The 114,007-nt window shown below is 69.2% G+C and carries 104 protein-coding genes, 1 tRNA gene and 2 pseudogenes (1 of these 107 cut by a window edge); 53 read left to right on the top strand and 54 right to left on the bottom strand.

The features are described 5' to 3' along the window. The 5 genes in view from sufD to ABIC28_RS20210 are tightly spaced (at most 35 nt apart) and all read left to right on the top strand, a layout consistent with a single transcriptional unit that may run on beyond the window. On the top strand, nt 1–1,107 hold the 3' portion of the coding sequence (gene sufD / locus ABIC28_RS20230) for a Fe-S cluster assembly protein SufD (RefSeq protein ID WP_077041546.1). It extends 93 nt beyond the left edge of the window; only the last 1,107 of its 1,200 coding nucleotides appear in the window; the start codon falls outside the window, past its left edge; the stop codon is at nt 1,105–1,107. A 35-nt stretch (nt 1,108–1,142) separates the two neighbouring features. Then, entirely contained in the window at nt 1,143–1,934 is a 792-nt protein-coding gene (gene sufC, locus ABIC28_RS20225) for a Fe-S cluster assembly ATPase SufC (protein WP_097209849.1), read from the top strand. A 4-nt stretch (nt 1,935–1,938) separates the two neighbouring features. Then, complete coding sequence (locus ABIC28_RS20220; RefSeq protein ID WP_097209848.1) at nt 1,939–3,234, top strand: cysteine desulfurase; 1,296 nt, start codon at nt 1,939–1,941, stop codon at nt 3,232–3,234. A gap of 2 nt (nt 3,235–3,236) precedes the next feature. After that, nucleotides 3,237–3,746 carry a Fe-S cluster assembly sulfur transfer protein SufU gene (sufU, locus tag ABIC28_RS20215; RefSeq protein WP_097209847.1) on the top strand — a complete coding sequence of 170 codons (510 nt, stop codon included), beginning with the start codon at nt 3,237–3,239 and terminating at the stop codon, nt 3,744–3,746. Further along, nucleotides 3,743–4,162, top strand: a complete 420-nt coding sequence (locus tag ABIC28_RS20210; RefSeq protein ID WP_097209846.1) for a metal-sulfur cluster assembly factor — start codon at nt 3,743–3,745, stop codon at nt 4,160–4,162. Before sufU ends, ABIC28_RS20210 begins: the two co-directional genes overlap by 4 nt. A 71-nt stretch (nt 4,163–4,233) precedes the next feature. Here ABIC28_RS20210 and ABIC28_RS20205 read toward each other — a convergent pair whose 3' ends face one another. The 6 genes from ABIC28_RS20205 to ABIC28_RS20180 form a co-directional block, all read right to left on the bottom strand. Next, nucleotides 4,234–4,587 (bottom strand): hypothetical protein, encoded by a 354-nt coding sequence (locus ABIC28_RS20205; protein WP_245220920.1) that lies wholly within the window; start codon nt 4,585–4,587, stop codon nt 4,234–4,236. A 268-nt stretch (nt 4,588–4,855) separates the two neighbouring features. Beyond that, nucleotides 4,856–5,239, bottom strand: coding sequence for a fumarate reductase subunit FrdD (gene frdD, locus ABIC28_RS20200; RefSeq protein WP_097209845.1), 384 nt, complete (start codon nt 5,237–5,239; stop codon nt 4,856–4,858). After that, nucleotides 5,236–5,646, bottom strand: coding sequence for a fumarate reductase subunit C (locus tag ABIC28_RS20195; protein ID WP_097209844.1), 411 nt, complete (start codon nt 5,644–5,646; stop codon nt 5,236–5,238). The genes frdD and ABIC28_RS20195 overlap by 4 nt, the downstream gene beginning before the upstream one ends. Further along, nucleotides 5,643–6,392: a succinate dehydrogenase iron-sulfur subunit gene (gene sdhB, locus ABIC28_RS20190; RefSeq protein ID WP_097209843.1), complete on the bottom strand. Its 750-nt coding sequence runs from the start codon at nt 6,390–6,392 to the stop codon at nt 5,643–5,645. The genes ABIC28_RS20195 and sdhB overlap by 4 nt, the downstream gene beginning before the upstream one ends. A gap of 3 nt (nt 6,393–6,395) precedes the next feature. Continuing rightward, nucleotides 6,396–8,153, bottom strand: coding sequence for a fumarate reductase (quinol) flavoprotein subunit (gene frdA, locus ABIC28_RS20185; protein ID WP_097209842.1), 1,758 nt, complete (start codon nt 8,151–8,153; stop codon nt 6,396–6,398). 3 nt (nt 8,154–8,156) lie between these two features. Then, nucleotides 8,157–8,390: a hypothetical protein gene (locus tag ABIC28_RS20180; RefSeq protein ID WP_097209841.1), complete on the bottom strand. Its 234-nt coding sequence runs from the start codon at nt 8,388–8,390 to the stop codon at nt 8,157–8,159. 186 nt (nt 8,391–8,576) lie between these two features. On the opposite strand from ABIC28_RS20180, the gene ABIC28_RS20175 reads away from it, so the two are divergent. Both ABIC28_RS20175 and ABIC28_RS20170 read left to right on the top strand, forming a co-directional pair. Next, complete coding sequence (locus tag ABIC28_RS20175; RefSeq protein ID WP_097209974.1) at nt 8,577–9,674, top strand: NAD(P)-dependent alcohol dehydrogenase; 1,098 nt, start codon at nt 8,577–8,579, stop codon at nt 9,672–9,674. Between the two features lie 46 nt (nt 9,675–9,720). Further along, nucleotides 9,721–10,188: a DUF4334 domain-containing protein gene (locus ABIC28_RS20170; RefSeq protein ID WP_097209840.1), complete on the top strand. Its 468-nt coding sequence runs from the start codon at nt 9,721–9,723 to the stop codon at nt 10,186–10,188. Between the two features lie 11 nt (nt 10,189–10,199). On the opposite strand, the gene ABIC28_RS20165 is transcribed toward ABIC28_RS20170, so the two are convergent. The 3 genes from ABIC28_RS20165 to ku form a co-directional block, all read right to left on the bottom strand. Next, nucleotides 10,200–10,622 carry a MarR family winged helix-turn-helix transcriptional regulator gene (locus ABIC28_RS20165; RefSeq protein WP_097209839.1) on the bottom strand — a complete coding sequence of 141 codons (423 nt, stop codon included), beginning with the start codon at nt 10,620–10,622 and terminating at the stop codon, nt 10,200–10,202. After that, nucleotides 10,603–11,037: an SRPBCC family protein gene (locus ABIC28_RS20160; RefSeq protein ID WP_097209838.1), complete on the bottom strand. Its 435-nt coding sequence runs from the start codon at nt 11,035–11,037 to the stop codon at nt 10,603–10,605. The genes ABIC28_RS20165 and ABIC28_RS20160 overlap by 20 nt, the downstream gene beginning before the upstream one ends. A gap of 89 nt (nt 11,038–11,126) precedes the next feature. Next, nucleotides 11,127–12,008: a non-homologous end joining protein Ku gene (gene ku / locus ABIC28_RS20155; protein ID WP_097209837.1), complete on the bottom strand. Its 882-nt coding sequence runs from the start codon at nt 12,006–12,008 to the stop codon at nt 11,127–11,129. A gap of 64 nt (nt 12,009–12,072) precedes the next feature. Here ku and ligD point away from each other — a divergent pair, with 64 nt between their 5' ends. From ligD to ABIC28_RS20135, 4 genes are all read left to right on the top strand, one after another. Next, nucleotides 12,073–13,977, top strand: coding sequence for a non-homologous end-joining DNA ligase (gene ligD / locus ABIC28_RS20150; RefSeq protein ID WP_354580512.1), 1,905 nt, complete (start codon nt 12,073–12,075; stop codon nt 13,975–13,977). Between the two features lie 10 nt (nt 13,978–13,987). Beyond that, a complete protein-coding gene (locus ABIC28_RS20145; RefSeq protein WP_306455708.1) occupies nt 13,988–14,380 on the top strand; it encodes an alkaline phosphatase family protein in 393 nt (130 codons plus the stop codon). A 3-nt stretch (nt 14,381–14,383) separates the two neighbouring features. Further along, entirely contained in the window at nt 14,384–14,698 is a 315-nt protein-coding gene (locus ABIC28_RS20140) for a hypothetical protein (RefSeq protein ID WP_245220923.1), read from the top strand. 124 nt (nt 14,699–14,822) lie between these two features. Beyond that, entirely contained in the window at nt 14,823–15,632 is an 810-nt protein-coding gene (locus tag ABIC28_RS20135) for a metal-dependent hydrolase (RefSeq protein WP_354580510.1), read from the top strand. Here the strand turns inward: ABIC28_RS20135 and ABIC28_RS20130 are convergent. Genes ABIC28_RS20130 through ABIC28_RS20120 form a run of 3 tightly spaced genes read right to left on the bottom strand, consistent with a single transcriptional unit; the run spans nt 15,616 to nt 17,900 of the window. Continuing rightward, complete coding sequence (locus ABIC28_RS20130) at nt 15,616–16,758, bottom strand: lycopene cyclase family protein (protein ID WP_097209834.1); 1,143 nt, start codon at nt 16,756–16,758, stop codon at nt 15,616–15,618. The two genes, ABIC28_RS20135 and ABIC28_RS20130, sit on opposite strands and share 17 nt — an antisense overlap. A gap of 4 nt (nt 16,759–16,762) precedes the next feature. Continuing rightward, on the bottom strand, nt 16,763–17,110 hold the full coding sequence (locus tag ABIC28_RS20125) for a VOC family protein (RefSeq protein ID WP_209926328.1): 348 nt from the start codon (nt 17,108–17,110) through the stop codon (nt 16,763–16,765). 19 nt (nt 17,111–17,129) lie between these two features. Continuing rightward, entirely contained in the window at nt 17,130–17,900 is a 771-nt protein-coding gene (locus tag ABIC28_RS20120; RefSeq protein WP_097209832.1) for an SDR family oxidoreductase, read from the bottom strand. 141 nt (nt 17,901–18,041) lie between these two features. Here ABIC28_RS20120 and ABIC28_RS20115 point away from each other — a divergent pair, with 141 nt between their 5' ends. Beyond that, complete coding sequence (locus ABIC28_RS20115) at nt 18,042–19,673, top strand: ABC-F family ATP-binding cassette domain-containing protein (protein ID WP_209926329.1); 1,632 nt, start codon at nt 18,042–18,044, stop codon at nt 19,671–19,673. Between the two features lie 115 nt (nt 19,674–19,788). Next, nucleotides 19,789–20,013 carry a helix-turn-helix domain-containing protein gene (locus ABIC28_RS20110; protein WP_077041561.1) on the top strand — a complete coding sequence of 75 codons (225 nt, stop codon included), beginning with the start codon at nt 19,789–19,791 and terminating at the stop codon, nt 20,011–20,013. Between the two features lie 18 nt (nt 20,014–20,031). Here ABIC28_RS20110 and ABIC28_RS20105 read toward each other — a convergent pair whose 3' ends face one another. Continuing rightward, nucleotides 20,032–20,598: a TetR/AcrR family transcriptional regulator gene (locus tag ABIC28_RS20105; RefSeq protein WP_077041562.1), complete on the bottom strand. Its 567-nt coding sequence runs from the start codon at nt 20,596–20,598 to the stop codon at nt 20,032–20,034. 172 nt (nt 20,599–20,770) lie between these two features. Continuing rightward, complete coding sequence (locus tag ABIC28_RS20100; protein ID WP_502945051.1) at nt 20,771–23,593, bottom strand: aconitate hydratase; 2,823 nt, start codon at nt 23,591–23,593, stop codon at nt 20,771–20,773. A 342-nt stretch (nt 23,594–23,935) separates the two neighbouring features. On the opposite strand from ABIC28_RS20100, the gene ABIC28_RS20095 reads away from it, so the two are divergent. The 9 genes from ABIC28_RS20095 to ABIC28_RS20055 all read left to right on the top strand — a co-directional run bounded on the left by ABIC28_RS20095 (nt 23,936) and on the right by ABIC28_RS20055 (nt 33,333). Next, nucleotides 23,936–24,442 carry an Rv1476 family membrane protein gene (locus ABIC28_RS20095; protein WP_354580504.1) on the top strand — a complete coding sequence of 169 codons (507 nt, stop codon included), beginning with the start codon at nt 23,936–23,938 and terminating at the stop codon, nt 24,440–24,442. Nucleotides 24,443–24,861: 419 nt separating this feature from the next. Then, a complete protein-coding gene (locus ABIC28_RS20090; protein WP_097209829.1) occupies nt 24,862–26,361 on the top strand; it encodes an NlpC/P60 family protein in 1,500 nt (499 codons plus the stop codon). Between the two features lie 64 nt (nt 26,362–26,425). Continuing rightward, nucleotides 26,426–27,547 (top strand): chaperone MoxR1, encoded by a 1,122-nt coding sequence (locus tag ABIC28_RS20085; RefSeq protein ID WP_136909387.1) that lies wholly within the window; start codon nt 26,426–26,428, stop codon nt 27,545–27,547. After that, nucleotides 27,544–28,512: a DUF58 domain-containing protein gene (locus tag ABIC28_RS20080; RefSeq protein WP_097209827.1), complete on the top strand. Its 969-nt coding sequence runs from the start codon at nt 27,544–27,546 to the stop codon at nt 28,510–28,512. The genes ABIC28_RS20085 and ABIC28_RS20080 overlap by 4 nt, the downstream gene beginning before the upstream one ends. Then, nucleotides 28,509–29,489, top strand: coding sequence for a VWA domain-containing protein (locus tag ABIC28_RS20075; RefSeq protein ID WP_097209826.1), 981 nt, complete (start codon nt 28,509–28,511; stop codon nt 29,487–29,489). Before ABIC28_RS20080 ends, ABIC28_RS20075 begins: the two co-directional genes overlap by 4 nt. Before the next feature lie 71 nt (nt 29,490–29,560). Continuing rightward, nucleotides 29,561–30,283 carry a 3-oxoacyl-ACP reductase FabG1 gene (gene fabG1, locus ABIC28_RS20070; RefSeq protein ID WP_027501904.1) on the top strand — a complete coding sequence of 241 codons (723 nt, stop codon included), beginning with the start codon at nt 29,561–29,563 and terminating at the stop codon, nt 30,281–30,283. 52 nt (nt 30,284–30,335) lie between these two features. Next, on the top strand, nt 30,336–31,133 hold the full coding sequence (gene inhA, locus ABIC28_RS20065) for an NADH-dependent enoyl-ACP reductase InhA (protein WP_097209824.1): 798 nt from the start codon (nt 30,336–30,338) through the stop codon (nt 31,131–31,133). Between the two features lie 17 nt (nt 31,134–31,150). Continuing rightward, the gene (locus tag ABIC28_RS20060) at nt 31,151–32,206 is read left to right on the top strand and encodes a ferrochelatase (protein ID WP_097209823.1); all 1,056 of its coding nucleotides are present in this window, start codon (nt 31,151–31,153) and stop codon (nt 32,204–32,206) included. Between the two features lie 236 nt (nt 32,207–32,442). Further along, the gene (locus ABIC28_RS20055; RefSeq protein WP_097209973.1) at nt 32,443–33,333 is read left to right on the top strand and encodes a class I SAM-dependent methyltransferase; all 891 of its coding nucleotides are present in this window, start codon (nt 32,443–32,445) and stop codon (nt 33,331–33,333) included. 7 nt (nt 33,334–33,340) lie between these two features. On the opposite strand, the gene ABIC28_RS20050 is transcribed toward ABIC28_RS20055, so the two are convergent. Beyond that, nucleotides 33,341–34,153 carry an Rv1486c family protein gene (locus ABIC28_RS20050; RefSeq protein WP_097209822.1) on the bottom strand — a complete coding sequence of 271 codons (813 nt, stop codon included), beginning with the start codon at nt 34,151–34,153 and terminating at the stop codon, nt 33,341–33,343. A gap of 67 nt (nt 34,154–34,220) precedes the next feature. Here ABIC28_RS20050 and ABIC28_RS20045 point away from each other — a divergent pair, with 67 nt between their 5' ends. From ABIC28_RS20045 to ABIC28_RS20035, 3 genes are read left to right on the top strand one after another with little or no spacing between them, the layout of a single operon-like run. Further along, entirely contained in the window at nt 34,221–35,051 is an 831-nt protein-coding gene (locus tag ABIC28_RS20045; protein ID WP_257016970.1) for a DUF3097 domain-containing protein, read from the top strand. A 54-nt stretch (nt 35,052–35,105) separates the two neighbouring features. Beyond that, on the top strand, nt 35,106–35,537 hold the full coding sequence (locus ABIC28_RS20040; protein ID WP_097209820.1) for an NfeD family protein: 432 nt from the start codon (nt 35,106–35,108) through the stop codon (nt 35,535–35,537). After that, the gene (locus tag ABIC28_RS20035; RefSeq protein ID WP_097209819.1) at nt 35,538–36,734 is read left to right on the top strand and encodes an SPFH domain-containing protein; all 1,197 of its coding nucleotides are present in this window, start codon (nt 35,538–35,540) and stop codon (nt 36,732–36,734) included. Nucleotides 36,735–36,748: 14 nt separating this feature from the next. Here ABIC28_RS20035 and ABIC28_RS20030 read toward each other — a convergent pair whose 3' ends face one another. Continuing rightward, complete coding sequence (locus ABIC28_RS20030; RefSeq protein ID WP_097209818.1) at nt 36,749–37,339, bottom strand: TetR/AcrR family transcriptional regulator; 591 nt, start codon at nt 37,337–37,339, stop codon at nt 36,749–36,751. An 88-nt stretch (nt 37,340–37,427) separates the two neighbouring features. Between ABIC28_RS20030 and ABIC28_RS20025 the strand changes: the two genes are divergently transcribed. Then, nucleotides 37,428–38,402, top strand: a complete 975-nt coding sequence (locus ABIC28_RS20025) for a quinone oxidoreductase family protein (RefSeq protein ID WP_354580497.1) — start codon at nt 37,428–37,430, stop codon at nt 38,400–38,402. Nucleotides 38,403–38,446: 44 nt separating this feature from the next. On the opposite strand, the gene ABIC28_RS20020 is transcribed toward ABIC28_RS20025, so the two are convergent. The 4 genes from ABIC28_RS20020 to ABIC28_RS20005 are packed head-to-tail and all read right to left on the bottom strand — an operon-like array spanning nt 38,447 to nt 41,122. Beyond that, a complete protein-coding gene (locus ABIC28_RS20020) occupies nt 38,447–38,986 on the bottom strand; it encodes a hypothetical protein (protein ID WP_209926338.1) in 540 nt (179 codons plus the stop codon). Continuing rightward, nucleotides 38,983–39,564, bottom strand: coding sequence for a helix-turn-helix domain-containing protein (locus ABIC28_RS20015; protein ID WP_354580494.1), 582 nt, complete (start codon nt 39,562–39,564; stop codon nt 38,983–38,985). The genes ABIC28_RS20020 and ABIC28_RS20015 overlap by 4 nt, the downstream gene beginning before the upstream one ends. A 60-nt stretch (nt 39,565–39,624) precedes the next feature. Next, nucleotides 39,625–40,302: a TVP38/TMEM64 family protein gene (locus ABIC28_RS20010; RefSeq protein WP_209926342.1), complete on the bottom strand. Its 678-nt coding sequence runs from the start codon at nt 40,300–40,302 to the stop codon at nt 39,625–39,627. After that, nucleotides 40,283–41,122, bottom strand: a complete 840-nt coding sequence (locus tag ABIC28_RS20005; protein WP_097209815.1) for a PaaI family thioesterase — start codon at nt 41,120–41,122, stop codon at nt 40,283–40,285. Before ABIC28_RS20005 ends, ABIC28_RS20010 begins: the two co-directional genes overlap by 20 nt. A 125-nt stretch (nt 41,123–41,247) precedes the next feature. Here ABIC28_RS20005 and mutA point away from each other — a divergent pair, with 125 nt between their 5' ends. From mutA to meaB, 3 genes are read left to right on the top strand one after another with little or no spacing between them, the layout of a single operon-like run. Beyond that, nucleotides 41,248–43,131 carry a methylmalonyl-CoA mutase small subunit gene (mutA, locus tag ABIC28_RS20000; RefSeq protein ID WP_354580491.1) on the top strand — a complete coding sequence of 628 codons (1,884 nt, stop codon included), beginning with the start codon at nt 41,248–41,250 and terminating at the stop codon, nt 43,129–43,131. Further along, entirely contained in the window at nt 43,128–45,386 is a 2,259-nt protein-coding gene (scpA, locus tag ABIC28_RS19995; protein ID WP_097209813.1) for a methylmalonyl-CoA mutase, read from the top strand. The genes mutA and scpA overlap by 4 nt, the downstream gene beginning before the upstream one ends. After that, the gene (gene meaB / locus ABIC28_RS19990; protein ID WP_097209812.1) at nt 45,376–46,368 is read left to right on the top strand and encodes a methylmalonyl Co-A mutase-associated GTPase MeaB; all 993 of its coding nucleotides are present in this window, start codon (nt 45,376–45,378) and stop codon (nt 46,366–46,368) included. Before scpA ends, meaB begins: the two co-directional genes overlap by 11 nt. Nucleotides 46,369–46,389: 21 nt before the next feature. Here meaB and ABIC28_RS19985 read toward each other — a convergent pair whose 3' ends face one another. The 6 genes from ABIC28_RS19985 to ABIC28_RS19960 all read right to left on the bottom strand — a co-directional run bounded on the left by ABIC28_RS19985 (nt 46,390) and on the right by ABIC28_RS19960 (nt 53,779). Next, a complete protein-coding gene (locus ABIC28_RS19985; protein ID WP_097209811.1) occupies nt 46,390–47,457 on the bottom strand; it encodes a nucleoside hydrolase in 1,068 nt (355 codons plus the stop codon). A gap of 1 nt (nt 47,458) precedes the next feature. Beyond that, the gene (locus tag ABIC28_RS19980; RefSeq protein ID WP_354580488.1) at nt 47,459–47,929 is read right to left on the bottom strand and encodes an OsmC family protein; all 471 of its coding nucleotides are present in this window, start codon (nt 47,927–47,929) and stop codon (nt 47,459–47,461) included. Nucleotides 47,930–47,985: 56 nt separating this feature from the next. Next, nucleotides 47,986–49,326, bottom strand: coding sequence for a CoA transferase (locus ABIC28_RS19975; protein WP_354580486.1), 1,341 nt, complete (start codon nt 49,324–49,326; stop codon nt 47,986–47,988). A gap of 154 nt (nt 49,327–49,480) precedes the next feature. Continuing rightward, nucleotides 49,481–50,722 (bottom strand): saccharopine dehydrogenase family protein, encoded by a 1,242-nt coding sequence (locus ABIC28_RS19970; RefSeq protein ID WP_097209808.1) that lies wholly within the window; start codon nt 50,720–50,722, stop codon nt 49,481–49,483. Between the two features lie 43 nt (nt 50,723–50,765). Beyond that, on the bottom strand, nt 50,766–52,259 hold the full coding sequence (locus ABIC28_RS19965) for a glutamate-cysteine ligase family protein (RefSeq protein WP_097209807.1): 1,494 nt from the start codon (nt 52,257–52,259) through the stop codon (nt 50,766–50,768). Between the two features lie 80 nt (nt 52,260–52,339). Next, nucleotides 52,340–53,779 carry an SDR family NAD(P)-dependent oxidoreductase gene (locus ABIC28_RS19960; protein ID WP_077041583.1) on the bottom strand — a complete coding sequence of 480 codons (1,440 nt, stop codon included), beginning with the start codon at nt 53,777–53,779 and terminating at the stop codon, nt 52,340–52,342. 185 nt (nt 53,780–53,964) lie between these two features. Between ABIC28_RS19960 and ABIC28_RS19955 the strand changes: the two genes are divergently transcribed. Continuing rightward, the gene (locus tag ABIC28_RS19955; protein ID WP_097209806.1) at nt 53,965–55,179 is read left to right on the top strand and encodes a S8 family serine peptidase; all 1,215 of its coding nucleotides are present in this window, start codon (nt 53,965–53,967) and stop codon (nt 55,177–55,179) included. A gap of 80 nt (nt 55,180–55,259) precedes the next feature. Here the strand turns inward: ABIC28_RS19955 and ABIC28_RS19950 are convergent. Continuing rightward, nucleotides 55,260–55,345: transfer RNA gene (locus ABIC28_RS19950), tRNA-Leu, on the bottom strand. A gap of 125 nt (nt 55,346–55,470) precedes the next feature. On the opposite strand from ABIC28_RS19950, the gene ABIC28_RS19945 reads away from it, so the two are divergent. From ABIC28_RS19945 to ABIC28_RS19935, 3 genes are all read left to right on the top strand, one after another. Next, nucleotides 55,471–56,823: a M20/M25/M40 family metallo-hydrolase gene (locus ABIC28_RS19945; RefSeq protein WP_097209805.1), complete on the top strand. Its 1,353-nt coding sequence runs from the start codon at nt 55,471–55,473 to the stop codon at nt 56,821–56,823. A 61-nt stretch (nt 56,824–56,884) separates the two neighbouring features. After that, nucleotides 56,885–57,418 carry a YbhB/YbcL family Raf kinase inhibitor-like protein gene (locus ABIC28_RS19940; RefSeq protein ID WP_097209804.1) on the top strand — a complete coding sequence of 178 codons (534 nt, stop codon included), beginning with the start codon at nt 56,885–56,887 and terminating at the stop codon, nt 57,416–57,418. 83 nt (nt 57,419–57,501) lie between these two features. After that, nucleotides 57,502–57,771 carry a hypothetical protein gene (locus ABIC28_RS19935; protein ID WP_097209971.1) on the top strand — a complete coding sequence of 90 codons (270 nt, stop codon included), beginning with the start codon at nt 57,502–57,504 and terminating at the stop codon, nt 57,769–57,771. 10 nt (nt 57,772–57,781) lie between these two features. On the opposite strand, the gene ABIC28_RS19930 is transcribed toward ABIC28_RS19935, so the two are convergent. Both ABIC28_RS19930 and ABIC28_RS19925 read right to left on the bottom strand, forming a co-directional pair. Next, on the bottom strand, nt 57,782–58,066 hold the full coding sequence (locus ABIC28_RS19930) for a hypothetical protein (protein WP_097209803.1): 285 nt from the start codon (nt 58,064–58,066) through the stop codon (nt 57,782–57,784). Between the two features lie 101 nt (nt 58,067–58,167). Next, nucleotides 58,168–59,082 carry a LysR family transcriptional regulator gene (locus tag ABIC28_RS19925; protein WP_097209802.1) on the bottom strand — a complete coding sequence of 305 codons (915 nt, stop codon included), beginning with the start codon at nt 59,080–59,082 and terminating at the stop codon, nt 58,168–58,170. A 93-nt stretch (nt 59,083–59,175) separates the two neighbouring features. Here ABIC28_RS19925 and mqo point away from each other — a divergent pair, with 93 nt between their 5' ends. After that, the gene (mqo, locus tag ABIC28_RS19920) at nt 59,176–60,684 is read left to right on the top strand and encodes a malate dehydrogenase (quinone) (protein ID WP_354580481.1); all 1,509 of its coding nucleotides are present in this window, start codon (nt 59,176–59,178) and stop codon (nt 60,682–60,684) included. On the opposite strand, the pseudogene dprE1 reads toward mqo, so the two are convergent. Continuing rightward, a pseudogene (gene dprE1 / locus ABIC28_RS19915) lies at nt 60,681–62,079 on the bottom strand (decaprenylphosphoryl-beta-D-ribose oxidase). The gene mqo and the pseudogene dprE1 sit on opposite strands and share 4 nt — an antisense overlap. 204 nt (nt 62,080–62,283) lie before the next feature. On the opposite strand from dprE1, the pseudogene ABIC28_RS19910 reads away from it, so the two are divergent. Next, nucleotides 62,284–64,119: pseudogene (locus ABIC28_RS19910) on the top strand (thioesterase domain-containing protein); the annotation flags it as partial. 273 nt (nt 64,120–64,392) lie between these two features. Here ABIC28_RS19910 and ABIC28_RS19905 read toward each other — a convergent pair. The 3 genes from ABIC28_RS19905 to ABIC28_RS19895 are packed head-to-tail and all read right to left on the bottom strand — an operon-like array spanning nt 64,393 to nt 66,756. Continuing rightward, a complete protein-coding gene (locus ABIC28_RS19905; protein ID WP_143548363.1) occupies nt 64,393–64,605 on the bottom strand; it encodes a hypothetical protein in 213 nt (70 codons plus the stop codon). A gap of 19 nt (nt 64,606–64,624) precedes the next feature. Continuing rightward, complete coding sequence (locus ABIC28_RS19900) at nt 64,625–65,695, bottom strand: quinone-dependent dihydroorotate dehydrogenase (protein ID WP_354580479.1); 1,071 nt, start codon at nt 65,693–65,695, stop codon at nt 64,625–64,627. A 47-nt stretch (nt 65,696–65,742) separates the two neighbouring features. Beyond that, complete coding sequence (locus ABIC28_RS19895; RefSeq protein WP_354580477.1) at nt 65,743–66,756, bottom strand: YncE family protein; 1,014 nt, start codon at nt 66,754–66,756, stop codon at nt 65,743–65,745. 220 nt (nt 66,757–66,976) lie between these two features. Here ABIC28_RS19895 and ABIC28_RS19890 point away from each other — a divergent pair, with 220 nt between their 5' ends. After that, complete coding sequence (locus ABIC28_RS19890) at nt 66,977–67,330, top strand: hypothetical protein (protein ID WP_097209795.1); 354 nt, start codon at nt 66,977–66,979, stop codon at nt 67,328–67,330. Nucleotides 67,331–67,396: 66 nt separating this feature from the next. Here the strand turns inward: ABIC28_RS19890 and ABIC28_RS19885 are convergent, their stop codons facing one another. From ABIC28_RS19885 to ABIC28_RS19860, 6 genes are all read right to left on the bottom strand, one after another. Beyond that, nucleotides 67,397–68,242, bottom strand: coding sequence for a heme ABC transporter ATP-binding protein (locus ABIC28_RS19885; RefSeq protein WP_097209970.1), 846 nt, complete (start codon nt 68,240–68,242; stop codon nt 67,397–67,399). Continuing rightward, complete coding sequence (locus ABIC28_RS19880; RefSeq protein ID WP_097209794.1) at nt 68,242–69,318, bottom strand: FecCD family ABC transporter permease; 1,077 nt, start codon at nt 69,316–69,318, stop codon at nt 68,242–68,244. The genes ABIC28_RS19885 and ABIC28_RS19880 overlap by 1 nt, the downstream gene beginning before the upstream one ends. Further along, entirely contained in the window at nt 69,315–70,280 is a 966-nt protein-coding gene (locus ABIC28_RS19875; RefSeq protein ID WP_354580642.1) for a heme/hemin ABC transporter substrate-binding protein, read from the bottom strand. Before ABIC28_RS19875 ends, ABIC28_RS19880 begins: the two co-directional genes overlap by 4 nt. Before the next feature lie 59 nt (nt 70,281–70,339). Then, nucleotides 70,340–71,026, bottom strand: coding sequence for a biliverdin-producing heme oxygenase (locus ABIC28_RS19870; RefSeq protein ID WP_077041613.1), 687 nt, complete (start codon nt 71,024–71,026; stop codon nt 70,340–70,342). Between the two features lie 41 nt (nt 71,027–71,067). After that, a complete protein-coding gene (locus tag ABIC28_RS19865; RefSeq protein ID WP_269590099.1) occupies nt 71,068–71,517 on the bottom strand; it encodes a TIGR03668 family PPOX class F420-dependent oxidoreductase in 450 nt (149 codons plus the stop codon). A 106-nt stretch (nt 71,518–71,623) separates the two neighbouring features. Beyond that, entirely contained in the window at nt 71,624–72,544 is a 921-nt protein-coding gene (locus tag ABIC28_RS19860) for an aldo/keto reductase (protein ID WP_077041615.1), read from the bottom strand. A gap of 127 nt (nt 72,545–72,671) precedes the next feature. Here ABIC28_RS19860 and ABIC28_RS19855 point away from each other — a divergent pair, with 127 nt between their 5' ends. Genes ABIC28_RS19855 through ABIC28_RS19830 form a run of 6 tightly spaced genes read left to right on the top strand, consistent with a single transcriptional unit; the run spans nt 72,672 to nt 77,586 of the window. After that, a complete protein-coding gene (locus tag ABIC28_RS19855; protein ID WP_354580640.1) occupies nt 72,672–73,517 on the top strand; it encodes an undecaprenyl-diphosphate phosphatase in 846 nt (281 codons plus the stop codon). A 9-nt stretch (nt 73,518–73,526) separates the two neighbouring features. Beyond that, the gene (locus ABIC28_RS19850) at nt 73,527–74,219 is read left to right on the top strand and encodes a histidine phosphatase family protein (RefSeq protein WP_097209792.1); all 693 of its coding nucleotides are present in this window, start codon (nt 73,527–73,529) and stop codon (nt 74,217–74,219) included. A 51-nt stretch (nt 74,220–74,270) separates the two neighbouring features. Next, nucleotides 74,271–74,864, top strand: a complete 594-nt coding sequence (locus ABIC28_RS19845) for a DUF3090 domain-containing protein (RefSeq protein ID WP_077043673.1) — start codon at nt 74,271–74,273, stop codon at nt 74,862–74,864. 3 nt (nt 74,865–74,867) lie between these two features. Beyond that, entirely contained in the window at nt 74,868–75,686 is an 819-nt protein-coding gene (locus ABIC28_RS19840) for an SCO1664 family protein (RefSeq protein ID WP_097209791.1), read from the top strand. Between the two features lie 48 nt (nt 75,687–75,734). Continuing rightward, nucleotides 75,735–76,976, top strand: a complete 1,242-nt coding sequence (gene mshC, locus ABIC28_RS19835; protein ID WP_269590100.1) for a cysteine--1-D-myo-inosityl 2-amino-2-deoxy-alpha-D-glucopyranoside ligase — start codon at nt 75,735–75,737, stop codon at nt 76,974–76,976. 34 nt (nt 76,977–77,010) lie between these two features. Next, nucleotides 77,011–77,586, top strand: coding sequence for a sugar O-acetyltransferase (locus ABIC28_RS19830; protein WP_354580471.1), 576 nt, complete (start codon nt 77,011–77,013; stop codon nt 77,584–77,586). Here ABIC28_RS19830 and ABIC28_RS19825 read toward each other — a convergent pair. The 12 genes from ABIC28_RS19825 to ABIC28_RS19770 all read right to left on the bottom strand — a co-directional run bounded on the left by ABIC28_RS19825 (nt 77,555) and on the right by ABIC28_RS19770 (nt 97,787). Continuing rightward, nucleotides 77,555–78,727 (bottom strand): TIGR02679 family protein, encoded by a 1,173-nt coding sequence (locus ABIC28_RS19825; RefSeq protein ID WP_354580469.1) that lies wholly within the window; start codon nt 78,725–78,727, stop codon nt 77,555–77,557. The genes ABIC28_RS19830 and ABIC28_RS19825 overlap by 32 nt on opposite strands. Nucleotides 78,728–78,756: 29 nt before the next feature. Continuing rightward, entirely contained in the window at nt 78,757–82,929 is a 4,173-nt protein-coding gene (locus tag ABIC28_RS19820; RefSeq protein ID WP_354580467.1) for a TIGR02680 family protein, read from the bottom strand. Nucleotides 82,930–82,964: 35 nt separating this feature from the next. Beyond that, on the bottom strand, nt 82,965–84,401 hold the full coding sequence (locus tag ABIC28_RS19815) for a TIGR02678 family protein (protein WP_354580465.1): 1,437 nt from the start codon (nt 84,399–84,401) through the stop codon (nt 82,965–82,967). Next, on the bottom strand, nt 84,398–85,918 hold the full coding sequence (locus ABIC28_RS19810; protein ID WP_097209785.1) for a TIGR02677 family protein: 1,521 nt from the start codon (nt 85,916–85,918) through the stop codon (nt 84,398–84,400). Before ABIC28_RS19810 ends, ABIC28_RS19815 begins: the two co-directional genes overlap by 4 nt. 143 nt (nt 85,919–86,061) lie before the next feature. Further along, the gene (locus tag ABIC28_RS19805; RefSeq protein ID WP_097209784.1) at nt 86,062–86,775 is read right to left on the bottom strand and encodes an MspA family porin; all 714 of its coding nucleotides are present in this window, start codon (nt 86,773–86,775) and stop codon (nt 86,062–86,064) included. Between the two features lie 138 nt (nt 86,776–86,913). After that, entirely contained in the window at nt 86,914–87,648 is a 735-nt protein-coding gene (gene narI, locus ABIC28_RS19800) for a respiratory nitrate reductase subunit gamma (protein WP_354580462.1), read from the bottom strand. Further along, nucleotides 87,645–88,343, bottom strand: coding sequence for a nitrate reductase molybdenum cofactor assembly chaperone (gene narJ / locus ABIC28_RS19795; protein WP_209926381.1), 699 nt, complete (start codon nt 88,341–88,343; stop codon nt 87,645–87,647). The genes narI and narJ overlap by 4 nt, the downstream gene beginning before the upstream one ends. After that, nucleotides 88,343–90,001, bottom strand: a complete 1,659-nt coding sequence (gene narH / locus ABIC28_RS19790) for a nitrate reductase subunit beta (RefSeq protein ID WP_374102914.1) — start codon at nt 89,999–90,001, stop codon at nt 88,343–88,345. Before narH ends, narJ begins: the two co-directional genes overlap by 1 nt. 8 nt (nt 90,002–90,009) lie before the next feature. Continuing rightward, nucleotides 90,010–93,723, bottom strand: a complete 3,714-nt coding sequence (locus tag ABIC28_RS19785; RefSeq protein WP_209926388.1) for a nitrate reductase subunit alpha — start codon at nt 93,721–93,723, stop codon at nt 90,010–90,012. Between the two features lie 78 nt (nt 93,724–93,801). Next, a complete protein-coding gene (locus tag ABIC28_RS19780; protein ID WP_209926391.1) occupies nt 93,802–94,143 on the bottom strand; it encodes a Rieske (2Fe-2S) protein in 342 nt (113 codons plus the stop codon). Further along, nucleotides 94,140–96,617, bottom strand: a complete 2,478-nt coding sequence (nirB, locus tag ABIC28_RS19775; protein ID WP_209926393.1) for a nitrite reductase large subunit NirB — start codon at nt 96,615–96,617, stop codon at nt 94,140–94,142. Before nirB ends, ABIC28_RS19780 begins: the two co-directional genes overlap by 4 nt. A 273-nt stretch (nt 96,618–96,890) precedes the next feature. Then, nucleotides 96,891–97,787 (bottom strand): PAC2 family protein, encoded by an 897-nt coding sequence (locus ABIC28_RS19770; RefSeq protein ID WP_027501842.1) that lies wholly within the window; start codon nt 97,785–97,787, stop codon nt 96,891–96,893. A 51-nt stretch (nt 97,788–97,838) separates the two neighbouring features. On the opposite strand from ABIC28_RS19770, the gene metH reads away from it, so the two are divergent. From metH to hisG, 8 genes are all read left to right on the top strand, one after another. Further along, nucleotides 97,839–101,408: a methionine synthase gene (gene metH / locus ABIC28_RS19765; protein ID WP_354580458.1), complete on the top strand. Its 3,570-nt coding sequence runs from the start codon at nt 97,839–97,841 to the stop codon at nt 101,406–101,408. Next, nucleotides 101,401–102,114 (top strand): HAD family hydrolase, encoded by a 714-nt coding sequence (locus ABIC28_RS19760; protein WP_374102881.1) that lies wholly within the window; start codon nt 101,401–101,403, stop codon nt 102,112–102,114. The genes metH and ABIC28_RS19760 overlap by 8 nt, the downstream gene beginning before the upstream one ends. A gap of 25 nt (nt 102,115–102,139) precedes the next feature. After that, a complete protein-coding gene (locus ABIC28_RS19755) occupies nt 102,140–103,651 on the top strand; it encodes an ABC transporter substrate-binding protein (RefSeq protein WP_209926399.1) in 1,512 nt (503 codons plus the stop codon). Between the two features lie 9 nt (nt 103,652–103,660). Beyond that, nucleotides 103,661–104,608 (top strand): ABC transporter permease, encoded by a 948-nt coding sequence (locus ABIC28_RS19750; protein ID WP_354580456.1) that lies wholly within the window; start codon nt 103,661–103,663, stop codon nt 104,606–104,608. Further along, entirely contained in the window at nt 104,605–105,450 is an 846-nt protein-coding gene (locus ABIC28_RS19745) for an ABC transporter permease (protein WP_245220927.1), read from the top strand. The genes ABIC28_RS19750 and ABIC28_RS19745 overlap by 4 nt, the downstream gene beginning before the upstream one ends. An 8-nt stretch (nt 105,451–105,458) precedes the next feature. Continuing rightward, complete coding sequence (locus ABIC28_RS19740; protein ID WP_502945053.1) at nt 105,459–107,093, top strand: ABC transporter ATP-binding protein; 1,635 nt, start codon at nt 105,459–105,461, stop codon at nt 107,091–107,093. A gap of 102 nt (nt 107,094–107,195) precedes the next feature. Further along, complete coding sequence (locus tag ABIC28_RS19735) at nt 107,196–107,459, top strand: phosphoribosyl-ATP diphosphatase (protein ID WP_027501839.1); 264 nt, start codon at nt 107,196–107,198, stop codon at nt 107,457–107,459. A gap of 67 nt (nt 107,460–107,526) precedes the next feature. Continuing rightward, a complete protein-coding gene (gene hisG / locus ABIC28_RS19730) occupies nt 107,527–108,378 on the top strand; it encodes an ATP phosphoribosyltransferase (protein ID WP_077041634.1) in 852 nt (283 codons plus the stop codon). 79 nt (nt 108,379–108,457) lie between these two features. Here the strand turns inward: hisG and ABIC28_RS19725 are convergent, their stop codons facing one another. From ABIC28_RS19725 to ABIC28_RS19715, 3 genes are all read right to left on the bottom strand, one after another. Beyond that, nucleotides 108,458–109,555 (bottom strand): NADH:flavin oxidoreductase, encoded by a 1,098-nt coding sequence (locus ABIC28_RS19725; RefSeq protein WP_209928954.1) that lies wholly within the window; start codon nt 109,553–109,555, stop codon nt 108,458–108,460. 17 nt (nt 109,556–109,572) lie between these two features. Then, nucleotides 109,573–110,088, bottom strand: coding sequence for a nuclear transport factor 2 family protein (locus tag ABIC28_RS19720; RefSeq protein ID WP_354580451.1), 516 nt, complete (start codon nt 110,086–110,088; stop codon nt 109,573–109,575). An 86-nt stretch (nt 110,089–110,174) separates the two neighbouring features. Beyond that, entirely contained in the window at nt 110,175–110,849 is a 675-nt protein-coding gene (locus ABIC28_RS19715) for an IclR family transcriptional regulator (RefSeq protein WP_269590106.1), read from the bottom strand. Between the two features lie 300 nt (nt 110,850–111,149). Between ABIC28_RS19715 and ABIC28_RS19710 the strand changes: the two genes are divergently transcribed. The 3 genes from ABIC28_RS19710 (at nt 111,150) to ABIC28_RS19700 (ending at nt 113,883) form a co-directional block, all read left to right on the top strand. Further along, entirely contained in the window at nt 111,150–112,322 is a 1,173-nt protein-coding gene (locus ABIC28_RS19710; RefSeq protein ID WP_502945050.1) for a 3-ketosteroid-9-alpha-monooxygenase, oxygenase component, read from the top strand. A gap of 254 nt (nt 112,323–112,576) precedes the next feature. After that, nucleotides 112,577–113,368, top strand: coding sequence for an SDR family NAD(P)-dependent oxidoreductase (locus ABIC28_RS19705; protein ID WP_354580637.1), 792 nt, complete (start codon nt 112,577–112,579; stop codon nt 113,366–113,368). Further along, nucleotides 113,365–113,883 (top strand): nuclear transport factor 2 family protein, encoded by a 519-nt coding sequence (locus tag ABIC28_RS19700; protein WP_097209767.1) that lies wholly within the window; start codon nt 113,365–113,367, stop codon nt 113,881–113,883. The genes ABIC28_RS19705 and ABIC28_RS19700 overlap by 4 nt, the downstream gene beginning before the upstream one ends. The last annotated feature ends 124 nt before the right edge of the window (nt 113,884–114,007 follow it).

Below are 114,007 nucleotides of genomic sequence, written 5' to 3'. Positions count from 1 at the left end.
TCATACGACGTCAACGCTTTCGAGGTCCCCGCGGGACGCGACGAGGCGTGGCGCTTCACGCCGCTGCGCAGGCTGCGCGGCCTGCACGACGGAACCGCGGTCCGCTCCGGCGCCGCGACCGTCGAGGTCCAGGCGGTCGAGGGTGTCAGCGTCGAGACCGTCGGCCGTGACGATGCCCGTCTCGGGCAGGCCGGTGTGCCCGCCGACCGCATCGCCGCGCAGGCGTACTCCGGCTTCGAGTCGGCCACGGTGATAACCGTGGCCAAGGAGCATGAGGTCGCCGACGCCGTCAACATCGTGGTGACCGGGCCCGGCGTGGACAAGGTGGCCTACGGCCACATCCAGGTTCGGCTCGAGGCCTTCGCGAAGGCCACCGTGGTCCTCGACCAGCGCGGCAGCGGCACCTACGCGGAGAACGTCGAGTTCATCGTCGGCGACAGCGCCAAGCTGACCGTGGTCGCGGTGCAGGACTGGGCCGATGACGCCGTGCACGTCGCGGCGCACCACTCGCGGCTCAGCCGCGACGCTGTCCTCCGGTACACCTCGGTGAGCCTTGGCGGCGACCTGGTGCGACTGACCCCGACCGTGAAGTACGACGGGCCCGGCGGCGACGCCGAGCTGCTCGGCCTGTACTTCGCCGACGCGGGCCAGTTCTTCGAGCAGCGCCTGCTGGTGGATCACTCGCAGCCGCACTGCAAGTCGAATGTCGTCTACAAGGGCGCGCTGCAGGGCGATCCGCACTCCGGCAAGCCGGATGCGCACACCGTCTGGGTGGGCGACGTGCTGATCCGCGCCGCGGCCGAGGGCACCGACACCTTCGAGCTCAACCGGAACCTGGTGCTCACCGACGGCGCCCGCGCCGACTCGGTGCCGAACCTCGAGATCGAGACCGGCGAGATCGTCGGCGCGGGCCACGCCAGCGCAACGGGCCGGTTCGACGACGAGCAGCTGTTCTACCTGCGTTCGCGGGGCATCCCGGAGGACCAGGCCCGTCGCCTGGTGGTCCGCGGGTTCTTCCACGAGATCATCAACCGCATTGCCGTCCCGGAGGTGCGCGAGCGCCTCGAAGCAGCCATCGAGGTCGAGCTCGCCGCGGTCGGCGTCTGAGATCGCCGACACCACACTTCTCTAAGGAACATTGAATGACCACCTCTGAAAACTCGGTTCTGGAAATCAAGGACCTGCACGTCAACGTCGCCACCACCGACGAGAACGCCGAGCCGATCAACATCCTCAAGGGCGTGAACCTCACGGTCCGCTCGGGGGAGACCCACGCGATCATGGGCCCGAACGGCTCCGGCAAGTCGACCCTGTCGTACGCCATCGCCGGCCACCCCAAGTACGTGGTGACCTCCGGCAGCATCACCCTCAACGGTGAGAACGTGCTCGAGATGAGCGTCGACGAGCGGGCCCGCGCCGGCCTGTTCCTCGCCATGCAGTACCCGGTCGAGGTGCCCGGCGTCTCGATGTCGAACTTCCTGCGCACCGCGGCGACCGCGGTCCGCGGCGAGGCCCCCAAGCTCCGGCACTGGGTCAAGGAGGTCAAGGAGTCCCTGACCGAGCTCGAGATCGATCCGTCGTTCAGCGAGCGCAGCGTCAACGAGGGCTTCTCCGGCGGCGAGAAGAAGCGCCACGAGATCCTTCAGCTGGGCCTGCTCAAGCCGAAGATCGCGATCCTCGACGAGACCGACTCCGGCCTCGACGTGGATGCGCTGCGCATCGTGTCCGAGGGCGTCAACCGATACAAGGAGCGTGAGCACGGCGGCGTCCTGCTGATCACGCACTACACCCGCATCCTGCGGTACATCACCCCGGAGTTCGTGCACGTTTTCGTCGGTGGCCAGATCGTCGAGTCCGGCGGCGCGGAGCTCGCCGACGAGCTCGAGGAGAACGGCTACGTCCGATTCACGCAGGCTGCAGCGACAGGAGCCTAGTTCCATGACCACCTCGGTGAAGGAACTCGACATCACCAGGATCCGGAAGGACTTCCCGATCCTCGGCCGTACGGTGCGCGACGGTAAACCGTTGGTGTACCTGGATTCCGGGGCGACCTCGCAGCGCCCCGTCCAGGTGCTCGATGCCGAGCGGGAGTTCCTCACCACCTGCAACGCGGCCGTGCACCGCGGGGCGCACCAGCTCGCGGAGGAGGCGACCGACGCGTACGAGGGTGCGCGCGCGGCGATCGCCGATTTCGTCGGGGCCGACGCCGACGAGCTGACGTTCACCAAGAACGCCACCGAGTCGCTGAACCTGGTGACCTATGTGCTCGGTGACGAGCGCTTCGAGCGACACCTGCGCCCGGGCGACGAGATCGTCATCACCGAGCTCGAGCACCACGCGAACCTGGTGCCGTGGCAGGAGCTGGCCCGTCGGACCGGCGCGACACTGCGCTGGTACGGGGTGACCGAGGACGGCCGCATCGACCTGGAGTCGCTGGAGCTGACCGACGCGGTCAAGGTCGTGTCGTTCACGCACCAGTCGAACGTGACGGGAGCCGTGGCGCCGGTGGCCGAGCTGGTCCGCCGGGCCAGGGCGGTCGGCGCGCTGGTCGTGCTCGACGCGTGCCAGTCGGTGCCGCACATGCCGGTGGACTTCCATGCGCTGGACGTGGACTTCGCGGCGTTCTCCGGGCACAAGATGCTCGGGCCGTCGGGCGTCGGCGTGCTCTACGGCAAGCGCGAGCTGCTCGCGTCGATGCCGCCGTTCATCACCGGCGGCTCGATGATCGAGACCGTCACGATGGAGGCGACCACCTACGCAGCCCCGCCGCAGCGTTTCGAGGCCGGCGTGCCGATGACCTCGCAGGTCGTCGCGCTGGGTGCGGCCGTGCACTACCTGAACGAGCTCGGCATGGACTCCGTTGCTGCGCACGAACACGAGCTGACGGCGCTGGCGCTCGAACAGCTCGGGGCCATCGAGGGCGTGCGGATCATCGGTCCGACCACCCCCGAGAACCGCGGCGGCGCGGTGTCCTTCGTGGTGGACGGAATCCACGCGCACGACCTCGGCCAGATCCTCGATGACGAGGGCATCGCGATCCGGGTCGGCCATCACTGCGCCTGGCCGCTGCACCGCCACTTCGGCGTGGCGGCGACCGCCCGCGCATCGTTTGCCGTCTACAACACCGCCGACGAGGTGTATGCGCTGGCGGCGGCCATCCGTCGGGCGCAGGACTTCTTCGGTACGCACCCCTCGCCGGGTGCTACCGACGACTCGGTCGACGGGGCTTCGTAGACATGCGGATGGAGCAGATGTACCAGGAGGTCATCCTGGATCACTACAAGCATCCGCACGGGCGGGGGCTGCGGGAGCCGTTCGGCGCCGAGGTGCACCACGTCAACCCGACCTGTGGCGACGAGGTCACGCTGCGGGTCGCGCTGACCGACGACGGCAGGGTGGGGGACATCTCGTACGACGGGCAGGGCTGCTCGATCAGCCAGGCCTCGACCTCGGTGCTCACCGATCAGGTCGTCGGGCTGAGCGTGCGGGATGCGCTCGCGACGGTCGACGCGTTCGATGCGATGATCACCAGCCGCGGCAACATCGAGGGCGACGAGGACGTGATCGGCGACGGGATCGCGTTCGCGGGCGTCTCGAAGTACCCGGCCCGCGTGAAGTGCGCGTTGCTGGGATGGATGGCATTCAAGGATGCCGTTGTTCAAATAGTCGACGGCGCCGACGCTGCGCCCACGAAGAATGTCATCGGCACCGCTGTGCCGGTCCAGACCGGAGGATCGTCATCATGACCGAGACCCAGGCAAACACCGAGTCCACCGAGGACCAGGCCGTGCAGGAGTCCGCGCCCGCCGCCGATGAGCAGGCAGTCATCGAGCTGACCCCCGACCAGCAGGCCGTGGTGGACGAGCTCGAGGAGGCGATGCGTGACGTCGTCGACCCCGAGCTGGGGATCAACGTGGTCGATCTCGGCCTCGTGTACGGCATCAGCGTCGACGCCGAGGATGTCGCCATCGTCGACATGACGCTGACGTCCGCGGCCTGCCCGCTGACCGATGTGATCGAGGAGCAGGCGCGCGGCGCCCTGGTCAAGAGCGGCCTCGTGAACGACTTGAAGATCAACTGGGTCTGGATGCCGCCGTGGGGCCCGGACAAGATCACGGAGGACGGCCGCGATCAGCTGCGGGCGCTCGGCTTCACCGTCTGATCCGAACGTGACAGAGAAGGCGCCAGACCCGAGTGATCGGGTCTGGCGCCTTTGTCATGCGGTCATGGGGATCAGTTGACGCGCACCGTACCGGTGCAGGACGTGGTCGGGATGCTCCACAGCGCATTCCGGTTGACCGCACTCCTGGTGATCTCGACGTCACCGGGACCGCTGTTGAGACGGAGGTTGACGGAGCTGCCCATACCGATCGGCGTGGTCGCGGTGAGAGTGCCCCTGGCCCCGGTGGTCTTGTTGTGCCAGTCGAGGCGGGTGTCCGACAGGTAGGGCGGGGCGAAGAACCAGAGGCTCGACACGTCGGCGAGGGTGAGGTTGCCGGTGCCGGGTCCGTCCTGATAGAAGAATGCCCTGCTGGCGATGTACGGCTGGTCGACGATGTACGGGCTCAGGCCGAAGCATGTGCTCATGGGTACGACCTGTGTTTCTGCCGCTGCCGATCCGGCGCCCGCGACGAGGCCCCCCGCGATTCCGGCCGATACCGCCGCAGCGGTTGCTATGCGTCGAAAGGTGTTGCCGTTCATGTACATAATCTCCCCTGTTTGTTGAAACTAACCGTTTCCGATCATGTCAAAGCCCCGCGATGATTCGGAGTGCCGACACACGAAAATCGGGAGAAACCGACAATTCGTTACGTGCGTCCAGAAGTACTCGGGCCGAGCATCCCGGGATTGCCTCTCACGCCGTGATCAACAGATACGCGGCCACGACGGAGCCGACCGCGGCGGTGCCGTAACACAACACCGCGAGCGGACCCCGCGCCCCGCCGAGCCGCAGGCCGTGCTGCAGCAGGAACCGCAAGCGGTGCGCCGCGTGGAACAGCGCGAGCACGCAGAGCCCGATGAGCACCAGCACCGTGATCGGGTTGCGCAGCACGGAGTGCAGGTGTTGATGGTCGGGCGCCTGGATCCAGCCGAGCGGTATCGCGACGCCGAACAGGATCAGCAGGGCGGGAGCGAGCAGGGCGGCGGCCATCCCGCCCCCGCTGAACAGCAGCCAGAACATCGGTTCGGGGGACCGCCTGGTGTTGGCCCGCCCGGTCGGATTCGGTGCCGTCGTCATCGCAGGATCACCCACACCGCGATGATCGAACACACGATCCACAGCAGGTAATGTGCGGCGACCACCGCGGCAGGCCGAACGGGGCGTCCGCCCAACCGGACCACCATCGCCTTGGGGGCCAGGTTGAACCAGGTCACGGCGTGCAGCAGCACGAACGCCGCCGCGATCACGTTGAGGGCGATCACCCATGGGCGCGCACTCCAGTCGAGGAAGTCCCGATAGGACTCGGGGCCGGAGCCGACCGCGACGACCAGCATCAGCGTGAACGCGACGAACCACGCCACGAACACGCAGGACAGCTCGCGCAGCGCGAACAGCAGGTAGGACCGGCGCCGCAGCCACCACAGCCGCGACACCGGCTGACGGTACCGGCGCGCAGGAACGATGCCGGTACCCTCGGCAGTCATCGCGCACCCCGGGGTAGCAGGAACTCCTTGAGCGACCTGGTCGCCGCGGTCAGCTTGTAGCGCTGGATCGCGCCTGCGGGGTCGACGCCCTTGGGGCACGCCACGCTGCACTCGCCGACGAGGGTGCAGGCCCACGCGCCCTCCGCCGAGGCCAGCACATCGCGCCGGTCCTCGGCGCCCTGGTCGCGGGAATCCAGGTTGTAGCGCTGACCGAGTGCGATCACCGCGGGCCCGAGGAAGGTGGGTTCGAGGGCGTACACCGGGCAGGCCGAGTAGCAGAGCATGCAGTTGATGCACATGCTGTAGCGCTGGTACGCGTCCTTTTCTTCGGGCGTCTGCAGGTACTCGCCGTCCTCTGGCTCGTCCTGGTCCGCGCGGATCAGCCAGGGCTTGACCTTGGGCAGCTTGGCCATGAAGTCGCTGATGTCGACGACGAGGTCGCGGATCACCGGGAAGTTCCGCATCGGTTCGACCCGAATCGATCCGGGGGCGTAGTCGGTCAGGAACGTCGAACAGGCCAGCTTCGGCTCGCCGTTGACCGTCATGCCGCAGCTGCCGCAGATCCCCATCCGGCAGGACCATCGGTAGGACAGCGTGCCGTCCAGCCGGTCCTTGATGTGGTTGAGTCCGTCGAGGATGGTCCACTCCTTACGCAGTGGGACCCGATAGCACTGCGGCGCGGGCACGGACTCCTGCTCCGGCCGGTACCGCGTGACCTCGACGGCGATGGTGTCGTGGTCGGCCATCGCTCACCTCCCGTATACCCGTTGCCCCGGGGGCCAGCGGGTGATCGTCACCGGCAGATACGAGACCCGAGCCTCGCCATCCGGTTGCCGGTGGATCAGTGAATGAGCCAGGTATCTGTCGTCGTCGCGGTCCGGGAAGTCGGTGCGCTGGTGGGCACCTCTGGACTCCTCGCGCCGCAGCGCGCTGTCGACGATGCACTCGGCGACGTCCAACATCCCCGAGAGTTCGAGAGTGGCGATCAGTTCTGTGTTGAACGTCCGGCTGTGATCATCGATGACGGCGGCCGCGTAGCGCTGCTTCAGTTCGCGGATCCGATCGATCGCCGTGCGCAGGGTGCGCTGGTCCCGGTAGATGCCGGCGCCGGACTCCATCGCCTCCTGCATCCCGGTTCGGATGTCGGCGATCCGGTCGGGCCTTGGACCGCCCGCGCCGTCGTGACGAGCGAGTTCGCGTTCGAGTCGACGTTGCTCGTCGCGTCCCTGCGCCTCGATCGCTGCGGTGGGACCGGCGGTGTGAGCCGCCGCAGCGTATGCGGTGGCGGCCTCTCCGGCACGGGCGCCGAAGACGAGCAGCTCCGGCAGCGAGTTCGAACCGAGACGGTTGGCGCCGTTGATGCTGACACAGGCGACCTCGCCCGCGGAGTACAGCCCGGTCAGATCGGTGGCTCCGTGCAGGTCGGTGTGGATCCCGCCCATCATGTAGTGCACGACCGGGCGTACCGGGACCAGCTCGTGGACCGGGTCGATGTTCTGGTAGCTCGCGCACAGTTCCCTGACGAACGGCAGCTTCGCGTCGATGACGTCGGCGCCGAGATGACGCAGGTCCAGGTGGACGATCGGTCCGTCGGGCGTGTCGATCGTCCTGCCCTTCTCCTGCTCGTGCACGAAGGCCTGGGAGAGCCGGTCCCGCGGCCCCAACTCCATGCTGCGCAGCACCGGTCCCGGCGTGGGCGTGCCGAGGTCGTAGTCCTGGAGGTAGCGATACCCGTCCTTGTTGATCAGCCAACCGCCCTCGGCCCGGGCGGCCTCCGTGATGAGGATGCCGGTGAACGGCAATCCGGTCGGGTGGTACTGGACGAACTCCATGTCCTTCAGACCTGCCCCGGCCCGGTAGGCCAGGGCCATCCCGTCGCCGGTCTTGATGGTGGCGTTGGTGGTGAACGGGAACACCCTGCCGCAGCCCCCGGTGCACACGATGACGGCGTCGGCGACGATCGTCTCGATCCGGCCGGTGGACAGCTCGATGGCCACCACGCCCCGCACCCGCCCGTCGTCGACGAGCAGCGTGGTGGCGAACCACTCGTCGTAGCGCACGATGTCCGGGTACGACAGCGCCTTCTGGAAGAGGGTGTGCAGCAGGTGGAATCCGGTCTTGTCGGCGGCGAACCAGGTGCGTTTCCTCTTCATCCCGCCGAACGCGCGCACGGCGATGTGCCCGTCCGGTTGTCTGCTCCACGGGCAGCCCCAGTGCTCCAGGCGGAGCAGCTCCTTCGGCGCTTCGTCGATGAATGCCTCGACGGCGTCCTGGTCGCAGAGCCAATCGCTGCCGGACACGGTGTCATAGGCGTGCTCGTCGAGGGAGTCGTCCGGGGCGATGACCGCGGCGGCGCCACCCTCCGCGGAGACGGTGTGGCTGCGCATCGGGTAGACCTTCGACACGATCGCAACGCTGCGGTTCGGGTCGGATTCCGCGATCGAGATGGCCGCACGCAGTCCGGCGCCACCGCCGCCGACGATGACGACAGAGTGGAATGCGGTCATCGCTCAGGCCTCGTGGTTGCCGCTGTGCTCATCCGCCAGGACCTTGCCGTCGTGCCGAATCGTCTTGATGCGCACGGATCCGTCGTGATACTCGTGGCGGATCACGCGGCAACCGCACGCGTAGACGCGGTCGTCGATGAGCAATCCCGCGTCGTCGTTCTCCTGGTGGCGTCGCCCGTCCACGGCGTGTCCGCACGGAGCCGGCTCCGCGGTGAAGGGGGAACTGGTGCTGATCATCGCCCACCTCCTTGCCTGGCAGGTGGCCACAACGACGATCGGTCTCCTCGGCCGGACAGTCGGGGCCAGGCGCCACGCGATCCGTGTGATCCATCTCACATCGGACGATACGCTCATTTGGCTGGGATCGACCCGGTGCGGACCCGTAAGTTAACGGCAGTTCTCAACTCTGTGGAGGTGGGTGTGGTGGTTGGACGCCGGGCCGCGGTGCTGTCCGGATACGGCGAGCCCGCCCGGATCCGTGACATCCAGACCGACACGCTGAGGGATCGGGAGATCCTGGTGCGGATGGCCGGCGTCGGCATCTGTCACACCGATCTGACGGCGGCCGCGGGGAGGATTCCCTTTCCGCTGCCTGCCGTTCTCGGACACGAAGGATCGGGCGTGGTGGAGTCGATCGGGCCGGGCGTCGACTCGCTCCGCCCCGGTGATCACGTCGTCCTGAGCTTCGCGTCGTGTCGGAGCTGCCGGAACTGCAAAGGGGGCCACCCGGCCTACTGTGCGGGTTTCGCCGCGCTCAACTACTCGGGGTACCGGCCGGACGGCACTACCACGCTGCGGTCCGGAGCCGAGGACGTGCACGGCGGGTGGTTCGGTCAGTCCTCCTTCGCGACACACGCCGTGGTGGGCGAGGCGGGTGCGGTCAAGGTCGCGGACGACCTCCCGCTGGCGTTGCTCGGGCCCCTCGGCTGCGGCATCCAGACCGGCGCGGGCGCGCTGATGCGGGTGTTGCGACCCCAGCCGGGCTCCTCGGTCGTCGTCTTCGGCGCCGGTGCGGTCGGGCTCGGGTCGGTCCTGGCGGCCGCCGCCATCGGATGCGCGACCGTCATCGTGGTCGATCCGCTGCCCGCCCGCCGGGCACTGGCCCTCACGCTCGGCGCCACCGCGGCGCTGGACAGCGCGGGCCCCGGGCTCGGCCGCGAGCTGCGCAGGCTGACCGGTGGCGGCGCGGACCACAGCGTGGACACCGTCAGCAGCGAGGAAGTCCTGAACCTGGCGGTTGCCGCGCTGCGTTCGCCGGGCAGTTGCGCGACCGTGGGCCTGCGAGGTCGACGCAACCCGGTGCTTCTCGACCAGTCGAGCCTGTTGATGGGCCGCAGCGTGACCGGTGTCATCGAGGGCGACGTCGACCCGCGGATGTTCATTCCCGAGCTCATCGGCCTCTGGCGGGCCGGGCGCTTCCCCTTCGGGGGGATGATCACGACTTTCCCGTTCGACGAGATCGAGACGGCGCTCGCGGCGGCGGCGAGCGGGGCCGTGGTCAAGCCGGTGCTCACGTTCTGAACTACCGCAGTCAACCGACCGATTCATCCGAAGACAGGAAGAGGCCGTGGCCGACACACAGAGATTCCGGGAGCTGCTCGAGAGTGAAGTGCCCGTCGATCCGCGCGATCTCGATGGAATCTGGGCGGCGCTGCCGACCGTGCACATCGATGAGCTCGAGGGCAGATGGCGGGGCAGCGGCTTCGAGACAGGGCATCGCACGGGCAGGTTGCTCGCCAGGTCCGGGTGGTATGGCAAGAACTTCGGAGCGCGATTCGATGTACAGCCGCTGCTGTGCCGCGGGCCGGACGGCGAGCTCTACTCCGACGTGGCGGCGGGCAAGGGGGAGGCGAGCCTGTGGATGGTGGAGTTCAGGGGCGAGTGCACCGCGACGATGATCTACGACGGGATGCCGGTGTTCGACCACTTCAAGCGCGTCGATGATCGGACCCTGATGGGCATCATGAACGGCAAGGACGTGCTCGACGGCGGCGAGCATTTCTACTTCGCCCTGGTCAAGGACCAGGCCGGATAGCCGGCCTTCCATCACATCGGGGCGAGGCGTCGCAGCAGCTCGGTGGCCTCACCGCGGTCCACCGGCTCGAAGAACCGCCGGTCGACCTCCTCGACCGCCTCGATCGCCCGCGGCGCCAGTGCGGCGCCGGAGTCGGTGACCCGCAGCAACTTGGCTCGGGTGTCCGCGGGATCGACGTGGCGCTCGATCAGTCCCTTCTTCTCCAGCGTGCGCAATACCTGCGAGGTCATCTTCACATCGGTTCCGGCCTGGCGAGCCACGGCGAGTTGGTTCGGGTTCTCGTCGTGGGTGTTGAGCCACCAGGTGCAGGCCAGCAGGACGAATTGGACGTGGGTGAGCCCGAGGGGTTCGAGCGCCTCGGCGATGCCACGCTGCCAGCGCAGGGTGGCGTGCCAGAGCAGGAACCCCGGGCTCTCACCGGGCCGAAGCGGCATGATCGAGTGCCTTCGCGACGAGGGTCGCCATGGTGTCGGGCCAGTCGCCGGTGACCGCGGGCCCGATCTCGGGGCCGACCACGTCGGCGCCGGCACCGGTGACCTCCATCCGGTACGTGACCCGGGTGCCGCCGTCGGCGAGGGGCTCGGCGCGATGCGCGGTGCGCAAGGTCAGGCCCTCGATCTCGGCCTCGTCCACGAACAACCGGTTCTCGGTGACCTCGGCAAGGCGCAGGTGCACCGGTTCGTCGCCTGCGGGTTTCATGATGATCTCGGTGCCGTCGGCGAAGTCGCCCCGGATCTCGATGTGCTCGATATCGGCGTTCCAGGTGACCCAGTTCTCGACGTCAGCCCACAGGCGCCAGATCGACTCGGGGGTGGCCGCGGTGTCGATGCTGTGTTCGTACTCCCACATGGTGTGCTCCTCGGTAGATGATCTTTGTGAAGACTATCTGTGCGCAGACTATCTGTCCACGGGAGGGGGACGCGATCCCGCGGGGCGGTTCAGCCGGTCTTGCGGGTGGGGGAGCGCTTGGCGGGTGCCTTCTTGGCCGCGGACTTCTTCGCGGGCGCGGCCTTCGGGGCAGCCTCGCCGGACTTGCCCGACTTCGCCGCATCGACGCTGCGCTGCAGGGCGGCGACCAGGTCCACGACCTCCGCGTCCTCCTTGTGTGCGGCGACCTCCTCCGGCGGGGTGACCTTCTTGCCGCCGTTCTTGATCGCCTCGTCGAGCATCTTCTGCAGCTGGATCTGGTACTCGTCGGTGTACGACTCGGGCTCGAAGTCCTCGGACATCGACTCCACCAACGACTTTGCCATCGTCAGTTCCTTGTCGCTCGGAGCGGCCGCCTTGTCGAGGGTCTCGAACTCCGCGGCCCGCACCTCGTCGGGCCAGAGCAGGGTCTGGATGACCAGCACGCCCTCACGCACCCGCAGTGCGGCGAGCCGGGTGCGCTGACGCAGCGTGAAGTGCACCAGCGCGGTGCGGTCGCTCTCGGTCAGTGTGGACGCGAGCAGCTGGTAGGCCTTGGGGGAGGCGGAGTCCGGCTCGAGGTAGTAGCTCTTCTCGAACAGGATCGGATCGATCTGCTCGGACGGCACGAACTGTAGGACCGGGATCTCGTGCTTCTCGGCGGCGGGCAGCTCGTCGAAGTCCTCGTCGGTGAGGATCACCTGCGTCCCGTCCTCGGACGAATACGCCTTGTCGATGTCGGCGAACTGGATGGTCTTGCCGCATTCCTGGCAGACACGGTTGTATTTGATGCGGCCGCCATCGGCGCCGTGGACCTGGTGGAACTTGATGTCATGGTCCTCGGTCGCGGTGTAGACCTTCACCGGGACGTTCACGAGCCCGAACGCGATGGAGCCTTTCCAAATAGACCGCATGAAACCATGATGGTGCACAGGACGGGATCAGGCCAGGCAGTACCCGAAAATGGGTGGGCAGAGCATGAGTCACAACACCGCGGTGATGGTGGAGGGCAGGCGCCTGTCCCTGACCAATCTGGACAAGGTTCTCTACCCCGAGACGGGGACCACCAAGGCGGAGGTCCTGCAGTATTTCACCACGGTCGGGCCGCTGATGGTGCCGCTGCTCGCCGGTCGTCCGGTCACGAGAAAGCGCTGGCCGGACGGCACGTCCGCGACGCCGTTCTTCCAGAAGAACGTCGACGTGTCGACACCGGACTGGGTGGATCGCCGGACCATGACGCACTCGTCGAAGACCATCACCTACCCGATCGTCGACGACCTGGCGTCGCTGGTGTATTTCGCTCAGGCGGGCTCGCTCGAGTTCCATGTGCCGCAATGGAGATTCGGCGCGGGCGGCGTACCGATGGACCCGGACCGCCTGGTGATCGACCTCGACCCGGGGCCGGGCGTCACGCTGGAGGAGTGTGCCGAGGTGGCCCTGCGGGTTCGTGATCGGCTTGCGGACAGCGGCCTTGGTGCGCTGCCGGTGACCAGTGGCAGCAAGGGGATTCACCTGTACGCCGGGATCGGGGAGGGCTGGACGGCGGCGCGGTGCGTGGAGTTCGCGAAGAAGATCGCGGTCGAACTCGAACGGGAGACGCCGAAGTCGGTGATCTCCAAGATGACCAGGGCCGAGCGTGCCGGCAGGGTATTCGTGGACTGGAGTCAGAACTCGGCGTCGAAGACGACGGTGTCGCCGTACTCGCTGCGCGGCACCGCGATCCCGAACGTGGCCGCCCCGCGGACCTGGGACGAGCTGACCCAGCCGGGACTGCGCCAGTTGGACTTCCGCGAGGTCCTCGACCGGATAACAGCGGGGGGTGAGCAGCCGGGGATCCCGCCTGCTCCGGAGCCCGAGCGCCCAGGTTCCTCGCGCCGATCTCGCGCCGCCGCGAGCGATCTGGCCCCGATGCTGGCGTCGGCGGTGACCGTGGAGGACTTCACGTCCAGGGCCGACCCCGAGGTGTGGGCCCTGGAGCCGAAGCTGGACGGTATTCGCGCCCTTGTGCATTTCGATCACGACGCCGAGAGCGGCGTGTCCACGGTCCGGCTGGTCAGCCGCAGCGGATCGGACCTCACGGCGGGCTATCCGGAGTTGCTGGCCGTTCCGGGAGGCCTGCACGGTCATTCGGGCGTGGTGGACGGGGAGATCGTGGTGCTCGGCGACGACGGCGCCCCGAGCTTCGGCCGGCTGCAGCAGCGGATGGGCCTGACGAAGCCGCGCGATGTGCGAGCGGCGGCGGAGAAGTACCCGGTGCTGTTGGAGATCTTCGACGTCCTGCAGCTCGACGGGACGTCCCTGCGCGCCAAGGTCTACCGGGACCGGCGCAGGGTGCTCGACGCGATACGCCTGGACGAGGACGAGCCCTGGCGGGTGCTCCCGCTGGCGCCCGCGGATCTCGGTGAGGCGCTCGAGTCCAGTCGAACCGCCCGGATGGAGGGGCTGGTCGCCAAGCGCTGGGACTCGACCTACCGGGCAGGCCGATCCGCGTCCTGGCTCAAGCTCAAGCATTTCCTGGACCTCGAGGTGGTGGTGGGTGGCTGGCAGCAGGGGGAGGGTCGTCGGTCGGGGGGTATCGGATCCCTGCTGCTCGGTGTGCCGGAGGGCGCCGGTGGCCTGCGGTACGTCGGCAAGGTCGGGACCGGTTTCAGCGATGCCGCCCTGGCGCGGCTGGCGCGTCTGTTGGCCGACGCGTCCGCGGACAGCTCGCCGTTCGGCGACGCGGTCCCCGCGGTGGATGCTCGCACCGCCCACTGGGTGCGCCCGGAAATCGTGGGGGAGGTGCGGTACTCGGAGGTGACCGGCGACGGGAGGCTGCGCCACCCGAGCTGGCGCGGTCTCCGTCCCGACAAGACACCGGACCAGGTCGCGGGTCTGGGTTGAGGAGGATCGGATCGCCGCAACGCCTCCGGCTGCCGTCGCGCCGAACGGCCCCCCAAAGATCGTCGTCATCGGACTCGACGGAACGATGCTCGACCACATCAAGGCCGTCAACACCCCGAACCTGGACCGGCTGATGGCGGAGGGGACCACCGGATCCTCGTCGATCCTGGGCCACCCGACCATCTCCGCGCCGTCCTGGTCCACGATCTTGACCGGTGTCTGGAACGCCGAGCACGGCGTCCAGGACAACTCCTTCGCCGGCGCCCGGTACGACCAGTACCCCAGTGCGTTCACCCAGATCGAGAGGACCGACCCTGGCCGGCCCGATTTCATCTTCACCCAGGTGGATCAGGTGGACGGGGCCGGGCACTGGACCGGCACCCTCGGCCCCGCGTACAACTAGGCCGTGGAAGCGGAGGACATCGAGGTCGGCAGGATCGTTGCTGCGGTGGACCAGCGTCAGCGCGACACCGGCGAGGGGTGGACCGTGCTGGTCACCGCCGACCACGGTCACCTGCTGTTCGGTGGGCACGGCGGCCAGACCCCCGACGAGGCATCGACTTTCGTGATCGCGCGCGGCGATGGATACCAGGCGGGCGGCATCGACAACGGCTACACGATCACCGACATCACCCCGATCGTGCTGGAGACCCTCGGCGTGCCGCGCCCGGCGAACCTCGACGGCAAGCCGTTGGCGAGGAGCGTGCCGCTGGAGGGCTGACCGTTCGCGGGGTCGGCGTGCGTTGACGGCTGTCGAGGTGGCGTGTCGGTGCGGGTTGCTAGTTTTGTGTGGGCGGCTCCGATCGGGCACTGCTCGACGGTTTCTCCGAAAGGCGTTCTCTCACATGGTGATGGGTGCTACCCATGCTGTTTCCGGCGCGGTCGCGGGTCTGCTTGCCGCACAGGTTCTTCCACCCGAATGGGGTGGGCCGACCTCGACGGCCGAGGTGTTCACCTTTGCGGGAGTGTGCGCGGGTGCCGCGCTGCTGCCCGACCTCGACACGGCGCAGTCCACGGTCGCGAGGTCCTTCGGTCCGGTCAGCCAGCTGGTCGCCCGCGGTGTGGACGAGCTCTCGTTGTGGTTCTACCGGCTCACCCGCGGGAAACGGGACCCCAAGCGTCGCGGCGGCCATCGGACGCTCACGCACACAGCGTTGTTCGCGATCGCGTTGAGCGCGGGTATCTCCGCGTTGGTGATCGAGTTCGGGCGCCCGGCGATCATCGGCACCCTGTTCGTCACCCTCGGCCTGGCGCTGCGCGGCCTGGCGGGGAGCTGGGCCGCGCGCAACGGCTGGATCGCGGTCACCCTCGTCGCCGCGGCGCTCTCGGCGTTCACCTGGACCTGGTACCCGGACGAGGTGGGCTCCAGGGCACTCGGCGTCGCGGTTGGCCTCGGATGCGCGGTGCACTGCCTCGGCGATGCGATCACCAAGGAGGGCGTGCCGTTCCTCGCGCCGTTCCTGCCCTGGGGGCGCAGGCGGTGGTGGGAGCTGCGCCTGCCGTCGATGCTCTCGATCCGGGCAGGCGGCACGGTCGAAAAGGTGGTGCTCGGTCCGCTGCTGACCCTCGTCGCGGTTGGTCTTGCGGTCTGGGCGATCGACGGTGTCCCCGGCGCGGTCACCGAGGTCGTGGCCGAGATCAGCGCCTGGGGTTGATGGTCGGCAGCGCCGCTCTCGCCAGCGTGCGCCGGACCGGGTTCGGGGCTCGTCGGAACACCGCGGCCATCGCCAGGCCCACGGCCACCGGGTCGGCACGCTCGGAGAGATAGGCGTGCTGTCGGCCGGCGGGCAAGTCGAAGAACGCCTCGAAGAACTCCGTTGTGAGTGGGGGTGGCAGCCGGAGCAGCGCGCGCAGCCCGACCTCGCGCAGACCGCGGACCGCCCGGGCGGCGGGCGGCCACAGCGCGGCTGTCGGATCGTCGTCGTCGAGGATGGCGCCGACCAGCCCGTCGACGGCGGACAGCGCGGCGGCGACGCTGTATCCGGTGCCGGGGTGCATGATCCCGGCGCGGGCGCCGAACGTGGCCGTCGCGCCCTCCGCGCGCGGAACCTGAACCGGGAACCGCACCCGTTCGCGTTCCCCGTTGGCGGCAACCGGCACCCTCCGCGCGCGCAGCCTGGTCTCCAGGCGCGTGCGCAACACCTCCTGGGACAGCCCCGGTCTGCCCACCAGGCAGGTCTCCTCGAGGAGGACCCGGTCGTGGCCGAGGGGGACCGCGTAGAGGAACGACGGGGTCTCGTCCGGTGCCGCACCGTTGTCCGCGCGCCAGTCCATGAACCATGCCTCGCCGTCCCCGACGATCGGGACCGCGGCCTCCCCGGACACCACCACGCCGTAGGCGGTCTGCTCCGCCAGTCCCCGCGCGGGCCGGGCGCCGCGGGCATCGATCACCTGTCGGGCGCGCAGTCGGCTGCCGTCCCGGAGGATCACCCGGTCCGGCTCGACGTCGGCGGCGGTTCCGGCGAGCACCCGGGCGGAGCCGAGATCCAGCGCCGCCCGCAACGCGTCGTTGTCGAGCACGCAGTAGGGCCGCGCCAGCACGTGCTCGCGGGTGGTCCACACCCGGGGCCGGTCGACCCGGGCCGCGGCCACCGAGTGCCCGCCGAGCCAATCCGGCAGCTCGTCGCACCACGCCGCGTAGGTGGGCGTCCAGCGACGGTCGGGATGCGGATCGACGGCGACCACGTCGAGCCCGGCGGCGGTGGCCCGGTGGGCCAGCGCCCGGCCGGCAGGCCCCAGTCCGACCACGGCGAGATCGGCCGCCGGTTCGCGGGTCGTCATCGGATCACTGGTGGCTCACGACATTGACCACGCGGCCGTTGGGGTCGCGGACGAAGAACCGGCGCACGCCCCACTCCTCGTCCTGCAGTGGGTGCACGATCTCCGCGCCCGCCTCGACGACGGTCGCGTACACCGCGTCCACGTCGTCCACCTCGACGCTCAGGTCGGGATGGACGGCCGCGGTGGCGTCCGCGCCCATGAGCGTCAGCTGGGCCGTCGGGTTCGACGGCGACGCCAGGGTCCTCACCCAGCCCAGGTTCATGACTTCAACGAAGCCGAGGAGGCCGTAGAACCTGCGGCTCCCGTCCAGATCGTCGGTGCGGATGTCCGGCACGACTCGACGAATGGTCACAGCATCTCCTCACTCATGACTACATCGAACCCGTCGAGAGCAGCCCGCCGTCCACCCGGACCGTCTCGCCGGTGATCCAGGAGGCGGCGTCCGAGACCAGGAATCCGACCAGGTTCGCGACGTCCTCCGGCGACCCGAGCCGCTTCATCGGGTAGCCGGCCGCGGCCTGATCCTCGCCCGCCGCGACCAGGGCGGCCGCGAACTGCGTCTTCACGATGCCAGGGGCCACCGCGTTGACCCGGATCTTCGGCCCGAGCTGCCAGGCCAGTTCCTCGGTCAGGCGGATCAGCGCAGCCTTCGAGGCGCCGTAGGCGGCGATCACCCCGGTCGATCGCAGTCCGCCGACGCTGGCCAGGTTGACCACCGCGCCGCCGTGTTCGCCCATCCAGGCCTTGTATGCCTGCTGGATGTAGCCGAGAGCGGCGACCACGTTCACGTCGAAGATCTTCCTGACCGCGTCCAGGTCGGCATCCATCAGCGACCCGAAGACCGGGTTGATGCCGGTGTTGTTGACCAGGATGTCGAGCGAGCCCAGCTCGGCCACGGTCCGCGTGACCGCCTCCGCGCGCGCGTCCGCGTCGCCCGCGTTGCCCGCGATCGGCAGGACAACGGCCCCGGCGACGGCGGTACGAAGCTCCTGCGCGGCGGCCTCCAGCGGCTCCGGCTTGCGGGCGGTGATGGCGACCGCGGCGCCGCGCGCGAGGAATTCGGCCGCGATGGCCCGGCCGATGCCGCGGCTCGCGCCCGTGACCAGCGCCGTCTTTCCCTGCAGATCCTTCGGGTGCGTCATCTGCGGAACGTTAGCCGAATCACATCGCCGCGCAACTACCGCAGGGAATGTCACGGTAAAGTGGAGCGTTCTTGTGTCTCGTGCGCCGTCGGCGTTTGCCCGGCCACGAAAAAGTTTCCCGTTTCCATTTAGGAGTTCTAGTTGATTACCGCCACCGACCTCGAAGTTCGTGCCGGTGTGCGGACCTTGCTCTCCGCGCCGGGACCCGCCCTGCGGGTCCAGGCAGGCGACCGGATCGGCCTCGTCGGCCGGAACGGTGCAGGCAAGACCACCACGCTGCGCATCCTCGCGGGCGAGGGCGAGCCCTACGCGGGCTCGGTGATCCGCACCGGCGACCTCGGATACCTCCCGCAGGACCCCAAGGAGGGCGACCTCAGCGTCCTCGCCAAGGACCGGGTGCTCTCCGCGCGAGGCCTGGACACCATCATCCGGGACATGGAAAAGCAGCAGACCCTGATGGCCGAGCTGGTCGACGGCGCCGAGCTGGACAAGGCCGTGCGCAGGTACGGCGCGTTGGAGGACCGGTTCTCGTCCCTCGGCGGCTACGTCGCGGAGAGCGAGGCGGCCCGGATCTGCAACAGCCTCGGGCTCGCGGACCGGATCCTCGCCCAGCCGCTGCGCACGCTGTCCGGTGGTCAGCGCCGCCGCGTCGAGCTGGCCCGCATCCTGTTCGCCGCCTCGGACGGCAGCGGCGGCCGATCGGACACCACGCTGCTCCTCGACGAGCCCACCAACCACCTCGACGCCGACTCGATCACCTGGCTGCGCGGGTTCCTGCAGAACCACGACGGTGGGCTCATCGTGATCAGCCACGACGTGGAGCTCCTCGGGGACGTCGTGAACCGGGTCTGGTTCCTGGACGCGGTCCGCGGCGAGGCCGACATCTACAACATGAACTGGAAGAAGTACCTCGACGCGCGCGCCACCGACGAGCAGCGGCGGCGGCGCGAGCGCGCCAACGCCGAGAAGAAGGCGGGCGCACTGCGGGTGCAGGCCGCCAAGCTCGGTGCCAAGGCGACGAAGGCGACCGCGGCCCAGAACATGGCCAAGCGCGCCGACAAGCTGATGGCCGCCCTCGACGAGGTCCGGGTCTCGGACAAGGTCGCGCACATCCGCTTCCCGGAGCCCGCGGCCTGCGGCAAGACGCCGCTGATGGCGAAGAACCTGACCAAGATGTACGGCTCGCTGGAGATCTTCGCGGGCGTCGACCTGGCCATCGACCGCGGTAGCCGGGTGGTCGTGCTCGGGCTCAACGGCGCGGGCAAGACGACCCTGCTGCGGATCCTGGCGGGCACCGAGCAGGCCAATGCCGGCGAGCTGGTGCCCGGTCACGGGATGAAGGTCGGCTACTTCGCGCAGGAGCACGACACCCTCGACGACGACGCCTCGGTGTGGGAGAACATCCGGCACGCCGCGCCGGACACGGGGGAGCAGGAGCTGCGCTCGCTGCTCGGCGCGTTCATGTTCACCGGCCCGCAGCTCGAGCAGCCTGCCGGCACCCTCTCCGGCGGTGAGAAGACGCGCCTCGCGCTGGCCGGCCTGGTCTCCTCGGCGGCCAACGTCCTGCTGCTGGACGAGCCGACCAACAACCTGGACCCGATCTCGCGCGAGCAGGTGCTCGACGCGCTGCGCAGCTACAAGGGTGCCGTCGTGCTGGTCACCCACGACCCCGGCGCCGCGGAGGCGCTGAACCCGGAGCGGGTCATCCTGCTGCCCGACGGCCAGGAGGACCACTGGTCGCAGGAGTACCTGGAACTGATTCAGCTGGCCTGATCGTTGCCGCGGCGCGGCGCGGGTGGCTAGCCTGAGAGTGTTCGCTCAAGTCCGCCGAATGACGGCACGCGCCGCGCGCGAGGGATTCGTGCGCACTCCTGTACGGAGGTCAGCCATGGCCGAGCTCACGCGACTACCCAAGGGCGCCCGGGTGTCTGGGGGTGCGCGGGAGGCCCTGCAGACCGAGCTGCGGGATCGCTATCAGTCGGGCACAAGCATCCGGACGCTGGCGGACGCCACCGGCCGCTCGTACGGATTCATCCGGGCCCTGCTCACCGAGGCGGGCGTGACGCTGCGCGGCCGCGGCGGCGCGAACCGCCGCGGCCGCCTCTCGCATTGATCGCGGGCGCCGATCGCGTCACTCCCTGCGGCGGACCGATTCCTCGACCAGGTCCAGCACGGCGGACAGGTTCTCGCCCGCGTGTCCCGACGCGATCCGGGCGATGAGCCCGTCGAGGACCAGATCGAGATAACCGACCAGCACATCGGTCGGGAGGTCGTCCCGCAGCCGGCCCGCGGACTTCTGGCGTTCGAGCCGGTTGATCGTCGCCTCGGTCAGTTCCGCGCTGCGCTGGGACCAGCCCCGCGCGAACTCGGGGTCGGTCCGGAGTCGGCGGGCGATCTCGAGCCGGGTGCCGAGCCAGTTGAACTGGTCCGGCTGGGCCAGCATGTCCCGCATGACCTGGACAAGGCCCTGGTTCGCGGCGACATCGGCCATCCGCATGGCGTCCTCGTGCGCGAGCGCGAGGAACAGGCCGTCCTTGTCCTTGAAGTGGTGGAAAATCGCTCCCCGCGAGAGACCGGTGGTCTCCTCGAGGCGGCGCACGGTGGCACCGTCGTAGCCGTACTCCGCGAAGCAGCGGCGAGCGCCGTCGAGGATCTGGCTCCGCCGTGCGGCGAGGTGGTCTTCGCTGACCTTCGGCACTAGGCTCCCTCCTTCGTCGGTCGCCCGTGAGTGTTTTCGGCCCTTCGCGAGATATGTCGCGTCATGCACTAAGCGCGCACGACCACGTTCCTCGGTCGGTAACTGTCCGCTGGAAGTGGTCGTGCGCGCTTAGTGCCGATCTGGGCCGAAAACACTCATGGGCGCGTAGCGCCTAGCCCTTGATCATGTTGCGGAGCACGTACTGCAGGATGCCGCCGTTGCGGTAGTAGTCCGCCTCACCGGGGGTGTCGATGCGGACGACCGCGTCGAACTCCACCTTGGTGCCGTCCGTCTTGGTGGCCGTGACCTTCATGGTCTTCGGGGTGACGCCCTCGTTGAGCTTGGCGATGCCCGTGATGTCGAAGGTCTCGGTGCCGTCCAGGCCCAGCGACGCGGCGGACTGGCCGACCGGGAACTGCAGCGGCACAACGCCCATGCCGATGAGGTTGGAGCGGTGGATGCGCTCGAACGACTCGGTGATGACGGCCTTGACGCCGAGCAGGCTGGTGCCCTTGGCGGCCCAGTCACGCGAGGAGCCGGAGCCGTACTCCTTGCCGCCGAGGACGACCAGCGGGATGCCGGCGGCCTGGTAGTTCTGCGACGCGTCGTAGATGAACGACTGCGGGCCGCCCTCGAGGGTGAAGTCGCGGGTGTAGCCGCCCGAGACGTCGTCGAGGAGCTGGTTGCGCAGGCGGATGTTCGCGAACGTGCCGCGGATCATCACCTCGTGGTTACCGCGACGCGAGCCGAGGGAGTTGTAGTCCTTGCGCTCGACACCGTTGGCGTCCAGGTACTGCGCGGCCGGGGTACCGGGCTTGATGGGGCCTGCCGGGCTGATGTGGTCGGTGGTGACCGAGTCGCCCAGCAGCGCAAGGACGCGGGCGCCCGTGATGTCGGTGACCGGGGTGGTCTCCATCGTCATGCCCTCGAAGTACGGCGCCTTGCGGACGTAGGTCGAGTTCTCGTCCCACGCGAAGGTGTCGCCCTCCGGGGTGGACAGGTTCTGCCAGCGCTCGTCGCCCTTGAAGACGTTGGCGTAGGAGTTGACGAACATGTCCTGGTTGATCGAGGACGCGATGGTCGCCTCGATCTCCTGCGTCGAGGGCCAGATGTCCTTCAGGAAGACGTCGTTGCCGTCCTGGTCCTGTCCGAGGGCATCGGTCTCGAAGTCGAAGTCCATGGTGCCTGCGAGACCGTAGGCGATGACCAGCGGCGGGGAGGCCAGGTAGTTCATCTTGACGTCGGGGGAGATGCGACCCTCGAAGTTGCGGTTGCCCGAGAGCACCGCGGTGACCGACAGGTCGTTGTCGTTGATCGCCTTGGAGATGTTCTCCGGCAGGGGACCGGTGTTGCCGATGCAGGTGGTGCAGCCGTAGCCACCGAGGTAGTAGCCGAGCTTCTCGAGGTACGGCCAGAGGCCGGCCTTCTCGTAGTAGTCGTTGACGACCTGCGAGCCCGGCGCCATGTTGGTCTTGACCCACGGCTTGGTGGACAGGCCCTTCTCGACCGCGTTGCGGGCCAGCAGGGCGGCGCCCAGCATCACCGACGGGTTCGAGGTGTTGGTGCAGGAGGTGATGCCCGCGACCACGACGGCGCCGTGGTCGAGCACGAACTCGCCCTGCTCCGGGGTGGTGACGCGCACCGGCTTGGAGGGGCGGCCCTCGGCGCCGTTCGCGGCCGACGCCACGGCGCCCGCACCGTCGTCGGCGAAGGACAGCGCGGCGGGATCGGATGCGGGGAAGGACTCCTCGACGGCCTCGTCCAGCTGGCTGTGGTCGGCTGCGGCGTGATCCTCCACGTAGGTGTGGATGTCGCGACGGAACGCGTTCTTCGAGTCCGAGAGCAGGATGCGGTCCTGCGGGCGCTTCGGGCCTGCGATGGACGGCACCACGGAGCCGAGATCCAGCTCGAGGTACTCGGAGTAGTTGGGCTCGGCGTCGGCGTCGTGCCACATGCCCTGTTCCTTGGCGTACGCCTCGACGAGCGCGAGCTGCTCCTCGCTGCGGCCGGTCAGGCGCAGGTAGTTCACGGTCTCCTCGTCGATCGGGAAGATCGCGGCGGTGGAACCGAACTCGGGGCTCATGTTGCCAAGGGTGGCGCGGTTGGCCAGCGGCACCTCGGCGACGCCCTTGCCGTAGAACTCCACGAACTTGCCGACGACACCGTGCTTGCGCAGCATGTCGGTGACGGTGAGCACCACGTCGGTGGCGGTCACGCCGGGCTTGATCTCGCCGGTCAGCTTGAAGCCGACGACGCGCGGGATCAGCATGGAGACCGGCTGGCCGAGCATCGCGGCCTCGGCCTCGATGCCGCCGACGCCCCAGCCCAGCACGCCGAGGCCGTTGACCATGGTGGTGTGCGAGTCGGTGCCGACGCAGGTGTCGGGGTACGCCTGGCCGTTACGGATCATGACGGTGGGCGCCAGGTACTCGATGTTGACCTGGTGCACGATGCCCATGCCCGGGGGGACGACCTTGAAGTCGTCGAACGCGCCCTGGCCCCAGCGCAGGAACTGGTAACGCTCGCCGTTGCGCTGGTACTCGAGGTCGACGTTGCGCTCGAGGGCATCGGCGCGGCCGAAGACGTCGAGGATGACCGAGTGGTCGATGACCATGTCGGCGGGGGAGAGAGGGTTGACCTTGCTCGGGTCGCCGCCGAGAGCGGTGACGGCCTCACGCATGGTGGCGAGGTCGACGATGCAGGGCACGCCGGTGAAGTCCTGCATGATCACGCGGGCCGGGGTGAACTGGATCTCGATGCTCGGGTCGGCCGACGGATCCCAGCTCGCGATCGAGCGGATGTGGTCGGCGGTGATGTTCGCGCCGTCTTCGGTGCGCAGCAGGTTCTCTGCCAGGACCTTCAGTGCATAGGGCAACTTCTCGGTGCCGGGAACGGCGTTGAGGCGGAAGATCTCATACGAGTTCTCTCCGACCTCGAGGGTTCCCTTGGCGCCGAACGAATCAATACTGGTGCTCACGTCAGCTCCACTCGTCATTGAGGTTCGCCGTCGACGGGGCTGTGCCGACGGCTGAAGCGAAGCGCATCGCGGCGGACCAAACGGTCACGCCGGGCGCATCGCGGCAAGTCTAACAGTACGCTTGTCCTGTGAGAATTTCGGGCATGTGCGTAGGGCGCATCGCGCCCGATCCGACACCTGTCGATTCTTGTCGACGGCACCGGCGGTCGCAACGCGGCAATCCCGGGTTTCGCCGCGCCGCGACGAGTGTCACGTAATGTGCATCGGGTCAGCAGCGATGGTCCCCATGCCGTCGTACCCGTAACCGCTGCATATCCCTCGACCCGATCCGGATGAAAGATGCCTGCTGCTCTCACCTCTGTGTTTCGTCCGGTCCTGGCTGACGTCCCCCCCGATATCGGCATCGACGCGATCCTGGCCGACGTCCAGGACGACGGGGTGTCGGCGCCCGCGAGTGATGTGGACGGGCTCAGGAGTGTCGTGGTCCGGGCCGAGCAGGACGGGGTCGAGCTGAGCGTCGTCGTGCTTGCGGCGAACCCGGTGCGGGATTCGCAACTGCGGGACATCGCGACCGAGGTGGGCAAGCAGGAGGGCGGCACCGTGCTGGTGCTGAGCCCGAGTTGGGTGGGTACCTACAGCGACACCCTCAGCCGGGTCACCGTCGAGGACGCGCAGGACAAGGCGTACACCGGAAACGCGGTGGCCTCGGCCGACAATTTCCTCGGCGCGATCACGCGGCCGGACCCGCCGTACGGGCTCATTACGGCGGCGCTGGTGCTGCTGGTCGGCGGCGTTGCCGCGGTGAGCCTTTGGGCGCGCTCACGGCGTTCGGCGGCCACCGTCGACGGCGACGTCGACGCTCGATAAGCCGACTCATTCGGGTGGCCGTCCGCGCCGCCTCGGGATGGATCCGTCCGCCGCGAGAAATCCCAACTCCGCGAATATCTTTCGCAACCGATTCGACAAACCCGCAGCTCACGGCGCCCCGTGGGTGTGCGAACCAGTGTTTTTCTTGTGACTAGAGTTCCACTAGTGGACATTGTGTCGTACGATACTTTTGGCACTTATGGGGAAGAAGTGTCGCTTTGAGCAGCATGGCCACGCAAGTGGCGCGAGTTCGACGTTGGCCTGTTGACGTCGTGTGCTGCCGAGCTTGCGCGTCTTCCCTGTGCGGGTACGACCGAGCTGAGCGCTGATCCGTCCGGCTCGGTGGAGAACCGAGGGAGAGACCTGTGAGGCGAAGGGCACCGCGCACGAGGACTCGTAGTGCACAACTGCTGATCGGAATGGCGATAGTGGCCTCCTTGGTCACGGGAACCCCTGGACTGGCCGCCGCAGTGCCGCCGCCACCGCCGAATCCGAGCGAATCCGAACTGCAACAGGCCGGCCAGGGCGTCGACGAGCGCGTCGGTCAGGTCAGCACCCTCATCAACGACGTGGCCGCCGCCGACCAGCAGTTGCGTGCGCTAGACGATGAGGTCGCGATCAAGCGTGAGCAGGTGAACAAGGCGCTGGTCGACCTGCAGATGTCCCGTGACGCGGCCGCAGCGGCCGCGGGTGCGGTCGGCATCAGCCAGCAGGCCCTGCGGGACGCGGGCGCCCAGATCGAGTTGGCGCAGACCAGGTTCGACGAGTTCGCGGCCAGAACGTACAAGCAGGGCACCGGGCTCGCGTCCTTCGCGTCGTTCCTGGGATCGCAGGGGCCAGGGGACGTGCTCGACCGCGCCCAGGTGATGAAGATCCTCGCCACCAACAAGAATTCGGTGATGGACGCGCTGCAACGCGCGAGAACCGAACAGGCGAACAAGGATTCGTCGACCCGCGAGGCGAAGCAACAGGCGGATGTCGCCGCAGTCGCGGCCGAGTCCCGCAAGTCCGACGCCGAGAACGCCATCTCGGTCGCGAGGTCCGCGTTGGCCGAGCAGGCAGGCAAGAAGGCCGCGATCGAGGCGCAGAAGTCGTCGGCGGAGTCCGCGCTCGCGGCGGCAAGGGAGAACGTATCCGGGCTGCAGAGCCAGCGTCAGGCGTTCGTCAACTGGGACACCCAGCGGGCCGCCGAGCAGGCCGCGATCGCCGCCGCGGCGGCCGCTGCCCGAGAGGTCGCGGCCGCGGCCGCGGCGCGCGTCGCCGCAAACCAGGCGGCGAAGGACCGGGCCCGCGAGCTCGCCACGGGACAGCGCCCGCACACCCAGATCGAGGACGACACCGCGACCGATTACGGCACCGAGGAATCGGGCACCGTCGACTCGGAATCCGAGGAGGCCGAGTCCGAAGCGTCGGAGGAGTCCGAGGAGTCGCCGCCGGTCACCACGAAGCCGGTCAAGCCGAAGCCGAAGCCGAGCAAGCCCAAACCGGCCGTCACCGGCAGCGCCGCCGTCGAGACCGTGATCGACCGCGGGATGTCGCAGCTCGGTGTCACCTACGCCTGGGGCGGCGGCGACGAGAACGGGCCGACCCTCGGTATCCGTGACGGTGGCGTGGCGGACAGTTACGGCGATTTCAACAAGGTCGGTTTCGACTGCTCGGGCCTGATGATCTACGCCTTCGCCGGCATCGGCGTCTCGCTGCCGCACTACACCGGCTATCAGTACACCGCGGGCGAGCAGGTTCCGTCCTCGGAGATGCGACGCGGCGACATGATCTTCTACGGACCGAACGCCAGTCAGCATGTTGCGCTGTACCTTGGCAATGGGGAGATGCTGGAGGCGCCGCAGTCCGGTTCCATCGTCAAGGTGTCGCCGGTGCGCTGGGACGGCATGACCCCGTACGTGGTCCGAATGGTGTAGCGACCTGACCGCATTCCGGGACACGGAGGCGGATCGAGGCGATCGATGTGAAAGCGGTGGATTCTTGGTGACCTCAGCTGACGGGGCAACCGGCAGTACGGACGTGCAGATCCTCGAGAAGGTGATCTACGAGGTCAAGCGAGTGATCGTCGGGCAGGACCGGCTGGTCGAGCGCATTCTCGTGGGACTCCTCGCGAAGGGGCACGTGCTCCTCGAGGGCGTGCCCGGCGTCGCCAAGACCCTGGCGGTGGAGACCTTCGCGACCGTCGTCGGCGGTTCGTTCTCCCGCGTGCAGTTCACCCCGGACCTGGTGCCCACCGACCTGGTCGGTACCCGGATCTACCGGCAGGGCCGGGAGGAGTTCGACACCGAGCTCGGTCCCGTCGTCGCGAACTTCGTGCTCGCCGACGAGATCAACCGGGCCCCAGCGAAGGTCCAGTCGGCACTGCTCGAGGTGATGGCCGAGCGCCACGTCACCATCGGCGGCAAGACGTTCCCCATGCCGGAGCCCTTCCTGGTGATGGCGACCCAGAACCCGATCGAGAGCGAGGGCGTCTACCAGCTGCCCGAGGCGCAGCGCGACCGCTTCCTGTTCAAGATCCTGGTGGACTACCCGTCCGTGGAGGAGGAGCGCGAGATCGTCTACCGGATGGGTGTCGCGGCTCCCGAGCCGAAGCCGATCCTGGATCCCGCCGAGCTGATCCGCCTGCAGAAGGCCGCAAGCGCGGTCTTCGTGCACCACGCCCTTGTGGACTACGTGGTTCGCGTCATCGCGGCCACCCGTACCCCCGCCGATCTGGGCCTGACCGACGTGGCCGGGTGGATCGCGTACGGCGCCTCGCCGCGCGCGACGCTCGGCATCATCGCCGCCTCACGCGCCCTCGCGCTGATGCGCGGACGTGACTACGTGGTGCCGCAGGACGTGCTCGAGGTGATCCCGGACGTGCTCCGCCACCGCCTGGTGCTCTCGTACGACGCCCTCGCGGACGACGTCTCACCCGACGACGTCATCACCCGGGTGTTGCAGAGCGTCGGTCTCCCGCAGGTCGCGGCCCAGCCGGTCGCCCCGCCCGCGCAGGCGCCGAACGGAGCGGTCGCCCCGCAGGCGGCCCCGCAGTCCAACGGCACGCCGCAGCAACAGGCTGTCGCCGACCCGACCGCGTCGGTCGGTGGCCAGCAGCGGTGAGCGCCCCGGCTCATCGTGACGGCGGCGCGTTGCCCTCGTTCCGTTCGGGCGAGCTGCGCAACCCGGAGCTGTCCGCGGCCCTGCGCACTCTCGAGCTGACGGTCCGCAGGCGGCTCGACGGCGTCCTGCACGGCGAGCACCTCGGGCTGATCCCGGGGCCGGGCACCGAATCGGGCGACGCCCGCGAGTACCAGCCCGGCGACGACGTTCGCCAGATGGACTGGTCGGTGACCGCGAGGACGACGCATCCGCACGTGCGGATGTCCGTCGCCGATCGCGAGCTCGAGACGTGGCTGGTCGTCGACCTGTCCGCGAGCCTGGACTTCGGGACGACCGGGGCCGAGAAGCGCGACCTGGCGGTGGCCGCCGCGGCCGCCGTCACCCACCTCACCAGCGGGGGCGGCAACCGGATCGGTGCCATCGTCGCGACCGGCGAGCGGACCGTGCGCATCCCCGCGCGCGGCGGCCGGTTGCACGCGCAGGCGATGCTCCGGAAGATCGCGACCACCCCGCACGCCCCGGACGGGGTGCGGGGCGACCTGCGTGGCGCAATCGAGTCGCTGCGCCGACCGCAGCGCCGACGCGGGCTCGCCGTGGTGATCAGCGACTTCCTCGGTCCGCTCGACTGGGAGCGGTCGATGCGCGCGCTGTCAGGCAGGCACGACCTGCTGGGTATCGAGGTCCTCGACCCCCGTGACCTGGAGCTGCCGGATGTCGGAGACGTGGTGCTGCACGACCCGGAGACGGGCCGGACCCGGGAATTCCACACCAGCACCTCACTGCGTGCCGACTTCGCCGCGGCCGCGCAGGAGCACCGCCGCGCCGTCGAGCACACGCTGCGGGGGTGCGGCGCTCCCGTCCTGGCGCTGCGCACCGACCGGGACTGGATCGCCGATGTCGTTCGCTTCGTGGCGTCGCGCCGACACAGTTATGGTGCTCGGGTGAATCGGGTGCCGCGCCAGTGAGCTTCGCTGATTTCGCGTCCCCCCTGTGGTTGGCGTTCCTCGTGGTGGTGGCGGCCCTCGCCGTCGCCTACGTCCTCGTCCAGCGCACCAGGCACAAGCATCTGCTCCGGTTCTCCAACCTCGAGCTGCTCGAGAAGGTCGCCCCGTCGCGGCCAGGACGGTACCGGCACGTGCCCACCGCGCTGGTGCTGTGCGGACTGTTGCTGCTCACGGTGGCGCTCGCAGGCCCGACCTCGGAGAAGCGGGTGCCGCGGAACCGGGCCACCGTGATCATGGTGATCGACGTTTCGCTGTCGATGAAGGCCACCGACGTCGAGCCGACCCGGTTCGACGCCGCCAAGGCCGCCGCGAAGGACTTCGCGGACGGGTTGACGCCCGGGATCAACCTCGGGCTCGTCGCGTTCGCGGGTACCGCCTCGGTCCTGGTCTCGCCGACCATCAATCGCGAGGAGACCAAGACCGCGATCGACCACCTCAAGCTGAGCGAACGCACGGCGACCGGCGAGGCCATCTTCACCTCGCTGCAGTCGATCGAGACGCTCGGTGCGGTCCTTGGCGGCGGGGATCAGGCGCCGCCCGCGCGGATCGTGCTCCTCTCCGACGGGAAGCAGACCGTCCCGGACGACCCGGATGCCCCGCGCGGCGGCTACACCGCCGCACGCGAGGCGAAGGAGAAGGGCGTGCCGATCTCGACGATCTCGTTCGGCACCACCTACGGCACCGTCGACATCGAGGACGAGCGGATCCCGGTCCCGGTCGACGATCCGTCGCTTCGCGAGATCGCGAACCTCTCCGGAGGTAGTTTCTTCACGGCATCCAGCCTCGAGGAGCTGCGCAAGGTCTACGACACCCTCGAGGAACAGATCGGGTTCGAGACGACCAGGGGCGACGCCAGCAGGCCCTGGCTCGTGCTCGGGGTGCTGTGCACAACGGCGGGGCTCGCCATGGCGCTGGTTCTGCGCCAACGCCTGCCCTAGCGGGGCCATGACCCGCCACAATTCCACCGACCGACGCCGATGCGGCGTACACGAACAGATAGGTTGATCGCATGTCGAACACCCCCTCCCCGTCCCGATCCGTGCTCGTGACCGGAGGCAACCGCGGCATCGGCCTCGCGGTGGCCCAGCGTCTGGCGGCGGACGGCCACAAGGTGGCGGTCACGCACCGTGGGTCCGGGGTTCCCGAGGGCTTGTTCGGCGTGAAGTGCGACGTCACCGACGCGGAGTCGGTGGATCGGGCGTTCACCGAGGTCGAGGAGCACCAGGGTCCGGTCGAGGTGCTGGTCGCCAACGCGGGCATCACCGACGACACGCTGCTCATGCGGATGACCGAGGAGCAGTTCACCAACGTCATCGACGCCAACCTGACCGGCGCCTTCCGCTGCGCCAAGCGGGCCAACCGGGGCATGCTGCGCGGACGCTGGGGCCGGATGATCTTCCTCGGCTCGGTGGTGGGCATGGCCGGTCAGGCCGGGCAGATCAACTACGCCGCCTCCAAGGCCGGCGTGATCGGTCTGGCGCGCTCGGTGACCCGCGAGCTGGGTTCGCGGTCCATCACCGCGAACGTGGTGGCGCCCGGCTTCATCGAGACCGACATGACCGCCGATCTGCCGGAGGACATGAAAGAGATGGCAAAGAAGTTCATCCCGCTGCAGCGCGTTGGCAAGGCAGAGGACGTCGCCGCCGTGGTCAGCTTCCTCGCCTCGGAGGACTCCGCGTACGTCTCCGGCGCGGTCATCCCGGTGGACGGCGGCATGGGTATGGGCCACTAGTTCCGCTCGAAACATCACGCACCCAACGACTTTCATTCACAGGAGTAGAAACATGGGCGGACTGCTCGAAGGCAAGACCATCCTCGTCACCGGGATCATCACCGATTCGTCGATCGCGTTCCACGTCGCGAAGGTGGCGCAGGAGCAGGGTGCGAAGGTCATCATCACCGGGTTCGACCGGCTGCGGCTGATCGACCGCATCGCGCAGCGCCTGCCGCAGCCGGTGCCGCCTGCGATCGAGCTCAACGTGCAGGACGATGAGCACCTCGCGACATTGGCGGACCGCGTCCGTGAACTCGCGCCCGAGGGCATCGACGGCGTCGTGCACTCCATCGCGTTCTCTCCGCGCTCCGGCCTGGGTGCACCCTTCCTCGACGCGCCGTGGTCGGACATCTCGACCGCACTCGAGGTGTCGGCCTACTCGTACGCGTCGCTGGCGAAGGCACTGCTGCCGGTGCTCAACGACAACGCCTCGATCGTCGGCATGGACTTCGACCCGTCGCGGGCGATGCCGTTCTACAACTGGATGGGTGTCTCGAAGGCCACCCTCGAGGCAGTCAACCGCTACGTGGCGAAGGAGGTCGGCGTCCGTGGCATCCGCTCGAACCTCGTTGCCGCGGGTCCGATCAAGACCCTGGCCGCCAAGGCCATCGCGGGCGACAGCACCGGACCGGGTGCCGAGCTCGACAGGCTGAACACGGGTTGGGACGACGTCGCACCGATCGGCTGGAACGTCGATGACCCGACGCCCGTCGCCAAGAGCGTCTGCACGGTGCTCTCGGACTGGCTGCCCGGTACCAGCGCCTCGATCATCTACGTCGACGGTGGCTTCCACGCGATGGCCGGATAGGTACGAGCTCTCTCACCATGACCACCGAGTTCGATGCCCTGCTGCTGCTCTCCTTCGGCGGACCCGAGAAGCCCGACGACGTCCGCCCGTTCCTGGAGAACGTGACCAGGGGCAGGGGAGTGCCGCCCGAGCGCCTCGACGAGGTGGTCGAGCACTACCTGCACTTCGGTGGGGTGTCGCCGATCAATCGGCTCAACCGCGACATCATCGCCGCGGTGGAGTCCGAGTTCACTGGTGCGGGAATCGAATTGCCGATCTACTTCGGCAACCGCAACTGGCATCCGATGGTCGAGGACACCGTCGCTCGCATGCGCGACGACGGTGTCCGCTCGGCACTGGTGTTCCCCACCTCGGCGTGGGGCGGCTACTCCGGCTGCCGGCAGTACCACGAGGACATCGAGCGGGCGAGGTCCGCGGTCGGCGACGGGGCGCCCGCGCTGGTGAAGTTGCGCCAGTACTACGACCACCCCCTGCTCATCGCCGCGTTCGCCGAGGCGATCGTCGCGGCCCGCGAGCAGCTCCCCGCGGACCGGCGCGCCGGGGCCCGGCTCGTGTTCACCGCGCACTCCATCCCCGTCTCCGCCGACGCCTCGGCTGGTCCGCCCGCCGACGGCGGCCGGCTCTACAGCCGCCAGGTGGCCGAGGCCGCCCGGTTGTGCGCGGATGCAGTCGGTGTCGAGGAGTTCGACCTGGTCTGGCAGTCGCGGTCGGGTCCGCCGCAGATCCCGTGGCTCGAGCCCGACATCTCTGATCACCTCGACGCGCTGGCCGCGGCGGGCACCGAGGCAGTGATCGTGTGCCCGGTGGGCTTCGTCTCCGATCACCTCGAGGTGATCTGGGACCTGGACACCGAGGCCAGGGACAGGGCCGCCGAGCTCGGGCTTGGTTACGTCCGGGTCGGCACGCCGGGCACCGATCCGCGCTTCGCGCAGCTGGTTTCGGCGCTGGTGCGGGAGCAGTCGGACGGCGCCGCCCCGCAGCGGCTCGGATCGGAACCGCTGTACGGGGCGGGCGCGAACGGCGCCCTGTGTGCGGTGGCGTGCTGCGAGCCGCCGCGCAGGCCGCGGCGCTGACCGCTCGGATCAGGCGGAGATAGCCCTTCGCCGAGCCTGGAGGTGTCGACGATGCCGATGCCGAAACAGATGGAGCAGGCCGACCAGGGCGGGGTCAGCTGTAGGACGCGGAACTGATCACCGAGGATCCTCCTCCTCGGCCCGGCAGGTTGTCGACGTACCTCGTCGACGGTGTCGGGCCGGCGAACACCGGCGTAGTGTTCGGACCGTCGGAACCTGGAGAGGCGATGGTGCTGATGCGTACCGACGGAGACACCTGGGACATCGTGAGCAGCGTGGGCCGCACCGCATTGGGGGTGGCGACCTTCCGGGCGCTGGAATCGGAACGTCCCGATCCGCTGATCACGGACGGATTCGCGCGCTGGTTCGTGGAGGCGGCCGGTGACGAGCACTTCACCCGGCTGCTGGCCGACCCGTCCCCCCTCGAGAAGATGCCGTTCTTCTTTCCTGGCTTCATGGGTGTGCGGACCCGATTCTTCGACGAGTACTTCACCGCGGCGTCCGCCGACGGGGTGGCGCAGGCGGTGATCGTCGCGGCCGGACTGGACGCGCGGGCCTACCGACTGGACTGGGCGCCGGACGTGGCGGTTTTCGAGGTCGACCAGCCGAAGGTGCTGGCTTTCAAATCCGGCGTGCTCGCCGCGCACGGCGCCCGGCCGAAGGTCGACCGCAGGCCAGTCGCCGTCGACCTGCGCGAGGACTGGCCGACCGCACTGGAGGCCGGGGGATTCGACCCCGGCCGGCCGTGTGCGTGGTCGGCCGAGGGCCTGCTGCCGTATCTCCCCGGCGCCGCGCACGATGCGCTCTTCGAGCGGATCGACGGGCTCTCTGCTGCTGGCAGCCGGATCGCCCTCGACGGATTCGGTGCCGGGACGGACGTGAAACGGTTCCTTGCATTGCGGGACAAGTACTTCGGGGACAAGCAGTTGGACGACATCGATATCGCGTCACTGTTCTACGACGACGAACGGGCCGACCCGGCGCAGTGGTTGACCGACCACGGCTGGACCGTGCGGCGGTTCAGCCCGGTCGAACTCACCGCGGCCTACGGTGTGGAGGTCCCGGATCTTCCCGACGACCTCGCGGACCTGGCGCGGACTCCCGCGTACCTGACGGCCACGAAATAGCGGCCGGCTACACCCGCGGCCTGGCTGCTCGCACGGTCGCGGCGACCGCACCCAGGCGGGCCGCCCGGATCGTCGACCAGAGCGGCCGGAGGGTCTCCTCGCGTGCCGCCACGCCCGCGGCGGTCTGCGCTCGGAGTCCGGTTTCGCCCGCGACGGTGAGGATCGCGGCCACCTGGTCGGCGGTGTCGAAGATGCGCAGCGCGCGATCGGGGGTCGATTCGGGGTAGCTGTGGTGCGAGAACTCCTCGAGCGCCTCGGCGACGCGGGCGCGCGGGTCGCGGTCGTCGGCGGCGAACCCGCCGCGCATCGAGGCGAGAGTGTCGGCGGCGTCGCGGACAGCGCTGCGCATCTCGAACTCCGCCTCGCCCAGCCCCATCTGTTCGACGGGCTGCGGGATGACCGGCACCGGGAAAACCGTCCAGCGCAGCACATCCGGCCCCTCCACGGTCGGCACGATGCCGGCCCCCGGCTGGCCGGGGGCACCGACAAGGATGCCCTCCTCGGCGTGGATGGCGGCCGCGGCGAAGTCGGTACCCGTGGGCAGCCCGCGGACATCGCCCGGCGCGGGCAACACAAGGGTGAGCTGGGTGTCCGGGTCCTCGGCGCTCAGCGTGCGGGCGATCCGCATCAGCACGATCGGTCCGTTGTCCTGGAGTTGCGGCCACGGCAGGTCCAGGCGCAGCGCGACCTCCGCGTCGCCGGCCCCGACCAGGTGCATGGGCGCCCAGGACTGGACGGCGTCGATGACGTCGTCGGGGGAGCTGGCCCCCGCGAGCCAGGACGCGGCCCACATGGTCAGGGTGGTGCTGGGACAGGACACGGTATTCCAGCATAGGTCGGCGTGGCGGGCGGCGACCAACCGAATCGGTGTCCTAGCGTTGTCGACCGTGAGTGCACGCGACATGTACGGCGGAAACATCTTCTCCGGTCACACCCGTAGCCGACGGCCGGAGTACCCGAAGGTCCCCGCGGACAAGGGGCTCGTGGTCGAGGACTCGGCGACCGGCTACTGCGGCGCGGTGGTCGGCATGGAGAAGACGTACGACGGCGACTACGTGCGCCTCGAGGACTCTCGACGCCAGACGCGACTGTTCGCCATGCGCGAGGCTGCCTTCCTGATCGACGGCAAGCCGGTGACCCTGGTGCGGCCGACCGCCGCGAAGAAGCCGGCGGCGGCCACCAGGTCCGCGTCCGGATCGACCCGGGTGGAGGGGCTGAAGGCCCGCACCGCGCTGCCGAGCCGGATCTGGGTGGAGGGCATCCACGACGCCGCGCTCGTCGAGCGGGTCTGGGGCCATGACCTGCGGGTCGAGGGCGTCGTGGTCGAGCACCTGGAGGGGCTCGACAATCTCGCCGACCGGCTGGCCGAGTTCCGGCCGGGACCGGGACGGCGGGTCGGCGTGCTCGCCGACCATCTGGTCGAGGGCTCGAAGGAGTCCCGGATGACACAGAACGTCGGACCGCACGTGCTGGTCACCGGTCATCCGTACATCGACGTGTGGGAGGCGGTGCGGCCCAAGGCGGTCGGCATCGCGGCGTGGCCGAAGATCCCGCGCGGGCAGGACTGGAAGACGGGAATCTGCCGCGAGCTGGGCTGGGGGACCCCACAGGACGGGTGGCGCCGCGTCTACGGCGCCGTGTCCAGCTTCCGCGACCTGGAGTCGCCGCTGATCGGCGCGGTCGAGCGGCTGGTCGACTTCGTCACCGCCACGGACTGATCCCGCGGTCGCTTCCCGGGCCGCACTCGCGGGGAACTCTGGTTAGATGGTGTTGTGGCAGCACTTGTCTGGCTGATAGCAGGAGTTTTGCTGGCCGCGGCCGAGGCATTGTCGGGGGATTTCTTCCTGCTGATGTTGGCCGGCGGCGCCTTTGCCGCGGCCGGGGTCAGCGCGGTGACCGACTGGCCGGTGTGGGTCGACGCCGTCGTGTTCGGTGTGGTCTCGCTCGCACTCGTCCTCGGGGTGCGGCCCGCGTTGCTGCGCCGCTTCGCGAAGCCGCCGCTGGTACCCACCAATGTCGAGGCGCTTGCGGGTAAGCATGCACTGGTGCTCGAGGAGGTTGCCGAGCACGCGGGCCAGATCAAGCTCGCGGGCGAGGTGTGGACCGCCCGCCCGCTCGACAGCTCCGAGGTGTATCCGCCAGGAACGACCGTGACCGTGATGGAGATTGACGGCGCGACCGCCGTCGTATGGAGGGGGCCCTAAATGGCCGCATTGATCGTTCTGGCCGTGATCGTGCTGCTGGTGGTGATCGTGGTGGCGAAGTCGGTCGCCCTGGTCCCGCAGGCGGAGGCGGCCGTCATCGAGCGGCTCGGCCGCTACGCGAGGACGGTGTCCGGCCAGCTCACCTTCCTGGTGCCGTTCGTGGACAGGATCCGGGCCAAGGTCGACCTGCGCGAGCGGGTGGTGTCCTTCCCGCCGCAGCCGGTGATCACCCAGGACAACCTGACCCTGAACATCGACACCGTCGTCTACTTCCAGGTGACCAACCCGCAGGCCGCGGTGTACGAGATCAACAACTACATCGTCGGCGTGGAACAGCTGACCACCACGACGCTGCGCAATGTGGTCGGCGGCATGACCCTCGAGGAGACGCTGACCTCCCGCGATTCGATCAACGGGCAGCTCCGCGGGGTGCTGGACGAGGCCACCGGCCGCTGGGGCCTGCGCGTCGCCCGCGTCGAGCTCAAGAGCATCGACCCGCCGCCGTCGATCCAGGAGTCGATGGAGAAGCAGATGAAGGCGGACCGCGAGAAGCGGGCGATGATCCTCACCGCCGAGGGACATCGCGAATCCGCCATCAAGACCGCGGAGGGCGACAAGCAGTCACGGATCCTCGCGGCCGAGGGCGCCAAGCAGGCATCGATCCTCAGCGCGGAGGGCGAGCGACAGTCCCGCATCCTGCGTGCGCAGGGTGAGCGGGCCGCGAAGTACCTGCAGGCACAGGGCCAGGCGAAGGCGATCGAAAAGGTGTTCGCGGCCATCAAGGCAGGCAAGCCGACGCCGGAACTGCTTGCGTACCAGTATCTTCAGACCCTGCCGCAGATGGCACAGGGCGACGCGAACAAGGTGTGGCTGGTGCCGAGCGACTTCGGGGATGCGCTGAAGGGCTTCGCGCGGACCCTCGGGGCGCCGGGGGAGGACGGGGTGTTCCGCTACGAGCCGAGCCAGGTCCAGGAGGACCTGCCCAAGCCGGAGGACGATTCGGCGGAGGTCGCCGACTGGTTCGAGATGAAGGCGGACCCGACCGTCGCGCGCGCGGTCGCGGCGGCGGAAGCCGTTGCGCGCCAACCAGTCGACACCTCACTGGTGCCCGAGCACCAGCTCGAGCCGCAGCGTCACGAGTCGGGCGAGCTGCCCGCGGGCCCGGCGGATCCGGGTGGGCAGCTGCCGCCCGCGTAGCCGGATGCGGTCGCTCAGGTCGGCGTGGGTGCGGGTCGACCGACGACCGATTCGACGACGCTGAGGACGGCGGCCGCGAGACGCTCGGTCTCGCCGTCGCGGACGTAGTGGAGCACCATGTCGGGGTTGATGGCTGCCAGCAGGACCGGGGCCACTGCCTCGGCGTCGAGATCTGGTCGGGCATCCGCGAGCAGAGCGGCGATGTGCCCGTACCAGAATCCGTGAATCGCCTCGGTGTGCGCGTCGGGGGTGGCGTCGTCGTAGGCGATCATCAGCTCGACGTTGTCCGCGACCAGTCGGAACATCGCGTCGAAGTACGCGAGCAGTCTGTCGGCTGCGGGCGCGCCGGGTCCCAGCGGCGGCTCGCCGCTCACGACCGCGTCGCGCAGGTTGTGCGCGCGCTCGAGGACCAGGGCCTTCATCAGCCCGGCGCGGCTACCGAACCGGTGGAAGACGGTTCCCTTGCCGACGCCTGCCGCCGCGGCGATCTGCTCGATCGAGACGTTCTCGGCGCCGAACTCGCTCAGGAGCTCACTGGCCGCATCGAGAATCGCGCGCCGATTTCGGGCGGCGTCGCTGCGCTCCCGCGTTGATCCGCTACCCACCCGTGTACCTCCGTTGACAAGTTGACCTTCGGTCCATAACGTGACTCTCGTCCGACAACTGGACCAGCGGTCAAATTAGGGAGTGTCGATGCGGGCAATAGTAATGACATCGGTCGGTGGGCCCGAGGTCCTCGTCGAGCGGGACGTGCCCGCACCGCAGCCCGGGGTCGGTGAGGTGGTGATCCGAGCCGAGGCGATCGGGGTCCATTTCGCCGAAACGCAGCTCCGCTCAGGGATCTTCCCGTCGCCGGCCGTCCCGCCGTTCGTCTTCGGGGGCGAGGCGGCGGGGACGGTCGTCGAGGTGGGCGCGGGCGTCGACCGGGGCATGATCGGCGCGCGGGTGATCGCGACGACCGATGGCACCGGCGCCTACGCCGAGCGGGTGGTGGCCGCGGCCGCCGCGGCCGTCCGAGTCCCCGAGGGGTTGTCGTTGACCGACGCGGTCGCGGTGGCGGTGCCGGGTGCGGTGGCGTTGACCCTGCTGCGTGCCGCTGACCTGAGGGGCGGTGAGGTGGTGCTCGTGGAAGCCGCCGCGACGGGAGTCGGCGCGTACCTGACGCAGTTGGCCGGAGAGTTCGGCGCGGCGCGCATCCTCGCGACCGCAGGGGCAGCCGACAAGCGCGACCGGGCGCGCTCGTTCGGCGCCGACGACGTGATCGATCACTCCGACCCGGAATGGCCGGGCCGCGTGCGCGACGTCCTGGGCGATGCGACCATCGACGTCGCGTTCGAGTCGATCGGCGGCGAGTCCGCGGCGCAATTGCTGGATCTGATGACCCCGCTGGCGGGCCGAATGCTGTTCTACGGGTTGCTGAGTGGTCGCCCGGCGGCCATCGGGTCCGCGGACCTGATGCCGCGAGGGCTCACGCTCACGGGCTGTGGCGGGCCGGCCTGGCTGGGGCGTGTCGCGGCGGCAAGGACCGAGATCCTCGAGCGGGCGGCCGCCGGAACCGTCACACCCGTGGTCGACTCGATCCTTCCACTCGGCGACGCCGCGCTGGCGCACGAGAGGATCGAGAAGCGGGCCGCCACGGGGAAGGTGATCCTGGCGCCGACGGTCTAGGTCCTTGAGCGTCTGAGTGCTTCAGTGTCTAGGTGCTTCAGCGTCTAAGTGATGAGCGCCTTGGCGACCCCGCACACCGCCACCGCCCACAGCACGCTGGTGAAGGTGCCGATGATGAACTGTTCGGACGCATGGGGTTCGCGCAGTTCCGGGTAGCGCGCCAGGCCCTTGACTGCGAGCACGATCGCGAGGCCCTCGGGCCAGCCGGCCAGGATCGCCACCGCGACGGCGCTGCGCTCGAGCACGCCGATGATCCGGCCGCCGCGCAGCGGGCCCTCACCGGCGATGCGAGGAGAGAGCATGGCGGTGTCGGGCGTCGGTCCCGCATCCTCCTGACGCTTGGCGATGCGAAATGCCGCGCGTACCAACGGTGCTCCGCCGGTGGTAGCGGCAAGGACGGCGAGTACCAGGGTCGCGCCGAGCGCGAATCCCGTGACGGGCCGCGTCGCGGTGGCGGCGAGCGCGGCGCCGCCGAGGGCGAGCGTCGCGATGGTCGGGCTGATCCACAGCCGAATCCGGCCGCTCGCGAGCACCACGGGGGCGACCGCGGCGAGGCCGAGCAGGATCAGGGCGAGCGTGGTCATCGGGCGGCCTCCTGGAGAAGTCGCAGGGCGAGGATGCGTCCGGCGCACTCCGCCTGCCATCCGGCCACGGCCAACCGCTGCGAGATGGCCTGTTTGCTGATGCCGAGCCGCTCCGCGGCCTCGGCCTGGGTGAGTCCCTCCCGCATCGCGGCGACCGCTTCCCGACCCGGCTCGGACCGCCTCGACACGAGGACGGACACCAGCATGAGGGCGGTTTCCGCATCGGCGGCGGAGGGGGCGTCGGGCCCGGTGACGGCGACCGAGCCGGGCAGGTTCTTGGCGCGATCGACGGCGTCCCTTGCGGCCTCGAAGGCCTGCCCGCGTCCGGCTCGGGTGCTGGCGGGCAGGGGGCTCTCGACGGGGCCGACGCCGATCCCGACGCTCCAGTACCCGCGTGTCGCCAGTTCGAGTGCGAGGTCGACGACCACATCGGCCCGCTCCGCCACCGCCTGTACCTCGTCGCCCGCGGTGCGCTCGAAGGGGCGTAGCAGCGGTGCGTCGGCGAACTCGCGCAGGATCGGATCGACGCGGTCGACGTCGCGGCGGCTGCCACGCTGGTCGACCGTCATGACGAACATCTATCAAGGCTAGAAACTGGATCCTATGACGTCAAGGTTCATAACTTGATTAGACGTGATCTAGTGTGCAGCCTTGACATCGACGCTGTCGCTCCTGGTCGGCACGCCCATTCGGGTATCCAGAACCAGGCCGAAGACGCCGATTGCGATGCAGACCGCGGAGAAGGCGAGCAGGGCCGGGTTGGTATCGCCACCGAGGGCGTTGCCGAGCACCACGACACCGATGGTGCCGGGCAGCACTCCGGCCAGGGTGGCGAGCATGTAGGGCAGGAGCCGGACCGACGACACGCCGCTGCAGTAGTTGATGACCGAGAACGGAACCGGGGCGATCAGTCGCAGCGAACCCACGGCCAGCCAACCCCGCCGGGCGAGCCGGTCGTCGATCGCCTGGATCGCCGGGTGCGTCATCCGCGAGGCGAACGCGTCGCGTCCGACGGCGCGCACGAGCAGCAGAGCGAGCACGGCGCTGACGGTGGTCGCGGCGACGGCGATCAGGATTCCGGTCGCCGCCCCGAACAACACCCCGGCACTGAGCGTGAAGACGGTGCGGGGGACCGGGGCGACCGTGACGAGGGCATGCACGGCGAAGAAAACCAGCGGGAATGCGGGGCCGACGGACCGCGCCCACTCCCGAACCTGCTCGATGGACGGGTGCGGCACGAGCAGTGCAGCGACCAGCAGCGCCGCGACGACCAGCAGCCCGGCGATCAGCTTCGGATCACGAAGGCGCCTGGTCACGTTCGCCAAGAGTACTCGGCGCGGGGCGGCGGCAGGTGACCGTCGCGACCCCGCACTCCCTGCCGTCGGCGTCGGTGCAGGTGACCCGGCTCACCGCGACCCGGCGTCCGGCGCGCAGCACCTCGGCCTCGAAGACGACGGGGCGGTCCAGCGGCACGGTCCGGAAGAAGTTGATCCGCAGGGAACTGGTGTCCATGGCGCCCGCCGACCCGGCCGCGGCCGCGTTGCCCGCGAGGTCGTACGCGCAGGCCTGCACGCCGCCGTGCATCACGCCGAGCGCGTTGGCGAGCGACCGGTTCGGCGGCACGGTCAGCCGTGCGCCGCGGTCGGTCCGTTCGATGGTGCCGCCGATCGTCTCCAGCGGCGTCATCGTCGGTCCGGATCCGTCGGCGGGTGCGAGCGGGCGTTCGTCGCGGGACTGCTGGACGCCGTCGACGAAGTTGCCCCAGGCGGTGCCGGTGGCGACCAGCTCGCCTGCGGCGTCGAACACCCGCACCGAACTCATCGCGCCGTCCTCGCCGCGGGTCTCGAGCCTGCCCTCGGCGGTCAGGTGCGGCCCGGTCCAGCCGGTCGGCCGGACGAAGTCGACGGACAGGTCGGCGCTGACCAGCCCGGCCCGGTCGCCGCGCCGCTCGTACATGGTGAAACCGAGGCAGTCGTCGAGCAGCACCCCGAGTGCCGCGGTCCTGCCGTGTGGCTCGGGCGCGCCCAGGTCCATCGTCATCCGGTTCACCGCGCCGTCGCGGGTGGCCGGACTGACCCGGAACAGGGCCTGTGGCGTCTTCCGCTCGGCGCCCGTCCGGACATTCGCAATGCTCATTGCGTGGAGGTTACCGAAGGGTAGGTGATCCAGGCGATAGTGGCCGAAAGGGTGCGGCTAGCATCACAGAAACAATGACTGTGTCCGAATATGGAGAGGAAGCAGACACCGTGTCACAAGCTCCTGTGTCACACGCTTCACAGGCCGAGGACGCTGCGCGCGACTACGCGAAGTGGCAGAAGGCTGTGGCCGCGGTGCTGGCGAAGGCCCGCAAGGTCGATGTGGCTGACATGCCCGCCGAACCCGAGCGGCTGCTCGACACCACCACCTACGACGGTGTGACCGTCGCGCCCCTGTACACCCGGCGCGACGAGACCCCCGAAACCACCCTCCCAGGTGTGTTCCCCTTCGTTCGAGGTCGCGACGCCCACCGCGACGTGAACCGCGGCTGGCTCGTCAGCGCCAGTTTCGGTGCGGGCGAAGCGGATCCGAAGGCGGCCAACCAGACGATCCTGGACGGGCTCGAGAACGGCATCAGCGCGATCTGGCTCAGCGCGGGCGGTAACAACCTGCCCGCCGCGACCGTCGCGCAGGCCCTGGACGGGGTGCTGCTCGACCTCGCGCCGCTGACCCTCGACGCGGGCGCCGAGACGGTCACCGCCGCGGAGGCGGTGCTCACCCTGCTCGACGAGCGCGCCGCCGCGGGCGATGGTGTCGCGGATCGCTCCGCGGTCACCGTCAGCTTCGGTGCCGCACCGCTGACCAGTGCCTTCTCCGGTCGCGGCGACATCGACCCGGCCACCGCGGTCGCGCTGGCACGGACCGCGGCCGGTCGGGCCGAGACGGTCCGCGCCATCACCGTCGACGGCACCGCATTCCACAACGCGGGCGCGAGCGACGCCGAGGAACTGGGTGCGGCCATCGCGGCCGGGCTGGAGTACCTGCGCGCGCTCACGGGCGCAGGCATCACGATCTCGGCCGCCCTCGGTCAGGTCGAGTTCCGGTTCGCCGCAACCGACGACCAGTTCCAGACCATCGCGAAGTTCCGCGCGGCGCGCCAGCTGTGGGCCCGCATCGCGCAGGTCTGCGGCGCCTCCGAGTTCGGCGGTGCGCCGCAGCATGCGGTCACCTCGGCCGCGATGATGTCCCAGCGTGATCCGTGGGTGAACATGCTCCGCACCACCCTCGCCGCGTTCGGCGCCGGTGTCGGCGGTGCCGACGCGGTGACCGTGCTGCCCTTCGACGTGGCGGTGCCCGAGGGCACGCTGGAGACGTCGAAGTCGTTCGGTGCCCGCATCGCCCGCAACACCCAGCTGCTGCTGCTCGAGGAGTCCCACATCGGTCGGGTGCTCGATCCCAGCGCCGGATCCTGGTATGTCGAGGACCTCACCGTTGCCATCGCGGCGAAGGCGTGGGAGTTCTTCCAGCAGATCGAGGCCGACGGTGGCTACGCGGCGGCGCTCGAGTCGGGCCTGATCGCCGATCGGGTCGCGGCCACTCGCACCTCCCGTGAGTCCGACATCGCCCACCGCAAGACCTCGTTGACGGGTGTCAACGAGTTCCCGAACCTCGACGAGAAGCCGCTTCCGGTCGACGCCGAGTCGCCGTTGGCCGACGTCTCCCGCTACGCGGCGGCCTTCGAGGCCCTGCGGGACCGCTCGGACCGGTACCTGGCGGACAACGGTTCCCGGCCGAAGGTGTTCCTCGCCGCGCTCGGCCCGGTGGCCGAGCACAACGGCCGCACCACCTTCGCCTCGAACCTGCTCGCGTCCGGCGGCATCGAGGCCGTGAACCCGGGCACCCTCGACCTCGCGACCGTGGCGGGCATCGTGCGCGAGGCGGACACCACCGTGGCGGTGCTCTGCGGCACCGACAAGCGGTACGTCGCCGACGGCGTACCTGCGGTGGACGCGCTGCGCGCGGCGGGCATCACCACCGTGCTGCTGGCCGGTCCGGAGAAGACCTTTGCCGAGGCGGAAGGCCAGGACCGTCCCGACGGATTCCTCACCGCCCGTATTGATGCGGTGTCGGCGCTGTCCGACCTGCTCGACACCTTGGGAGTGAAATGACCACCCGCGAGGTCAAGCACGTGATCGGCAGCTTCGCCGACGTGCCGCTGACGGATCCCGACTTCCCGGCCCCGCAGGCGCCGACCGCCGATGAGGCGACCGCTCATATCGCGGAGGCCGCGGCGGCGAATCACTACACCGCCGATCAGGTGGTGTGGTCGACCCCCGAGGGCATCGACGTCAAGCCGGTCTACACCCAGGCCGATCGAGACGCGGCGCAGGCACAGGGCTACCCGCTCGACAGCTTCCCCGGTGCGGCCCCGTTCCTGCGCGGGCCCTACCCGACGATGTACGTCAACCAGCCGTGGACCATCCGCCAGTACGCCGGATTCTCCACCGCCGCCGAGTCGAATGCCTTCTACCGGCGCAACCTCGCGTCCGGCCAGAAGGGTCTGTCCGTCGCCTTCGACCTGGCGACCCACCGCGGCTACGACTCCGACCACCCGCGCGTCCAGGGTGACGTCGGAATGGCCGGTGTGGCAATCGATTCCATCCTCGACATGCGTCAGCTCTTCGACGGTATCGACCTGTCGCAGGTGTCGGTGTCGATGACCATGAACGGCGCGGTCCTGCCGATCCTCGCGCTCTACGTCGCCGCGGCGGGCGAGCAGGGCGTCACGCCGGACAAGCTGGCCGGAACCATTCAGAACGACATTCTGAAAGAGTTCATGGTCCGTAACACCTACATCTACCCGCCTAAGCCGTCCATGCGGATCATCTCCGACATCTTCGCGTACACCAGTGCCGAGATGCCGAAGTACAATTCGATCTCCATCTCCGGCTACCACATTCAGGAAGCCGGGGCGACGGCCGACCTGGAGCTGGCGTACACGCTTGCCGACGGTGTCGAGTACATCCGGGCCGGGCTCGACGCGGGCATGGACATCGATGCCTTCGCGCCGCGACTGTCCTTCTTCTGGGCAATCGGCATGAACTTCTTCATGGAGGTCGCGAAGCTGCGGGCCGGCCGACTGCTGTGGGCCGAACTGGTGGCCAAGTTCGATCCCAAGAGCAGCAAGTCGCTCTCGCTCCGCACCCACTCGCAGACCTCGGGCTGGTCGCTCACCGCGCAGGACGTGTTCAACAACGTGCCGCGCACCTGCATCGAGGCGATGGCCGCGACCCAGGGCCACACCCAGTCGCTGCACACCAACGCGCTCGACGAGGCCATCGCGCTGCCGACCGATTTCTCGGCCCGCATCGCCCGCAACACCCAGCTGCTGCTGCAGCAGGAGTCGGGCACCACGCGGCCGATCGACCCGTGGGGCGGCTCGCACTATGTCGAGTGGCTGACCAACGAACTGGCGAACCGCGCCCGCGCGCACATCGCCGAGGTCGAGGCGGCAGGCGGCATGGCGCAGGCCATCGGCGAGGGCATCCCGAAGCTGCGCATCGAGGAGGCCGCGGCCCGCACCCAGGCCCGCATCGACTCCGGCCGCCAGCCGCTGGTCGGCGTCAACAAGTACGTGCCGGACGAGCCGGACAGCATCGAGGTGCTCAAGGTCGAGAACTCGAAGGTGCGCGCCGAGCAGCTCGCCAAGCTCGAGCGACTGCGGGCGGAGCGGGACGAGGACGCGACGCAGGCCGCGCTCGCCGAGCTCACCAGGGCCGCAGCCTCCACCGAGGGCGGCATGGAGAACAACCTGCTGGCCCTCGCCGTCGTCGCGGCCCGCGCCATGGCGACGGTCGGCGAGATCTCCGACGCGCTGGAGAAGGTGTACGGGCGTCACCAGGCCGAGATCCGGACCATCAGTGGTGTGTACCGGGACGAGGCCGGAAAGGCGGAGAACATCGCGACCGCAACGGAACTCGTTGAGAAGTTCGCCGACTCGGAGGGTCGTCGCCCCCGCATCCTGGTCGCCAAGATGGGCCAGGACGGACACGACCGAGGCCAGAAGGTGATCGCCACGGCGTTCGCGGACCTCGGCTTCGACGTCGACGTGGGACCGCTGTTCCAGACCCCCGACGAGGTGGCCAACCAGGCCGCCGACGCCGACGTGCACGTGGTCGGTGTCTCCTCCCTGGCAGCCGGACACCTGACGCTGGTGCCCGCGCTCAGGGAGGCGCTCGCCGCGGTGGGACGGCCCGACATCATGGTCGTGGTCGGCGGCGTCATCCCGCCCGGCGATTTCGACGAGCTGTACCAGGCCGGCGCGGCCGCGATCTTCCCGCCAGGAACGGTGATCGCGGACGCGGCCACCGGCCTGCTGGAGAAGCTGGCCGCTCAGTTGGGGCACGATCTGAGTGCCAGCTGACAGGCCCGCCCTCGATCTGACGGCCCTCGGCGACGCCGTGCTCGCGAACAAGCGCGCACAGCTCGCGAAGGCCATCACCCTGGTCGAATCGACCAGGGCGGACCACCGGGAGCAGGCGCAGCAGCTGCTGCTGCGCCTGCTCCCGCACGCGGGCGGCGCGATCCGCGTCGGCATCACCGGCGTCCCGGGGGTGGGCAAGTCGACCACCATCGAGGCGCTCGGCATGCACCTGCTCGAGCTCGGTCACAAGGTGGCGGTGCTGGCGGTCGACCCGTCCTCGACCCGCACCGGCGGTTCGATCCTGGGCGACAAGACCCGGATGCAGAACCTGTCGGTGGAGCCGAACGCGTACATCCGGCCGTCCCCGACCTCCGGCACGCTCGGGGGCGTCGCGAAGGCGACCCGCGAGACCATCGTGCTGCTCGAGGCCGCCGGGTACGACGTGATCCTGGTCGAGACCGTCGGCGTCGGTCAGTCCGAGGTGACCGTGGCGAACATGGTCGACACCTTCACCTTCCTGACCCTGGCCAGGACCGGCGACCAGCTCCAGGGCATCAAGAAGGGTGTGCTCGAGCTCGCCGACATCGTCACGGTGAACAAGGCCGACGGCAAGCACGCGATCGAGGCGAAGGCCGCCGCACGCGAGCTCGCGGGCGCGTTGCGGTTGATCTACCCGCACGACGCGCTCTGGAAGCCGCCGGTGCTGACCATGAGCGCGCTGGAGAACGACGGCGTGGACAAGTTCTGGGACACTGTGCTCCGGCATCGCAAGGTGCTCGGCGACGCGGGGGAACTCGAGGCCAAGCGGCACCAGCAGCAGGTGGACTGGACCTGGTCGATGGTGCACGACCAGCTGCTGCGCCGGCTCGAGACCGACCCGGAGGTCAAGGCGATCCGGCATGACGTCGAGCAGCAGGTGCGGGACGGCTCGCTGACGGCGGCGCTGGCCGCACACCAGATCCTGGACGCCTTCGACAAGTAGGCGCTGCGCGCCCGTGCGCGGTTAACGAGTCTCTGGACTCGCGAACCGCGCACGGGCGGCGAAGCCGCCCACCCGTTCGATGAGGTGGACGAAGAACGCGGCGGGGTCGGTGCCCACGGCGATGTCCGCGTTCGGCTCGCGGCCCCACATGCCGGTCCAGTCGGCGACGGTGGTGCCGCGGGTGAGGGTGCCCTCGAGTTCGACGTCCACGGTCGCCGGGCGGGTGACGGCAAGGCCGGGATCCAGCGCGAGGGCCGCGGCGAACGGGTCGTGCATGTGCGCGAGGAAGCCCTGGCCGTGGTCGCGGTGGAACTCGAGGTAGAACCGCACCGCGTCCGACAGGTGCCGCACGATGGGATTGGACGTGCGCGAGCGGGTGCCGGGCGGGTCCTGTTCGGTGATGAGCTCGGCGGGTTCGCTCCCGGCCACCTGGGCGAGCAGGCGGAGGTGCTCCGGTCGCATCTCGATCGTCTCGGTGACGTCCAGCGGGCAGATCAGCGGCCGACGGTCGGCGGGGACCACCGAGAACGCAGCGAAGACCTCCTGCGCGGCCTCCGGGTCGACGAAGATGTTCCACTCGCAGGTCGGGGTGGTGTTCCCGGGATGGTTGAACACCCCGCCCATCACGACGAGACGCTTGAGCAGGTGGGGGAGTTCGGGCTCGAGCCGCAACGCCAGGGCGAGGTTGGTGAGCGGCCCGGTGACCAGCCCGGTCACCGCGCCGGGGCGCTGGCGCGCGATCTCGACCCAGGTGCGGGCCGAGCTGCGGTCCGACGGCCCGCGGGACGAGTGCGGCAGCTCCGCGTACCCGATGCCCTGCGGCCCGTGGGTGTCCTCGGTGGTCCGCAGCGGGATTCGCAGCGGCGTGGGTGAACCGACGGTGACCTCGATGTCGGTCCGGCCGCACAGGTCCAGCCACGCCAGGTTGTTCGCGGCGACCTGCGCGACGGGCACGTTGCCGCCGGTGCTGGCGATCGCGAGGATCTCAGCCTCGGGGCTTGCGAGCAGGTAGAGCAGCGCCAGCGAATCGTCGATGCCGGTGTCGACGTCGACGATCATCGGCACGATGGAGTGCACGGGACGGATCATCTCATGCCCCCACGAGGGCGGTGGCCCTGTGGTGCACGGGGAAGTTCACCGAGCGGGCGATGAAGCACTTCTCGTGCGCGGCCGAGTGCAACTCCGGCAGCTTCGGGAGCATGTCGGCGGCCGCCACAGTGACCTCCGGCCGCAGCACCACCTCCGCGAACTGTCCTGCCCCGTTGTGTTCCTCGGTCATCGTCCCGGTCGGGCGGTCGAGGTAGTCGGTGACCACCACGCCCGCGATGGCGGCGAGGTTCAGGAACCAGAGCATGTGGCACTGCGACAGGGCGGCGACCAGCAGTTCCTGCGGGTTCCACCGCGCCGGGTCGCCCAGGAACGCGGGATCCGCGCTGCCCGCCAGGTCCGGCTTGCCGTCCGCGGTCACCAGGTGTTCGCGGCCGTAGGCGCGCGGGTCGGTCGTGCCCGTGCCGTGGTTGCCGGTCCAGGTGACGGTGAGTTCGTAGTGGTGGTCGCGCACGTGGAAGATCCTCTCAGATCCGGTGTGTGACGGGTCCGCCTGTTTCCCAGGACGGGTCAGATCCAGTGGGGCGCATCGGATCCCCAGTCGTGTGCGGGGTAGGGATACTGCGGGTGGCTTGGCAGCGGTGGGCGCGCGGAGGTGACGGCACCGTGGGTGGCGGTGGCGGCGGGGCCGGGAACCCGCGGCTCCGCAGGATCGGCCACCCGGCCCGGCGCGTCGAGCAGCCAGCGGGCGGTCCGGGCGAGTGCCACCGACACCGAACGCCCCCGTCCGTCCACGGCGCGTAGTGCCAGCGCGTCCACGATGCCGGCGGCCAACAGGTACCCGCTGGCATGGTCTAGCGCCTGCACCGGCAGCGCGCCCGGATGCAGGCCGCCCTCGGCAAGGGAGATCCCGGAGGCGGCTTGGACGATGCTGTCGAACCCGCGCCGATGTGCCCACGGACCGTCATTGCCCCAGGCGCTGACGGAGCCGTGCACGAGGCCCGAGGTGCCCTCGTGCAGCCCGAACCTGTCCAGACTGCCCGGCCGGTAGCCCGTGACCAGCACGTCAGCCGTCGCGAGCAGAGCATGGACGGCGTCGGCGCCGTCGGCACTCGCGAGGTCGAGCAGCGCCGATCGCTTGCCCTGGCCGGTGTCGCGGTGCTGCCAGTCGATCTCGTGCAGCTGTGGTGGGTCCACCCGCAGTACCTGCGCGCCGAGCAGTGCAAGAGCCCGTGCCGCGACCGGTCCCGCGAGCACCCGCGTCAGGTCCAGAACTCGGAGCCCGGCCAGCGGTCGCAGCGGATCGGTGGTCAGTGGTGTCGGACCGGTGAAGGTCACTCCGGAGGTCGTGTCCATCCGTACGATCGGACCCGCGCCGGAGGCGATGCCCTGTGGATGCCTGGTCCACTCGGCCTCGGTGCGCACTCGTGCCGCGACGGCCCCCGCATCGGCGGCACGGTCCTCGATCTCCTGTGCGGACAGCGTTCCGATGCGGGACGAGAGGAGGCCGGCATCGGAGTCCTCGGGCAGGTCCAGCGCCTCCAGGAGCCGGACGCGGTGGTGAGGGTAGTTGGCGTGTGTCCGGACCCACGCGTCGGATGCGGCGAAGAACCCCGACATCGGCGCGAAACCTGGCACCGGGTCACCGTCGATGCGCATCATCCGGTCGCCCGCGAACGAGGCCGCGATCCGCTCCGGGTCGAGGCTCCAGCGGTGCGGTTCCTGGCCACGCACGACGAGCAGTCGGTCGACGGCGGAGGCCAGTGCGCCGACGGACCCGAGGGCGAGGGCGGCTGTCGGCAAGCGGGATGCGAGGAAGCCGTCGCCGGACGGGAAGCCCACCTGCCCCGGGTCGCGCGGCAGCCCACATCCGTTCGCGTAGTCGGTGACGAGTAGCTCCCCAGACGCCATCCCTGGACGGTATACCCGCCGCTCGCATGGGCGGATGATTGCCGACCCCGACACCGACGCTCGGACGCGGGACCCTCGCCGCACTCATGTCGGTGCTCATCGCGGCGGGCGTGCTCACGGCCGCACGCGCGACCGCCAGCACCCCCCGTCGGGACTAGTTCCGCCGGGCGCTGATCTCGACGCCCGCGGTGCGCAGCCGATCCACGAGCGCGTCGCCGATCGCCGTCGCGGGCGTCAGCACGCCCGCCGCATCGGGCAGGGCGTCCCTGTCGAGCGCGAGGGCGAGGGCGGATTCGCCGAGCATCACCGCGGTCGCGGCGTAGCCCGGGTCACCCTTGGCTCGCACCCGGGCGACGTAGCGGGCGCCGGTGCTGGTGGTGGTGTAGGTGTCGGTCGTGAAATGGCCTGCGGCCCTGGACTTCTCGCTCGGCCCCTCGCCGGGCTTGGGGAGCACCCGGTCGAGGACGTACCGGGTGGGGCCGAAGGCGAGGCCGGCCATCAGGGCGCCGAGGCCGGCGGACACCCCCGCCGCGAAGACGGGCGAGAGCACCGACTGCCCGACGCTCATCACCTCGCGGTACCGGAACGCGCGGCCGTACTCCCACTTGCGCAGCGCGTTGCTCCGGCGCACGACCCTGGTGTTGGTCGAGCCCATCACGAACGGCGCGGTGCGGCCGCCGAGGCCGGGCGCGATGTCCGATCCCTTCAGCATCTCGACGTCGGACTGGCGGCCGAGGTCGGGCTCGGCGGTGAGGTCCGGGCTCAGTGAGTACGGGTTCACCGCGATGCGGCGCGCGGACTTGTCGGCCTTGACGGTGTCGACGAGGTTGCGCATCGAATCGATGGTGCCGCCGCTGACGCCGCCGCGCAGCGAGCTGACCACCATCGTGGTGTCGGTGAGGTCGCCCTCGCCGTCGGCCGCGACCTGCTTGTGCAGGACGTGCACGCCGATGTCGGAGGGGATGGAGTCGAACCCGCAGGAATGCACGATCCGGGCCCCGGAGGCCACCGCGACATCGTGGAACCTGTCGATGCTCTCGCGGCCGAACAACACCTCGCCGCTGAGGTCGGCATAGTCGGTGCCCGCCTCGGCGCAGGCCCGGACCAGGTCGATGCCGTACTTGGCGTACGGGCCGACGGTGGTGATCACGACGTGGGCGGACTCGGCGAGCGCGGTCAGGGAGGTGGGGTCGTCCGCGTTCGCGACGATGATCGGCCACTGCGCGGCGGCCGGGCCGAGTTCGGCCCGCACCGTCTCCAGCTTGGCCGTGGATCGCCCGGCGAGACCGATCCGCGCGCCGCGCGGGGCGCTCCTGGCCAGGTACTGCGCGGTGAGCTTGCCGACGAATCCGGTGGCGCCGTAGACGACGATGTCGAGATCGCGAGTGCGGGTCATGCATCAGAACCCTACGCGGATCACCGCGTTCGCGGCCGCCCTGCTACCAGCTCCATGTGTGCACCGGCTCGCCCGAGTGCATCCGCTCCAGGTACTCGCACAGCATGGACCTCAGGGCGCTGTCGCGCGACTGACCGGCACGTTCCCGCGCGGCGACGCACTCGCGCTGCCACACCGATCCGCTGCGGGCCGCGCGAGCGCGGCCCTCGATCACGCCCAGGTACTTGTCGCGGAGGCCGGCGTCGACCCCCAATTCCTCGAGTCCGGCGTCCGCCATCGGCAGCAGCGTGCGCTCCACGAGATCCTGTGGGCTCACCGCGCCGTTCCCCGGCCACTGCATCACGGAGTCGAAGCCGTTCCTCGCGCCGACCCGAAGGTTCTCCTCCGCGGCGGCGAACGGCATCTGGGTCCACAACGGTCGGTCGGAGCGGGCGAGCGAGCGAAGCGTGCCGTAGTAGAACGCGGCATCGGCGAGGGTGTCGACGATGGTCGGGCCCGCTGGCAGCACGCGGTTCTCCAGGCGCAGCGGCGCCTGGGCGTCCGTGGGGTCGTAGACCGGCCGATTCCACCGGTAGATCGTTCCGTTGTGCATCGTCAGCTCGGCGAGTTCGGGGGTGCCGCCGCCCGCGACCACCGCGACAGGATCCTCCGGCGTCAAATCCGGCAGGAGCGCGGGGAAGTAGCGCGAGTTCTCCTCGAACAGGTCGAACACCGACGTTATCCAGCGCTCGCCGAACCACACCCGCGGACGGACCCCCTGATTCTTTAGCTCCGGCGGCCGGGTGTCGGTGGCCTGCTCGAACAACGGGATCCGGGTTTCGTTCCAGAGTGCCCGCCCGGCGAAGAACGGCGAGTTGGCGGCGAGCACCACCTGGATCCCGGCCAGGATCTGGGCGGCGTTCCAGTGCGCTGCGTAGGTGGCGGGGGAGACCTGCAGATGCAGTTGGACCGATGTGCACGCCGCCTCGGGCAGGATCGTGTGGGTCAGGGTCGTCAGGTGATCGGACGCGCTGTGGCCCGGCAGCGGCACCCCCGCGATGCTCAGCTCGATGTCCTCGCCCCTTGCGGCAAGGATCTGCTGCTCCAGGACGGTGTACCGGGTGTCGGACGACATCCACTTCTGCTCGAAATGATCCTCACGCAGCGTGGGCAGGATGCCGATCATCGCGAGCCTGCCGCCTGACTCGCGGGCGCGGGCGTCCGCGAGGTCGAGCGAGGCACGCAGGTCGTCCTCGAGTGCCGCGAGATTCGCGCCGGCAAGGGGCCTCGGCTCGACGTTGATCTCGATGTTGAACTGGGCGAGCTCGGACTGATACTTCGGGCCCGCGAGGGCGGCGAGCACCGCGGCGTTCACCATCGCGGGCTCGCAGTTCTCGTCGACCAGGTTCAGCTCGATCTCCATGCCCATCTTCGGGCTGGGGATCTCGGCGGCGTTCTCGAGGAGGGTGGCCAGGGCATCGAGGCAGGCCTGCACCTTCTCGCGGAAGTCCTGCCGGTCCCGGCGCGAGAACTTCAGCCGTGTCACCTCGTGGCCCATGGATACTCCTCGGCCGGTGCTGACGCCCCGGACTCAGTATCCCCGCTTTGGGCCCCGCGCCGTAGCGGCGCTTCCACACGTCACCAGGGGGACGGCTTGTAGTCCTTGAGGAAGCAGCCGTACAGGTCGACGCCCTGCTCGCCCTGCACGATCGGGTCGTACACCCGGGCCGCGCCGTCGACCAGGTCGAGCGGGGCGTGGAAGCCCTCGTCGGCGAGGCGGACCTTGGTGTAATGCGGGCGTTCGTCGGTGATCCACCCGGTGTCGACGGCGGTCATCAGGATGCCGTCCTCATCGAGCATCTCCTTGGCGCTGGTGCGGGTCAGCATGTTCAGCGCGGCCTTGGCCATGTTGGTGTGCGGATGCCCGGCACCCTTGTACGCGCGGCTGAACTGGCCCTCCATGGCGGAGACGTTGACCACGTACTTGCGGCGTGCGGCCGCGGCGGCCATCGCGGGGCGCAGCCGGGACACCAGGATGAACGGTGCCACCGAGTTGCACAGCTGCACCTCGAGCAGCTCGATCGGATCGACCTCCGCGACGGTCTGGACCCAGCTGTTGGTGTGCGCGAGGTCGGGCACGAGGCCGCCCGCGTCGATCGCGATGCCCTGCTCGATGCGTTCGAGCGAGGCGGAACCGGCGACCAGCGCGAGCTCGCTGACCTGGTGGATCACCGACTCCGGCGTCGGCAGCGAACTGGCAAGCGAGGCCGGGTGCGCGTCGCTGGTCTTGCCGAAGGTCAGCACGTCCGGCAGTTCGCCCGCGGGCAGCGGGCCGGACTCGGCCTCGGCGAGCGCGGAGTAGGCGCCGGGGGAGCGCCGGACGGTCTGAGCCGCGTTGTTGATGAGGATGTCGAGCGGACCCTGCTCGGCCACCGAGTCGGCGAGCGAGACGACCTGGGCGGGATCGCGCAGGTCGATGCCGACCACCCGCAGCCGGTGGATCCAGTCGCCGCTGTCCTCCATCGCCTTGAAGCGGCGGATCGCGTCGTTGGGGAAGCGGGTGGTGATGGTGAGGTGGGCGCCGTCGCGCAGCAGCCGCAGCGCGATGTACATGCCGATCTTGGCCCGGCCGCCGGTGAGCAGCGCCCGCCTGCCGGTCAGATCCGTGCTGGCGTCGCGCTTGGCGTGGCTGCTGGCCGCGCACTCGGGGCAGAGCTGGTGGTAGAACGCGTCGACGACCGTGTAGCGCTGCTTGCAGATGTAGCAGGGCCGCGGACGGATCAGAGTGCCCGCGCTCGCGCCTGGCGCGTTCGAGGTGAGCAGCACGCCAGCGGTCTCGTCGTCGATGCGCTCGGGCGAACCGGTGGCGGTCGAGGCCACGACCTGGCGGTCGGCCTCGGAGACTGCGTCGCGCGCCTCCACCCGTCGGCGCCGCTTGAGCTGCTTGAACATCTTGCCGCTGGCCCGCTGGAGGACCATCGAATCCGGGTGGTCGGCGTCGAGGCTGCCGGCCTCGGACAGCACGCGCAGGCAGATCTCCAGGTCGGCGGGATCGATGCCCGTCATTGGTTGTGCCATCGGTAGGTCGCTCAGTTCTGATCTCGAAGTGCCGGTCGACGTCGGATTCTACCGAGTCCGGGGATGTGCCGAGACCATCGCAGTTTCCGCTGACACAGGTGGTGACATCGCTCACAAGCCCGAGGAGGATTTCGGTATCGGGGGATTCGTCGGCAGTCGATGCCGATCACCGAAAGGCCGAGATCATGAATGAGATGAATGGTTCCACGGATCCGCCCCGGTTCCCGAGAGCAGTGACCGACGACATGGCCCGTCCGAACTCGCTGCTGCACGTCGAGTCGGTGGTACCCGTCGAGGCCCCGGTGCAGAAGGACGGACCGTTCCTGCCGGAACTGACGGAGGTCGATCTCCTCGTCCGCGCGGCGGACGCCCGTCGTGAGTTCAACGTCGGAGGTTCCGGTGTCACCGTCGCGGTGCTGGACACCGGATTACGCACCACACACGTGGATTTCGCCGGCCGGGTGGTGCCGGGGCGCAATTTCACCCGCGACAACGCCGGCGACCCCGCGGAGGTCGCGGACGGTCACGGCCATGGCACGAACGTGGCGGGAATCGTGTGCGCGGCGCGGATCCACACCGGCATCGCCCCGAACGCACGCATCGTCCCGGTCAAGGTCCTGGACGACAGCGGCGGCGGGAGCTTCACGGACATTCGGGACGGACTGGACTGGGTGCTCGAGCGGCGGTCGTCGCTGGGCATCTCGGCGGTCTGCTTGGCGCTTGGCGCCTCGGACAACCGGACGACCGACACCGACATGCCGGGCGACGGCATCGGCGCCCTGCTCCAGGAATTGACCGACGAGGGTGTCTGCTGCTGCGTGTCGGCGGGCAACGACTACTACGCGCACGGCGGCTTGCAGGGGATGAGTTATCCGGCGATCTTCCGGCAGACGATCAGCGTCGGGTCGGTCTACGACGCCGACGAGGGCAGCTTCCGCTACCGGGACGGGGCGAAGGCGTTCGAGACGGCTGCCGACCGCATGACGCCGTTCTCGCAGCGGCTGCACCGCAAGATCGGTGGGCCGTGTGCGACGGACATCTTCGCGCCGGGGTCTCCGGTGACGTCGGCGGGCATCCTCAACGACACCGGCGAGTCGCTCCAGTTCGGGACGAGCCAGGCGACACCGATCGCGACCGGAGTCGTCCTGCTGTTGCAGTCCTTCTACCTGCGGACCAGGGGTGAACTGCCGTCGGTCGCCGACGTGAAGCGGTGGCTGGTTCGCGGCGCCACCGTCATCTACGACGGCGACGACGAGCACGACAACGTCGGGCACACCGGGCTGTCCTTCCCGAGGGTCAGCGCGGTCGGTTCGCTGCTCGCCTGTGCGAAGGACCTGGCGATGCGCGAACTGACGGCCGCCGAGCACGCAAGGGCGGAGGTGGCGACGGGCCGACGATGATGTCGGACAAGAGAATTCGGAGAAACGAAAAAGGCCCCGGATCGTGATCCGGGGCCTTGCTCGTCTGTCTCAACTCAGAGTGCGCGAGGGGGGACTTGAACCCCCACGTCCATTAGTAGGACACTAGCACCTCAAGCTAGCGCGTCTGCCATTCCGCCACTCGCGCATGCACACCTTGTTGTTCGCCCGCCGTGTTCTGCGTGCTGGGAAAGATTAGCTGATGCAGCGCCCCACACCAAAATCAGCGCGTCTGCGCTGCTGGGAGGGGGTGTTCGGTGGTAGGAAAGTGGGGTGTCAGTCATCAAGATCAACTCCGATCGGGGCCGAGCAGAGGCCGAAGTCGTCGAACTGGTCAGCGCGCTGATCCGATTCGACACCTCCAACACCGGTGAGCTCGCCACCACCAAGGGGGAGCGCGAGTGTGCCCAGTGGGTGGCCGCCCGGCTCGAGGAGGTCGGTTACGAGACCGAGTACGTCGAATCCGGCGCGCCCGGCCGCGGGAACGTCTTCGCCAGGCTGCGGGGCGCCGACCCGTCCCGTGGCGCGCTGCTGATCCACGGTCACCTCGACGTCGTGCCCGCCGAGCCCGCGGACTGGAGCGTGCACCCCTTCTCCGGGGCGGTCGAGGACGGCTACGTCTGGGGCCGCGGGGCGATCGACATGAAGGACATGGTCGGGATGACCCTCGCGCTGGCCCGCCAGTTCAAGGCGGAGGGCACCGTGCCGCCGCGGGATCTGGTGTTCGCGTTCCTCGCCGACGAGGAGGCGGGCGGCAAGTACGGGTCGCAGTGGCTGGTCGAGCATCGCCCGGACCTGTTCGACGGCGTCACCGAGGCGGTCGGCGAGGTCGGCGGCTTCTCGCTGAGCGTGCCGCGCCCCGATGGCAGCGAGGCCCGGCTGTACCTGGTGGAGACGGCGGAGAAGGGGCTCGGCTGGATGCGGCTGACGGCCAAGGCCCGCGCCGGTCACGGGTCCTTCCTGCACGAGGACAACGCCGTCACGATCCTTGCCGAGGCGGTCGCGCGGCTGGGCAGGCACACCTTCCCGCTGGTGGTGCCGGACTCGGTCGCCGAGTTCCTCGGCGCGGTGAGCGCGGAGACGGGGGTCGAGTTCGACCCGACCTCACCGGACATCGACGGCACGCTCGAGAAGCTCGGGACGATCTCGCGGATCATCGGGGCGACGCTGCGTGACACCGCGAACCCGACCATGCTCAGCGCCGGGTACAAGGCGAACGTGATCCCGCAGACCGCCGAGGCGGTGGTCGACTGCCGCGTGCTCCCCGGCAGGCAGGCCGCCTTCGAGCGGGAGGTGGACGAGCTGATCGGGCCGGACGTCACCCGTGAGTGGATCACCAAGCTGGATTCCTACGAGACCACCTTCGACGGGCACCTGGTGGACGCGATGAACGCCGCGATCCTGGCGCACGACGAGAACGGCAGGACGGTGCCGTACATGCTGTCCGGTGGCACGGACGCGAAGGCGTTCGCGAAGCTGGGGATTCGCTGCTTCGGGTTCGCGCCGCTGCAGTTGCCGCCTGAGCTCGACTTCACCGCTCTCTTCCACGGCGTTGACGAACGGGTGCCCGTCGACGCGCTCGAGTTCGGTACCCGAGTTCTCGAGCATTTTCTCCATAATTGCTAGTGCCAGCAATCCATCGAGTGATCGCTCCGGTTCCGCCCCTCACCCGCTGAAAGGTCTCACCATGGCTTCCTCGCACAATCCCTACGACGCGCTTCCCGAGCTCCCGTCCTTCACGCTGACCTCGACGGACATCGAGGACGGCCAGGTTCTGGCCAACGCTCAGGTGAGCGGGATCTTCGGGGCCGGTGGCCAGGACATCTCGCCGCAGCTGTCGTGGTCAGATTTCCCCGCGGAGACGAAGAGCTTCGCGGTGACGGTGTTCGATCCGGACGCCCCCACCGCCTCCGGCTTCTGGCACTGGGCCGTGGCGAACATCCCGGTGACGGTGACGTCGCTGGCGTCCGGTGCCGGTACCTCGGACGGGTCCGGCCTGCCCGAGGGTGCGGTGCAGCTGCTCAACGACGGCGGCCTGTACGGGTATCTCGGTGCCGCGCCGCCGGCCGGGCACGGCCCGCACCGGTACATCGTCGCGGTGCACGCGGTCGGGGCGGAGAAGCTGGATGTGGACGCGTCTGTCAGCCCGGCCCGTCTGGGATTCAACCTCTACAGTCACGCGATCGCGCGCGCGACGCTGACCGGGACATACGAGCAGTAGCGAACCGACCGGCGCGCGGGGCCCTCGGACCGACCGGTCGAGGGCCCGCGCACCGACGAGGGAACGGGGGAGCGAGCGTGGAGATGCGTGTCTACGGGGAGCCGTACGAGACCGCCAAGGGCGCCACGATCATCACCGTCGCCCGGGTCGGCGGCCGCCGCTTCGGCCCCCACGACGTCGCCGCGGTGCCCGTCGGCGTGTTCGTCATCCACGGCGGAGAGGTCTCCTGGAGGCCCGCCGTCGACGAGACCCGGATAGCGCTGATGGCCCTGTCCGTCGGTCTCGCGTCGGCGGTCATCGCCACCCTGGCGGTCCTTCGCCGTCCGCCCTGGCCCGATCTGTCGCGGCGGTGACGTGCGCCGGTCAGCTGCCGTGGCCGAGGGGGTTGAACACGACGCGGTACCAGTTGCCCGTCGCGGGATCCTGCGTGCACGGGACGATGACGATGGCGCGCGACGTCTGCTCGAGAAGCGCGGCCTTGCTGCACAGGTATTGGGCCGACTCGCCGGAGAACTCCGACCGGTAGAGCGGTCCGAACTCCCACGGCTGCGCGCTCGCGGTTGCGGTGCCGAGCGTGGCCCCGAGGGCGACGGGTGCCGCCAGCAGTCCGAGAATCGTTGCGGTGCGCCTGGTCTGCCTCTTTCGCATGAGTGCTCCTCCGTTGACGTGGCGAACGGTCCTGCTGGTTCCGTCGCCGTTGGCTGCAGGAGCGTTACGGCGACTGCTCAGCGCGTTTTCGCGTGGCGGAGTCACCTCGTGGCGTTCGTGATGAACTCACCCGCGTGGCCGGTGACGTGATCGTGTAATCGCGTCACCGCGGCGGACGGTCGTTGGTTGCCCGTGACGAGCCCGATGGTCCGGTCACCCACCCCCGACAGGGTGATGCCCACGAGGTCGGGGTGGGATGTCTCCGCGGCGGGTAGCAGGGCAATGCCGAGTCCGTGTCCGACGAGGACTCGAATTGTCTCGAACTCGCTGATCTCGAACGCAACGTGTGGCGTGAACCCTGCTCGGGCGCACCACGAGTCCAGGCGTTGCCGGAGGTGGTAAGTCGGCGGGCTGGCGATGAAGTGCTCTTCGACGAGTTCCGCGAGTTCTACCTGGCTGCGTCCGGCCAGCGGGTGGGTACGTGCGACGTGGAGCAGGATGCGTTGGCGTCCCAAGACCGTCACTGGCAGATCGTCGGGTGGTGGGATGATCACGGCGAGGTCGAGCCGGCCGTCGCGCACCATCTCCGACAGCGCTTCGCCGTGCGCCTGCACGAGATGTAGTCGGATTCTCGGTGCCACCCGGTGGAAACCGGCGAGCAGTGAGGGGATGCTCACCGGACCGAGGGTGAGAGGGAATCCAAAGCGCACGAGTCCGCTGTCTGGATCGGCGTTGCCCTTTACCGCGCTCACGGCGTCGTCGAGTGCCCACACCAGGTCCCGGGTTCGTTCGTGGAGTTCGCGTCCGGCGGTGGTGAGGGAGACGCCTCGTCCGACCTGTTGGAAGAGGGGCACTCCCAGCGTTTGTTCGAGGGACTTGAGGCGGCGACTCAGCGACGACTGTGGCACCCCGAGGACATCGGCTGCGCGGGTGATGTGGCCTTCGCGGGCAGCGGTGTCGAATGCTGCGAACAGCGGAATCGCGGCCGCGACCTCGTCCGACAGGAATCGATCCATATTCGGATTGTAAGTCCATCATCTCCTCATTGGACGGATGAGTGGCGCAGGCGCACCCTGAGGGATACCACCGGCGACCAGGAGTGCGATCCCATGGACCACAGTGAAACGGCAAGCGCGGGAACGAGTATCGACCCCGAGGTGGTCGACGTCGTTCTCATCGGCGGGGGCATCATGTCCGCAACGCTGGGTGCGTTGCTCGCCAGGTTGCAGCCCGAGTGGTCGATAGTCGTGCTCGAGCGTCTAGGCGAGCTCGCGGGCGAGAGTTCGGGTCCGTGGAACAACGCCGGTACCGGCCATGCCGGGCTGTGCGAGCTCAACTACATGCCCGATCCCGAGGACCCCGCGAAGGCCGAGGACATCGGCCGGCAGTTCCACCTCTCGCGCCAGTTCTTGGCCGCGCTCGTCGAGAGTGGTGACCTGCCTGCCGCCTCGTCGTTCATCAATCCGACGCCGCACATGGACGTCGTCTTCGGCGACCGCGACATCCGCTACCTGCGGCAACGATTCGCCACCCTGCAGCGTTCGCCGCTGTTCGCGGCGATGCAGTTCACCGAGGATCCCGACCTGATCCGCCAATGGGCACCGCTGTTGATGGAGGGGCGCGCCAATACCGGGCCGATCGCCGCGACACGTTACGAGGCCGGCACCGACATCGACTTCGGCGAGCTGACCCGCACCCTGATCCGCTCCATGACCGCACGCGGTGCACAGGTGAGGATGCACCACGAGGTCACGGGGCTCTCCAGGGGAGCCGACGGCCGGTGGACCGTGACGGGTAGGGACCGTAGCCGCGGGGACCGCTTTCGGATCAGGTCCCGTTTCGTCTTTGTCGGTGCCGGCGGGTACGCCCTCAAGCTCCTACAGAAGGCGAAGATCCCGGAGGTCCGCGGCTACGCGGTGTTTCCCCTCGGTGCGCAGTTCCTGCGCACCGGCAACCCAGATGTCGTCGCACGGCACGATGCGAAGATATACAGCCAAGCGTCCGTCGGCGCGCCGCCGATGTCGGTACCCCACCTCGACAAACGCGTCGTCGACGGCGGTCCGTCCCTGATGTTCGGCCCCTACGCCACCTTCAGCACCCGACTTCTCAAGCAGGGCCGCCTCACCGACCTGTTCACCACCGTTCGGCTGCACAACCTGGCGCCATTGCTCGCCGTCGGGGCCAAGAACCTGCCGCTCGTCCGCTATCTGATCGGTGAGTTGCTGGCGTCACCAAAACGAAAGTTCGCGCAGCTGAGGCGTTTCTATCCCGGCGCCGACCCCGCCGATTGGGAGCTGGTGCAGGCCGGCCAACGTGCCCAGCTGATCAAGCCGGACCCACGCAAGATCGGTGTACTGACCTTCGGGACCGAACTGGTCACCGGGGCCGACGGGACCATCGCCGGACTGCTCGGCGCATCACCCGGTGCGTCGATCGCCCCGTCGGTGATGGTCGAGCTTCTCGCCACCTGCTTCCCAGCCCGCCACAAGGATTGGGAGCCGATACTGCGGAAGCTCATGCCGGGCATCGAGACCCGAGTGGATGCAGATCAGGCCAGCGTCGACACCACCCTCGACCGCACCGGCCGGATCCTCGGCGTGGTGCCGCGATCCAGCTAGCCCGACACCAGTCGAAGCCGTCGGGCCAGGTCGGAGGCGAAGACCCGGTCTGGGTCCACCCCGTCGCGGACCTTTCGCCATTCGTCGAGCCGCGGGTACATCCGGGCGATGCGGTCGGGAGTCGTGCGGGAGTCCTTGGCGAAGTAGAGGCGGCCGCCTGCGGCCAGCACCTGTTCGTCGAGCTCGTCGCAGAATCGCCCGAGCCCGGAGCGAATCGGGAAGTCGAGGCTCAGCATGAAACCCGGATGCGGCCACGAGAGCGGTGCGGGATTACTGTCGCCCATCCTCTTGAACACGTTGAGGAACGATCGATGCCCGGACTCGGCGATCGTGCGCACGATGTCGGCGAGTTGCTGCTCCGCGCCGAACGGGATGGAGAACTGGTACTGCATGAACCCCTGGGGGCCGTAGGCGCGGTTCCACTCTCCGAGCAGGTCGAGCGGGTGGTAGAACTGCGTCAGATTCTGGACGGTGCCCCGGCCGTGCTTCGGGTACATCCGGTGGGCGGCCTCCGCGGCGACCCGCGTCGTGAGGCGGTTGACCAGGCCACTCGGGAAGATGTCCGGGACGGTCAGCAGCTGAGGAGCGTTGAACCGCAAGGGGTCCCGGCGCAGCTTCGGCGGTAGTTGGTCAATGGTCGCCAGCGATCCACGGGTGAACCCGGCTCGGCCGAGCTTCGGCCCGGTGGAGATGGTGTCGGGCACCGACATCGAGTAGTCGTAGCCCTCGTCAGAGCCGCCGGTCAGCAGTTCCATCGTCTCGTCGAGGTTGGCGGTGCGGTCGTGATCGGCGATGAAATAGGCCGTTTCGGTGTGCTTCATCCGCACGCGCGCGCGGACAACGATGCCGGTCAGCCCCATTCCGCCGACGGTGGCCCAGAACAGGGCCTTCTTGTCGCTTGTAGGCGAGATGGTGCGGATGTTCCCGTCGGCGGTCAGCAGGTCGAGAGACTCGACGTGGTTGCCGAAACTGCCGTGAGAGTGGTGGTTCTTGCCGTGGATGTCGGCGCCGATGGCTCCGCCCACCGTGACCTGCCTGGTGCCGGGCAGCACGGGAACCCACAGGCCGTGCGGGAGAACGGCACGCATCAGCGCATCGAGGCTGACCCCGGCATCGAGGTCGACGATGCCGGAATCGGGATCGATGCTGTGGATCTGGTCGAGGGCGGTCATGTCGATGACCAGTCCGCCCGCGTTCTGTGCGGGATCGCCGTAGCTACGGCCGAGGCCGCGGGCGATGACCCCCCCTCGGTCCGGCTTGGCTCACCGCCTTGGCGATGGCCTCCAGATCGGGGGTCGACAGCACGTCGGCTGGTGTCGCTGCGCGCCTACCCCACCCGCTGAGAGAACGCCGTTCGGTTCTGAACTCGGTCGTCACAGTCACCGGACCCACCATAGCCACACCGAGCCGCAGGCATCCGCAACGAACGAGCACCATTGCGCGATAGAGCAGTTCGAGGCCTCCTGACGTGTCATGATCGTTCCCGTTTGGGGCTGGATGCCGGGGGATCGGGGCGGCGGGACCCGCGTGTCGCACGTATGAAATCTGGGCGCTGTGCCGCAATACCGGCGAGCGTCGCGAGGAGGGGAGCTTCACATGTCGAGCGAAACCAGCTGCACCCTGGGTGCGTATGTTCCGCTGCCGGACGGCAGGCACGCGTGGGAGGTTCGGGCGTCGTCGGCCACTGACTTCGGCGCGCTCGTCACGGCGGCGGGCGCACATGTGTTGCCGGACGCGGTCCTTGGCGCCACCGTCACGCACGGCCAGCTGCCGTCGGACGGGCGCCTCACGCTGACCCTGGTGCCGCATCTCGGCGGGGCTTCGGTGCAGGTCTTCCGCCAGGCGGGTGCGGGCGGTTTCACGCTCCTGTTCGAGGCGGTCGTCTCGTCCGGTGTGGCCCTGCCCGAGCCGGTTGCAATCGTGCCGGTGGAGCGGTCCACTTCGCCGATGGAGGAGCTGCCCGAGGTCGTCGAATCCTTCGGTGGCAGGTGGGATTCCGGCAGTGGCCAGAGTCTGGAGGAGCGGCTGGGGCTGATCGTCGCGGAGTCCATGGGCTACGCGCCCGAGGATCTGCCCGCCGAGATCCCGCTGATCGAGCTGGGGTTGGACTCGCTGATGGCGGTGCGGATCAAGAACCGCGTCGAGTACGAGTTCGACATCCCGCAGCTGCAGCTGCAGGCGGTCCGCGATGCAAGCCTGCGCGAGGTGGAGAAGTACCTGCGCTACGCGATCGAGAACCGCGAAGAGGTGGAGGCGCTCGCCGAGCAGCAGCGGAAGGAGAAGGAGTCGGAGCAGGCGCCCGCGGCACTCCCCGCCGAGTCCGAGATCACCGCGCAGGCGTTGCAGGCCGCGCCGTCCGACGTCGATGTGCCCCCGCGTGATGCCGCCGAGCGGCTGACGTTCGCGAGCTGGGCCGTCGTCACCGGGAAGTCGGCGAAGGGCATCTTCAACACCCTGCCGGTGCTCGACGACGACACCGCGGAGCGGCTGGCCGCGCGCCTGACCGAACGTGCGGGTGGCGAGGTGACCTTCGACGACATCCTCGACTCGGAGACCATCGAGCAGCTCGCGGAGAAGGTGCGCGAGCACCTGGAGGACGGCATGAAGATCGACGGGCTGGTCCGCACCCTGCGTGCCAGGCCCGAGGGGTCCACCGCGGTGCCGGTGTTCGTGTTCCACCCGGCAGGCGGCTCGACGGTCGCGTACGAGCCGCTGCTCAAGCGGCTACCGGCGGGCACCCCGATGTACGGTCTCGAGCGCGCCGCGGGCTCGCTCGACGAGCGAGCCGCCGCGTATCTCCCATTGGTCCGCGACATCCAGGGTGACGGGCCGTACGTGCTCTACGGCTGGTCGTTCGGCGGTGCACTGGCCTACGCAGTCGCCCAACGGCTCCGCGAGGAGGGAGCGGACGTTCGCATCGTCGGTCTCATCGACACGGTCATGCCCGGCGAAAAGGTCGAGGACACACCGGAGGAGACCCGCAGGCGGTGGCAGCGGTACGCGGCATTCGCGAAGAAGACGTACAACCTCGACTACCCGCTGCCCTACGACAAGCTGGCGGCGGCCGAGAGCGACGAGGCGCAGATTCAGATCCTGATGGATCTCCTCAAGATGAGCGGCACCAAGATCCCCGGCGGCATCATCGAACATCAGCGCAACTCCTGGCTCGAGTACCGCGCCATCCAGACCGCGGATCTCGGGACCTACGACGGGGACGTCGTGCTGTACCTGACCGACAGCTACCAGGACGACCTGATGGACCTCGAGCCGTCGTTCCGGACCCGTCAGCCCGACGGCGGCTGGGGCGAGGCGGTGCAGAACCTCGAGATCCTGCACGTCGGTGGCGATCACATCCAGATCATCGACGAGCCGCGGGTCGCGACGGTGAGCGCGGACCTGATCAAGAAGCTCGCCCTGATCGAGGTGGACCTGTAGAGCCACGGCCGGGAACGGGGCTCACGCGCCTAGAATCCGTACATGAGCCACTACGTCAGGCAGGAACCGGTCGAGCCGGAACCCCGGCCAGCGCAGTCCCAAGGCCGTCCTCGGTTCCGATGGGTCAGGGCGGGTCTGGATTTGCTTCGCCCCGGGAACCTGCTCCGCGACAGGGCGGCCAGCAGGTACTCGTCGGTGGCGCCGCGGCATCCCGATGGGTCCCGGACCAAGATCATCCCGTTCAACGGCAACGGCTGGGGTCGATAGGTCCGTTCAGTCTCGGCGCTGCCGACGGCGAGCGACGAGCACCGTCGTGACCGAACCACCGATCGCCACCAGCAGCGCGGCGGCCGCGACGCCGAGATAGCGCCGCTCGGACGCCTCGCTGTACGGATAGGTGTCAGCCCAGTCCAGGCCGAGTCGCACGACGACCGCACCGAGCAGCCAGCTCAACAGCAAACCGGCGATGACGGGCGCGTGACGCATCATGCCATCGTACGAGCGCTCAGGCGCGGTGCTCGGCGCCGACCGCCTCGGACAGCGAGGAGTACCCGGCCGCCCGGACCCGCTGTGCCAGGCCCTTGTGGATCCGGCGCATCCAGAACGGGCCCCCGTAGATGAACCCCGTGTAGCCCTGAACCAGGCTGGCGCCGGCCAGGATCCGCTCCCAGGCCTGGTCGGCGGTCTCGATGCCGCCGACGGAGATCAGCGCCAGCCGGTCCCCGACCCGCAGGTACAGGCGGCGCAGGACCTCCAGCGACCGGTCCGCGACGGGAGGGCCGGACAGGCCGCCCGCGCCGATCGCGGCGACGTCGGACTCCGGGGTGCGCAGGCCGCTCCTGCTGATCGTCGTGTTGGTGGCCACGATGCCTGCCAGGCCGAGCTCGACCGCGAGGTCCGCGACCGCGTCGACGTCCTCGTCGGACAGGTCCGGCGCGATCTTCACCAGTACCGGTACGTCCACGGCGGCCTGCACCGCGCTCAGCAGCGGACGCAGCGAGTCGACGGCCTGCAGGTCGCGCAGACCCGGCGTGTTGGGGGAGCTGACGTTGACGACGATGAAATCGGCGAGCGGGCCCAGCAGACGGGCGCTGGCCGTGTAGTCGGCGTCGGCCTCGGCCGCGGGCACGACCTTGGTCTTGCCGATGTTCGCGCCGATCGGCACCCCGTTATGCCGCTGGCGCAGCTGGTTCGCCGCGTGGCCCGCGCCGTGGTTGTTGAAGCCCATCCGGTTGATCAGCGCGCGGTCGGCCGGCAGCCGGAACAGGCGCGGCGCCGGGTTGCCCGGCTGTGCCTGGGCGGTGACGGTGCCGACCTCCGCGAAGCCGAACCCGAGTGGGCCCCAGGCATTCACGCCGGTCGCATCCTTGTCGAATCCGGCGGCCAGGCCGAGCGGAGCCGGGAAGTCCACCCCGAACACGCGGGTGCGCAGCACCGGATCGGAGACGGTGAGCACCTTGGCGACCAGTGCGCGAACCAGCCCTACGGCGGTGACCAGCCGCATGGCGCGGAACGCGATGTGGTGAATTCGTTCCGGCTGGAGGCGGAACATCAGGCGAAGCAGCAGGCTGTACAACGAATCTCCCTAGATTCCGGTCGTGCGAGCGTGGGCGGTGACCACCGTCATGACTGCGCCTTGGTGTCGATCGACTGCAGTCCGTCGCCGATCGCCGAGCCGACGAAGAGCGTGCCGGTGCCGGGGTCGACCGCCACCGCGTTGGGCTGGCGGACGGTGGGGAAGCGACGCTTCTCGACCGGGATGCCGGTCGAGAGGTCGTAGCCGATCACCTCGTTGCTGCCGGTCAGCGTGACCCAGACCAGGTTGGCGGTGTCGTCGTAGGCGATGCCGTACGGGGAGTTCGGGACCGGGAAGCGCTGCCGCATCATCAGCGGATCGGTGGTCAGGGCGATCAGCTCGCCGCCGCGGGTGTCGGTGACCAGGACCCGGCCGAAGTGGTCGGTGGTGAGGTTGGTGGCACCCTCGCCTGCGCGCAGGGCGCGGCCGAGGTGCTTGTCCGGGATGTCGATCTCGGTGACGGAGGTCTGCCTGCGATCGAGGGCGGTCAGTTGCTCGCCGGTGACGCCGAGCGCGTCGACCGACGCGAGCCCCGAGATCCGCTCGGTTTCCTTTCCTGCCGAGTCGAGGACGAGGACCGAGCCGTCGGAGGTGCCGACCGCCGTCGCGCCGGACTCGAGGAGGGCGGCGGAGCTGACGTCGCCGTCGACCTCGACGGTGGTCGTCTGCCCCGAGGCCAGGTCCACCCGGACCACGGCGCGGCCTGCGGGCACCAGCAACACGCCGTCGCGTGCCGCGCCGAGATTCGCCACGCCGCCGGGCAATTGGACCTCACGCGGGGCCGCCGCGGGATCGGCGGCGGGCAGCAGCAGGAGACGGTCCGCATCGGGTGTGAGCAAGGCCACGGTCCCGGTCTTCGGGTCGAATGCCGCCGTCTCGACGGCGCCGGGGAGCGGTCGCACAGTGCCGGCCGGCGGCGCGACCGTCGCGGGGGAGACCGCCGCGGTGGCCGGCTCGATGGTCTTGAGATTCTCGCCCTCGTCCTTCGAGGAACAGCCGGTCACCAGCAATAACAGCGCCCCCGCCAAGACCGTGGTGGTGCGTCCCGCCGGTACCCGCATGTACGTCTCCTCAGTCGCGTTTCGGCGTCGCGGGCCGAGGCCGCGGCGTGCCCGCCGCCGACCCGTTTGCCCGGTGTTCACCGTGTCCGTCACCTAGCATCCCTGATCGCGTCTCGTCCGAATAATCCGACTCGGGCCTGCGGGCCGGATCGGGACTACCGTGAACGGACCTGGACTGGCGTCCGGCAGTTTTCGTGGACCGCGGCAGGGAGGGGACGGCGTGGACTCAGGCAAGACCACCGGGTTCGCGTTGGAGGACCTGAGCGTCGGTCCCTACGCACACGGGTTCGGCACGAACGCGGGTGGCCAGGCCTTCGCGTTCCGCGTCCGCCGCAGCACCCTCTTCGTCGAGGTGTATCGCGCGGACCTCGAGTCCACCGTCCCCGACAAGTCGGACGTGGTCGCGACTGCCGAGCGCTCGATGATCACCGTCGACCTGACCGACGAGCGCAGTATCGCCGCCGCGGTGCGCGATGCCGTCGCCGCGGCGGAACCGGTCAACCCAGGAACCGCAACCGGTACCACCCTCCGGGCGCTGCTGGGTCGACTCAGCTCGATACTCGACCGCCGCTGAGCCCTGCCGAGTGTGCAGCTGCCGTCGCCCGCACTCGGCCGATGCGCCGGCAGCTGCACACTCGGCTCAGTCCCGCTGCGGCAGGACCAACTGGGCGCCCGAGCGCGGATGCGCGATCACCTCGACGGGGTGGCCGTACACCCGGCTGAGCAGGTTCTCGGTGAGCACCTCGCGCGGGCTGCCGTACGCGGCGAGCGCGCCGGCCTCCAGGACGGCGACGGTGTCCGCATAGGCCGCGGCCAGCGCGAGGTCGTGAAGCACCACCACGACCGCGGTGCCCGCCCGCGCGCGCTCACGCACCAGGGACATCACCGCCTCCTGGTGGCCGAGGTCGAGCGCCGCGGTGGGCTCGTCCAGCAGCAGCGTCTCCGTGCGCTGGGCGAACACCCGGGCCAGGGCCACGCGCGAGCGTTCGCCGCCCGAGAGTGCGGCGAACGGCCGTTCCGCGAACCTGGCGACGTCGCATGCCTCCATGGCCTCACGCACCGCGTCCGCATCCTCGTCCCGGCAGGCGGTGCGTACCCACGGCGCCCGGCCCATCCGGACCACCTCGAGGGAGGTGAACGAGAACCCGACGGTGTGCTGCTGCGGGAGTACCGCGCGCCGCTGGGCCATGTCGGTGCCGGTCCAGCGGTCAAGCGGCCTGCCGTCGAGCTCGACGTGGCCCGCGGCGATGTCCTGATCGCCCGCCATCGCCGCCAGCAGCGTCGACTTGCCTGCGCCGTTCGGTCCGACGAGGGCGAGCACCTCGCCGACGCGCACGTCGAGCGAGACGGATTCCAGTACCCGGCGCTGCCCGCGGTCCACGCTCACGTCCACCGCGCGCATGCTCACCGCGCCCGGCTCTCGGCGCTCCGGGACCTCGAGCTCGCGCGCGAACAGGGTGCGCAGCTGCGCTGCCAGCGTCGCCATCAGGCCCACCCACCCTGCTGGCGACGGGTCCGGCGCAGCAGCCAGAAGAAGAACGGGCCGCCGACCAACGAGGTCAGCATGCCGAGCGGCAGGTCGGCGTTGGGCACCAGGGTGCGGGCCCCGAGATCCGCGGCGAGCAGCAGGATCGCGCCGCCCAGCGCGCTGGCCGGGATCAGCAGGCGGTGGCCCGGCCCGACGATCATCCGCATCAGGTGCGGCACCACCAGGCCGACGAACAGGATGATGCCGGTGAACGCCACCGACGAGGCGACCAGCAGCGCGACGACCACGACCGCGAGCTGGCGCACCCGTTCGACGTTCACGCCGAGATGCGCGGCGGCGCTCTCGCCGAGGGCCAGCAGATCCAGTTTGGTCGCCATCGTCATGGTCACCGCGATGCCGACGGCCGCCATCGGCGCGACGATGGCCACCGAGTTCCATGTGGCGCCGTTGAGGCTGCCGAGCTGCCAGAACACGATCTGATCGCGGGCCGCGGGGGAAGCGGCGAACGTGAAGTAGGCGATCAGGCCGCCCGCGAACGCGTTGATCGCGATGCCGGTCAGGACCAGGGTCACCACCTCGGTGCGGCCCTCGGACCGCGCCAGCAGGTACACCAGGGCCGTGGTGATGAGCCCCGCGATGAAGGCGGCCGCCGCAACGGGGGGACCGGCGACGAATGCGCCGCCGGTGACGATCACGGCGCTGGCCCCCACCGCGGCGCCTGCTGAGACACCGATGACGCCGGGCTCGGCGAGCGGGTTCGCGAACACGCCTTGCAGGAGCGCGCCCGCACAGGCGAGCGCGGCGCCGACCACGATCGCAAGCGCGACCCGCGGGAACCGGACCTGCCAGAGGGTGACCTCGCCGCTCGGGTGCGCGGGCATGGGGCCGAGGTCGAGACCGATGCGGTGCAGGACGCTGCCGATCACCTCCATCGGCGCGGTCGGCACCTGCCCAACGCAGGCGGAGACCAGTGCGAGCACGAGGAGCGCGATGCTCAGCGCAGCCAGGACCGCCCCGCCGCGGAGCCGCCTGCGCGGCGGCGCGGCGGCGGGGGCGGCCGTCGTCGCGGTCACTGGGCGGGCGGGCCGTACACGGCCGTCGCCAGTGCTTTCAGGACGGCGCCGGTGCGCGGCCCGAAGCTGAGCAGGGCGCCGTCCTGCATGTCCACGATCCGCTGGTTACTGCCGGCGGGGGTCTGCGCGATGCCCGGGATCGCGGTCAGGCCCTCGACGCCTCCGATGGATTCGAGGCCGCCGGTCATCATCAGGAACACGTCCGGCCCCGCCGCGATCATCGCCTCGCTGGTGATCGACGTGAAGTCCTTGGTGAGCCCGGCCGCGGTCCCCGCGTCGGTGGCTCCGAGTCCCTCGATCAGCGAGTCCGCACCCGACCCGGGGCCGGCCAGCATCGTGATCGCGGGGCCGCGCATGTACAGGAATGCGATGGTCAGCGGGTCGGCGTTCGACGGAACGAGGGCGGAGGCCTCGGCGATCTCGGCGGCGGTCCGGTCGCGCAGCGCGGTGCCCTCGGCGGGAACCCCGAGCGCGTCGGCGACGGCCTGGATCTGGTCCGGCACGCTCGCCAGCGAGCGGCTGGGGTCGAAGTACACGACGGGGATGCCCGCCGCGCGCAACTGGTCCTGGACGGCCCTCGGCCCGATGCTGGAATCGGTGAGCACCACGGTGGGGTGCAGGTTCAGGATGGCCTCGGCGGACAGCTGTCGGCCGCTCGGGGTGACGTTCGGGACCGACTCCACGGCGGGGAACTTCGCCGCGATGTCCCGGCCGACCAGACGGTCACCGAAACCGAGCGCGTAGACCGTCTCGGTGAGGGTGCCGTACTGATCCGCGGCGACGATCCGGCTGGTGTCGGTGATCGTCACGTCGACGCCGTCCGCGCTCCGGACGGTCACCGGCAGGGTCGAGACCGGGTGCTCCGCGATCGGCTCGGGGTCGAGGCTCTCGAGGGTGGCCGTTGTCCGGCCGGTCTGCGCGCCGGTCGGCGCGTCGCCGCCGGTCGCGCAGGCGGTCGTCATCGCCGCGGCGGCCAGCGCGATGGCCAGCAATCGCACGCCCCGAGCGCCGAGCAGTCGGCTCATTTGACGAGGTAGCTCTCGATCTCGGCCTCGAGGTCCGCGAACAGATCTCCGTTGAGACGGTAGGCCAGGATCACCTCGTCGATCAGACGCTGCTGCTCGTCCGCGGACAGCGGCGCGGCGTCGAGCTTGCCCCGGTAGGCGTCCTTGTAGAGCTTGGGCTTCTCGATCTGGTCGAAGATGTAGAACCGCAGGCCGTCGGTGGTGTAGCCGTAGGCGCGCTCGAGCATCCGGCGGATGATCTGTCCGCCGGAGAGATCGCCCATGTAGCGGATGTAGTGGTGCGCGACGAAGCCGGCGGGCCAGTCGAACGCGATCTCGTGGAGCCGGTCGACGTACCGGGTGGTGGCAGGCAACGGGGTGATCTCGTCTCGCCAGTTCGCGCCGAGCAGGAACTCCAGGTCGGCCTCGAGTGCCTCGGTGCGCAGGAGCTCGTCGCCGAGGAACTCCGCCACGATCGGGTTCGATGCCTGGGCGCGGCCCGCCTCCTCGAGCGCGAGGTAGACCAGGTAGGTCTGGCCGAGCAGGGCCGCATATCCGGCACTGGTCAGCTTGCCCGCGAGGAGATCTCCGACGAAGCGCGACTGCTCGGTCTGGCGGTGCGCAGCGTCGGTCTGCGTCCTGATCCGCTCGGCCAATCCGGTCGCATCATCCGCGGCGTCTACACCGGAATCGAGCATTGTCATCGTTACTCCTGTAGCTCTTCGGAAGCGCAATTCATCCTAGGTTAGCCTGCCCTAGTAGATCGGGTGTCCAGGGCTGACCAGGAGACCCATCGGTCCGGATCGATCGCGACCACCGGACCCCCGGGCGGAGACGCCGTGTACTGCACGTACTTCCGTACGAGCGCGTCGATGCCGATCCGGCTCTGCGCGTCGTCGTCGAGCACGCGCGCCGCGCCGTCGACGCGGATCCACCAGAGTTGCGACCAGTCCTCGGCGTACTCGTCGACGAGCAGGCTGACCCGCCCGGTGGCGGTGATGTTGTCGAGCCGCCGCAGCCGTCGTGTCGACTTGGGCTTGTCGTCGACCGCCGTGTAGATCAGCCCGCCCGCCATCGCGAAGACCACCGGCACCAGGTGCGGCAGGCCCTCGGCCCCGACCGTGGCCAGCGTCGCGACCCGTGCGCGGGCGAACCGGCTGTGGAGCTCGGCCTGCGGTATCGACGGGGGCGGCACCCCTTCAGCGTAGGTCGCCGGAGCGCAGCTTGCGGAGCGACCGGGGAGCACCGGAGCGGCAGCCTGCGGAGCGACCAAAGAGCACCTGCGCGCGGGAAGTGGGCGGTCAGGCGCTGACGTCGTCGAGGGCCGCGGCGATCGCCGCGGGCAGCTCCAGGTCCTCGGCCGCCAGTACGCCGGTGTGCTGGGCGTAGTCCCTCGCACCGACGATCGCGCTCGCCACCCCCGGCCGGTCGCACACCCACGCCAGCGCCACGGCCAGCGGGGAGGCCCCGAGCCCGTCGGCCGCCGTGACGACGGCCTCGACGACCCGGGCGGTGTGGTCGGCGTTCAGGTACCCGACGACCAGGTCCGCGCCGGTCTCGGTGGCGCCGCGGGAGTCGGCGGGGATGCCGTCGCGGTACTTGCCGGTGAGCACGCCGCCCGCAAGCGGGACCGCGGCCAGCAGGCCGATGCCGTGGTGGTCCGCGGCCGGGATCAGTTCGTCCTCCACCCCGCGCGCGAGCAGCGAGTACTCGGCCTGGGTGGCGATGAGCTTGGTGCCCGCCGCCGCGGTGGCCAGCTGCCAGCCCAGGTGGCCGCGCGCCCCGACGTACCGGGCCCGCCCGGTCGCGACCGCGAACTCGAGGGCCGAGGCCACCTCTTCGACCGGGGTGAAGGGGTCCCAGGTCGCAACCTGCCACAGGTCGAGGTGGTCGGTGCCCAGCTCCTTGAGGGTCGCGTCGAGCTGACCGATCAGCGCGCGTCGCGAGCAGTTCAGGCGTTCTCGGCCGGGGTGGATGCCCGCGCTGCTGCTCAGCACCAGCTGATTGCGCGGCACCACGTCGTCGAGCAGCTCCGCCAGGATGCGCTGCGAAACGCCGTCGCCGTAGAACGGTGCCGAATCGACCAGGGTGCCACCGGATTCCGCGAAACCCATCAGCTGGGCCGCCGCCTCGACGCCGTCCGTGTCCCGACCCCAGCCGAGCGTGCCGAGTCCGATGCGGGACACCCGGAGTCCGCTGTCGCCGACCGCGCGCTGCCTCATAATTCGATCACCACAAGAAGGGGAGCGTAGTGGTGCCGCGCGGTGCGCGCGCAGAGGGCGCGCCGGGTACGGTCGCTCCCGTGAATCTTCTTTGCCGCGTGTACGTGTCCCCGGGAGTCGGCCTGTGATCGTGGAATCGATGACGTGGCTGCAGGCCATCGTCCTCGGAGTGGTCCAGGGACTGACCGAGTTCCTGCCCATCTCCTCCTCCGGCCACCTTCGCATCGTGTCGGAACTGTTCTGGGACACCGATGCGGGCGCTTCCTTCACGGCGGTGACGCAGCTCGGCACCGAGGCCGCGGTGCTCGTCTACTTCGCCAGGGACATCTGGCGGATCGCGATGGCCTGGTTCCGTGGCCTGTTCGACCCGGACAAGCGCGGCGATCACGACTACAAGATGGGCTGGTACGTCATCGTCGGCACCATCCCGGTCGGCATCCTCGGGTTCATCTTCAAGGACGAGGTCCGCACCGGGGCTCGCAACCTGTGGCTGGTCGCGAGCATGCTCATCGTCTTCGCGCTGGTGATCGCCGCAGCGGAGTACTACGGGCGCAAGCGCAGGCCGATCGAACAGCTCACGCTCAAGGACGGCGTGATCATGGGCTCGGCTCAGGCGTTGGCCCTGATCCCAGGCGTGTCACGCTCCGGCGGCACCATCAGCGCAGGCCTGTTCCTCGGTCTCACCCGTGAGGCCGCCGCTCGCTACTCGTTCCTGTTGGCGATCCCCGCGGTCACCGCGGCCGGATTGTTCAGCCTCCCCGACGCATTCGCGCCCGCGGGCGAGGGACTCAACGCCAGCGGGGCCCAGCTGATCGTCGCGACCCTCATCGCCTTCGTGATCGGGTACGTCACCATCGCGTGGTTGCTCCGGTTCGTGGTCGACCACTCGATGTACTGGTTCGTGGGCTACCGGATCATCCTGGGTCTGCTGGTGTTCGGGTTGCTGGGCACGGGCGTGATCTCCGCGACCTAGGCTGGGCCCATGACAGTGATCCTGCTGCGGCACGGACGGTCGACGTCCAACACCTCGGGCATGCTCGCCGGCCGGTCACCTGGCGTCGATCTCGACGATCGCGGCCGGGAGCAGTCCCGCGCGGTGGTGGATCGGCTCACGGGCGTGCCGCTCGCGGCGATCGTTCGCTCCCCGCTGCTGCGCTGCGAACGGACCGTCGAGCCGCTGGCGCGGGACCGGGACCTGGACCCGATCGCCGACGAGCGGTTGATCGAGGTGGACTACGGCACGTGGACCGGACAGGCGATCAAGGACCTGTTGGAGGAGCCGCTGTGGAAGGTGGTGCAGCAGCACCCATCCGCCGCGGTTTTCCCCGACGGCGAGGGCCTGGCGCAGGTGCAGGCCAGGGCGGTCGCCGCGATCCGGGCGCACGATGCCAGGCTCGCCGAGGAACACGGCGGGGACGTGCTCTGGCTGGCCTGCACGCACGGCGACGTCATCAAGTCGGTGCTCGCCGATGCGCTCGGCACCCATCTGGACGGGTTCCAGCGGATAGTCGCCGACCCGGCCTCGGTCAGCGTGGTGCGTTACACCGCGACCCGACCGTTCGTGCTGCGGATGAACGACACCGGCGACCTGTCTGGACTCAACGGCAGCGCGCCCGCCAAGCCCGCCGGTGTCGGATCGTCGGATGCCGTTCCCGGCGGCGAGGTGGGAAGGTAGGGGTAGGCGGATAATCACAGATAACGACCACTCGACCAGACGGAGGTGCTGATGTCCCGAGCAATACACGTTTTCCGCACCCCTGATCGATTCATCGCCGGAACCGTCGGCGAGCCAGGTGACCGCGCCTTCTATCTCCAGGCGATCCACGAGTCCCGCGTGATCAGCGTGTTGCTGGAGAAGCAGCAGGTGCAGGTGCTGGCCGACCGGATGGGGCTGCTGCTCGACGAGGTCCACCGCCGGTTCGGCACGGCCGTGCCGCCGCAGGACGTCGAGCTCGAGGACCTCAGCCCGTTGATGACGCCGATCGATGCCGAGTTCCGGGTGGGCACGATGGGCCTCGGCTGGGATGCGGATGCCGGTTCTGTGGTCGTCGAGTTGCTGGCGGTCAGCGAGTCGGAGTTCGACGAGTCCGTGGTCCTCGACGACGCCGAGGACGGGCCGGACGCCGTCCGGGTCTTCCTGACACCCGAGCAGGCCAGGGCGTTCGCGCTGCGGTCCGTGCGGGTGATCGCGGCAGGGCGCGCGCCGTGCCCGCTGTGCGGCGAGCCGCTGGCCCCGGAGGGGCATGTCTGCATCCGCACCAACGGCTACCGCCGCGGCGCGAACTTCGAGCGCATCGACGAACTACCCGAAGAGGAATAGCCGTTGACCGCCGACCACGTCCTGGACGAGGAGTCCGAGTTGCTGCACACCGGCGAACTGTCAGTGCTGGGTCGGATCGTCAGCGCCAGCAACGCCACACTGGTCTGTGAGGCCACGACGAACGGGCAGAGCGTCCGCTGCGTCTACAAGCCGATCCGCGGTGAGCGGCCGCTGTGGGACTTTCCCGACGGCACCCTCGCCGGCCGCGAGGTCGCGTCCTACCTGATCTCCGAGGCGCTCGGCTGGGGCGTGATCCCGGAGACGATCCTGCGGGACGGGCCGTACGGCCCCGGCATGGTGCAGCGCTGGGTGGAGACCCCGGAACCGACCGGCGAGTTGGGTGAGCGGATGGCGCTGGTCGACATCTGCCCGCCGGATCAGGTGCCTGCCGGTTGGTTCGAGGTGCTCCTCGCGTACGACGGCGACGGCGAGCAGGTGGCGCTGGTGCACGCCGACGACCCCCGTCTGCAGCGGATGGCCGTGCTCGACGTCCTGCTCAACAACGCGGACCGCAAGGGCGGTCATGCGCTGGAGGGGATCGACGGTTCGGTGTACGGCGTCGACCACGGCATCTGCCTGCACAGCGAGGACAAGCTGCGCACCGTGTTGTGGGGTTGGGCCGGTCAGCCGGTAACCGGCGCACTGCTCGTCGACGTCGAGGCCCTCGCCGAGCGCCTGCGGGGCCCGCTGGCCGACCGACTGCGCCAGCACATCACCCGCGACGAGGTCGACGCGCTGGTGGCTCGGACCGAGGGCATGCTGGCGGACCCGGTGATGCCGCTGCCCGGGGACCACCGGCCGATCCCGTGGCCCGCGTTCTAGCGGGAACGCGTTCCGGGCGACTTCTGACCCTCCGATAGGCTCGTCCGTATGCAGTCCTGGTCCGACACAGCCGTTCCCTCCGTTCCCGGTCAGGGGCCGCCGCTGCGGCTCTTCGACACCGCGGACCGCCGGGTCCGGCCCGTCACCCCGGGCGAGACCGCCACCATGTACGTGTGCGGGATCACCCCCTACGACGCCACGCACCTCGGGCACGCGGCCACCTACCTGACGTTCGACCTCGTCAATCGCCTCTGGCGCGACGGCGGGCACGACGTGCACTACGTGCAGAACGTGACCGACGTCGACGACCCGCTCTTCGAGCGCGCTGCCCGTGACGGCGAGGACTGGGTGGTCCTCGGCATGCGGGAGACGGCGCTGTTCCGCGAGGACATGGAGGCGCTGCGGGTGCTGCCGCCCCGCGACTACATCGGCGCCGTGGAATCGGTGAACGAGGTCGTCGAGATGGTCGAGAAGCTGCTCGCCGCGGGCGCCGCGTACGTGGTCGACGACGAGGAGTACCCGGACGTCTACTTCCGGGCGAACGCCACCGAGCAGTTCGGCTACGAGTCCGGGTACGACCGCGACACCATGGAGCGGTTCTTCGCCGAGCGCGGGGGAGATCCCGAGCGGGCCGGGAAGCAGGACCGGCTCGATGCGCTGGTCTGGCGCGCCGAGCGACCGGGCGAGCCGTCCTGGCCGTCGCCGTTCGGTCCGGGCAGGCCGGGCTGGCACATCGAGTGCTCCGCGATCGCGCTGAACCGGATCGGCTCGGGCTTCGATGTCCAGGGTGGCGGCAGCGATCTGATCTTCCCGCACCACGAGTTCTCGGCCGCGCACGCCGAATCGCTTGTGCTGGACCGTCGATTCGCGCGGCACTACGTGCACACCGGGATGATCGGCCTCGACGGCGAGAAGATGTCGAAGAGCCGCGGCAATCTGGTGTTCGTGTCGAAGCTGCGCGGCGAGGGCGTCGATCCGATGGCGATCAGGCTGGGCCTGCTGTCCGGGCACTACCGCACCGACCGGGCCTGGACGGGCGACGTGCTCGCCGAGGCCGAGAAGCGTCTCGCGCTGTGGCGTCGAGCCGCCGCGCTGGGGTCGGCGCAGTCCGCGGACGACACCATCGCCCGGCTGCGTCAGCATCTGGCGGACGACCTGGACACCCCGAAGGCGATCGACGCCGTGGACGCCTGGGCCCGGTGGGCCGTGGACCACGGCGGCTCGGACGCCTCGGCGCCCGGCGCGCTCGCGGACGCCGTCGACGGACTGCTCGGGGTCTCGCTGCGCTGACCGGCACCCCGTGCCGTCGGCTAGGGTCGGCGTCATGGGGGAACAACGAGATCGAATGCTGCGTGGCGAGCTCTATCGCGACAGCGACGCCGACCTGGTCGCGGAGCGGAAGGCCTGCCAGCGCCTGCTCGATCAGTTCAATGCCACTGGGGCCGATGAGGATTCGCTGAGGTTCGACCTGCTCACGCGGCTCCTGGGCTCGATCGGCGAGGGGTCCTGGATCATGCCGCGATTCCAGTGCGACTACGGATCGCTGATCACGATCGGCTCGAACAGCTTCCTGAACTACGACGCCATCCTGATAGACTGCGCGCCGATCACGATCGGGAACGACGTGTCGATCGGCCCCCGTGCCCAGCTGCTCACCGCGTTGCACCCGATGGAGGACCACGAGGCGCGGCGGCAGCGGTGGGAGTCGGCCGCGCCGGTCGTGATCGGCGACAACGTCTGGCTGGGCGGTGGAGTGATCGTCTGTCCCGGCGTGAGCATCGGGGACGGCACGGTGATCGGCGCGGGCTCCGTGGTGACCAAGGACGTGCCGCCGCGGGTGTTCGCGGCAGGCAACCCCTGCCGTGTGCTCAGGGAGCTCCCCTGGCCGAAAGGTCCTTGAGCAGTTCGGGAATGATGCGCTCCTCCATGACGGCCGTCCCCTCGTCGAGCATCGCCACGGAGAGATCCGGGTCCCACGGTGACGGGCAGGGGCGATCCTTGTCCTTGAATTTCTCCGACATGCCCCTGCCCAGTGCCTCGCGATAGGTTGCGGCATCCATCAGCCACGGTGTCGCGCGGTACCGCTTCATCGCGTCCGCTGTCGTGCGGATTCCGGTCCAATCGAAGTCGCCCCGCCAGTGGATGGGTCCGGGCACCGCGTCCAGCAGGCGTCGTGCCGCGGCAGATGGCAGGCCCTGGGTGCAGATCATCGCAGGCGCGCGCGAACCCAGGGATCGTCCCACAGCGGCGAGGACTGCCGGATTCTCACAGACGTAGACCGGTGCGCCGGTGAGTTTCACCGAATGGCGGATCAGATGGTCGAGCGTGACAACGAATGGCGCACCCGCATCGGCACACGCGTTCATCCACCGTCCGACAAAGTGGTCGTCGCGGGAACGCAGGCCCAGGCCGATCACCTGACTTGAAAGGGTGTCCGGGGCGACGCCGTTCGACTCCCATAGTGCCCGCCTCTGCTCGGCGGAATCTGGATAGGGCTCAGCACTTTCCGTCGCGAGCGCGCGAAGCACCAGGCCCTCGATCGGACCCTTGCTCAGCGCCTTGGTGTTGCCGGTCGCGGCCTCGGCAAGTTCGGTCAGCGAGATACCGGCAGCGGGGAGTCGGGTGAGCACTCGAGCGGCGTCGAGCAACACCCGTGTCTGGGCATACCGGGTGAGGGCGCCGCGCTTTCGGAGCCATTCGAGCCACGGTTCGTAAGCGCCGTCACCCAGGATGTCGCGCACCTCGCGTTCGGCCTTGTCCCGATATGCCTCGGACTCCGCCCTGTCCAGTTTCAGGTTGCGCAACGGGGCCAACGTGTCGAGGAGCGAACGTCCACCATTGAGTGGTCGGCGCAACCATTCATCGAGTTCCACGAGCTCGACTTTGAAGGTCTTCGAGCGTTGCGGACGACCCCCACGGATCGCGGGGAAAAGCTGGTAGAGATTCGGTGCGTCCGGGGAGGCATGGACATTGATCGGCCCCTCCACCCGCAGCCAGTTTCCCTCCAGGCTCTTTCGCGCCGCGCCGAGCAGTACCTCCAACTCGGGCGTTCCTTCCCAGCGACCCATGCTCACACCTCCGCGAACTGCAGGCTGCCCTCTGCCGACGTGAGGACCCGGCGCCGCAGCGGCGACCCGAGCGCGGCCGCGAGGTCGCTGCCGTCGTGCTCGGCGAGCAGCTCACCGTCGGCCCACACCAACAGGGCGGCGCTCACGGTCTGCTCCGCGGTCGAATGAGCCAGGTCGTAGTGCGCGCATCCCGGCACCCCGGCATAGGTCACCCACAGGTCGTATCCGGTCATGAACAGGTCCAGATCGAACTGCACACTGAGGCCGAGCAATTCGCTGCGGCCGTTGTCGTCGACTCCGGCGAACGCCTCGTCGAGGCCGAGCAGTCGTGGCGAGTGCGGGTCCGCCGAGGACAGCATCACGTGTGCGGCCGCGAACAGCGGCAGGTGCAGCGACACCGACTGCTCGCCGCCCGAGAGGGCCCCGTGCCGAGCCACCGTGAGCCGATCCTCGCTGCCGTCGCCTCCGATGAGCGTGAAGGAGAAGACGCGCCATCGACGGTAATCGAGCGCGCCCTCGAGGATCTCAGGGTACGAGCGCTCCGGATGCGCAGCTCGTGCAATCCGGATCTGTGTCGCGAAATGCGCTCGCATGGTGGCAAGTTCATCGGGGCCGAGCGCCGAGGCATCGCGGTCGAGAAGCTTCGAGATCGCCCTCGAGCTCTCGTCGAGGTTGTCGGCCAGCACCCAGTGCACTCCGATGGTGTTGCCGGAGGACATACGGCGTTCGCGCATCTCGGCGCTCATCTGTGCGATCAGGTCACGGGCGTCGACCGTGCGCTCGTGGATCTGCTGCGCCAGACCGGTCAGCAGGGCGTCTTCGAGAATTCGCCGTTCCGCCTCGGTGAGCAGCAGCTCCTGATCTTGTCGGGCCTGGCGGATCCGGGCCGCGAACTCGCCGATCGACGAGTGGCCCTGGTCGTCCTGCACCTGAACGGTGGTCACCCCGTCGGGTGCGTCCCATTGCAGGCGATAGTCCTGGCCCGCGGAGGCGAGTTGAGCGTCGAAGTCCTGCAGGGCGGCGGTGAGCGCAGTCCGCGTCGACTTTCCCGCGCTCTCGGTCACCCGCACCGATTCCGTCGCGCCGGACATCGCGCGATAGAGGGCGTCGACCTCCGGGGGCAGCACCGCGCCGCGCTCACCCGGATTCCCCTCGATCGTGTACAGCAACTGATCCGTGCTGAGCCAGGCCGCGTCGCTGGCCGGCCACGAGTGGCCGCCGGAGACCCCGAGGAGTTCGAGGAGGTCGCGCCGGGCGTACGGGGCCAGACGGTCGGCGTCCGAACGACTCTCGGTGAGGGCGCTCCGGAGTGCCTCTACGGCGGTGTTGTACGCGCCCTCGGCCTTGCCGATCTGTTCGACCGCGGACTCGTGCGCCTTTCGTGCCGCCCGTTGCTCGCCGGTGCAGGCCTCGATCCGTGCCCGAGCCCGCTCGAGGTCTGCGTCGATCTGTTCCGTCGAGGCTCCGAGTGCGTCGCGCAACGTGGCCAGGCGCTGGATCTGCTGAGCCAGCTTCTCCTGGGCGACTGCGGTCTCCTCGGCGAACTCCTCGGCGACGTCACGGGCCTCTGCGTGCCGGTCGTCCGCTTCGCGCTGGTGCTCGAGCTCCTTCTCCCGATCCCGCCTACAGCGCAGTACCAGGTCACCCTGTTTCTCGAAGTGCCGGATCGCCGCGGCCAGCGAATCGAGGTCCCGTGCCTGATTCGGGGTGCGGTGCGAGACCGCGGTTTCCCGCAGCTGTTTCTCCTTGGTGCTCAGGTCCGCGATGGCCTGGTCGAGTTCGCGTTGGGAAGCGGCCGCCGCCTCGGAGCGGGTCCGCCGCGCGCCCGCCGCAACGGCAACCGCGCGGAGTGCGCTGTGCACGGCCGCGGTGCGCGGCAAGGACTTCGCGGCCGCTGCCAGCGAGGCGAGCAGCTCGCTCGCCGCCAGCTGCGCGGTGCGTGCGGTGTCCTCGGCGTGGCGGTTCTGATCCAGCGCGGCGTCGATCTCGGCGAGGCGCTGCTGCCTGCGGCGTGCGCGGGCGGTCGCGCCGATGTACTCCGCCTCGGGTTTGACGTGCCTGCCCTGCTGCACACCCTGCCAGAACCGGCCGTCCACCCCGACCGCGACGCCCGTCCCGGGTGCCGTCGCGTCGCGTCGCAGCGCGATCGAGGACAGCAATGTGGCAACCCTGTCCTCGGGGACGCCCGCCTCGGGTTCGACGAGCAACACGTCCGCGAGGGTCGGACCGGACGGTCGTTGATTCTTGGCGAGGGCGGAGAGGTACTGCTCCGACTCCGCATCCGGCGGGGTGCCGTCGCCGCCGTATACCCAGCCGTCGAGCAGGTTCGCGGCCTGTAGAGCAGCTTCCACGCCTGCCGCTTCGGCTTCGTCGACGTTGTCGGCGAAGCGCACCAGGCGCCACAACGGCGCCCCCACCAGGCCCTCGCGGGAGCCGGTGCGCGCCGCGAATCCGGGTGGCGCGTCGTCACGTTCGGCGGAGATCCGGGTCCTGGCCTCGGTCAGTTCGGCGATGCTCGCGGCTGCCTGCTCGGCCTCGATCTCCGACTGCCTGCGGTGGGAGCGGACTGTCTCGATCTGATCCTCGGTGTGCTCGCTCAGCACCGGTGCAAACCCGGAGGCGTCGTCGTCCCCGATTTCCGCGACAGTGTCGTTCAGCGCGACGAATAGGTCGCTGTTCACGCCAATCGACGCGTACAGGCGGGAGTTCGCAGTCCACCACGAGCGGACCGCGGCGGCGCATTCGCTGCGCGCCAGTGCGGCCGCGGCCTCCGCCTCGGACACCGCGGCGGTCGCGGACTCGAGCAGCTCGCGTCCACGGTCCGCAGCGTGCTGTGCCCGCTCCCGCTCGGTCTGTGCCTTCTCGACTGTGGCCACCGCGGCCCGCACGGTCCGCACGTCGCCGTCACGCTCCTCGGCGTGTCCGCGCACGGCGGCGGTGATCTGATCGGCCCGTGCGGTGGCGGGCAGCGGAGTCCACGCGATCCCGGCATCCTCTGCGGCGGACTGCAATTCGTCCTCCGACCTGGCGAGGGTCTCCAACGTCCTGGTGACCGCGGCGGCGGACTTCGCGGCGTCGTCGGCGCGTTGCTCGAGGCTGGCCTGCGCCTTCTGTGCCTTGTCGGACTGCTTGTCGGTGGACTGTTTGAGTTCGGCGACGACCGCGGCGAGGTCGTCGAGTTGTTGCTTGCCGGTGTAGGCGTTGGACTGCTCGAGCGCATCCTTCTCTGCCTTGGCCATGTCCAGTTCGTGCTCGGCGGCCTCGTACCGTGCCTGTGCCGAGACCCGATCCTTCCGCCGCTGCTCCTGTAGACCGGCAGCCTCGGACAGCGTGAGGACGCCCTGGTCGACCGCCTCGAGCCGCCTCGACACCTGCTCGATGTCCGCTCGGGCTTGCTGGCGGAGGTACTTGGTGTACACGGTGACGAAGCCCTGTGCGGCGTGGTCCGCGGCGGCCAGACCCTCGAGCGCGCGACCGACCTCTTCCATGTCACTGAACGAGCGCGCTGCCTCGAGCACCAACTGGGAATCGAGGGGGCGCAGACCGTCGGTGAGGGCCTGCGACAGTCCCTTCGGGTCGAGGTTCTTCGCCAGCTGCGGCCGGCGCAGGGTGAGGATCAGGTTGATCAGCTGGTCGTAGCGTTCGGCGCCGAGGCCGAAGAGCCGGGCATCGATCGCGGCCCGATAGTCGGTGGGCCGGTCGGTGATCGCGTCGGTGCCGATCTGATCGGCGAGCTGCCGCTTGGTCAGCGGGCGGTCGTCGTCGCCGAGCAGGGAGAAATCGACGCCCACTCGCCCGTCCGCGACGAAATGCCACCGGGTGACCTTGTCGTTCTGCCGGGTGGCGCGCATCCCGATGCCGACGGTGACCGCCTCGGGGTCCGCCTGGGATCCGCGAGCGAACTCCATCCAGACGTAGGAGTGCGCGCTGTCCTGACCGCGGTAGAGCAGGTTCGACTTCATGGTGCGCTCTTCGCCCGCGAACGGGTTCAGCCGCCGCGGTTCGATGCGACCGTCGAGCACGAACGGGAAGAGCACCTCGAGCGCCTTGGTCTTGCCGGAACCGTTGGGCCCGCGCAGGACCAGGCGGCCGTCGGCGAAGGAGAACTCCTGGTCCCGGTAGTCCCAGAGGTTGATGATCCCGGCCCGGGTCGGGCGAAAGCGCGCGCTTGCCATGCGAATTCTGCCTCTACTTCTCTACTGGTCACTGGTCACTGGTCACTGGGGACGGGTTCGGACGGGGGCTGGGGGGCCAGGACCGGAGCCTGCACGGCGACCGACTCGGGGTCGTCTGCAAACAGTTGCGGCTGGCCGGCCCGGTCGCGGATGTTCACGACGACGCCGCGATAGCGCGCCAGCGCGGGCAGCGCCAGCACGCCGCCGGACGTGCGCCGTACCAACCGCTGCTTGTCCAGCACCGCAACGGCCTCATGCCTCAGTCCGTCGTGGTCGGCCTGCCACTGCGCCGCGAAGGTTCTGCCGTAGCGACGAATCAGGTCCTCGACCGTGTGCCGGATCCAGCTGTCCTCGATCAACGGGAACAACTCGGTTGCGCCGCCCTCCGCAACCGGGATCTCGGCGGTGCGCTCGGCGAGCCCGTGGAAGATGCCTCCTGCGGGAATGGCGCTGTCGAGCTGCGCGATGAGGTCGCTCGTCCGCGCCTCGGGCACGGGCATCCGCACGAGCTGGACCGCATCGGGGTCGAGCACCCGATCGGCGATCTCGCCGGCCAGGAGCAGGGCCACCTGGGCGACGGTTCCCGTGCTGGGGAAGCGAAGGTCCGACATGCGACCGGAGGTGTCGATCAGTGCGATGCCCTCGGCCCGCCGCTCGGCGACGAGGCCGGTCAGTGCCTCGACGTCCGCCGCGGTCCTTGGCAGTGCCAGCTGCAGACGTTCGTCGTCGTCGAGTTGGTCCGCGTAGACCACGGGGCGCTCCACCAACGAACGGCGCACGCGCCTCGCCGTCTCCCGTAGGTCCGTGGACCGGTCGGGTGAGTACCCGTCCTCGTCGGCCGCCTGGGCCTCCGATCCCGACAGCAGGCCCCTGATCGAGGTCAGGTGCTGGAGTGCGCGCGGCGGCCGGAACAGCGCGACAACGACGGAGCGGTCGATGTCGTACAGCGCCTCACCCGCGCTGGGGTTGGCGGCCCAGCCGCCGGCGTCCCCGTCCGCGAGCGTGATGGCGCCCCTGGCCGCCAGCCAGCCGACAGCGTCGACGAACGCGTCGCGGTCGGCAGACCGCTCGGTGGACAGGTCGACACCGTCGACCTGGGCCGCGTCGGCGGCGACGTGGTCCGCCAGCTCCGACAGGGTGATCTGGTTTCCGGCCCGCCCCAGCGCCGCGAGGCACAGCGCGAGGTAGGCGTAGCGGTGCCGGTCGAAGGTTCGGTCGTTGGTGGTCCTGGCCGCGGCCGTCGGGTCGAGCCGGTCGGCCACCGTGAACAGCCGCGCTGTGGTCTCGGTGACCTCGAGCCGGTAGCCGAACAGTTCGAGTAGGTCCTCGCGCAGTTCGGTGGCCCATCGGCGGAGCAGCGGAAGCGCGATCCGGTCCGGATAGCTTTGTGTGACAAGGTGATTCGACAGGATTATCCGGGCGGCCCGCTGATAGGAGTCGAGGGCCAGCGGCGGGATCTCGCGCGCTCTCACTGCACACTCACCTGCAGCCGGTCGAGGTGCAGCCTGCCACGGGCGGTCTCCACCGTGGTCGACACGTCGTGCGGGCGCAGCGTCAACCGGACCCCGTTCTCCGCACCGGTCGAGCTGTTGACCCGACCGCTCACCGGCACCCGCGCGGTCAGCGCGGCGTTGAGCAGGCTCAACAGCACCTCCGTCTCCTGCTCGTCGAGGACCCGGTCGTAGACCCCGCCGGCGGCCAGCGACTTGGCCGCGGTGGCTCGGGCCCGCTGCCCGGCGAGCTGTGCGTCACGCAGGCGGCGGACGCTGGCGTCGTTGCGCTGGACGCGTCCGGGCAGTCCGGGCGACGGCGTGCGGCCGGTCTCGGCAAGGGTGCGGGAGATCTCCACCGGAGGGGCCTCCCACCAGGATCGAGACTCGGGGATGACGTCGGCGTCGGGGTGCAGCATCGACAGGTGCCGCGGCCTGCCGAGGTCGAACACGACCTGGTACAGCGCGTGCGCCGCGTCCTCGGTCGGTGCCGCGGCGAACCAGCCTGCCAGGTGCCGCAGCTGGCTTTCCCGGCTCACCCCGCCCCTGCGGGTCTCGGTGACGCGGCGCAGCAGCGAGAGCACCGCGGCGATGGCGCTCATGGTGCCCTCCCGCAGCCGGTCCGATTCGCTGACCCCCGCTTCGGTGACGAACCAGTGTTTGAGGCCCGACCACCGGGATCTCCAGTCTTCCTCGCGCTCGCCGAGGGCCAGGAACACCCGCTCGTCGCTGGTGGCGGCCCGGGCGATGAGAGGGTCGATGCCGGTCTCCTCGACGGCCGCGATCGCCTCCGCGAGCTTCGGCGCGTAGCGGGCGAGGTCGGAACTGAACTCACGCATGTGGGTCAGCAGGGCGTCCTTGTGCGCGAGGAACGATTCGGGGGTGATCTCGGTGGTGCGCACCAGGTCACCGAGGGTGAGGTAGAACTGGGCCGCCCTGGTCGCCATGTCCGACAACGTGGCATCGAGCCGACTGAGTTTGCGGTAGATCAGGTCGCTGTCCGCGGCCCGGTTCGCCTCGGCCAGTTCCCGCATGTCCGCCAGTAGGTCGGGCAGCGCGAGGCGGGAGAGCGCGGAGTCCTCCAGCCGGGCCCCGAGCACGTCTTCGACCGCCCGGAAAGCCAGGTAGCCGGCCTGGCTGAACTGGTAGACGAAGTGCCGGTTGCGGTATTCCGCGAGGGTGGCCGCCCGGCTGCCGTCGTAGCTGCGTTCGAGCACACCCCACAGGTGCAGTTGCTCGAGCAGCGGCGTGATCTCGTCGGCGGCGAGCCGCCCGCCGGCACCGCCCGCCTGGTCGTCGCCCGCGATCCTGCCGAGGATCTCGGCGATCTCGCCCGCGTGCAGCAGCACGACATAGTTCGCCCTTGCATGGTCGAACGCCCGCAGTACCCACAGGTACTCTGCGCGCTTCTCCGCGTTCGTGAACGCGAACAACCGCAGTCGGTCGTCGCGCGCGAACGCGTCGCGCTGGCCCGCGCTGGACGTTCCGGAATCACTCATCGTGAACAGGGTAGGGGAGCGGCCGGACGGCACCTAGCGGGCATTGGGATCGGCGTTTCGCGGCCGATCGCCCGGTGCGCAGCACGAGGGCCGGGGGACGCGACCCCGCGTCCCCCGGCCCTCGTGCTGCGCTGTGTCCGGACCTACAGCGGCACCGGCGCGCCGTAGGTCATCGCGATGTCACCGGACGCCGTCTCGACCCGGGCGTAGGGGCGGAGCGTGACCTGTCCGAGGGCCCCCGAGATACTGCCGTGCACACCCGCGAGCCGGATCCTGGCCCCCGGGCCGTCGAACTCCTTCTCGCTGACCAGCGGGACATCGGTGATGCCGCCGGGTTCGAGGTCGACGATCAGGTTCTGCTGCGGGATGATGTCACCGGCCAACATCGCGCGGTTCTCGTCCGCGATGGCCAGCTCGGCCGGATCTCCGCCGGGTAGGACGCCTCCCAGGACGAAGCCGTCCGTGTGCTCGAGCTCGAAGCCGAGGCCTGGGGTGTTCAGCTGCACCGACGCGCCCGTGAGCGCGACCGGGTAACCGATCTGGTAGCCGAAGGACAGCTTGGTGCCGGTGAAACTGGCTGCCGTGGGGCCGTCGATGGTGACCTGCGCGTAGCCGTTGTGGAAGAACTCCCGGCTCAGCGGTGAGCTGTCGAGTGGCGGGACGGCATTGATGAAGGTGTCACCCTGTGAGACTTCGACGCGATTACCCGCGCCGTCGATGAGGCTGTTCGCATTGTTGACCACTGCCGCCGAGGTGCCGTTGCCCAGAACCATCCCGACGGCCGCAACCGCGGCGATCGCTGCCGCTCGACGGGGCCCGGTTCCGCGGCGGCGCCGAGGTCCACGAATTCCTGCCATGAATCCACATCCGTTCGGTCGAGTTTTCCGATCACGTACTTGCGATTGGCTCAAATCAACACAGATCCCCGATGCTTCTCGAACGCTAGTTGATCTGTGACGATGCCGCGACATTTTCGGCGGTGTGGCGGTGAGTGTTCACGCGCGGTTCTGGTTTGCCGTCTCCCAGGCCTTGTAGTAGCGGTTGCCGCCGGGCCGCTTGACGTCCTTGCTCCGGTAGACCACGTACGGCCGGCCCAGGTATCCGATCGGCGCGCTGAACACGTGCACCAGGCGGGTGTACGGCCAGATCGCCAGGAGCGCCAGCACCGTCAGCCCGTGCAGCTGGAAGCTGAGCGGTACGCCGACCATCAGGCCCGGCTGCGGGTTCAGCGTGAACAGGCTGCGGAACCAGGGCGAGACCGTCGAGCGGTAGTCGTAGTCGCCCAGGATCAGGTTCTCGCCGAGGGTGTTGAACATCCCCGTCGCGATGACGGCGATGAACAGCACGTACATGATCTTGTCGCTGGTGCTGCTGGACTGACGCACGGCAGGAACACTGATCCGCCGGTACACGAGAATGGACAGGCCTACGACGGTGGCGATTCCCGCAGGCACACCCAATCCGACCGCGAGCAGGTGATAGGTGTGATCGGAGATGCCAAGCGCTTCCGTCCAACTGGCCGGGATCAAGACGCCACCGATGTGCCCCGCGAGCACGGCAAGGATGCCGAAGTGGAACAGCGGGCTGCCCAGGCGCAGCAAACGGCTCTCGTACATCTGGGAGGAGCGGGTGGTCCAGCCGAACTGGTCCTTGCGGTAGCGCCAGACATGCCCCACCACGAATGAGGTGAGGGCGATATAGGGCAGGGTCAGCCACATCAGCGTGGTCACCGTCGTTCTCCCATCTCGGGGTGCAATGCGGGGTCGAGCGCGTAGGTGTCGAGACCCACCGCTTCCTCGGGTGGCCCCTCGGATGCCATCTTCGCCACCTTCTGCCGGTCGTCGGTGTCGAGCTCCGGCAGGGTCGCGCAGACCGCGTCCAGGACGGGAGCGAAGGGGGAATCGCTGTCGCGCAGCGACAGTCGGAGCACCTCGACCACGGCGCGGTGGTCGACAAGCAGCCGCCAGCCGCGCGCGGCATCGGTCGTCGCCGCGAATTCGAGTACCACGGGCAGGAAGTCGGGCAGCTCGTGGTCGCCCAGCGTCACGCCGCCGTTGCGGTAGGCGTTCTTGAAGCGCAGCAGCGCCATTCCGCGATTGCGGGTGTCGCCGTACGCGTAGTAGGACAGGTGCAGACTGCTGCGCCTGCGCAGGTCGAAGGTCTCGACGTACAGCGAGGACAACTCGATCCGGGGCGTGCGCTGCATGAAGTCCACGCACGCAACCAGGTCGGCGCCCGGCTGCCCCGGCACGGTCTCGGCCGCCGCGCGCAGTTCGCCGAGCATCCCCAGCGTCTGCTCCGTCGGGTAGTCCAGCAGGAGGGCGGCGATCCGCCACACGACCCGTTGGTCCCGCTCGGACAACGACGCCTCCGCCCCTGGCCGGAACTTGTTGGACACCTTGCGGCGCAATCCGAGCGCGACCATCAGGCGCCGTCCGATCCCGGCGTCGGGATGCCCGCGCCCGGCCCGGTGCCGGAACCCGCCGCGGCCGGGATCAGACCCCTCGTGCTCTTGCCGTCCCAGTTGAGCAGGTTGATCCGGCCGGACTTGTTGTCCGGAGCCACACCGGAATTGGTGTCGACGGCCAGCTCGGTGAGGTGGAACTTGTCGGCCATCACGTCGAACGCGGTCATGCCCGGCCCGCCGTCGCCCTCGAGGCTGCACCCGGTGGCGAGCGCGTCGAGCCGGTGGGCGTCCGAGCCCGCCCCGTTCGGGATGACGTACCGGTCCTCGTACTTCGCGATGGCGAGCAGGCGGTACATCGACTCCAGTTCGGTCTCGGTCAACCGGACCGCGTTCGCGACCTCGGGCCGCGTCGGCTCGCCCAGGTTGACCCGGCGCATGTGCGCGCGCATCGCCGCCAAACGCTGCAGGGAGGCGCGCACGGGCCCGATCTCGCCCGCCGTGAAGAGTTCGGCCAGGTACTCGACCGGGATGCGGAGCGAGTCGATGGCGCCGAACAGGTTGTCGGCCTCCTCGCCGTCGTGGCCGGTGTCCGAGAGGGCCTCGACCATCGGCGAGAGCGGCGGGATGTACCAGACCATCGGCATGGTGCGGTATTCCGGGTGCAGGGGCAGTGCCACCTGATAGTCGACGATCAGCTTGTAGACCGGGGAGTTCTGCGCGGCCTCGATGAACTCGGCGGAGATGCCCGCCCGCTCGGCCTCGGCGACCACCCTCGGGTCGTGGGGGTTGAGGAACACGCCCAGCTGCGATGGGTAGAGATCCTTGTCATCGGTGACCGAGGCGGCCTCCAGCACCGCGTCGGCGTCGTAGAGCATCACGCCGATGTACCGCAGCCGGCCTACGCACGTCTCCGAACAGATGGTCGGGATGCCGACCTCGATCCGGGGGTAGCAGAACGTGCACTTCTCCGCTTTGCCGGTCTTGTGGTTGAAGTAGATCTTCTTGTAGGGGCAGCCGGTGACGCACTGCCGCCAGCCGCGGCACTTGTCCTGGTCGACGAGCACGATGCCGTCCTCGGAGCGCTTGTAGATCGCTCCTGACGGGCACGACGCCGCGCAGGCCGGGTTCAGGCAGTGCTCGCAGATGCGGGGCAGATAGAACATGAACGTCTGCTCGAACTCGAGCTTGACCTTGGTGGAGACCTTGGCCAGCAACGGATCCTTGCCGACCTGCTCGGGCCCGCTGCCGAGGTCGTCGTCCCAGTTGGCACCCCAGGTGACCTTGGTGTCCTCGCCGGTGAGCAGCGACTTCGGGCGTGCGACCGGGACCGTGTCCATGGCGGGCGAGGCCAGCAGGTTCTCGTAGTCGTAGGTCCACGGCTCGTAATAGTCCGAGACAGTCGGCAGGTCGGGATTGGCGAAGATGTTGAGCAGGCGCTTGAGCCGGGAGCCGGTGCGCAGCGTGAGCTTGCCGCGCTTGTTGAGCGTCCAGCCGCCCTTCCACTTCTCCTGGTCCTGGTACTGCCTCGGATAGCCCTGGCCGGGGCGGGTTTCCACATTGTTGAACCAGGCGTACTCGACGCCGCCACGGTTGGTCCAGGCCTGCTTACACGTGACGCTGCAGGTGTGGCAGCCGATGCACTTGTCCAGGTTCATCACCATGGCCATCTGCGCCATAACTCTCATCAGTACGTCACTTCCTGGTCGCGGCGGCGGATCGTGGTGACCTCGTCGCGCTGATTGCCGGTCGGGCCGTGGTAGTTCATCGCGAAGGACTGCTGGGCGTAGCCGCCGATCAGGTGCGAGGGTTTGATCATCAGCCGGGTCAGCGCGTTGTGGATACCGCCGCGCTTCCCGGTGCGCTCGGTGCGCGGCACGTCCACCGCGCGATCCTGGGCGTGGTACATGAAGACGGTGCCCTCGGGCATCCGGTGGCTGACGATGGCGCGGGCGACGACGATGCCGTTCCGGTTGCTCGCCTCGATCCAGTCGTTGTCCGCCACACCGATCTTGGCCGCGTCCACGTCGGACATCCAGATGGACTGGCCGCCGCGCGAGAGCGTGAGCATGTGCAGGTTGTCCTGGTACGCCGAGTGGATCGACCACTTCGAGTGCGGGGTGAGGTACCGGACGGTGACGGTGCCGCCGACCCCGTTTCCGTGGGTCTCGCCGACCGCGGGCTCGCTGAACAGCGCCGTCATGTCGAGCGGCGGACGGAAGATCGGCAGCTGTTCACCGAGCTCGGCCATCCAGTCGTGGTCGAGGTAGAAGTGCTGCCTGCCGGTGAGGGTGTGCCAGGGCTTGAGCCGCTCGGTGTTGATGGTGAACGGCGAGTACCGCCTGCCGCCGGTCTCCGACCCCGACCATTCCGGCGAGGTGATCACCGGCACCGGCCGGGCCTGGGTGTCCGCGAAACGGATTCGGGTGCCCTCGTTCTCGGCGGCCAGGTCGACCAGCTCGGTCCCGGTGCGCTCCTGCAGGTGCTCGAAGCCCTGGGTGGCCAGCCGTCCGTTGGTCGTGCCCGACAGCGCGAGGATCGCCTCGCAGGCGTGCTTGTCCTTTGCCAGCGAGGGACGCCCGGCCGCGACGCCGGTCTGCACCGTTCCGTTCACGCCGCGCAGGTACTCGACCTCCTCGGTGGGATGGGTGGTGACTCCCTTGGTGGTGAGGCCGAGCTCCTCGACCAGCGGTCCGAGCGCGCTGAGCTTCTCCGCGATCGCCGAGTAGTCCCGCTCGACGACGACGATCTTCGGCATCGTCTTGCCCGGGATCGGCTCGCATTCACCGCGTTTCCAGTCCAGCACCCGGCCGCCGGGCTGAGCGGTGGCGTCGTTGGTGTCGTGGATCAGCGGCATCGCGACGATGTCGCGCCTGGTGCCGAGGTGCTTCTCGGCCAGCCAGCTGAAGCCGCGGGCGATGCGGTGGAACGCCTCGAAGTCGGTCTTGGTCTCCCAGGGCGGGGAGATCGCGGGGGAGAAAGCGTGCACGAACGGGTGCATGTCCGTGCTGGACAGGTCGTGCTTCTCGTACCAGGTGGCGGCGGGCAGCACGACGTCGGAGAACAGCGTGGTGCTCGTCATCCGGAAGTCCAGCGTGGTGAGCAGGTCGAGCTTGCCGGCGGGGGCCTCGTCCCGCCAGATCAGCTCCTCGGGCCGAATGCCCTCGGAGTCGCGGGCATTGAGGTTCGAATCGGCTCCGAGCAGGTGCTTGAGGAAGTACTCGTTGCCCTTCGCGGACGAGCCGAGCAGGTTCGAGCGCCACACCGTCAGGCAGCGCGGGAAGTTCTCGGGCGCATCCGGGTCCTCGACGGCGAACTGCAGGTGACCGGTCTTGAGGCCGTCCACCACGTGCTCGGCCGCGCTCTTGCCCAGCCGGTCCGCCTCGTCCGCCAGGTCGAGGGGATTGCGGTTGAAGGTCGGGTAGCTCGGCATCCAACCGAGGCGGGTGGCGAGGGCGATGTTGTCCGCCGCGGTGCGGCCCGCGAACGTGCCGTTCGCCAGCGGCGAGGACATCACCTCGGCGGTGAAGGGGTCGTAGCGCCACTGGTCGGTGGCCAGGTACCAGAAGATCGTGCCCTGCATCTGCCTGGCGGGCCGGGACCAGTCCGAGCCGAATGCGAGTGTCGCCCAACCGGTGACCGGGCGGCATTTCTCCTGCCCGACGTAGTGGGCCCAGCCGCCGCCGTTGACGCCCTGACAGCCGGTGAGCATGGTCAGGGTGAGGAAGGACCGGTAGATCTGGTCGGAGTGGAACCAGTGGTTGGTGCCCGCGCCCATCAGGATCATCGACCGGCCGCCTGAGCGGGCGGCGTTGTCGGCGAACTCGCGGGCGACGCGCGCCGCGGCGGCAGCCGAGACGCCGGTGATGCCCTCCTGCCACGCCGGGGTGTACGGCTCCTCGGTGTCGTCGTAGCCGGCGGGCCAGGTTCCGGGGAGGTCCGGACGTCCGACGCCGTACTGGGCGAGCATGAGGTCGAACACGGTGGTCACGCGCTTGCCCGCCACCATCCGGGTGGGCACACCGCGGCGCAGCACCCCCGGGGTGGAGGTGTCGTAGCGCGGAAAGTCCACGGCGACAGCGTTGGCCGCCATCTCCTGGTCCTCGTGCATGGTCATCAGCGGGTCGACGCCGTGCAGATCGAGGTTCCAGTGGCCCTTGCCGGATTCGGTGAACCGGTGGCCAAGCGAGCCGCCGGGGACGACTGTTTCACCGGTCTCCGCGTTCAGCAGCACCGTCTTGTGCTCGGCGCCCTCCTCGGAGTCACCGAGATCGGCTGCGGTGAGGAACTTTCCGGGCACGTACCCGTCGCCCCGCTCGTCCAGCGTGATCAGGTACGGCAGGTCGGTGTACTTCTTGACGTACTCGGTGAACCGTTCGGTGTTCTTCTCGACGAAGAACTCCTTGAGGATCACGTGACCCATCGCCATCGCGAGGGCGCCGTCGGTGCCAGGCCGCGCCGGCAGCCACTGGTCAGCGAACTTCGTGTTGTCGGCGTAATCGGGCGAGACCACGACGACCTTCTGGCCGCGGTAGCGGGCCTCGGTCATGTAGTGGGCGTCCGGGGTTCGGGTGACCGGGACGTTCGAGCCCCACATGATCAGGTAGCCGGCGTCGAACCAGTCGGCCGATTCGGGCACGTCGGTCTGGTCGCCGAACACCTGCGGCGAGGCCTCGGGGAGGTCGGCGTACCAGTCGTAGAAGGACAGCATCGCGCCGCCGATCAGCGAGATGAACCGGGTGCCGACCGCGTGGCTGACCATCGACATGGCCGGGATCGGCGAGAACCCGGCGACGCGGTCGGGACCGTACTTCTTGATCGTGTGCACGTGCGCGGCCGCCACGATCTCGGCGGCCTCCCACCACTCGGCGCGGACGAATCCGCCCTTGCCTCGGGCGGACTTGTAGCGCTTGGACTTCTCGGGGTCGGACGCGATGTCCTCCCACGCGAGCACGGGATCCTTGAGGCGTTCCTTGGCGTCGCGGTACATCTCGAGCAGCACACCGCGCACGTACGGGTAGCGCACCCGCGCGGGCGAGTAGGTGTACCAGGAGAACGAGGCGCCGCGGGGGCAGCCGCGCGGCTCGTACTCGGGCTTGTCCGGGCCGATCGAGGGGTAGTCGGTCTGCTGGGCCTCCCAGGTGATGATCCCGTCCTTGACGTAGATCTTCCAGGAGCAGGAACCGGTGCAGTTCACGCCGTGCGTCGACCGGACGACCTTGTCGTAGGACATTCGATCGCGGTAGAACTCGTCCGACGTGCGGCCGCCGATCTGGTAGAGCGTGCGCAGGTCCTCGGAGGCCTCGCCGCGCTGGAAGTGCTTGCCGAACTTGAGCAGTGAATCGGCGAGATCTGTTCCCGCGACTCCGGTTGTGCTGCCGGGCGTGGTTGAGCTTGGCATCGGTACCTCTCCGAGGATCTTCGGGCCCTGCCGCCGGCTGGGCCCCACTTGTTGAGCTGCGTCGTGTGTGCCAGGTGCCTAGATGTCGACCGTCACCATTCCGTCGACGACCCGGGCCGGGTAGGTCTGCGCCGCACCGACACCCTCCGAGGTGCACGCGCCCGTGTCGAAGGAGAACGCGTACTGGTGCAGCGGACACATCACGACGCCGCCGTCGATCTGCCCGTCGGCGAGCGGGCCGCCCTTGTGCGGGCACACCGCGTCCATCGCGCGGATCGTGCCGTCCGACAACAGGAACACCGCCAGCTGGAGCCCGCGGATGGCGTACGCCCTGCCCTCACCCGGGGTCAGGTCGGTGACCGCGCCGAGCGTCGTCGGCGTCGCGCCCTCGGGGCACTTCGGCGAACGCAGCGCGGTCATCGGACCGGCACCTGGGGGAGCGGGAGCAGCGGAAGCGACGGCACGAATTGTGCGGGCGATTTCGGTTCGGTGCGTTCCTGCCACGGGTCGCGGTACCCCGCGACCGCGATGGCCATACGCTCGTCCAATCCGGCCACGGCCCCCTCCTCGTCGCGGATCAGTATGGCCTGCAAGTGTTCCAGGCCCACTCGTGGAACCCAGGCATATGTGCGTTCCAGCCACTTCGCGTCCTCGCGGTAGTACTGGATGAAGCGCCCCGCCACGTCGAGTACCGCGTCCGACGATTCGACTGTCGCGAGCAGATCACCCTTGCGGATGTGGGCCCCCGCCGCGCCGCCGACATAGATCTCCCACCGGTCCTCGCCCACCGACACCACGCCGAAGTCCTTGCACAGCGCCTCGGAGCAGTTCCGCGGGCACCCCGCGACCGCCAGCTTGAGCTTGGCGGGCGTCTCGAGCCCCTGGAACCGGTCCTCGAGCGCGATGCCCAGCGCGGTCGAATCGCCAAGACCGTACCGACAGAAGTCGCTGCCGACACAGGTTTTCACCGTGCGCATGCTCTTGCCGTAGGCGTAGCCCGACGGCATGTCCAGATCACCCCACACCTTGGGCAGGTCTTCCTTGCGGATCCCGAGCAGGTCGATGCGCTGGCCGCCGGTGACCTTCACCAGCGGCACCTGGTACTTGTCGGCGACATCGGCGATGCGGCGCAACTGGTCCGGGGTGGTCACCCCGCCCTTCATCTGCGGTACCACCGAGAAGGTGCCGTCCCGCTGGATGTTCGCGTGCACCCGGTCGTTGATGAAGAGGGCGCCGCGCTCGTCGACCCAGTCCGGTCCCCAGATGGTGCGCAGCAGCGAGGCCAGCGGCATCTTGGACCCCGCGTCCTCGGCGCCGTCGGCCGCGAGCGCCGTGAACACCTGGGAGACCGCGCGCAGGTCCTGCTCCCGGATCGCGGAGATCAGCTCGGCCTTGGTCATCGGGATGCACGGGACGTACCAGTCGGCGGACGGATCCGGCACCAGTGCGCCACCCGCCGCGCAGGCGACGATGTCGGCCACGAGCCCCTTGCAGGAGCCACAGCCCTTTCCTGCCCTGGTCTTCGCGATGACCTCGCCGAGCGAGGACGCCCCCGCGTGCACGCAGGACACGATGTCGCCCTTGCTGACCCCGTTGCAGTTGCAGACCTGGGTGGCGTCCGGCAGGTCGGCCGCGCTGGTCGCGGCGCGGCCGTCGGCGAGGTCGAACAGCAGGCTGAGGCGATCCTCGGGGAGCTCGATCTTGCCGTCGAAGGCCTGGGTCAGCATCCCGGCCTTGCCGACCTCGCCCATCAGGGTCGCCCCGATCAGCTTGCCGTCGCGCACCACGACGTTCTTGTAGGTGCCGTTGCGCGAATCGTAGAACTGGAGGAACTCGTCGTCGTCGAGTTCGGGGCCCTTGACGCCCATCGCCGCGACGTCGACGCCTGCGACCTTCAGCTTGGTGGTCGACCGCGAACCCTCGTAGGCGGCTTCGGGATTCGAGCCGGTGAGGTGCTCGGCCAGCACCACGGCCTGCTCCCACACCGGCGCGACGAGGCCGTACAGCTCGCCGCGGTGTTGTGCGCACTCGCCGACCGCGTACACCGAACCCTCGTCCTCGCAGCGCATCTGGTCGTCGACGACGATGCCGCGTTCGATCACCAGTCCGCCCGCGCGGGCCAGCTCGGTGTTCGGACGGATTCCGGCGGTGACGACGACCATGTCGGCGGCGAGGGAGCTGCCGTCGGTGAAGGCGACACCGGTCACCCGCCCCTGCTCGTCGCGCAGCACCGCGTCGGTCCGGACCGAGGTGTGCACACCCACGCCGAGCGCCTCGATCTTGGCGCGCAGCACCGATCCGCCGCGCTCGTCGAGCTGCTGGTTCATCAGGTGGCCGGGGGAGTGGACGACGTTCACCGTCAGCCCCTGGGTGCGCAGCCCGTAGGCCGCTTCGAGCCCGAGCAGGCCGCCGCCGATGACCACCGCCGAGACGTCGTCCTCCGCCTGTGCCATCTGCAGCATGCCGTTCGTGTCGGCGATGGTGCGGAATCCGAACACGCCCCGCGCGAGCCGTCCGTCGGTCTCGCGCAAGCCGTCCATGTTCGGGAAGAAGGTGTTGCTTCCGGTCGCGACGATCAGCACGTCGTAGTTGACCTCGCGGTCGCTCTCGCAGGTCACGGTCTTCGCGAAGCGGTCGAGCCGGATGGCGCGGTCGCCTGCGTACAGCGTCACGCCGTTCTCCCGGTACCAGCTCATCGGGTTGAGGATCAGGTCCTCGTCGTCGGTACTGGACTCGCCCGCCAGCACGTGCGAGAGCATGATCCGGTTGTAGTTGCCGTACGGCTCGTCGCCGATCATCGTGATGTCGAACTGGTCGCGGCCGCCTCTGGCGAGGATCTCCTCCACCGTGCGGGCGCCCGCCATTCCGTTGCCGATCACAACCAGTCGTCGCATCAGAGCACCACCTGTCCGAGGTCCGTGACGGCCCCGCCGGTGCACCTGTCCACGCTGCGCAGGTACCGCCGTGTGCTCGTCATGGATTCGAGGGTGCTGCGCTCCGGTGACGAAGTGGATGCGCAGAGGTTACGTGGGAATCAGGAAGTACTCACCGGGCGGATCGGGTACATGTCAGGACATGAATGACAGGCCTGTGATCTGGCGTGATCGGTCTCGCAGGCCTGTCCCGATCCCGCCGCAGAGGCTCCCGCCGACCGGGAGAGACGAATCTCACAGACCGCCGAAGCTGCCAGGTCCCCGCCTGCGCAGGTAGCGCTCGAACTCCGCCGCGATGGCATCGCCATCGATCTTGGAGATGACCTCCGAGATGTCGACCTCCGCATCGCCACGCTCCTCCAGCGAGCGCACGTACTCGGTGATCTCCTCGTCGTCCTTGGTCATCTCGGTGACCGACTGCTCCCACTCCTCGGCCTGGGCGGGCAGCTCGCCGAGCGGCACCTCCACGTCGAGCACCTCCTCCACCCGCTGCAGGAGCGCGACGGTGGCCTTCGGGTTCGGGGGCTGCGACACATAGTGGGGGACGGCGGCCCAGAACGAGATCGCGGGCACCCCGGCCTTGACGCATTCGTCCTGGAGCACCCCGGTGATCCCGGTCGGCCCCTCGTACCGGGTCTGTTCCAGGTTGAACCGCTCGGCCGACTCCGTGCTGTACGCCGTGCCGGTGACGGGCACCGGCCGGGTGTGCGGGGTGTCGGCGAGCAGGGCGCCGAGGATGACCACGGTGGTGACGCCGAGGTCCTCGATGATCTCGAGCAGGTCGTCGCAGAAACTGCGCCAGCGCATGTTCGGCTCGATGCCGCGCAGGATCAGCACGTCCCGTTCGCTGCCGGGGGGCGAGCACACCGAGACCCGGGTGGCGGGCCACTCGATCTCGCGGGTGACCCCGTCGACCTGGCGAACCGTCGGACGATTGACCTGGTAGTCGTAGTAGTCCTCGGAGTCGAGCTCGGCCAGCGGTCGTGCGTCCCAGATGAGTTCCAGGTGCTCGACGGCGCCGCTGGCGGCATCGCCCGCGTCGTTCCAGCCCTCGAAGGCGGCGACGAGGATGGGGTCACGCAGCGCGGGCGCGTCGTGCTCGGACGTGACTTCGGGTTCGCTTGGACTCACCCGACCAGCCTACGACCAGGGTCCTTCAAGGGGCCCACTACTCTGGACGGCATGTCTGCCCCATTTCACTCCGCCCTGTTGGATGCGCTGTCGCAGCGCGTTGTCATCGGCGACGGTGCGATGGGAACCATGCTGCAGGCCGCGGACCTCACCCTCGACGATTTCCTCGGCCTCGAGGGCTGCAACGAGATCCTGAACGAAACCCGCCCTGACGTGCTCGCGGACATCCACCGGGCGTACTTCGAGTCCGGCGCCGACGCCGTCGAGACCAACACCTTCGGATGCAACCTGCCCAACCTCGCCGACTACGACATCTCGCACCGGATCCGCGATCTCTCCGAGCGCGGCACCCGGATCGCCCGCGAGGTCGCCGACGAGATGGGCCCCGGCCGGGACGGCATGGCGCGGTTCGTGCTCGGTTCGATGGGGCCCGGCACCAAGCTCCCCACCCTCGGGCACGCGCCGTTCGCGGTGCTCCGCGACGCGTACACCGAATCCGCACTCGGCATGATCGAGGCGGGCGCCGACGCCATCCTGGTCGAGACCTGCCAGGACCTGCTGCAGGTCAAGGCCGCGATCATCGGTAGCCAGCACGCCATGGAGAAGCTCGGACGCCGGATCCCGATCATCACCCACGTCACCGTCGAGACCACCGGAACCATGTTGCTCGGCAGCGAGATCGGCGCCGCGCTGACCGCGCTCGAGCCGCTCGGCATCGACATGATCGGCCTCAACTGCGCGACCGGTCCCGCGGAGATGAGCGAGCACCTGCGGCACCTGTCCAAGCACTCCACGCTGCCGGTGTCGGTGATGCCGAACGCTGGACTCCCGGTGCTGGGCGCAAACGGTGCCGAATACCCGCTCACCGCACCGGAACTCGCGGAGGCGCTGAGCGGCTTCGTCTCCGAGTTCGGGCTCGGCATGGTCGGCGGTTGCTGCGGCACCACGCCCGACCACATCCGTCAGGTCGCCGATGCGGTGCGCCTGGTCGAGAAGGCCACGCGCACGCCGGTTCCCGAGCCCGGCACGTCCTCGCTGTACGCTGCGGTCCCGTTCGAGCAGGACGCCAGCATCCTGGTGATCGGCGAGCGCACGAACTCCAACGGTTCCAAGGCATTCCGCGATGCGATGATCTCCGGTGACCTCGACCGGTGCATCGACATCGCGAAGGATCAGACCCGCGACGGCGCGCACATGCTCGACCTCAACGTCGACTACGTCGGGCGCGACGGCGCCGCCGACATGACCGAACTCGCGAGCAGGCTCGCGACCGCCTCGACGCTGCCGATCATGATCGACTCGACGGAACCGGACGTGATCCGGGCCGGCCTCGAGCACCTCGGCGGACGGTCCGCGGTCAACTCCGTGAACTACGAGGACGGCGACGGGCCGGATTCGCGGTTCCAGAAGATCATGCGGCTGGTCAAGGAGCACGGCGCCGCCGTCGTCGCGCTGACCATCGACGAGGAGGGTCAGGCGCGCACCGCCGAGCACAAGGTGCGGATCGCGGAGCGGCTGATCGAAGACATCACCGCCAACTGGGGCCTCGACGAGTCCGACATCATCATCGACGCGCTCACCTTCCCGATCTCCACCGGCCAGGAGGAGGTGCGCAAGGACGGCATCGAGACGATCGAGGCGATCCGACAGCTGAAGGCGTCTCACCCCCGCATCCACTTCACCCTCGGCATCTCGAACATCTCGTTCGGACTCAACGCCGCCGCTCGGCAGGTCCTCAACTCGGCCTTCCTGCACGAGTGCACGGAGGCGGGCCTGGACACCGCGATCGTGCACGCGTCCAAGATCCTGCCGATGGCACGGATCCCCGAGGAACAGCGCACGGTGGCGCTCGACCTGGTCTACGACCGCCGGAGCGAGGGCTACGACCCGCTGCAGAAGCTGATGGAGCTGTTCGAGGGCGTGTCCGCGGCCTCGGCACGCGAGACCCGCGCGCAGGAGCTCGCCGGTCTACCGCTGTTCGAGCGGCTCGAGCGGCGCATCGTCGACGGCGAGCGCAACGGACTCGAGGCCGACCTCGACGACGCGATGACCGAGAAGCCGCCGCTGGTGATCATCAACGAGACGCTGCTGAACGGCATGAAGATCGTCGGCGAGCTGTTCGGTTCCGGACAGATGCAGCTGCCGTTCGTGCTGCAGTCCGCCGAGGTGATGAAGGCGGCCGTCGCGTACCTCGAGCCGCACATGGAGGCCACCGACGAGGACGGCAAGGGCCGGATCGTGCTCGCCACCGTCAAGGGCGACGTGCACGACATCGGTAAGAACCTGGTCGACATCATCCTCAGCAACAACGGCTACGAGGTGGTCAACCTCGGCATCAAGCAGCCGATCGCGACCATTCTCGACGCGGCGATCGACAAGAAGGCCGACGTGATCGGCATGTCCGGGCTGCTGGTGAAGTCGACCGTGGTGATGAAGGAGAACCTGCAGGAGCTCAACGCCAAGGGCGTCTCCGAGCAGTTCCCGGTCCTGCTCGGCGGCGCGGCACTGACGCGGACCTACGTCGAGAACGACCTCGCCGACATCTACGAGGGCGAGGTGTCCTACGCGCGCGACGCCTTCGAAGGCCTGCGCCTGATGGACACCATCATGACGACCAAGCGCGGCGGGGGACCCGACCCGGACAGCCCGGAGGCCATCGCGGCGAAGGAAAAGGCCGCCGAACGCAAGGCGCGGCACGAGCGGTCGAAGCGAATCGCGGAGGCGCGCAAGGCAGCCGAGGTCCCGGTCGAGGTGCCCGAACGTTCCGATGTCGCCACCGACATCGGGATCCCGACGCCGCCGTTCTGGGGCAGCCGCATCGTCAAGGGCATCTCGCTGGCGGACTACTCCGGCCTGCTCGACGAGCGGGCTCTGTTCCTGGGGCAGTGGGGTCTACGCGGGCAGCGGGCCGGTGACGGACCCACCTACGAGGAGCTGGTGGAGACCGAGGGCAGGCCGCGGCTGCGCTACTGGCTGGACCGGCTCAGCACGGACGGCATCCTCGCGCACGCCGCGGTGGTGTACGGCTACTTCCCGGCGGTCTCCGAGGGTGACGACGTGGTCGTGCTCACCGAGCCGACTCCCGATGCGCCGGAACGGTTCCGGTTCACCTTCCCCCGCCAGCACCGGGACCGGTTCCTGTGCATCGCCGACTTCGTGCGCTCGCGCGAGGAGGCTCGCAGCACCGGCCAGGTCGACGTGTTGCCGCTGAACCTGGTGACGATGGGCCAGCCGATCGCGGACTTCGCGAACGAGCTGTTCGCCGCGAACTCGTACCGGGACTACCTGGAGGTGCACGGCATCGGCGTGCAGCTCACCGAGGCACTCGCCGAGTACTGGCACCGTCGCGTCCGCGAGGAGCTGGTGCTGGCGGGCGGTCACAACCTCGCCGAGCAGGATCCCGACGACGTCGAGGACTTCTTCAAGCTCGGTTACCGGGGCGCCCGCTACTCGTTCGGTTACGGCGCCTGCCCCGACCTCGAGGACCGCGCCAAGATGGTGGCCCTGCTCGAGCCGGAGCGGATCGGAGTGGTGCTGTCCGAGGAGTTGCAGCTGCATCCCGAGCAGTCGACCGATGCGTTCGTGCTGCACCACCCCGAGGCCAAGTACTTCAATGTCTGAGGCCTCGGTGTTCGAGGCGGCAATGGCGGTGTCGGGTCCCGATCTCAAGGCTGTGCTCTGGGACATGGACGGCACACTGCTCGACTCCGAGAAGCTCTGGGACGTCGCGATGCACGAGCTCGCCGCCGAACTGGGCGGGGTGATGACGCCGAGCACACGGCACTCGATCATCGGCGCCTCCGGGCCCGATGCGCTGGCGACGATCTTCGGGGCTCTGGAGCTCGATCCGACGGCCGCCGCCCTCGCGGACGCCGCGGCGTGGGTGAACGGCCGTGTCACCGAGCTGTTCTCGCTCGGTATCCCGTGGCGGCCGGGCGCACAGGAGGCGCTGCGCACGGTGCGCGAGAGCGGGCTGCGCACCGCGCTGGTGACCAACACCGAGCGGGTGCTGGCCGAGCAGGCGCTGGACACGTTGGGGCGCGAGCACTTCGACATCACCGTCTGCGGTGACGAGGTCCCGCGTGGCAAGCCGGAGCCGGATCCGTACCTGCGCGCGGCGGAGCTGCTCGGCATCGCTCCGGAACACTGCCTGGCCGTCGAGGATTCGCCGACGGGCTCGGCGGCGGCGGAGGCGGCCGGCTGCGCGGTCCTGGTGGTGCCGTGCGAGGTCGCGGTGCCGACCGGACCGCGGCGGGTGCACCGGGAGAGTCTCGAGGGGATCGGGGAATCGGGCTTCACCGCCGCGTGGCGGACCGTCCACGCCTGAGCCGAGCCATGGCAGGATTCCTGGCATGACGCCTCGGTGGACCGGTCGGCTCCTGCGTGGGGTGGCCGCGTCGACCGTGGCCGTCGCCGTGCTGGCGTCCTGCTCGGCAGGCGCCGGCCTGTCGAGCGCGGGCGGACCGGACACGTTCACCGTCGCGCTCACCGCGAAACCGGACAACCTCGACTTCACCCGCACCGCGGGCGCGGCGATCCCGCAGGCGTTGCTGGACAACGTGTACGAGGGGCTGGTCCGGCTCGACGACCACGGCGCGATAGTCCCGCTGCTGGCCTCCTCGTGGACGACCAGCCCGGACCGCACCGTCTACGAGTTCGTGCTGCGCGAGGACGCGACCTTCTCCAACGGTGAGGCGTTCACCTCCGAGGACGTCAAGTTCAGCCTCGATCGCGTCAAGACCGAGTGGACGGCGAACTCGCCCGCACTGATGGCCGTGGTGGATCGGGTGGAGACTCCGTCGCCGCATCTGGCGCGGGTGATCCTGCGGGCGCCGAGCAACGCCTGGCTGTTCAACATGACCGGTCCCGTCGGTGCCATGTTCACCCCGCGCGGCGTCACCCAGTTGGCCACCACCGCGATCGGGACCGGCCCATTCACGGTGGCGCGCTGGAACCCGGGCTCGGAGCTGGTGCTCGCGGCCAACCCCCGGTACTGGGGCGCGCAACCGGCCATGAAGACGGTGCGGCTGAAGTACTTTGCCGATGCCACCGCGCAGGCGAACGCGATGCTCAGTGGCGGGGTGGACGCGATCTACAGTCTCGGGGCTCCGCAACTGCTCGGCCAGTTCAGCGCCGATCCCCGGTTCCGGGTCATCGAGGGCGGCACCAACGGCGAGGTCACGCTGTCGATGAACGGGGCGGTCGCGCCCTTCGACGACATCCGGGTCCGCAGGGCGGTGATGTACGCCGTGGATCGGAAGGCCGTGCGGGACACCGCGTATGCGGGCTACGGCGAGCTCATCGGATCGATGGTGCCGCCGACCGACCCCTGGTACGAGGACCTCACCGGCGTGTACCCGTTCGATCCGCAGCGGGCCCGCGAGTTGCTGGCCGAGGCGGGCACCCCGAATCCCGTGGTGCGGTTCGACGTGCCGAACCTGCCCTATGCCACGGCCGCCGCGCAGGTGGTGAGTTCGCAACTGCAGCAGGTCGGTTTCACCGTGAAGACCAACCCGGTCGAGTTCCCCGCGGTCTGGCTCGATTCCGTGTTCGGCAGGCATGCCTACCAGATGTCGGTGATCCAACACGCCGAGCCGCGCGACATCGCCACCTTCGGCAATCCCGAGTACTACTGGGGCTATCGCAATCCCGAGGTCACGCGGTTGCTCGCGGAGGCCGACGCGGCGGACGAGGCCGGCTACGTCGAGAAGATGCGAACGGTGGCGCGGACGATCACCGACGAGGCGGCGGCGAACTGGCTCTTCCTCTTTCCGCTGCTGGCGGTGACCGACGCCGACATCTCCGGGCTCCCGGCGAACGCGACCTCCCTGGCGCTCGACCTGTCCCGGGTGCGGCGCGGGTAGGGCGGCGTGATGGCGATTCAATTGATCAGGCGGCTCGGCATCTTCTCGCTCACCGCGGCATCCGCATCGGTGCTCGTGTTCGCGTTGCTGTCGGTGCTCCCCGGCGATCCGGCACGGATCGCACTGGGGGTGCAGGCCACGGCCGAGGAGGTGGCCAGGGAGCGGACCGCGATGGGCCTCGACGCGCCTGCCCATGTGCGCTACGGCAATTGGGTGTGGGGCATGCTGCACGGCGACATGGGCGAGTCCTACCTGACCAGGCAGCCGGTCGGACCGGAGATCTTCGATCGGCTGCAGGTCACGCTCTGGGTCGTCGGTGCGGCCATGGTGGTCGCGCTGGTCGTCGCGATCCCGCTCGGGGTCCTGGCGGCAGTCCGGCGCAGCAGCCCCGACGGAGTGCTGATCGGCGGGCTCAGCCAGGTGGGCATCGCGATCCCGGCGTTCCTGGCCGGCGTGCTGTTGGTCACCGTGTTCGCCGTCGAGCTGGGCTGGTTGCCGTCGAGCGGTTGGCAGGCGCCGATCGAGGGGATCGGCGGGTTCCTCAGCTATCTGACGTTGCCCGCTTTGGCACTGGGACTCGTCCAGGGCTCGGTGCTGACGCGGTATGTCCGTTCCGCCGTGCTCGACGAGCTGGGGGCGGACTACCTGCGGACGGCGCGGGCCAAGGGCCTGACCCGGACGGGAGCGCTGCTGCGGCACGGGTTGCGCAACGCCGCCGTGCCGGTGGTCGCCGTCGCAGGACTCCAGCTGGCCACGCTGCTGATCGGGGCTGTGGTCGTCGAGCGGGTCTTCGTGGTGCCCGGGCTCGGCAGTCTGTTGCTGGACAAGGTCAGTCAGCGGGACATGGCGGAGGTGCAGTCCATCGTGATGGTGCTGGTGTTGATGGTGCTGCTGCTCAATCTCGTGGTTGACCTGCTCTACACCGCGATCGATCCCCGCATGCGGAGCGCGGCATGACACAGCATGCGGAGCTGGGCATGAATCGGGTTCGGTGGACGGGCACGCTGGCCCTGGGTGTCGGACTGGTTGCCGCGGTGGTGCTTGCCGCGCTGCTCTCCTTCGTCTGGACGCCCTACGACCCGACCGTGGTCGACTCCGGTGCGCGGCTGCTGCATCCGAGCGCCAAACACTGGCTGGGTACCGATGATTTCGGCCGGGACATCTTCAGCTCGCTCCTCGTGGGTGCCAGGACGACGCTGCTGGTCGGCGTCGTGGCCGTGGCCATCGCTGCGTCGATCGGCATCCCGATCGGGGTGGCCGCCGGTATGCGCCCCGGTGTGTCGGACGAGATCCTGATGCGTGGCAACGACGTACTGCTGGCGTTCCCCGCGTTGCTGCTGGCCATCGTCTTCGCCGCGGTCTGGGGCGGGTCGACGGTGACGGCGATGACTGCACTCGGCGTCGGGACCGCGCCCGCCTTTGCTCGCGTCGCCCGCGGCGGCACCAGACAGGTGATGGCCAAGGACTACGTGCTGGCGGCGCGGGCGGCGGGCAAGAGCCCGTTGCGGATCGCGCTGCGGCACGTGCTGCCCAACATCTCCAGCGCGCTGATCGTGCAGGCGTCGGTGACCTTCGCGATCGCCGTACTGGCCGAGGCAGCGCTCTCCTATCTGGGCTTCGGGACCCCGCCGCCGACCCCGTCATGGGGCCGGATGCTGCAGGAGTCGCAGCCGTACCTGTACCTGCAGCCCGCGGTGATGCTGTGGCCCGGCCTGGCGATCGCGCTGACCGTGCTCGGGTTCAACCTGCTCGGCGACGGGCTGCGCGATCGATTCGACCCGAAGACGGTGCGGCAGTGACGGGCCCGCTGGTCGAGGTCTCTGACCTCACCGTCTGCGCGGGCGGTCGCACCCTGCTGGACGGCATCGGGTTCACCCTGAAGCGGGGCGAACGGCTGGGGCTGATCGGCGAATCCGGGTCGGGCAAATCGCTGACGGCGCTGAGCCTGATGGGGCTGCTGCCGGACCAGCTGTCGGCGACGGGTTCGATCGCCCTCGACGGAGTCGCCGCGAATCTCGTCGGTGCTCCGGAGCGGTTGCTGACCTCCCTGCGGGGAGACGACCTGGGGATGGTCTTCCAGGAGCCGATGACGGCGCTGAACCCGTTGATGAAGGTGGGCAGGCAGGTCGCCGAGGTGATCGAGCTCCACGACGGCGCGCTGAGCCGCGGCGAGCGGCGGGAGGCGGCGCTCGCGCAGCTCGCCGCGGTCAACCTCCCCGACCCGGCGCGTATCGCGCGGTCCTATCCGCACGAACTGTCCGGTGGGCAGCGACAGCGGGTCCTGATCGCCATCGCGATGGCGAACCGCCCTCGGGTGCTGATCTGCGACGAGCCGTCCACCGCTCTCGACGTGACCGTGCAGGCGCAGATCCTCGACCTGATCGACACCACGGTCCGCGAGCACGACACCGCGTTGCTGTTCATCACCCATGACCTGGCGGTGGTCTCCGCGCTGTGCGACCGGGTGCTGGTGATGCGGGACGGGTCGATCCTCGAGTCCGGACCGATCGAGCGGGTGTTCGGGGCTCCGCAGCACCCTTACACCCGCGCCCTGCTCGAGGCGTCGGACCTGAGCGGGTCGACGCTCGGCGGGACGGTGGCGGCGGGATCGGGGCCGGGGGAGCCAACGGTTGCCGCGCCGGTGTCGAATGAACAGGCCGAGCCGCTGGTGTCCGTGCGGGGGCTCGGCCGCACCTACCGGGGGTCGCGGTCCACGCTGTGGCGTCGCGCGGTGCCGGTGCACGCATTGGCCGACGCGTCGTTCGACATCGGTCGCGGCCGGCGGTTCGGCGTGGTCGGCGAATCGGGATCGGGCAAGTCCACGCTGATCCGGTTGCTGTGTGCCCTCGACACACCGACGGCGGGTTCGATCGTGGTGGACGGGCAGGAGATCGTCGGGGCACGGGAACGGGAGCTGCGGCAGTTCCGGCGCGATGTCTCCATCGTCTTCCAGGATCCGATGGGTTCGCTGGACCCGCGGATGAAGGTCGGCGACGTGGTGTCCGAGCCGCTCGACACGCGCGCGGGCTCGGCCGAGGCCGTCGCCCAGATGCTCACCGCCGTCGGGCTCGAACCGGCGATGGCACACCGGTACCCGCACCAGTTCTCCGGCGGTCAACGTCAACGCATCTCGATCGCCCGCGCACTGATCACCAAGCCGAAGATCCTGGTGGCGGACGAGCCGGTCAGCGCGCTCGACGTCTCGGTCCGCGCTCAGGTCCTCGACCTGCTGGCCGAACTGGTCGACGAGTACGGGCTGACGTTGCTGTTCGTCTCGCACGATCTGGCCGTGGTTCGGCACGTGTGCGACGTGGTCGCGGTGATGCATCGGGGCCGGATCGTGGAGTGCGGACCGACCGAGGACGTGTACGAGCGGCCGCGGGAGGAGTACACCCGAACGCTCATCGCGAGCGCTCCGAAACTGGTCCTGCCGGAACTCTGATCCCCCGTAGCGACTGCTTGCAGGTCGCTCGAAACAACACTGGGGGCGGGTTGTGGCGGGGCGGTGGGGAGTCCCGGCTCGTCCGTGAAAGAATCGTGACCCGTGAAGACCTTCGATTCGCTGTTCGCCGAGCTGACCGACCGTGCCGCCACCCGTCCCGAGGGCTCCGGCACCGTGGCCGCGTTGGACGCGGGCGTCCATGCGCAGGGCAAGAAGGTGCTCGAGGAGGCGGGTGAGGTGTGGATCGCCGCCGAGCACGAGAGTGACGAGTCGCTGTCCGAGGAGATCTCGCAGCTGCTCTATTGGGTGCAGGTGTTGATGGTCGGTCGTGGCCTCAAGCTCGAGGACGTCTACCGACATCTGTGAGTCGCGCTCCGCACCGACTCCGCACGTCCTCTGGCCACTTTCTCGCCATTTCCGGAAGGAACACCCCATGCTGCGCGTCGCAGTACCGAACAAGGGCTCGCTGTCCGAGTCCGCCGCCGAGATCCTCGACGAGGCCGGCTACCGCCGCCGTACCGACTCCCGCGACCTGACCGTCCTCGATCCGGCGAACCAGGTCGAGTTCTTCTTCCTCCGTCCCAAGGACATCGCGATCTACGTCGGGTCCGGCGAACTCGACCTCGGCATCACCGGTCGTGACCTCGCCCTCGACTCCGGCGCCCCGGTCTCCGAGCGGCTGTCGCTCGGGTTCGGTCGTTCGAGCTTCCGCTATGCGGCCCCCGCGGGCAAGGACTGGTCGCCCGCCGACCTGGCAGGCCTGCGGATCGCGACCTCGTACCCGAACCTGGTCCGCAGGGACCTCGCCGCCCGCGGCATCGAGGCGACCGTCATCCGTCTGGACGGCGCCGTGGAGATCTCGATCCAGCTCGGCGTCGCGGACGCCATCGCCGATGTCGTCGGTTCCGGCCGCACACTGCGCCAGCACAACCTGGTGGCCTTCGGTGAATCCCTCTGCGACTCCGAGGGGGTGCTGATCCAGCGCGAGGGCTCGGACGGAACCGACAAGGCGCGCAATCAGCTGATCGCCCGCGTGCAGGGCGTCGTCTTCGCGCAGCAGTACCTGATGCTCGACTACGACTGCCCGCGCGGCCTGCTCGACGAAGCGCTGCGGATCACCCCCGGCCTGGAGTCGCCGACGATCTCGCCGCTTGCCGACGAGGCGTGGGTCGCGATCCGCGCGCTGGTGCCGCGCAAGGTCAGCAACGACGTGATGGATCAGCTCGCCGAGATCGGCGCCAAGGCGATCCTGGCGTCCGACATCAGGTCCTGCCGGGCCTTCTGACGCGGCGGTATCTGCGCCGACAACCTCGAACGGCCCCGGTCACACCTCAGGTGTGACCGGGGCCGTCGACGTTCCGTGGTCAGTACAGCCGGCGCTCGTGCAAGTTGCGGTCGAACGCCGGGACGGGCCCGCCGTCGCGGAGGATCGTCGCGAGGGCCGGATCGGCCAGGTGTAGTCGTCCGATGGCGACGAGGTCGAACTCCTCGTCCTCGAGCCTGCGGAGGAGCCCGTCGAGATCCGCGGGCCTCGGCGTGCCTGCATCGCGAAGCGACTTGTCGAGCCCCACGCTACCCACCGCCATGCTGACCGCGCCGGTCAGCTTCTTCGCCCAGCCGGCCAGGGTCAGCGCGCTGCCCTCGAACGCGGGGGCGTCGAACCGGCGGATGCTCGCGTCGAGCACGTCCACGCCTGCCTCGACCAGCGCGTTCAGGACGACGGCGAGTTCGTCGGGGGTGTCCGCGATCCGCGCCGCGTAGTCCTGCTGCTTGTGTTGCGAGAACCGGTAGAAGATCGGCAGGTCGGGACCGATCTCGCGCCGGATCGCCCGCACCACCTCCGCCGGGAACTCCGTACGTCGTTGCAGGTCACCGCCCCAGTGATCGTTTCGCTGGTTCGTCGACTCCCACAGGAAGGCGTCCAGCAGGTAACCGTGCCCGGCGTGGATCGCGATCCCGTCGAACCCGACGTCGACCGCATTGCGCGCCGACCGCACGTAACCGTCGATGACGTCCGCGATGTCGCGCTCGGTCATCGCCTGGGTGGGAACGCTCGCCCGCGCGAGGTAGTCCTCCGGGTAGACGGTCTTGCCGACCCGCCCCCACAGCCCGGAGGGGCGCATCGGCGTCAGTGCCGGATCCACCGCGCGCATCGCGCCCCACAGCGGGCCGACGTGCCACAGCTGGGGAATGATCCGGCCGCCTGCCGCGTGCACCTCGTCGACCACGGTGCGCCATCCCGCCAGTGCCGATTCTCCGTGCAGGCGGGGGACTCTGGTGCTGTCGACGGCCGTCGGGTGGTCGATCGCCACGCCCTCGGTGATCAGCAGGCCGGTACCGCCCTCGGCGCGCCGCCGATAGTAGGCGGCCACCTCCGGGCCGGGGACCCCGGCAGGGGAGTGCTCTCGTGTCATGGGGGACATGACGATCCGGTTCGGCAGCGCCAGCGACCGGATCTGCATCGGGGCGAAGAGCGGGTTCACAGCGCCTGCAGGTAGTCGAAGAAACCCTCGGTGACGTCCTCACGCAGCCGGGTGAGCTTTCGATAGCTGATCAGCCAGTGGCCGTTCACCTTTCGGTACTCCTCGTGGTAGTGCCCGTAGCCGTGGAGGTGCTCCTCGTGGTCGCCGTTGGTCCACCACAGCTTGTCCTCCATCGCCCAGATCCCGCGGGCGGTGTCGTCGGAGGTCAACTCGATCTCCGGGGTGTGGCCGTGGTGCACGGTGGTCACCGCGGTCGATCCGCCGAGGAGGGTGCTGATCGCGCGGGTCAGTTTGTCCTTGCCCACGACGCGGTTCGAGGTGCTCTCGGTCTGTGGCTGCTTGTCTCCGGGCAGGCCGCCCCACGTCTCGGAGACCACGTCGTCGGTGTGCAGCGTCGGGTAGACGTCCCACTGCTTGTTGTCCATGCACCGCAGCCGGGCCGCGAAGGTGCGCTTGATCTGCTCGATCGCCAGGAGTTGTTCGGGGGCGGTCAGTGTGAGCTCGGAGTTCATGGCAACACGCTGTCAGGGAGCCGGCGCGCGGGCAATTCTCGTTTCCGATCAGCGGACTCAGGCCAGGTCAGGGCGGGGAGGCCGGGTCAGGCTCGCGGCCAACCCGCTCCGGTGAGGTCGAAGTAGTGCGCGATCGCCGCCGCCGCCATCCGCACGGGCGCCGCATGCCGTTGGTCGAACTTCAACCGGTCCATCGGTCCGCTGACCGACAGGCCGACCTCGGCACCGCCCAGTGATCCGACACGCGCTCCGATGCAACCGAACCCGGTGACACAGGTACCGAACGAGACGCCGGGTCGTGGTGCCGACGCGAGCAGCGCCTTGCCGATTGTCGACGATCGCGCGGGTATGCGTGTCCCGACCCGTGTCCGCAGGTGGGGCGCCGCGGAACCACCGACCTTCTCGAGGTAGAGCACGTCCTTGCCGTCGAGAACACCTAGATGGACGACGTGGCCCGTCACCAGGTGCAGTTCGCGTAGCAGCGGTGTCACGACCCGGTCGACACTGTCCCGGTACAGCGACAGCGCCCCGAGTTCGGCGAGCGTGTCCCCGAGTTCGTACTCGGCACCCCTGCGGCGGAGCCACCCCATCCTCACCAACTGCTCGAGCATCCTGAGCGTGCTCGTCCGGGGTATGCCGGTTCCGCGGGACACCTCCGTCAGGCTGAGCCGCGGCGCGCTCCGGAAGGTGTCCAGGACCAGGGAGAGTCGATCGAGCGTGGAGGTGGGCACGCTCGCTTTCGAGCTGTCTCCGGCCGACATTGTCATCTCCTCCCGTGCGACCTTCGCGGCATCGCCGACGGACCTCCGGGCGTGCGCAGGCACTGACAATCCCACCGTGGGGAGCGGTGCGACGCCATGGGGTCGTCCGTTCAGTGGGATGACCAGGGGGAGGCGGACGGCCAGCAGTGCGGTGCCGGCGGCACTGGAGCTGCCCGACACGACTGACCTGCGTCTATTCCGGTCAGCGGGTGCGCGAATTGAGGCAGGTTCGCCGGGCTGAGAAGGTCACCTCACGCGGTGACCGTGATCACATCGACCCCGCCGCGGCCGACCCTGTGAATGCCGAGACAAACGAGAGGACCCGCTGTGGACATCGAGGAATCCGATGAGGTTCGCATCATCGACGAGGGCACGCCGCCCGCTCGCTTCGCACGTGGCTGGCACTGCCTGGGGCTGGTGGCGGAGTTCCGCGACGGGAAGCCGCACTCCATCGAGGCCTTCGGGACCAAGCTCGTCGTGTTCTCCGACCGCAACGGCGAGATCAAGATCCTCGACGCCTTCTGCAGGCACATGGGCGGCGACCTGAGCCAGGGCACGGTCAAGGGCGATTCGATCGCCTGCCCGTTCCACGACTGGCGCTGGGGCGGCAACGGCAAGTGCACCGGCATCCCCTACGCCCGCCGCGTCCCGCCGCTGGCCCGCACCCGCGCCTGGGAGATCATGGAGCAGGACGAGCTGCTGTTCGTCTGGAACGACCCGGAGGGCAATCCGCCCCCACCGGAGGTCGCGATCCCAGCCATGCGGGCCGACGATGCCGAGTGGACCGACTGGCAGTGGAAGTCGATCGTCATCGACACCAACTGCCGCGAGATCATCGACAACGTCGTCGACATGGCGCACTTCTTCTACGTGCACTACTCGTTCCCGACGTACTTCAAGAACATCTTCGAGGGACACGTCGCGATCCAGGAACAGGCAGGCGTCGGCCGCGAGGACATCACCGAGTGGACCGACCCCGATGTCCCGAAGCTGGTCGGCCACGGCTCGATCGCGGCCTACCACGGGCCGTCGTTCATGATCGACGACCTCGTCTACCACTACGACAAGTACGACGTCGAGTCCGTCCTGATCAACTGCCACTACCCGATCTCACCGAACCAATTCGTGCTGATGTACGGCATCTCCGTGAAGAAGACCGAGCAGATCCCGGCGGAGATCGCCGACCAACTGGTCGACGCGATGATCGGCTACATCGGTGTCGGCTTCGAGCAGGACATCGAGATCTGGAAGAACAAGACCCGGATCGAGAACCCGCTGCTCACCAACGAGGACGGCCCGGTCTACCAGCTGCGCCGTTGGTACGAGCAGTTCTACGTCGACGTCGCGGACGTCAAGCCGGAGATGGTTGACCGCTTCGAGTTCGAGCTCGACACCACAAGGCCGGTCGAGGTGTGGAAGCAGGAAGTCGCCGACAACCTCGCCCGGCGTGATGCCGCGAAGTTGTCGGTCTGATGCGGCACATCGATTGTGCGCGTTGCGGAGTCCAGGTTCTCGTGGAGAAGAACAGCTGGCAGCACACCACCGTCCAGTGGAGCACCGCCCGCCCCGACACCGTCTGCGACGAGTACCGGGACGACCCGACACTGACGCTGCGCGGGGCCGAGTGGGGCGCTGCCCCGCACTGCGTGAATCCATCGTCGCGGCCGCCGTGGACGGACGCATCCCCGTCCCCGACTGACAACCGACCCAAAGGAATCGAGACAACGATGATCGACAAAGACAAGTACGGCCCATGGGCTGTCATCGCAGGCGGTTCGGAGGGCGTCGGTGCCGGGTTCGCCGAGGAACTGGCAGAGGCCGGACTGAACCTCGTGCTGCTCGCCCGCAAACCCGGCCCCCTCGAGGAGACCGCGGCCAAGGCGCGAGCTCACGGAGTCGAGGTGCGCACCCTCGCCGTCGACCTCCTGGCGGCGGATGCCGTCGAACGGATCCGGGAGACTACCGCGGATCTCGACGTGGGACTGCTGATCTTCAATGCCGGTGCCAACACCTACGGCCACGAGTTCGTCACCGGCGACCTCGACGCCTGCCGAAAGGTCCTCACGCTCAACATCGACCGCCAACTGGAGCTCTCCCAGGTCTTCGGCGCACCGATGCGCGAACGCGGCCGCGGTGGCATCATCCTGCTCGGCTCGCTGGCCGGTTTCGTCGGCGCGGAACACATGAGCATCTACGCGGCGGCAAAGGCATTCAGCCGCGTCTTCGCCGAGGGACTCTGGCTCGAGATGGCCGAGCACGGCGTCGATGTGCTCGAGCTCGTCCTCGGCGTCACCCGGACGCCCGCCATGGAACGAGCCGGCCTCGATTTCGATCTACCCGGTCTCAACGCCTCAGATCCCTATGCGGTCGCGCGCGAGGGTCTCGACCACCTCGCCGATGGACCGATCTGGGTCGCGGGCGGCAACTACGAGCTGGCCGCCGGCTGTGCCGGCTTCCCCCGCGCCGAGATCGTCAGGGCAGCGTCCGCCGAGGCCCGCGCGATGATGGGGCGCCGATGACCGAGACAGATCCGGGTTTCGAGCGTCGGTTGCTCGTCCTCGAGCAACGCCTTGGGATACTCGAGGACCACAACGCGATCATGCGACTCATGTACTCCTACGGCCCGAGCGTGGACAGCGGCCTCGACGATGTGGTCGGCGGCCTCTGGATCGAGGACGGCGTCTACGACGTCGACACCGGGCGGATGGCCGGCCGACGGGCGATCGAGGACATGGTCCGGACCCACCCGCACCAGGGCTTCATCCAGCAAGGATGCGGACACATCATGAGTCCGGCACACATCACCGTCGACGGCGACACGGCCGTGGCGGTGTGTCACACGCAGCTGATTCTCCGGCAGCCCGATGGGAGCGGCTATCAGGTGAGCCGGGTCACGGCTAACAGGTGGGAGCTGATCCGCACCAAGGACGGGTGGCGGGTCACGACGCGGACCAGCCGAATCCTCGACGGGCAGAAGGGTTCACGAGCGATCCTCGCGAGTGCCTTTCGGCAGGGGGACTCAGTCCCGCGATAGCGCACGGGCGGCCGCGCCCCGGGGGGGGCGGCCGCCCGGCTGACCGGTTTAACCCCCCCACCAGCACGGGCGGATTTATCCGGCCGTCCCGCCCCGCCGCGGCGGGCAGGGCGCCCGCGGCCAT

It is taken from the genome of Rhodococcus sp. PvR044 (assembly GCF_040548995.1).
Taxonomy (GTDB): Bacteria; Actinomycetota; Actinomycetes; order Mycobacteriales; family Mycobacteriaceae; genus Rhodococcus_G; species Rhodococcus_G oryzae.
Note: the sequence above shows the minus strand (reverse complement) of the source record. Positions and strands in the feature narration are given on the sequence as shown.

What these genes read in the sequence shown, in the direction of transcription:
- sufU (WP_097209847.1), top strand. Translation starts at nt 3,237, where the DNA reads ATGCGGATGGAGCAGATGTACCAGGAGGTCATCCTGGATCACTACAAG.
- ABIC28_RS19830 (WP_354580471.1), top strand. Translation starts at nt 77,011, where the DNA reads ATGGGGGAACAACGAGATCGAATGCTGCGTGGCGAGCTCTATCGCGAC.
- ABIC28_RS19705 (WP_354580637.1), top strand. Translation starts at nt 112,577, where the DNA reads ATGATCGACAAAGACAAGTACGGCCCATGGGCTGTCATCGCAGGCGGT.
- ABIC28_RS20035 (WP_097209819.1), top strand. Translation starts at nt 35,538, where the DNA reads ATGGCCGCATTGATCGTTCTGGCCGTGATCGTGCTGCTGGTGGTGATC.
- ABIC28_RS19985 (WP_097209811.1), bottom strand. Translation starts at nt 47,457, where the DNA reads ATGATCCGTCCCGTGCACTCCATCGTGCCGATGATCGTCGACGTCGAC.
- frdA (WP_097209842.1), bottom strand. Translation starts at nt 8,153, where the DNA reads ATGACCGCATTCCACTCTGTCGTCATCGTCGGCGGCGGTGGCGCCGGA.
- ABIC28_RS19810 (WP_097209785.1), bottom strand. Translation starts at nt 85,918, where the DNA reads ATGAGTGATTCCGGAACGTCCAGCGCGGGCCAGCGCGACGCGTTCGCG.
- ABIC28_RS20060 (WP_097209823.1), top strand. Translation starts at nt 31,151, where the DNA reads ATGACCACCGAGTTCGATGCCCTGCTGCTGCTCTCCTTCGGCGGACCC.
- ABIC28_RS20210 (WP_097209846.1), top strand. Translation starts at nt 3,743, where the DNA reads ATGACCGAGACCCAGGCAAACACCGAGTCCACCGAGGACCAGGCCGTG.
- ABIC28_RS20205 (WP_245220920.1), bottom strand. Translation starts at nt 4,587, where the DNA reads ATGAGCACATGCTTCGGCCTGAGCCCGTACATCGTCGACCAGCCGTAC.
- scpA (WP_097209813.1), top strand. Translation starts at nt 43,128, where the DNA reads ATGACCACCCGCGAGGTCAAGCACGTGATCGGCAGCTTCGCCGACGTG.
- frdD (WP_097209845.1), bottom strand. Translation starts at nt 5,239, where the DNA reads ATGACGACGGCACCGAATCCGACCGGGCGGGCCAACACCAGGCGGTCC.
- ABIC28_RS20135 (WP_354580510.1), top strand. Translation starts at nt 14,823, where the DNA reads ATGGTGATGGGTGCTACCCATGCTGTTTCCGGCGCGGTCGCGGGTCTG.
- ABIC28_RS19930 (WP_097209803.1), bottom strand. Translation starts at nt 58,066, where the DNA reads ATGCGAAAGAGGCAGACCAGGCGCACCGCAACGATTCTCGGACTGCTG.
- narH (WP_374102914.1), bottom strand. Translation starts at nt 90,001, where the DNA reads ATGGCGCAGATGGCCATGGTGATGAACCTGGACAAGTGCATCGGCTGC.
- metH (WP_354580458.1), top strand. Translation starts at nt 97,839, where the DNA reads ATGTCTGCCCCATTTCACTCCGCCCTGTTGGATGCGCTGTCGCAGCGC.
- inhA (WP_097209824.1), top strand. Translation starts at nt 30,336, where the DNA reads ATGGGCGGACTGCTCGAAGGCAAGACCATCCTCGTCACCGGGATCATC.
- hisG (WP_077041634.1), top strand. Translation starts at nt 107,527, where the DNA reads ATGCTGCGCGTCGCAGTACCGAACAAGGGCTCGCTGTCCGAGTCCGCC.
- mqo (WP_354580481.1), top strand. Translation starts at nt 59,176, where the DNA reads ATGGACCACAGTGAAACGGCAAGCGCGGGAACGAGTATCGACCCCGAG.
- ABIC28_RS20130 (WP_097209834.1), bottom strand. Translation starts at nt 16,758, where the DNA reads ATGACGACCCGCGAACCGGCGGCCGATCTCGCCGTGGTCGGACTGGGG.
- ABIC28_RS19960 (WP_077041583.1), bottom strand. Translation starts at nt 53,779, where the DNA reads ATGGCACAACCAATGACGGGCATCGATCCCGCCGACCTGGAGATCTGC.
- mshC (WP_269590100.1), top strand. Translation starts at nt 75,735, where the DNA reads ATGCAGTCCTGGTCCGACACAGCCGTTCCCTCCGTTCCCGGTCAGGGG.
- ABIC28_RS20165 (WP_097209839.1), bottom strand. Translation starts at nt 10,622, where the DNA reads ATGCCGCTTCGGCCCGGTGAGAGCCCGGGGTTCCTGCTCTGGCACGCC.
- ABIC28_RS20180 (WP_097209841.1), bottom strand. Translation starts at nt 8,390, where the DNA reads ATGATCAGCACCAGTTCCCCCTTCACCGCGGAGCCGGCTCCGTGCGGA.
- ABIC28_RS20220 (WP_097209848.1), top strand. Translation starts at nt 1,939, where the DNA reads ATGACCACCTCGGTGAAGGAACTCGACATCACCAGGATCCGGAAGGAC.
- ABIC28_RS20120 (WP_097209832.1), bottom strand. Translation starts at nt 17,900, where the DNA reads ATGACGCACCCGAAGGATCTGCAGGGAAAGACGGCGCTGGTCACGGGC.
- nirB (WP_209926393.1), bottom strand. Translation starts at nt 96,617, where the DNA reads ATGCGACGACTGGTTGTGATCGGCAACGGAATGGCGGGCGCCCGCACG.
- ABIC28_RS19955 (WP_097209806.1), top strand. Translation starts at nt 53,965, where the DNA reads ATGAATGAGATGAATGGTTCCACGGATCCGCCCCGGTTCCCGAGAGCA.
- ABIC28_RS19970 (WP_097209808.1), bottom strand. Translation starts at nt 50,722, where the DNA reads ATGACCCGCACTCGCGATCTCGACATCGTCGTCTACGGCGCCACCGGA.
- ABIC28_RS19755 (WP_209926399.1), top strand. Translation starts at nt 102,140, where the DNA reads ATGACGCCTCGGTGGACCGGTCGGCTCCTGCGTGGGGTGGCCGCGTCG.
- ABIC28_RS20100 (WP_502945051.1), bottom strand. Translation starts at nt 23,593, where the DNA reads ATGACGAGTGGAGCTGACGTGAGCACCAGTATTGATTCGTTCGGCGCC.
- ABIC28_RS19715 (WP_269590106.1), bottom strand. Translation starts at nt 110,849, where the DNA reads ATGTCGGCCGGAGACAGCTCGAAAGCGAGCGTGCCCACCTCCACGCTC.
- ABIC28_RS20020 (WP_209926338.1), bottom strand. Translation starts at nt 38,986, where the DNA reads ATGACCACGCTCGCCCTGATCCTGCTCGGCCTCGCCGCGGTCGCCCCC.
- ABIC28_RS19860 (WP_077041615.1), bottom strand. Translation starts at nt 72,544, where the DNA reads ATGAGGCAGCGCGCGGTCGGCGACAGCGGACTCCGGGTGTCCCGCATC.
- ABIC28_RS19905 (WP_143548363.1), bottom strand. Translation starts at nt 64,605, where the DNA reads ATGCGTCACGCGCCCGTCATCGCCGGTTTGCTGTTGAGCTGGCTGCTC.
- ABIC28_RS19710 (WP_502945050.1), top strand. Translation starts at nt 111,150, where the DNA reads ATGCCGAGACAAACGAGAGGACCCGCTGTGGACATCGAGGAATCCGAT.
- fabG1 (WP_027501904.1), top strand. Translation starts at nt 29,561, where the DNA reads ATGTCGAACACCCCCTCCCCGTCCCGATCCGTGCTCGTGACCGGAGGC.
- ku (WP_097209837.1), bottom strand. Translation starts at nt 12,008, where the DNA reads ATGCGGTCTATTTGGAAAGGCTCCATCGCGTTCGGGCTCGTGAACGTC.
- ABIC28_RS19875 (WP_354580642.1), bottom strand. Translation starts at nt 70,280, where the DNA reads ATGACGACCGCCTGCGCGACCGGCGGCGACGCGCCGACCGGCGCGCAG.
- ABIC28_RS19895 (WP_354580477.1), bottom strand. Translation starts at nt 66,756, where the DNA reads ATGCGGGTACCGGCGGGACGCACCACCACGGTCTTGGCGGGGGCGCTG.
- ABIC28_RS19820 (WP_354580467.1), bottom strand. Translation starts at nt 82,929, where the DNA reads ATGGCAAGCGCGCGCTTTCGCCCGACCCGGGCCGGGATCATCAACCTC.
- ABIC28_RS19940 (WP_097209804.1), top strand. Translation starts at nt 56,885, where the DNA reads ATGGCTTCCTCGCACAATCCCTACGACGCGCTTCCCGAGCTCCCGTCC.
- narJ (WP_209926381.1), bottom strand. Translation starts at nt 88,343, where the DNA reads ATGGTCGCGCTCGGATTGCGCCGCAAGGTGTCCAACAAGTTCCGGCCA.
- ABIC28_RS20015 (WP_354580494.1), bottom strand. Translation starts at nt 39,564, where the DNA reads ATGTTCGTCATGACGGTCGACCAGCGTGGCAGCCGCCGCGACGTCGAC.
- sufC (WP_097209849.1), top strand. Translation starts at nt 1,143, where the DNA reads ATGACCACCTCTGAAAACTCGGTTCTGGAAATCAAGGACCTGCACGTC.
- ABIC28_RS19700 (WP_097209767.1), top strand. Translation starts at nt 113,365, where the DNA reads ATGACCGAGACAGATCCGGGTTTCGAGCGTCGGTTGCTCGTCCTCGAG.
- ABIC28_RS19750 (WP_354580456.1), top strand. Translation starts at nt 103,661, where the DNA reads ATGGCGATTCAATTGATCAGGCGGCTCGGCATCTTCTCGCTCACCGCG.
- ABIC28_RS20025 (WP_354580497.1), top strand. Translation starts at nt 37,428, where the DNA reads ATGCGGGCAATAGTAATGACATCGGTCGGTGGGCCCGAGGTCCTCGTC.
- ABIC28_RS20005 (WP_097209815.1), bottom strand. Translation starts at nt 41,122, where the DNA reads ATGAGCATTGCGAATGTCCGGACGGGCGCCGAGCGGAAGACGCCACAG.
- ABIC28_RS20160 (WP_097209838.1), bottom strand. Translation starts at nt 11,037, where the DNA reads ATGTGGGAGTACGAACACAGCATCGACACCGCGGCCACCCCCGAGTCG.
- ABIC28_RS19925 (WP_097209802.1), bottom strand. Translation starts at nt 59,082, where the DNA reads ATGGATCGATTCCTGTCGGACGAGGTCGCGGCCGCGATTCCGCTGTTC.
- ABIC28_RS19780 (WP_209926391.1), bottom strand. Translation starts at nt 94,143, where the DNA reads ATGACCGCGCTGCGTTCGCCGAAGTGCCCCGAGGGCGCGACGCCGACG.
- ABIC28_RS20110 (WP_077041561.1), top strand. Translation starts at nt 19,789, where the DNA reads ATGGCCGAGCTCACGCGACTACCCAAGGGCGCCCGGGTGTCTGGGGGT.
- ligD (WP_354580512.1), top strand. Translation starts at nt 12,073, where the DNA reads ATGAGTCACAACACCGCGGTGATGGTGGAGGGCAGGCGCCTGTCCCTG.
- ABIC28_RS19935 (WP_097209971.1), top strand. Translation starts at nt 57,502, where the DNA reads ATGCGTGTCTACGGGGAGCCGTACGAGACCGCCAAGGGCGCCACGATC.
- ABIC28_RS19885 (WP_097209970.1), bottom strand. Translation starts at nt 68,242, where the DNA reads ATGGCGACGCTGGCAGCGCAGCTGCGCACCCTGTTCGCGCGCGAGCTC.
- ABIC28_RS19760 (WP_374102881.1), top strand. Translation starts at nt 101,401, where the DNA reads ATGTCTGAGGCCTCGGTGTTCGAGGCGGCAATGGCGGTGTCGGGTCCC.
- ABIC28_RS19720 (WP_354580451.1), bottom strand. Translation starts at nt 110,088, where the DNA reads ATGAACTCCGAGCTCACACTGACCGCCCCCGAACAACTCCTGGCGATC.
- sdhB (WP_097209843.1), bottom strand. Translation starts at nt 6,392, where the DNA reads ATGGCCGACCACGACACCATCGCCGTCGAGGTCACGCGGTACCGGCCG.
- ABIC28_RS19745 (WP_245220927.1), top strand. Translation starts at nt 104,605, where the DNA reads ATGACACAGCATGCGGAGCTGGGCATGAATCGGGTTCGGTGGACGGGC.
- ABIC28_RS19975 (WP_354580486.1), bottom strand. Translation starts at nt 49,326, where the DNA reads ATGGCGTCTGGGGAGCTACTCGTCACCGACTACGCGAACGGATGTGGG.
- ABIC28_RS19785 (WP_209926388.1), bottom strand. Translation starts at nt 93,723, where the DNA reads ATGCCAAGCTCAACCACGCCCGGCAGCACAACCGGAGTCGCGGGAACA.
- ABIC28_RS20055 (WP_097209973.1), top strand. Translation starts at nt 32,443, where the DNA reads ATGCGTACCGACGGAGACACCTGGGACATCGTGAGCAGCGTGGGCCGC.
- ABIC28_RS19845 (WP_077043673.1), top strand. Translation starts at nt 74,271, where the DNA reads ATGTCCCGAGCAATACACGTTTTCCGCACCCCTGATCGATTCATCGCC.
- ABIC28_RS20195 (WP_097209844.1), bottom strand. Translation starts at nt 5,646, where the DNA reads ATGACTGCCGAGGGTACCGGCATCGTTCCTGCGCGCCGGTACCGTCAG.
- ABIC28_RS19850 (WP_097209792.1), top strand. Translation starts at nt 73,527, where the DNA reads ATGACAGTGATCCTGCTGCGGCACGGACGGTCGACGTCCAACACCTCG.
- ABIC28_RS19870 (WP_077041613.1), bottom strand. Translation starts at nt 71,026, where the DNA reads ATGACAATGCTCGATTCCGGTGTAGACGCCGCGGATGATGCGACCGGA.
- ABIC28_RS19725 (WP_209928954.1), bottom strand. Translation starts at nt 109,555, where the DNA reads ATGCAGATCCGGTCGCTGGCGCTGCCGAACCGGATCGTCATGTCCCCC.
- ABIC28_RS19965 (WP_097209807.1), bottom strand. Translation starts at nt 52,259, where the DNA reads ATGGGCCACGAGGTGACACGGCTGAAGTTCTCGCGCCGGGACCGGCAG.
- ABIC28_RS19805 (WP_097209784.1), bottom strand. Translation starts at nt 86,775, where the DNA reads ATGGCAGGAATTCGTGGACCTCGGCGCCGCCGCGGAACCGGGCCCCGT.
- ABIC28_RS20090 (WP_097209829.1), top strand. Translation starts at nt 24,862, where the DNA reads ATGGCGATAGTGGCCTCCTTGGTCACGGGAACCCCTGGACTGGCCGCC.